Consider the following 115,343-nt stretch of genomic DNA (forward strand, 5'->3'; position numbering starts at 1 on the left):
TTTGATCGCTGGCATTTATAATTATGAACTTTCTTTAAAGACTAAATTAGAGATCGCCTGAGACTTTCGCAAGAGGTATAGTATAAAGGGGCAACTTGACTTGTTTGTCGTAATTCAAAGAAGAATCCGCAATCTCAATCAGTAACAATATATCCGCAGCAGTGGGGTGACAGGATAAATAGTCATCAGGGCGATTTTGCACGATCGCGCGATCGGGTTCTGGTTCGCTGTCCTTAGGCAGAATAATCGGTTGTTGCCCCCGCAGGGTCGCTCTTTCTCCCAGCAGCTTAAATAACTCGCGTTCCAAGCGTGTCTCGCAAACAGAGTGAGCAGTACCTTTAGCAGCGATGTTGACAAGTTCTCCCTTGATTAATTCAACTCGATCGTCCTCACTAAAGAACCCCAGTTCTGTCAGGCGGTGATATTCCGCTATGGTGAAGCGTTTTGCAGTTGCGATCGACATAACAGCACCTCAATACAGGTCTGGTGCGATTATAGGCGATCGTCGCTCGGCTAAACAATGCTAATCATGAGCACGGGTAACAACAATCTTGTCAAAATTTCCTCATCCTTTGGTTGCAAATTTTCCCAATTTTGGTGAATTTACTCCCCGAACTTATGTGCGGGATCATCTCTGTCTTAAGCAAGATTCTAGCCTCACTATTTATTAGGTACTTTAACTTAAGTAGCAAACAAAAGTTTTCTAAACAATAAGAAAACTGAGCAATACATATTATTTTGGAGGCTTGAATGACATTTACTACTGCCGGTGCTTACGACCAAGGAAAAGCAGATATCCAGAGCTTGAGTGTAGACGACCAATTAGGTGTGCTGTGGTTTATTTACACCGAAATCGGCAAGTCAATAACGCCAGCGGCTCCCGGTGCTTCGGGTTCGGAAATCGCTCAGGGTTTGTTTGAGCAAGTCAAGCCGTTGCCCCACGAAGCACAACTACAAGTAATGCGCGACATTGCCTCAAAAGCCAATACAGAACTCAGCCGGATGTACGGCTCGATGAGTCCTGAAACCAAGCTGGCTTTTTGGTATTTTCTAGCAGTAGGAATGGACGAAGGAACTATTATTCCTGTGCCTCCCGACTATCAACTTCCAGAAGCAGGAAAAGCTTTATTAGGAAAGGTTCAGGCGATGGACTTTCAGCAACAAATTGATTTCCTTCGCGGTACAGTTTTAGAAATGGGTGCTGAAGCCGCTCCGGGGGCTGGCATTTAAAATAGGACTTACGAAAAAAAACCCGGTTTCTAGGAGAATATTGGGTGCAGCAACGAGGCATCTAAGAAGAAAACGGGTTTTTAGCCGTTTGATACGTAAGTCCTCAAAAAGATTAGTAAGCAACTCAAACTAATACGCCGTGCCAGAAACCCGGTTTCTTGAAGAAGCCGGGTTTCTGGCTGTTCTGTTTTTTTAGGTTTACGGCGAATACCCGTACTTTACAGCTAATAACTGAATTCAAGGGATTTGTTTCCCACAACTTCCGGCGCACCGACTATTAAACGCATATCTTCGCAGCCAAAAGTTAGCAAGGGGTGGCCTAAGTTTAAACTGGCAAAAGGACTTTCTTCGGCCACTTCTAATTCGCCTTTAATCAAACCGATGCGAGACTGTAATCCTCCTTTAAACAACAGCAAATTGCTGCGGTCAGCGCTGAAAACATTTCCGCTAAAAGGCAGCGGTAAGGCTAAAGTTTGCTTGCTGTAATTGAGACTGCACAGTTGACCGTTTCCGTGGCTAACTGTGACGCGGTAGCCTAGCGGTGCTGCCTTTACCGAATCGCTGCCTTCCCAACTAAATGTAGCTAATTCTTTAGGAAGTCCCCAAATTTCGCGCCCGCCCGCTACCGAGTTAGGGTTGTCTACGTAAATATGGGAAATCCAAGCGCCCCATTTTCCTGCATAATTGGCGATCGCGCTAACTACAATTAACTCATTGTATTGCATCACCGAACCCAACCCGTAGGACGATATATAAATGCCACCTAGGGTTTTTCCGGGCAATAAAGAGACAATTTCTAACTCAGAGGGAACCAAGGGGCGCACTCGTGCCACATCTACCAATTGTAAAGTCTGAACAGCATAACCTTGCAGATTCCAAGGTGCAGGTGGATATACCATTTTAAGTGATTTTAAGCTTGAGCTTTTATACTTAATTTTAGCTTAAAGCCTAAAAAAGTTGTTTGGGGGCGGGTTTAGTAATATTGTGAGTGGGAATTAGATATTTTCGTAAAACCCGCCCTACAGACACTATCCGCGTTAATCCGCGTTCATCTGCGGTTAAAAACCTCCAAATCTACTTACTCGCATAACCCGTACTTACCAAAAACTCCCGCAACTTCCCAAAGAATTGAGTGCGATCGCGCCCTTGATAAACTCTCTCCAACAACTGCCAACCTTCCGCCTCTTGGCCCATGACATACTTGCTCGCCATGAAGGCCGCTAAAACCCCTTTCACCTCCCCATTTTCACTCAAACGCTTGTTAGATTCCAGCCAAAGCTCAGCAGAATTCGTGTATACTTCCACCGGATACTGTTTGCTAACATCTTGCATTTGACCTTGGCGGTACTGCCAAATTTGCAGCGGAAAGCGAGAATCAGCGTAATTTGTAAAAGCCTCGGAAAATCTGCCGTCCTGGCTCTTAAACTCGGGGATATCATTTTTGCCAAAATCCACTATCTCGTAACTCACATTGCCCCAAAAATGCTTGATGTGACTGTATTTGTTGGTTCCCGATTCGTATCGGTAAATAAACGAATAATTGCAGCAGCGGACGCCGCTTTTGATTGACACTAAATCTGCCAGCACTTCCGGTTCCTTGTCCCCGTCCAAATCACGGATTCGCAGCGATAAAAAACGTCCTTCTGATATTTCTTCGCTGGCTCTTGTGTCGGGATTATCTACTAGAGAACGAGTCGGAATCAGCACTGGTTCTTCTAATAAAGTTTTACCGTCGCGGATAATTCTGATGCGGAGATTTTTAGCATTTTCTGCTTCTTTTACAAAAGAAACTTCCGCCCGAACTTTCCCCGCTTCCGAGATTTCTGTTGTTCTCGGCGGGCCGATGTTCGGCGGAACTTGGGCGATATATTCCGCAGGAACTAAGGCAGTTTGGCCGGGTTTGGCGATCGCCTGACAGAAAAAAGTCGCTACTTCAGCGCGAGTAGCATTCCGAGTAGGTTCTAGCTGTTTGACCGCCGGATAATTAACCACGAGTCGTTTTTCTGTGGCGGCCGCGATCGCATTTCTTGCCAGTTCGGGAATTTGCGGCGCATCCTCAAAAGTCGCATCCAAAATCTCAGCCGCCGGCCCCGTAGGTGTATATTTCAAGCCGCTGCTTAAAGCTACCAAAGCCTGCCAGCGGGTAATATTCAAAGTGGGGTTAAAGATACTGCCACTGTATCCAGACATAAAACCCGTCTGATAAGCTTCTCGAATTGCTTTAAAACCCCAGTAATTTGTAGGAATATCTGCAAAATCCATCGGAGCGCGGACGGTTTTGGCATCGGGAAAAGCCATGCGAACCATCGCCGCAAACTCAGCGCGGCTGACGGGGCGATTCGGGCGAAAAGTGCCGTCTTCGTAGTAGCCACTGATGATTTTTTTCTCTGCTAAGTCCTCAATGCAAGCTTGCGCCCAATGGTCGTTAACATCCTTAAATTTTGCTTCAGCAAATGCCGGCGCTACATTCAGGCCCGGAAACACTAAATTCCCGATGATTATGCCCAAAGCTACGACGAAAGCAATTACAGCTTGACTTTTGTGCGATCGAACCATAGAACAGACTCCTCTACTTGCAAATTGGCGATCGAAACTTTCGGAAACTTGGTTTATATAATATCAGCTACATTAACCAGATTTAATACCATTTATTAAAAATTTATCGACGACCAAGGACACGGCAGTGCCGTGTCCCTAATTTTTAGAGTTCCTATAATAAAGCTTACTTCGACTCTAAAGTCATCTCCATCGCCATTTTTGTTTTGATTGTTGATTCTTGAGAACTGCCAGCATTTTTAGCACTCATTTCGCTATTTGAACTAATAGACACAGTAGAGCGAAAAGGAATTAATCTATCCAAGCGCATTGTGGCTGCTCCCCGACCCTGAGAAGCAAAAGATTTTAGGGTTAAGGTAGCTCCCGGAGGCAGTTGGGGAGAGGTAATATTTTGGGGGTTTGCTTGCTGCTCTATACTTACATTCAGAGACGCAACTCCATTTTGCCAGCTAGCCAATTCATACGTAGCAATGTCATTCACATTAATGCCACTGAAATTAGAGAAAGAAGAAACGCGCCATTTGGCTCCTTTTCCGACGGCTTCGGCAGGCAGAGGCGAGGCAAGTTGCTCTATAGATTTAGACATTTGTCGAACCATTTGTTTGACGTTGTTGTCAGCTCCTTCGGGCAAAATAATGTCACCTCCTTTATGAAAACCGCGATTGTCCATGATGAAAGAGCCTTTCACTCCCACCATGTTTTTGAGTGCAGAACGCATGGCATTTAGTGCGGCGGGCTGGGCATTTCCAGTATCACCGACGATATCTGCATTAGTGTAAGCAAACTCGTAGTAAATATCGCCGTTGGGATGGATTTTAGTGACTTTGGTCTCGAAAGTCATCACCGATACTGGAATTTTAGCCGCAGCCGAAGACCGACCAGATGCGGATATGTCCATATCCATTTTTACGGTCATCACAGTGGTTTCTTTGACATTAATAGCTGGTTTCAAACGCAGTTGCTGTCGGGGTTCCACTCCCGGATTTAGCAGTTCCACTTGCGGGGTTTTGGAGTTGCGGACAGGCGCGGATACGCCAGGGGCTGGCTGCTGCACGACAAGTGGAGTTTCCGCACTGAGGGAAGCAGGAGAAAGCTCGATCGCCCATCCGGCACTTACCAAACAAAGAGATGCAATAAACTGTCTTTTTTTCATTAACTTAATTTCCTGTTATTTGAATGTTGGTCTGTTCCCACAGGCGATCGACTGTCACGAATTTGTAACCTTTATACAAAAGCAAGGGAATTATTTTGTCCGCCGAAGCTGCAACATCTTCGCCGCCGCAATAGCCGTCGTGCAGTACAATAATAGATCCGTTTTCAGTTTGCTGCACGATTCGACCAATAACTTTCATAACCCCCGGTCGCACCCAATCTTCGGGGACGACGCTCCACATTACGGGGCGATATTCCCACTGTTGCAATAACTCTAATGTTCGTGGCGTAAAAATGCCGTTGGGCGGGCGCACGTCCCGGATTAATTTTGGGTCTAAATCGCAAGCTTTGGCAATTGCTTTTTGGGTATCTTCTAAACTTTGTTTGAGTTCGTGGGTTTTGAGTTTTGGAAACGATATATGCTGATAGCCGTGGAGGCCGATCCAGTGTCCACGATCGTACACTTGTTTAGCCGTTTCTGGATGCCTGTCAACGCAAAAACCTAGCCAGAAAAAACTAGCTTTGATGTCGTATTTATCTAAAATTTTTAACAGTTGAGGTGTGTGCTGACGGTGGGGTCCGTCGTCAAATGTGAGGGCAATTTCTCGGCTGTTGATATCTCCAGTCCACAGACATCTGGGAAAAGCAGATTTGAGAATGGGATGAACGACAGGAAACAGGGGTGCTAATGGCATTGATTAACCTTGATAAATGCGATCGGGTAGAAATGAAGCTGCGTTACAATAGAATAAAGTTAACCCAATCGAGGTAAATATGACAACTGCCGTTGATATTGTAACGCTAATTGTCAGCACGCCAGGAACTGCCGACGGCCGGCCCCGCATCGCCAAAACCCGAATTACCGTAGAAAATATTGCTATTGATTTTAATGCTGGGCTGCCTCCAGAAAAAATCATTGATTAAAAACCGCATTTGACTCGATCGCAAATTTATGATGTACTAGCCTGCTATTAGGCGAACACAGACAAAATAGACGCAGATATAGCAGCAAAAAAACACTGATCGAAAGCGCTTTAAATCGAAAAATACCATAAATTTAAGCCGTTAATATAGAATAAAATAGCAAAATTTAAAAGGTTAAATTGTATCTAAATAGCTGTCTATAATAGATGAGCCATCGCCATTAAAAACTGCCTTAAGTCTTTTGATAGAGCTTCAAACTATATCCGATCGCATCGACCTCTATCTCACGGTCGATGCGATTGCCCTACACTGTCTTCCTATACTAAAAACCAGCATAACTAATCGAAAAACGATCAAGGAGGAACAATGACCGAGGAATATTTAGCCGAACGCACAGTTTCAGCCGTATTTAAGGAAGAAGAACAATTAGACGGCGTAATTCGGCGGTTGCTCGATCGCGGAGTTTCCCGCGACCACATCTCAGTAATGGGAAAAAACTTTCAATCTAAAACTAAAATTGCCGGCTTTATTACTAAAAAAGATGTGATATTAGGCGGTCTCCGAAGCGGGGCGATTTTTGGTTCCTTATTCGGTTCTTTTTTGGGTTTGCTAACTGGCGTCGGCGTGCTGTTTATTCCCTTTGTCGGTGCAGTAGTATCGGCGGGCCCGCTGGGTGCGGTACTGTTGGGTGCAGCTAGCGGCGCGATCGCAGGTTCGGCCGGTGCGGGTTTAGTTTCCGCTTTGGTCGCTTTGGGAATGCCCGAAGAGAAAGCAACTATCTATCAAACCCGCGTTGAAGCAGGCGAATTTCTCGTGATGGCAGAAGTTCCCGCAGATAAATCGGGCGAATTTCAACTCTTGCTAGAAAGTGCAGGTGGCGAAGAAGTTTCAGTTAGCGAAATGACGCTGCCGCGCGCCGTCAAAGGTCGCTGCAATAGTCCGGCAGATTTATCTCCAGAAGTGCGATCGCACCTGTCGGCAGAAGCTCAAAAAACCTTTATGGAATCCTACAACGCCGCATTTGACGAAACCAACGACTCGATACAAGCGGAACACACTGCTTGGGCCGCCATTCATCAGCAGTACGAAGAAGATGAAAGCGGCGTTTGGACTAAGCCTTTAGCGAAAGTCTAGTCTTCCAATCGCAGTAAACTAATAAAAAATACAATCAAGCCTCTAGAACTGTGGTTCTGGAGGCTTTGACGATTTTAGATTTTAGATTTTCTAATTGTGCACAACTTAATTATATTAAATATACTTTAGATTTTCTAATTGATTGTCAACCACTTAATTTTTAATAATTAATTTGGGAATTGCCGAAAGTCGCCTTACTTTTTGAAAGTGGTATTGCATTAGGTTGCGTTGTCAAGTACAATCTATAGGCTTACAATATAAAATTGAGTTAAGCAAATGCAAAAATACGTTTGTACAGTTTGCAATTATGTCTACGATCCCGAAGTAGGCGACCCCGACGGAGGCATAGATCCCGGTACTGCCTTTGAAGATATCCCCGACAATTGGGTTTGTCCCACTTGCGGGGCTGCCAAATCCGATTTTGAACCAGAATAAGCGAGAAATAATTTGTCCGATCGAATCCTCAAAATTACAGTTATCGGTGGCGGTGCTGCTGGTTTTTTTAGTGCAATTACCTGTGCCAAAACCTACCCCCAGGCCCGCGTCACTTTACTAGAAGCTGGCCGGCAACTCCTGGCAAAAGTTCGCATATCGGGCGGCGGGCGCTGCAACGTTACTCACGCTTGTTTTGATCCCGGTATTTTAGTGCAGAATTACCCCAGAGGAGGGAAAGCTCTGCGCGGTGCTTTTACTCGATTTCAACCCCGCGATACTGTAGAATGGTTTGCTGGTCACGGTGTGAAGTTGAAAACCGAAGAAGACGGGCGAATGTTTCCGACCACAGACGATTCGGGGACTATTGTTAACTGTTTGATCCGCGCTGCTGAGGATGCAGGCGTAAAAATTCGCACGGGCGATGCAGTAGTTTCTGTAAAGAAATTAACAGGAAATACGGCAGAGGTCGAACAGGGGGACACGGCCCCTAGGTTTGAAATAGAGTTGAAGTCGGGGGAGAGTTTTAAGTGCGATCGCATTCTTCTCGCTACAGGCAGCAATCCATCGGGTTATAAGTGGGCAAAAGAGTTAGGTAATACTGTAGAACTGCCCGTTCCTTCTCTATTTACTTTTAATATTTCAGACAGCAGAATCACAGATTTAGCCGGAATTTCTGTTCCTAATGCTAAGGTGAAATTGCCGGGAGCTAAATTAGAACAAAGCGGGCCTTTGCTAATTACTCACTGGGGTTTAAGCGGGCCTGCTGTACTCAAACTGTCGGCTTGGGGTGCGAGATTTTTGCACGATCGCCATTATAAAACATCTGTGCTGGTTAATTGGCTTCCCCAGTACAATGCGGAAGTTTTGCGGCAGCAACTGCTAGCGGTTAAGTCGCAGTTGTCGCACCGATTGATTGTCTCTAGCTGTCCGTTTCCGGTGCCGCGCCGCCTCTGGGAACGTTTGACAAGTTCGATCGGCATTGATGAGCAAAAACGCTGGGCCGACTTATCTAACAAAACCCTCGATCGCCTCCTGCAAGAACTCGTTCAAGGCGAATATCAGATTGCCGGAAAAGGCGCATTTAAAGAAGAGTTCGTCACCTGCGGCGGTGTCAACCTCAAAGAAGTCAATTTTAAGACAATGGAAAGCCGCCGCTGTCCCGGACTTTTCTTTGCGGGCGAAATCTTGGATATCGACGGCGTGACGGGCGGTTTCAACTTCCAAAGTGCCTGGACTACAGCGTGGTTGGCCGGGAACGCGATCGGCCAATGAACTTGATCTAGAGTGGCCCTTATTAAATTTTGTGTTATTTTTGAATTAAGAGGCACAAAATGTGAATGCTGTTGAGCCTGTAGATGAAATTTGCAGTTTTGCCTCCTTCCACATCGGGGTCAAACACATGAAAAACGTTAAGCTGAAAACCCTAAAATTCCCGAACCACACTGACAGCCATCTTGACTCACCTTTGATAGAAAAAAATGGCTTGGTGGAACTTAACCCAAAATTTACAAATCCTGAATTTTTAACCAACTGGATTTTTGAGACAAACCTGTACGGCGAAGCAGTTTCAATCGACCACTTTGTCATCACATTTCCCAGCCGCACCGAACTCGAAAACTACGCCGCATCTTTTCGCCCTTTCGGTGCTAAAACAGTCGAAGGCCCAGACTTATTCCCCATCAACTTTTGTTCGGGAAACATTAACGTTCCCTCCGACTTGTGGCTGCATTTAATGACCTTATTAATGCCAGCCGGTGGGTTAGTAGTATTAGATGCGCCCCACGCGGACGGCGACCAAACAGACCGCTTCCAGCAAGAAAGAGGATTAGAAGCAGTTCACCACGTCGCGATTCGAGTTGAAAACGCCCAGAATGCTGCTAAAATATGGCAAAATAAAAACTTTAAACCGCTACCAGAGCATCCTCTAAACTCGGGCTCATTAACCCAGTGGTTTGTGCAAAACCCCGCCGGACAAATTCTAGAATTAATAGAACGTCGCCCGGGCAACAACGCCACCTTTGACTGCAAAAACATCGCAGGTTTGCGCCTCAGCGAAAAAGTCAGTAGTCAGCAGTCATTAGTTAACAGTTAACAGTCAACAGTCAACAATGCCCCATGCCCCATGCCCCATGCCCAATTCCCAATTCCCAAATCTATGGTTGCAATAAAAATCCCCAAAGTCACCATTCAACCCCCAACCTTCAACTCAATTGAAGAAGAACGCCGCCACCGGAAACAGCGTTTAGCGGCCGCATTCCGATTATTTGCCCGCTTCGGATTCAGCGAAGGAGTGGCCGGACATATCACCGTCCGCGACCCCGAACACCTCGACCATTTCTGGGTTAATTCTTTTGGAATGCACTTTGGTTTAATTCGAGTCAGCGACCTAATTTTAGTCAACCACAAAGGCGAAGTAGTTGAAGGAAATAAACCCGTAAACGAAGCAGCATTTGCCATTCATTCCCAAGTGCACAGCGTCCGCCCCGACGTAATTGCAGCAGCCCACGCTCATTCTCCCTACGGCAAAAGTTGGTCGAGTTTGGGCCGCCTGCTTGACCCGCTGACGCAAGATGCTTGTTCTTTTTATGAAGACCAAGCTTTATTTGACGATTACACCGGAGTTGTTTTGGAAATCGAAGAAGCTAAACGCATCGCCAAAACTTTAGGTGAGAAAAAAGCTATTATTTTACAAAATCACGGACTGTTAACAGTAGGTCAAACAGTAGATGAAGCAGCTTGGTGGTTTATTGCAATGGAACGTTCTTGTCAAGCACAGTTAATGGCAGAAGCAGCGGGAAAACCCATTCTCATCAAGCCAGAATGTGCGCGTTTAACACAGCAACAAGTAGGGTCGCACCGTATGGGATGGTTTAGCTTTCAACCGCTTTATGACATGATTGTGCGCCGGGAACCCGACCTATTAGATTAGGAAGTAGGCGGTTGAAACCGCTACTAGACAAACAAAAGCCGCCTGCGGCGAGTAAAGAATGAAGGGGGTATTAAAGCCTGATTTAGTATCAGGAGTGCAAAAGTTATAAATTCATGCTGAAGCCGATTCCAACCAAGCTATCAAATCCTCTGGACTGGTAAAATCTAACAAAATCTCTCCTAAATCCTCTAATTGTTCGAGAGATAACTGCCGAATGCGAGTTTTAGTTTCTGGTGAGATTTCGCCAGTGCGCCGCGCGACTTGACGCAAGATTAATGCTGTTTGCCCCTCAATAATGCCTTCTTGGCGACCTTCTTGCATCCCCTTAATAATAGCACCGCGCTGGTCTTCCAAAAACATTTCCCGCTTTTCCAGTTCCTCTAATTCCTTAAGGGTTAAATTAGTTCTGCTGGCGATGGAAAAAGCTGTTTGAATTTCGGGCATTGATGCAAATTTTTCGGGAATTTCATCGAAGAGGGGAGCATTTTTGATAAAATAAATCCAGCTTTGAATTAGGTTTTCGATTTGTTCCAGTTCTTTGTTAAACTTGGGAAGTTCGACAAACACTAATTCGATTTCTCTGTTATAATACTCGAAGTTTTCTTCTAGTTCTTTAAAGACAAAATGGGTGAGAAACTTTTCGGTATTTTTAAATAGAATAAAATCGGTAATTGTTAAAGCAATCAAAGGATTTAATTTAGAGTATCCTTCCCTGGGTCTGAGTTGAGTTGCGTAGGTTTTGGCGGCATTGTACACTACCCGTTTAGTAAAAGCTTCTACATTTATTACCTGCATTTCGATAATCACAGTTTTGTTGCCTGTAATTTTGGCTTTAACATCCAGGTAAGTGTCTTTTAATCCAGTAACGCTCGGCGCGGCGTAAGGGTCAATAATTTCTAAGTCTTCAATGGTTGGCTGTGCGTCATAGAGCATAGCATTAAGGAAGCTAATCAAAATGTCTTTGCTCTGGGGCGAACCAAAAATTTTTTTGAAACCAAAATCTGTTTTAGCACTGATGAAAGGCATAATTAGTAATGGGTAATTAGTAATGGGGGCGTTTAAATCACAAAAGTCCTTCCATTTCTAAGTCTTCAATTATCTGCAATCCGCGCGGGTCGCCGACTCGCAATAGCGAAGATTTAGCATCTTCCCGCACGCCCATATCTTCATCTTCTTCTAAAGCTTCAATCAAACCATCGATCGCCCCACCGTAGACTATATTATTCGGCAATTCGCGGGCCAGTTGCCCGATCGCCCAAGCGCAGTTGCTCCGCACAGCAGATACAGAATCTCCCCGCAGCGTTTGAATCAACGGCGGAATCGCAGCAATCACCACATAGTAACCAACTTTTGCCATTTGACCCAGAGAACTCGCCGCCCACAAACGCACCGCCGAAATATCTGTTTTCAGAGCATCAATTAAAGATGGCAAAGCGCGGTGGTCGCTGCAATTTCCCAGGGCCCAAACTACCCCTTTGCGAACGTAACCGTTCCAGTCGGAGTTAAGCTGAAGAATCAGCGGTTCCACAGCATCGGGACTCGGATTTCGCCCCAACGCATAAGCCGCGCTTACCCGCACCAAGGGGCAACCGTCTCTCAATAAATTAATTAAATGCGAAATTGCTCGATCGTCCTGCAGTTCACAAAAAGCCCGCGCCGCAATCATCCGGTGCTGAGGTTCCGGGGATTCCAGCAAAGGCAGCATTTCCTCGGGATCTGGCAGCGGGGGTTGGGATTCGTCAAATTGATCCAAAGGGCTTTCCAGTTCCGTGTCAGTATCAAGGGCGTTGGAGTAGTCGTTATTGTTCATAAAAAAACTTTACCGTACTGAGGATGCTCCTGAGCAACTCAGACAACGGTCAACAGCAACTAGGATAATACCAATAAAAGTATTCCGAACGAGGAGTGAATTCCTCATGTGGTTCATAGTGAGGACTTCACTCCTCCATAAAGTTCGTAGTCAAGACTTAAGTCCCCATAAAGTCACGAAGTTTTCAGCTTCTTTCTGTATCAAAACTTTTCGTCCTTACTACAAACATTACCTTTTATTTTTTAAAGAGACTTGAGCATCGAGACGGAATGACTTTGATAGCCTAATTTTTGATAGAGATTCACCGCCGGCTGATTGCTCAGAAATACTTGCAAACCAATTTGCCGATCGCCCCTTTCCCGCGCCCAATTTTCAGCATGAATAACTAAAGCTGCACCGATCCCCAGACGGCGATGTTCCGGTGCTACGTACAGCAAAAAAATGTGAGCATACCGTTCTCCGGTGGTTTGGTCGATCGCATTTCCCAACCACAAACATCCCACAACCGATGTCAGATTTTGGACTTGAGATTGGGGATTGAGATACTGCGAGGGAAGCACCGGCAAAATTTCTGCCTCTTCCGGGCTGTTTTTCTGGCACTCTACCCACCAAACCGGCGTCTGGTTAGAAAAATACTGCTCGACCGTTTGAGCCAAATGTCCCAATTCCCGATCGGGGTAAAGCTCTTGGTATGTCCGGTGCATAAACTTTACCAGTTTTGCTCGATCGACTCCCGATCCTGAGCGCAGCCAGTAACCCGGTATTAGTTGAGCAGACATCAGCTCAGCGGACACGGAGAGCGGCATAATTTAGCCCCAAGAAAATTGGATTCACTACTGCCGCTTGCTTTTGGGGGATCGCTTCCTCAATCGGTGCCGGGGCAGCCATGTCAGCCGGCAAAAAGATGCGAGCGCTGACTGCTACCAGAGCCAGGAAAAATACTAATATCGCTATTAATGGAGCAATGTATTGACGAATGATTGCCATAACCGCAAAAACTTGATTGTTGAGTTGATATTATCAAGTGTACCATAAAAGCTTGTCAGCTATAATGGTTGATTGGACACTTAGCTCAAGCTTGAGCGATCGCAAATACCAACAAACACCAAATATAATATTATGAGTGCCTCGCCTGCTGTTTATGAAGCTCTGGCTAAGTCAATTGTTTTTTTGAATCAAAAACCGAACGCACAAAATGAAGTTTCGCGTTTCCTAGATACTAATGGCTACTATATCGATCGCATATTCGACGACCCAGAAACAAACTTTTATGCGATCGGGTTCGGTTCACTCGATCCCCAAAAACCGCCAGCCCTCGTATTTAAAGGTACAGATTTCATCGACGGCGACGCTATATTTTCCGACTCCAGAGACATTGGTTTACCTGAATTTGAAAAGAACAAAGATAATATCAAAAATTGGCTGACAGAAATAGGTCAAAATACTGCTAAAAATCCCAGCAAATTATTGCCCGATGTCATCGGGCACAGTTGGGGCGGAGCCGTCGCTCAACTTGTAGCAACCGAATACACATCTCTGACCGGAGATATCTTTACTTTCAACTCTCCGGGAGTCTCAGCGAGTACATTCAACACTTTTCGGAGAAATCTCAGCAGGGCAGGCAACAAAAATGTCACTCACTACATTGTCAGTGGAGATGTAGTGAGCTTGTTTGGGGAAGCATTTATTCCGGGTAAAGTATTTATCCAAAGTTTTACAGATCCGAGTATTAATCCCTTAAATGTTTTGGCAAAACATCGAACTGAAAATTTGTTAACTACTCCGCCCGTGGGTTTTTTGCAGAGACAAATTTCCGTAGAACAATTAAACAGTCCCGAATTTACTTATAACAACGATTCAGATTTTAACGAGTTTATCGCTGCGATGAATTTGGCCTTGCCCAATGTGTCAGTAGCCATCAGAACCAGAGGCGGTGCAGAGAGTGTGAGAACAGCACCCGAATTTTCTTTCGTGCAGTTAATCAGACAAATGCAATATGGTTTAGCTCCCTTACAACCCAATTATTTATCAGGGGACGATCGCAACAATACTGCTACCGGCGGCCCGGGAGAGGATACAGTTATCGGCAACCGCGGTAACGATACTCTCAGAGGCAATCGAGGTAATGACAGCATCATCGGTGGTGAGGGCGACGACTTCTTGTACGGCGGCAGAGATAACGATTATTTGGACGGTGGCGACGGAAATGATTTGATTTCCGGCGAGTTTGGCAACGATTTTTTAATGGGTGGCGCGGGGCGCGATCGCTTTGTATTGGAATCAGGTGGCGGCGCCGATGTGATTGTAGATTTTCAAGATAGTCAAGATTTAATTACACTGTCGCGGGGTCTAACTTTTCCTCAAATTAGAGTAACCCAAGGTGCTGACGGAGCTTTAATTACTATCCCGATTACTGGTGAAATTCTTGCTAGTCTCAGAGGCGTAATGGCAAGCGATATTACGCGGGTAGATTTTGTATAGCTTTAGGGCGAGAAAAATTTGTAGTTGTGGGGGCGCGAAACCGGGGTGGGTTTGGTAGCAAAATTGTTTTTATTCACAAAAAATTTCTGCTAAATCAGCCCCTACAAAGGAACGAAATATGAGCAATTAATATGGTTAATAACCGGAGTTTACAGTAAAATTAATTAAGTAGCTTAAACACTAATTCCCAATCTAACGACAGGAAATAAAAAAATATGCCCTCCTCCCCCGCCGCTTACGAAACTATAGCTAAGCAAATTGTTTACATAGATAACAACCCCCAGTCTCAAACCTTAGTTCAAACAGGTTTGACGGCTGCTGGCTACCAAATCGATCGCACCTTTGACGATCCCGGAACTGGATTTCACGCGATCGGCTTAATTTCCACCACCCCAGACAAACCGCCTCTTTTGGTATTTCGCGGCACCGACTCGCCCACAGACGATCTTGCCAACGCAGACAAGCGGGGCGTCGGTTTCAACCAATTTGAAGCCAACAAACAGGCATTAGGAAATTGGCTGACACAAATCGGTCAAGACACAGCAAAAAACCCTCGTCGCTTGCTCCCAGACCTTCTCGGACACAGCTTGGGCGGTGCTTTAACGCAGTTAGCCGCAACAGAATTCACATCTGCGATCGGAGATGTTGTCACCTTCAATTCTCCCGGAGTTAGTCAGAGTACAGTCAATACATTTAAGCAGAAAGTCGGCGCCGGAAAAAATGTAACTCACTACATAGTTAGCGGCGATTTTGTTAGTTTGGGAGGAGAAGCTTTCCTACCGGGAAAAGTAGTTCTTCAAACATTTACTAACCCGATTATCAACCCGCTACTTGTCTTGGACAAGCACGGCCAAAGCGGTTTGTTAACTTCTCCACCCCCCGGCTTGACTCAGGCAGAAATCTCTGTAGACCAGTTGAACCGCTCTGGTTTCACTTTTACAGATTCAGATTATTTAGAACTGTTAGCTGGCTTAGACTTTGCATTGCCAGAATTTGGAGATGCGCTGCAATCGCGCAGCACAGTAGAGCAATTAAGAACCACTCCCGGAAAAGGCTTTTTTGGAAATTTTAGGGCCATTCAAACTGCTCTAGATCCATCCCAAATTAATAGTTTAGTCGGCGACGATGCGAACAATACAGCATCAGGTTTGGCAGGGGACGATATTATCACTGGCAATGGGGGAAACGACACTCTCAACGGCAACAAAGGCAACGATATTATCAGCGCTGGCATCGGCAACGACCTGGTATTAGGTGGCAAAGGGGATGACTATTTGAACGGTGGAGAAGGAGACGATACGCTCATTGGCGGAGGGGGTGCGGATCTCTTAATTGGTGGCGCTGGACGCGACGTATTGGTGTTAGGATCTGGTGCCGGTACAGATACACTTGTAGACTTTCAAAAGGGTCAAGATTTAATCGGTTTGAGCGGAGGTTTGACCTTCAACCAAGTGAGAGTTACTGAAGGAGATTTTTCAACGACGATTGAACTGGCCCGTAATGGCGAAGTTCTTGCCAGTATTCCTGGCATTCTAAGTAGTCGGCTAACAGCTACTGATTTTATTGCGATTTAGTTGGGCGCTGGCAATAGAGATATTTCGTAGGGACATAACAATGTTGTGTCCTTATTTTATTTTAGGAAAACAAACACGCACAATTTATACTCTTCCATGATTAAAAACATCAATATTCCTCCAAGGGCGGGTTCACCGAAATCTCGAAAAAAAAGTGCAGACATGGGTAAACCAGCCCCGCCCGGACCTGATAATTATAGCGACCGGACTTGATATTAATCGAAATCGTCCAGTCCAGGCCTAGGCATGGATGCTAATTTTTTCTCATCTTCTAGGGGCAGAAAGAAAATGGTCAGCATACCGGGAATCACAGCCAGCGCGCTCATAAAAAAATAATTTTGATAGCCGAGATTCGCCTGCAAGTAGCCGCTAAAAACGCCCGGAATCAGCACTCCTGCGGCCATAAAAGCCGTTGTAATTGCATAGTGAGATGCTTCGTATTCAGGGCGGACAGTCCGCATCAAGAACACTGTATAGGCAGCTACGCCAAGTCCGTAAGTAAATTGCTCGATCGAATTTACAGCATAAGCCCATTCAATCCCCGGCTGATTTATCGCCAACAGCCAATACAGCACGTTAGTTGAATTTTGCAGAATTGCCGTCGGCCACATCCATTTTTTCAACCCTTGTTTTGCAATCAAATAGCCGCCCAGCAACCCTCCAATTAACAGAAACATTACCCCGATGGTACCGGATAACAGACCCATGTCCGATGTAGAAACTGCTAATCCTCCTTTCTCCACTTTATCCATTAAAAATGGCGGAGCCATTTTAAACGTCAAGGCATCGCCTAACCTAAAAATTAAGACATAAGTAACAATCCAACCAATTTTATCTTGCTGAAAATAAGTTTTAAAGGCTTCGATAAAGCTTGTTGTTTGTTGGGGGGCGCCGGATTCCAGAGCGTAATTTCTAGGATAGGGAAGATACCACCGCTGAAAGAGATATATCAGCACAAACATAATCGCACAAATGCCAAAGGCTGTCGCCCATCCGTAGTTAAGCGCAGACACGCTAAAATCCGAACCGAAAAGTGGCAGCGGAATGTTTTGATATGTTTTGGTGTCGCCTGTATTTCCGGTGACTAAATGCTGTTCTGCCAGTTTGCCGGCTAAGAACACCAATAAACCGCTACCCGCAATGACAGCACCTCTATAAGCCGTGTTGCGAACCCCGACAAACAAGGCTTGCTGGTCTTTATTGAGAGTGTTTAAATAAAATCCGTCAATGGCGATGTCGTGAGTAGCTGACACAAAGGCGATCGCCGTAAAGATCACAAGCGATATAATAATCGGTGCGGGCGTTAATACGCCAAAAGCTAGGAAAGCAAACAGAAAAGCACAAATAATTTCGGTTGCTAAAATCCATTTGCGTTTGGTGGAATACAAATCAACAACTGGCCCCCACAAACCTTTTAAAACCCAAGGAAAAGACAACAGACTTGTCAAGCCGATGAGCTCGTTGCTGGTTCCCATACCTTTCAAAAAAATCACCGACATTAAATTAACGACGGTGTAAGGGAGACCTTGAGCGAAGTATAATACTGATACCCACAATCCAGCGTTATGCTTTTTTTCCATTGCAGAGATATTTTACCTAGTTACTTATTTGATTTACTGAGTGCGATCGACTATTCCGGTCAATTAAACCCCTGGCATCACAGTATATGCCATTCCGATGCCAGCGGCTGCCATATAAATAGTGCATTTTAGCATCATTCAGAGTCAAAACTATTTTTGTTTTTTGAATAAGCCTGCAAAAGATTTTCTCCGTTAAAATGAACGAGGTAAGCGCGAACATTCTTGTCCCAGTCAGAAGTCTCATAAGTTCGCAGCAGTTCCAAAGCACTTTCTTCTATCTGATATGCCGTTTTTGGACTATTCACCGGACGTTCGGGACTGTCAGGATTAACAACAATTAAACCTGCATCTAGAAACTGATGCACCGTTTGGCGGCGCACAGTTTCCCGCGTATTTGGTGCATATTTTTTACTGTACTCCTGCTCCATAAATTCCATAATTGGTGTGATTCCCCGAAGTGGAGATTTTGCCAATTCCCAAGCATCCTTTGGCTTGAGGTCAAGCAAAGCCAGGAGGGTTAAGGCGGAACGTTCGTTAAGCTGACCTTTTGGAAAACCCAGCGCAGCAAGTATTTCTAGAGATTCATCAATACGGTTCTTGATTGTCATTGGGCTATTTTCTAACGGATTGGTCGCGTTCAGCAGTTGTCTCTCGACAAGTTGATCGAGCTCCCGCTGTGTAGGAAATATTTCTGTTATTTGAGCGCCAAGTAAAAGTAATTGCTCTAGATTAGGATACTTCAAAGTGCGTAAATCCGTAGCATTAACTTGAGTGTGTCCGTTGAACAGTCGGAAAAACGCATCTACCAAACTCGAATTTAGATAAACGGCCAATCCCCGCGCCAGGGTGAGGTCTAATCCGCGTCCCTGTTGGTGAAAGTAATTCAAATGGTTCTCAAAACCCACGCTAGAGCTATTAATTTTATTGGCATCCCACACAACTGCAACAATTCGCTTTTTCTCTTCCTTTGACGAGAAGCGCTTGCTCAAAACATAATGTTCGTTAGGTACGAGAAGTGCAGCAGTTTTTTCGGTGACCGCTAAAGCTTGATGCTTTCTCGTTGCTGTGGGATATTCAACACCGCCAGCCGAGAAGTGTGCGGGATAAATCAGCGGAACTGTACCGTTTTCAGGTTTTAGTCGCAAGTCAGAGCGAACACGAAAATCTACAACTTTTCCCGTAGAAACTGTTAAGCCTAATTCCTCTAGGGTGCAAGTAAATTGAGCCATTTGCTCGACTACTTTCTGGCTGACAGAATCCGGTAAAATCCGAATAAATTGCTCGGAGTCTTTAGGATTAATTAGGGCGGTATAGGGTAGTTGGTGAGACAAAACCAGGTCGTCGCCCACGCTGCTGCTTGAGGTAATTAGTACAGTATCTGGCTGTTCTATTTGTTTGGTGGCGCGCACAATAATAGTTTCTTGCAGCACCGCATCATCGCGAAATGGCAACTGTCGGGATTCAAAGATGTGTACTTGGCGTAAAGCCATCATTTGAAGGAATACTTTGCGGAAATCTCGAAAGTATAAACCGTTGCAAAAGCTGCGGGGAGTAATCGATACTAATTCACCGTTTGGTTTTAGCAGGTGAGCGGCAGCAACTGTGAAGCCAGCGTAGAGATTGCTGGTTTCTAGTCCTATAGAACGCAGCAAGGTTCGGGCTTGGGATTTAGCGTCTATTTTGGCATAGGGAGGATTGATAATTGCATGGGTAAATTCCCGTTTTACTGGCTGTGTAAATAGATTGGGCTGCAACATCTCGGCGCTGTCTTGAATAAAATCAATTTCGCGAACCTCACAGGTAAAAAATATCCCACAACGCTGACATTCTATACTGCACAATTCTAAGGTTTGCTTGAGGTATTCAATCAAAATAATGTCAATTTCATAAGCTGTAATGTGCAGGCTACGCGGTTTGTTTGGGCGCTGACAAAGCTCGCCAACAACGGCTGCTAACAGGGAACCAATTCCTGCACCGGCATCTAAAAGCGATATATCGGGACAGTTAAATTCAAACATTCCCGCCATCAAACTTGCGACGGAGGAAGGTGTTAAAAATTGTCCCTTTTCTCCTCTCTGGCTTTGCTGCAACTTTCGGGTTGCTTCTTGGCGCCAGCCATCTACTCGATCGAGTAAATTGCTTGCAGTTGAGTAGCTGTTACCCGGAAGGGCTAGCGTTTGAAAGTGCGGTACTATCATTTGTTCAAAAAGTGCGTTAGCGAAACCCTCGAAGAGGATCGCCTGTTCAGTGTATTTTCGCCCAAAATTGCACCGATGTGCGAAAATGTCAAGCGCACTATAAAATATATAACTTATCCAAAAGTATGTTGACTGTTCATATAGCTAGAGCGGGAGGTAGCTAACGATGACACAAACTGAAACCAAGCGTTATGATTTTACTTAAGTATCTAACTGTAAATGATGACAACTATCAACTGGGGTCAAGTTTTAGATAGCATTCCAGAGAATGCCATTGAAGCGATCGTCAACTCTCAATTTGTGTCGGTTCTAATAGAAGCACTTGGATTCACTAAAAATGACCAGTTTCCACAGTTTCCAACAGGTCAGGGTGCTCAGAAAGTAGATTTCGCAGCGCGTAAAAATACTGAGAGTGAGAAGTTTTTGTTCTCTCCTGTCGCTCCCTACTTACTTGTTGAAGGCAAGGGACGGGCAATAGCGACAGGATCTAAAATTAACTTAGCGGAAGGTACTCCCAAATATAACGAGTCTAGGGAACAGATTAAAAGATATCTGCTATCTCCTAACTGCCAAACGGCTCAATGGGGCATTATTACTAATGGCATTCATATCCAGTTATTTCGGAGGCATGGGAAAGTTGTAATTCCAGCAACTGCTTGCACTCTGATTAACAAAAGTAATATTAGTGCCATTGTCCAACATATCAAATCTTTGATTGACAACCCGCCCCAGGCATTGACGGTTTGTATCTATAACAATAAAGGAGGAGTGGGCAAAACGACAACAACGCTCAATTTAGCAGCAATTTTGCGAAAACAGAAAAAGAAGGTTCTAGTAGTTGATTTTGATTCACAAAGAGATTTAACTAGAACTCTTGGGCTAGACGTAGGAACTATTACTTTATCTGACTGTTTGACTGATACAAAAGCAGATGTTAACAAAACAGTGGTTCATTTTACTCACAGTGACAAGCCCGGAAAACTTCTACATTTTTTTGACGTGATTCCATCAAGTGAGGACATGGAAGACTTTACCGATCAGCGTCTAGCTGAATCAAAAATTCAAAAAGGTCCAAAAAGATTGCGAGATATCCTTAAACCTTTTGTTTTTAAATATGATTACATATTGATTGATTGCCCTACCCAATGGTTATTTTTCAGCCAAAGCAGTGTTTATGCCTCTGATGTTGTTCTCATCCCTACCAAGCATAATGGATTAGCCTCACTACACAATGCAGCTAGGGTGATTACGCAGTTTATTCCTGAAATTAAACAAGAAAGAGCAGATGGTGGGCCAATTGCCCTACCCATCTTTTTCAATGGAGAGAAGCTCACAGATCCTGGCCTTCAGACAGCAAATCAGGAAATTGGAAAAATAATTAATCAAGCTAAAAAAGATGGTTTTGATCTGCTACCATATTATTGGCCTAAATCTACAAGTGGAAAAGATATTAAAACTATCTTCAGTATTCCCAGTTATGCTAGTGTGGCTAATGCTGCCTTCTCTCACATTCCCGCTGTCTTTCTCAACAAGATCGCTTTAGAACACTATTCTGGTCTAATTAAGGAGTATTTCTTAGGATGAGTAAGTATGATGACATCGGTAAGCTGATGCACCTGCCATTAGCTGATATTGAACCAGGGGAACCATGCTCTGAATCTGAGTTTATCATCACCGCCGCAGCCGAGGCAGTTCTGCAAGGTGGTGGACACAATTGGATTCCTGTGATTGTTAAAGAAACAGGTGATTATCAATATCAAGTAGTCAGCAATTCCTTTATTTATGCAGTCGCTCAACAAGCTGAACTAGAGCGAGTCTGGTGCATAATCATTGAACCCGAATCTAAAAACATTGAGCAAGCTAAAATTTTGGCAAGGGAAGTAATACCCAAAGTTAACCTTAGCACAGCATCAAGAGATACTATTCTTGCTGCACTTAGATATTTGGTTGCAGAACCAGGAAGTGCATTGAAGGGATTGGATGTCATTGTAGCGACTAATCGCATTTCAGCAGCCGATCGAGAAACCTGGTCAAACTTTAACCCTGTTACCAGCTTAAAATGTTCCATTACTAAGGGTAAAAAGTTAGATGCTTTAGCAAAAGTATTCTATCTCTCGCCGCCTGCTCCACTCGCGCCACCGCCGCCACCGCCTGAAGCAGTTAGCGTGAAACGTGCATCAAGAGATGAAATTTTCGATCGTCTCAATTACTTATACACTAATAAAATAGGAGGCTTTGATAAGATTGATGCCGAAAAAACAGCCGATGCTATCTTCACCGCGAATAAAGGCAAGTGGAAAACCCTCAGTCCAATTTCCAAACTTGAATGCGGCATTGATACAGCCAAAATGAAAATCATTAAAACCGTATTTAGCCTGTAAAACTATGTTAAGTGGTGTAGCGGATTCAATTTACTGGCTCAACCGCTATATTGAAAGATCGGAAAATATCGCCCATTTTGCCGAGGTCACTTTTAATCTCATTCTCGACTCTCCCAGCGGTATTACTCAACTATTTACCGATCTGCCCAATTAATGTACCCTTGTGCGAAAATGTCAAGCGGACGCTCAAACCAAAAGTCCGTAAAGGACTGTTAAACGCTCTCTCACACATTTCTCATGCGAAAGACCAAAACATTCTTTTTGTCAAGCTTGTTCCTGATTGGCTTAACAATTAGTTTTCTGCTGACTCCTGGTTGGTTCTCAAACTGGTTCCCCTCCCGGGCAATCGCAACTATGCCCCCGCAAACCCAAACCGCCGAATTTCGCGCCTTCTGGGTGGACGCCTTCAACCCCGGCTTCAAAACCCCTCAAGAAGTCACAAAATTGATCGCAGACGCGCAGCGGGCAAATGCCAACGCCATCGTCGCCCAAGTCCGCCGCCGTGGCGATGCCTTTTACACGAGTGCGATCGAACCCCGCACCCTCGATCCCAACGTTCCGGCGGGTTTCGATCCACTGCAAGATGTGATTGACAAAGCCCACGCCGCAGGCATTGAAGTATACGCTTGGATGGTGACGCTGCCAGTGGTTTCGGGCAGCAAACTTCCCGCCGGTCACGTTTGGCAACAACACGGGCCTTCGGCCCCGGGCAGCGACAATTGGGCAATGCTGACTTACGGGGGGGAATCACCCGGTTTCCTCGATCCCGGCCATCCAGACGCCGTAGATTATACTGTTTCCGTCTATTTGGACTTGCTCAAGCGCTACGATGTGGACGGCGTACAGTTGGATTATGTGCGCTACGGTGGGCCGACTTGGGGCTACAATCCGACTGCGATCGCCCGTTTCAATCAGCAAACAGGTCGATCGGGCAAACCCGCCCCCACCGATCCCGCGTGGATGCAGTGGCGGCGCGATCAGGTGACAAATTTAGTGCGGAAGCTTTATGTAGAAAGCCTTGCCATCAAACCGCGGGTTAAAATTACCGCCGCCACGATCGCCTGGGGAGACGGCCCGAAAAACGAGGCAGGATGGTATCAAACGCAGCCTTACAAAGAAGTATTGCAAGATTGGCGCGCTTGGCTGGAAGAAGGGATCTTAGACATGGCGATGCCGATGACTTACCAGCGCGAGTACAAACCATCGCAAAAAGTCGCTTATGACCACTGGATCGAGTACGCCAAAGACCACCAGTACAACCGCCAAATTGCGATCGGCCCCGGCAATTACCTCAACTACATCGAAGACACTCTAGGCCAGATCCGTCGCGCCGAACAGCCGTCTGCGAAAGGAAATCACGTCGCAGGTACAGTGCTCTATTCCTACGCTAGCAGCAACGTGTACACGAATGTGGAACTGCGATCGGGCGGTAGCGGTGATTTGCCCCGCCAGCCTTGGAAATACGTTCCCCAAAGCAACGATTTGTTTTACACCGCGCTTTCTGTGCCCAGTCAATACGTTGATGCTGCGACGGGCAAAACCTATGAAACTCAGCCTGTATGGGCGACAGCAGCAGCGGTTCCCGATATGCCTTGGAAGTCGCGGCCGATTACAGGTGCGATCGCCGGAAATTTGCAGCGGTGCGATCGAACTTGCGACGGTACCAGTTTGACATTGCAGTCGATCGATGCTGCTGGCAAGGTGCGTCAACTGCGCGCCGATGGTAAAGGATGGTTTGGGGCGATCGAGCTTTCTCCGGGAACTTATCAGTTGAAAGTTGACGGTAGTCAAATTCAACAAACAGTTAATGTTGTCGCGGGCGAAGTCACAAAAGTGAATTTCGGAGCCTCTTAATATCTTTTTAGGGTGCGCCGAGGTGCGCTATTGCGATCGACTTACAGCGTATCCCGGGTTTATAGAACCCATTTAGGATCTTTTTGTTGTCTCACAAGCCTTTGAGGTATCTAGGTTGTATCTGGTTTGATGCCTGTTAGCTTAAAGTCCTGACTCTGGTATTAAATCCTCTGGTAAAACGATCCCCTCAAAACCATATAGTTCGCTCAAGAAGATACCAAATGGGTTCTATAAAGTTTCTAAGATTTCTGACTTAGGGAATCTTACTTTTGCGAGTGAAGCATACTTATCTGCTTCAGAGCGATAGCCAGCCGCACAAGCTACGACGGTAGTAAAGCCTTTTGCAGAAAGACCCAACACGCGATCGTAATTGACAGGTTCAATTCCTTCCATTGGACAGGTGTCAACACCAAGCAATGCAGCACTGGTCATAAAGTTGCCCAGTGCAATATAAGTTTGGCGCGTTGACCAGTCATTAATATTAAAACTGCGGCCACCATCAACCAAGTCACTGACGATTAGACTCCGATATCCTGCCATTGCCTCTACAGTCCCGCCCCGCAGCTCGACAGTGCGAGCCATAAAGCGATCGACATCCTCGGCATTGAGATGCTTTTTAATCGCGAACACGACATAATGAGAGCAATCAGTAACCTGTGACTGATTCCAGGAGAGGGGTTTGAGCTGTTCTTTAAGTTCCGAGCTGGTAATAATCAGAAATTTCCAAGGTTGAAGCCCATAAGAAGATGGTGTTAACACTAACGCATCTTCTAAAGCTGTCCAGATTTCTGGAGCAATTGTTTTGGCTGGATCGAACTGTTTGGTGGCATATCGCCATTTGAGATTTTCGAGTAAGTCTGTCGTAGTGATATGATTCATTTCTTTTACTTAAGAGATTGCAATTAATCATGGTTGAAACGGATAATTACAGGCTGGCTGCAAATAATCCTGGTTCAAATGAAATGATAACGGAAGCGGTCTGCAAAAAGTAGCAAGCAGGTCGATTTGATCTCCCGACAGACTAATTTTTAGCTACTTCCTAATCGCTTTCGAGAATGCTTGCGAGCAAAGCTTGCTGAGCGTGCATCCGATTTTCTGCCTGATCCCAAACGCGCGATTGACTGCCTTCAATCACTGCATCGGTAATCTCTTCATCCCGGTGTGCGGGCAAACAGTGCAATACAATTGCATTCTTATCTGCTAACTTCAGCAATTGTTCATTTACCTGATAGGGTTCAAACAAAGGAATCCTGCTTTTTGCTTCCTCTTCCTGTCCCATACTCGCCCAAACATCAGTATAAATCACTTGAGCATTCTTCACTGCTGCTTCTGCGTCCGCCGTCACAGTAACTTCTGTTTTTCCCTTAGCAATATTCTTAGCTTTTTCCACTATCTCAGCATTCGGCTGGAAATCTTGAGGGCAAGCAATTCTTACATTCATTCCCGTCATTGCACAGCCCAACATCAGCGAATTTGCCATGTTGTTACCGTCGCCTAAATAAGTCAGCGTCAATCCTTCTAGCTTGCCAAAACACTCTTTAACTGTCATTAAATCCGCCAGCACTTGACATGGATGTTCGTCATCTGTCAGTGCATTAATTACAGGAATTTTCGCATAGTTGGCAAAAGTTACTAAATCCTTTTGCTCGAAAGTCCGAATCGCCAAAATGTCTAAATATCTGTCTAAAACCCTGGCTGTATCTACCAAAGGTTCGCCGCGGCTGACTTGTGTAACGTTGGGATTGAGGTCAATCACTTGCCCTCCCAATTTATACATTGCCACCGTAAAACTTACCCGCGTTCGCGTTGAAGCTTTGGAAAATAACAAGCCGAGAACTTTATTGCGTTTCAGCTTAACCATTCCCGATTTTAAACTGGCTGCTAGATCCAGCAAATAATTTAATTCGTCAATGCTTAAATCTGCCAGACTTAATAAATCTCGCCCTTTTAAGGAATCCATGCTTTCCCCCACACACAAATTTTTAACTTTGTCTTAAATCTTAGCCCGCAGAGGCAGGTTTTGTTTCTCTAATCCCTAGTTAACATCTGCGGGTAAGGTTTATGCGGGCAATTGCTCGATCGCGCGATCGATCGAATCGCAACCTTGTTCAACCGTTTCTACCACAGCCAACACGCCCCGCAATTCCCCAGCGCCGGGGAAACCCTTAGCATACCAGGTTAAGTGCTTGCGCGCTTGGCAGACACCACTTTCACCTTTATATTCCCACAAAGCCCGCAAATGTTCTTTAGCACATTCGAGGCGTTCAATTGGTGTCGGAGCTATCTTTTCTTCACCAATTTTCAAGAAATAATCAACTTCTCCCACCAAAAAAGGATAGCCCAAAGTTCCCCGCGAACACATCACTCCATCAGCGCCGGTTTCTTCCAGACATCGCATCGCTGCTTCCACTGAAAAAATATCCCCGTTAGCAATAACTGGAATCGATAAAACTTCTTTCACTCGGCGAATCCACTCCCATTTGGCCGGGCCGGTGTAACCTTGCGATCGAGTGCGGCCGTGCACGGTAATCATTTTTGCTCCCGCATCTTCCATCCGCTTCGCAAATTCCAAAATATTAATTTCTTTGTCAGTCCAACCGATCCTAGTTTTAACTGTGACAGGAACATCTACAGCTTCCACAACAGCCCGCACAATTGCCTCGGCCGTTTCCGGGTCTCGCAGCAGAGAAGAACCGCCACCGTTTTTAGTAATTTTGTTAACCGGACACCCCATATTAATATCAACAGTATCGGCTCCTTCTGCCACTGCCTTCTGCGCCGCTTCTGCCAAGAAATCCGGCCGGCAGTCAAACAATTGAATGCTAATCGGGCGCTCGTTCGGGTCAACTTCCATAATTCTCGGCAGTTGCTTCACGTAGTGCAAACCCGTAGCGTTCACCATTTCCGTGTACATCATCGAATCCGGCGCGTAGCGGCGCACCAGGCGGCGAAATACCAAATCGGTAACGCCGGATAAGGGCGATTGCAGGACGCGACTTTTAACTTCAAAATCGCCGATTTTAAGCGGAGTTGCTAACCTTTCTTTTAATTCTGGAGATAGAGCAAGCATAGTCGATCGCACTTTAATTGATAATATCTGTATATTATACTACACTTCAGATAGTTGACAGTTATTAATTATATTTTTAGCCGATTATTGAGTGACAGCTAAAAGTATATTTAACCTGACCACAATGCTTATTTTAGAGATCCAGATCGCCCTAATTTGAATATTGTGAAACCAGGGCCCAAACGCCAACGCCGACCACAGTTAAATCTCTGTGCCACTTCGATCTATCTATGGGGTGTGGCCATTAATGGGGGATCTACCTACTAAGAGTGTTGCTCAAGTCATATTTTTCTTGTTTAATTCTGCCGAATGGTTTGGCTGGCTTCGGCTCCGGCTGCCTTCAGACGACTAATGCTTAAATTTATTGGGATTCTACAAAAGCCGTACATCAGATCGTTTTAAACTACAATTGGTGGATTCCTGACGACGCCGATCGAACATTAAAAAAATTGTAGAGAATTCCTATGGACGCCGCAGCACTCTGGCAACGCTATCAAGACTGGCTTTACTATCACGAGGGATTGGGACTTTACCTCGATATCAGCCGCATGGGATTCGACGACGCTTTCGCAGCAGCACTGAAGCCCAAATTTGACAAAGCTTTCAAAGACATGGCAGCTTTAGAAGCAGGTGCGATCGCCAATCCCGACGAAAACCGCATGGTGGGCCACTACTGGCTGCGAAACCCCGATTTAGCTCCCACTCCAGAATTAAAACAAGAAATAGTCGAAGGCACAGCACAAGTCGAAACATTTGTCAAAAAAGTTCAAAACCGCGATATTAAACCGCCCTTTGCTCCTCAATTTACCGACATAATTTCGATCGGCATCGGTGGTTCCGCCCTGGGCCCCCAATTTGTCTCCGAAGCTTTATCCCCAGACATTCCACCCCTAGCAATACATTTTATCGACAACACCGATCCCGCTGGGATCGATCGAATTCTCAACAAAATCAAAGACAAACTCGCCAGCACCCTAGTAATTACAATCTCCAAATCCGGCGGCACCCCCGAGCCCCGCAACGGCATGATTGAAGTTCAAAAAGCCTTCGCCGCCCAAAAACTCGACTTCGCCAAACAGGCAGTTGCGATCACTGGAACAGACAGCAAACTAGACAACTTAGCCAAATCCGAAGGCTGGATTGGCAGCTTCCCGATGGCCGACTGGGTGGGAGGGCGCACTTCGGAACTCTCAGCAGTAGGGCTTTTGCCAGCAGCTTTGCAAGGCATCGACATTCTGGCGATGCTCGACGGCGCTAAAGTGATGGACGAAGCTACCAGAATTCCCGACGTTAAAAACAATCCCGCCGCCCTTTTAGCCATGAGTTGGTATTTTGCCTGCAACGGACGGGGCGAAAAAGATATGGTAGTTTTGCCGTATAAAGATTCACTACTATTGTTCAGCCGCTACTTGCAGCAATTAGTCATGGAATCGATCGGCAAACAGGAAGATTTAGACGGCAACACAGTTCATCAAGGAATCGCAGTTTACGGCAACAAAGGTAGCACCGACCAACACGCCTACGTCCAGCAACTGCGAGACGGCGTGCCGAATTTCTTCCTAACATTTATCGAAGTTTTGCAAGACAGGCAAGGCCTTTCCCCAGAAGTAGAAACAGGCGTCACTTCAGGAGATTATTTGTCTGGTTTGTTGCAGGGAACTCGACAAGCTTTGTACGAAAATCACCGAGATTCCATTACTGTCACCATTCCCCAAGTCAACCCTCGGACAGTAGGAGCATTAATCGCCCTCTACGAAAGAGCCGTAGGTTTTTACGGTTCCTTGGTGAATGTCAATGCCTATCACCAACCAGGGGTTGAAGCAGGCAAAAAAGCAGCCGCTGCTGTATTGGACTTGCAGCAACGGGTACTGCAAGTGCTCAAAGACGCCCAAAAACCTCTGTCTGTCGCAGAAATAGCCAAAAAAGCAGGAAAACCCGAGCAAATCGAGACAATTTACAAAACTCTGCGGCATTTGGCAGCCAACGGGCGCGGCGTAGCTTTGGAGGGAAAATTAGGCCAACCCGCTACTTTAACTGCCAGTTATCAAGAAAATTAAACAGTAGAATTAAAAATTAAAAGTGACTCATTTCACTTTTAATTTTTAATGTTTAATTTTAACTTTCCCCCCATGCCCTTAACGATTCTGGTTGCTGACGACGATTTCGGGACTCGCTTGTCAATTACCGATTATCTGGAAATTACCGGATACTCTGTAATCGCTGCTGAGAACGGCAAAGAAGCTTTAGGCTTGGTAGATGAATTTCAGCCCCACTTGATTGTTACCGACATTACAATGCCGGAGATGGATGGCTACGAATTCGTGCGGCGAGTTCGGACTCGTCCCGCTTTCCGCTTGCTGCCAGTGATTTTTTTGACGGAACGCACGAGCACGCAGGAACGGATTCGCGGCTATCAGATGGGGTGCGACAATTATCTGGCTAAGCCTTTTGAACTCCAGGAATTGGGGGCGGTTATTCGCTCTTTGCTCGATCGCTACGCTCTAATCGCTCAGGCCCCCTCTCGTTCCCCGGAACCCGAGCCAACGCCAACAGAGGCACGCAGCAGAGCCAATGACAAGCCAGAAGCGGATTTTTTTACTCAAAAGTCAGAAACGGACGATCGCCCCTCTCCCAGCCAAAATGCTCCGAGTTTGACTCAGCGAGAGCGAGAAGTGCTAGATTTGCTGACAGAAGGTCTTTCTAATATTCAAATAGGCGATCGGCTCCACCTCAGCCCCCGAACCGTCGAAAAGCACGTCAGCAGCTTGTTCAGAAAAACACAAAGTAACAACCGTGCAGAACTCGTTCGCTTTGCGATGGAACACCATTTAGTCGGTAATTGGTAATTGTTAATTGGTAATTGTTAATTTTTCCTGATTTATAACGTACTCCAACAAACCCTGGGAAGCGTCCAGCAGCAAATCAATTACTCGATCGAATCCCTCCGGGCCACCGTAGTAAGGATCGGGTACTTCTTTAAGGTCGTATTTCTGGCAAAAATCGCACATCAGCCGCACTTTATCTTTATACTTTCCAGCCGCATCCAGGGCAAGAATATTGCGATAATTGTCTCGATCCATAGCCAGAATCAAATCAAAATTTTCAAAATCGTTTTTGGAAAATTGGCGGGCTTCGCCTAGCAATTCAATGTCTCGCTTCCTCGCCGCCAATGCCATCCGCCTGTCAGGGGGGCTGCCAATGTGATAGCTAGCAGTTCCGGCAGAATCGCAGGTGATGCGATCGCTCAAACCAGCTTGTTCAATTAAGTGATTCATAATATTTTCTGCTGAGGGCGATCGGCAGATGTTTCCGAGGCAGACAAACAATAACTTATAAGACATTTAATTGATAATTAGTAATTAGTAATTTTTCATGGAAAAGAAGAAAGAAAATTTTTCCTTTCCCCTTTTTCCCAAAGTTTCGTGCTTGAGAGAAATCAATCAGTCATTACCTAGAGAGCCATTTTTAAACACAGATAGCTAATAACTAATGACTGATGACTAATGACTAACCGAAACCGGGGAGATTCAGTCCGCCGGTAAGTTCTTCCATTTTCTCCCGCATCGTCATCGTAGACTTAGCGTAAGCATCCTGCATCGCCACCGTGACGAGTTCAGAAACCACATCAGCACCTTCACCGAGGGCATCCGGTGAGATTTCCACGCGGCGGGGTTCTTGGTTGCCGCTGAGAAAAACCTTGACCAAGCCGCCGCCGGCAGTTCCCTCAATTTCCATTACATCCAACTCTTCTTGGAGCTTTTTAGCTCCTTCTTGAACCTGCTGAGCTTTTTTGAAAGCTTCAGTCAGTTCTTTCATTTTTCCCAGGCCGAAGCCAAATCCTTGTCCTGATTTTGTCATAACTACTTTGTGATGGTGTGTGGGCTGGCAGTCTGCCGTTTCCGTATTACTTCAATGATGCCTTAGAAGGGAAACTCTCCCAGTATTCTAACTTCTGGCTCCAACAACAGCGACCACCGCTGCTCGACTTGCTGTTGAACGTGGCGGATCACTTGAAAAATATCATTGGCCGTTGCCGACCCGCAGTTAAGAATAAAATTAGCATGGCGCTGAGCCACTTGTGCGCCGCCGATCTGATATCCCTTCAGTCCCGCTTGTTCGATGAACCAACCGGCCGTCTTGGGGCCGGGATTGCGGAAGACTGAGCCACAGCTCGGTAAGTGGTAAGGTTGAGTTGTCCGCCGCTGGCTGAAGTGGTCATTAGTTTCTGCCATTACTTGCGATCGGTCAAATCCCGGCTGCAACTGGAAAGTCGCTTCTGTTACTAGCCGATCGCCCCCTTGCAGCACCGAAGTCCGGTAGCGGTACTCCAACTCTTGGGGAGTCAGAATTTCCACCTTACCACCAGGGGATAGGACGCGAGCGTTGACCAGAATATCAGCAGTACAGCCTCTGTGAGCGCCTGCATTCATCACCACAGCCCCTCCCACGCTGCCCGGTATGCCAACTGCCCATTCGAGGCCTTTCCAGCCCCGTTTAGCCGCCAACCAAGCGAGGCGGGGAATTGACTCGCCCGCCCCCGCTGTAACTTGACCTGTTTCTGGATTAAAATTCACCTGTTTGAGGTAGCGAGTGCCGACGACCAAACCGGACAAACCCCGATCGCTCACCAACAAATTAGAACCCGCACCCAGCAGAGTCACCGGCACTCCTTCATCGTGTGCCCAAGCAAAAGTCGCTTGCAAAGCCTCCATACTGCGGGGTGCAACGTACCACTCGGCAGGGCCACCGACTCGGAACGAAGTCAGGCCCGCCAGTGAAACTTGGGAGTTAATCTTGCAATCAGTTCCCCGCAAAGAAATAGGAGAATACACTCGCCGATTGTCCTTAACAGAGGAGTCATTCGAGATAGTCACCATCTTGAAAATCCTTAAAAATACCTTCGCTCGAAGACGTGGTTTAAAATCCATTTAGCTAACTTATGTCGCCCCTTTGAGCGAGCCGCCCGACAGAAGTTTCGGCACAACGTGCAACGCCATAATGTCGATCAACTCTACTCAGTTCGCGAGCTAATCGGGGCGATCGGCTTGTTGATAAAAAGCCATAACCTCTGGAATAATCTGATTCAGATTACCAGCCCCCAAAAACAGAGCCAAATCCCCCGGTTGCAGATTTTTGGTTAAAAACTTAGTCACTGACTCCAGGGAAGGCGCAAACTCAACCTGTCGGCCTTCTTTAGCAATCAAATCAGCAACCTGCTGCCCGCTAATCTCTCCTAAATTTGGTTCCCCAGCACTATAAATATCGCAAGCCACAACCAAATCAGCATCCCCAAAAGATTGAGCAAATTCTGGCAAAAATGTCAGAGTCCGGCTGTAACGGTGGGGTTGAAAAATTGCAACCACTCTTCGGGATTTGGGATTTTTTTCGCTACCTTCGATACGCAAGCGAGCCGCCGCCAAGGTGACACGAATTTCGCTAGGATGGTGGGCGTAGTCGTCCACAAACAGGATGTCATTGTGAAAACCCCGCACCTCAAAACGGCGGCGAGCTCCTTCAAAGCCAGCAATCGCTTTGGCAATCGCCGAAAACTCTAACCCCAACAATCGGCCTACTGCTACCGCAGCTAGTGCATTGCTGAGATTGTGTGTGCCCAGCAACTTCAACTCCATTTCCCCCAGGAAAGCTCCTCGCTCCCAAATGCCAGCCTTGGTGCTTTCGGCTCCGTACTCCACGCCCGAAGCCGTGTAGTCAGCACCGCTGTCTGGCTGCAAGCTATAACTGACATGAGGCTGAAGGCATTCTTTGACGATTTGGTCGTCAATACAGCCCACCAACGTTTGACAGTTTTGGGCAAACACCTTAAATGTGTCTATTACCTGGTCAAGGGTATCGTAATGGTCTGGATGATCCAGTTCCACATTCGTCACTATGCCAATTTTGGCAACCAGCTTGACGAGAGAACCATCGGATTCATCAGCCTCGGCAACTAAGTAGGGGCCTTCTCCCAAACGGGCATTGCCTTCCCAAGCATTGACCTCGCCTCCTACTACGATCGTCGGGTCTAGACCCGCCGCCATCAGCATGAAGCCGATTAAGCTGCTAGTAGTAGTTTTGCCGTGAGTCCCCGCTACGGCTATGCTTTGGTAATCTTGAATTAACGCTGCCAACACATCCGATCGATGAAAAATCGGACAGCCCAAATCTAAAGCAGCTCGATATTCGGCATTGGCTGGGTGAATAGCCGTCGAACATACTACTTGAGGCAATCCCAGAATTGCTTGGGCGGTTGAACCGTTGCCGTTCAATTGGAGAGCTTCGGCTGTCGCGACAGAAGTCCCTACCGTACCCGCGACTATCGAGGATACTGCCCTTTCCTGTTGCCCGCAGTCGGGACTGCTACCGTTAAGGGCCGTTTGAAATAATTCAAAATTGCTGGCGTCTTGACTCCAAAAAATATGAGCTCCCATTCCTTGCAAGCGCTCGGTTATGTGACTCGATTTAATGTCGGAACCGTACACAGGCAACTTGCGTTTAGCTAAAATATAGGCAAGGGCTGACATCCCAATCCCACCAATGCCGATGAAATGAAATGGTCTACCGTTGAAATCAACAGAACTCGGCATCTTCGCTCCTCACACACCACACCACGCCAATAACACGCGATATCATATCAAGAATTGTTTTTTCAGGATACAGTTCGCTAGAGATTTTGTACAAAATTCTCTGCGCGTCCCTAGATTTGCGGGACTTGTAGAGATGTTTGTCTTGTATCCTATATGACTTAGTACCGAGTATTTTTCCGGAACAGTCACAGCTCGAAAATAGCAGGTAACAGAAAACGGGGTCTGGCCCAACAGACTAATTTTGGGTGCTTGCATACTCCTGCATTCTTTCTATTTCTATCCGCCTGCTGTGCTCGGATACGGCAGCAAAAGCCCCACAACCTTTTTTCTAAGATTGAGGGTAAAACCCATAAGGATTTACAAACACTACCACGTATGACCAATTTTCGCTCCTTTTAGAGTCATAAATCTACCTTTACAGTCATTTTCTCGCCCAAGTCAGAGATTGACACGATCGCAGCTATAGTATATATTTTTAGTATATTGTATATATAAGTTATGTAGTTAGTCGGAATAGTCGAATAGCCATTGAGCAAACCAAATCATGGGCTTGATCGAGAAGCTGATGAACCCTCTTGGCAGCCCTGAAAGTTTTTACCACTGCGCTAAAAAGTATATCTACTGTCACAACTTTTTGACCCGCCAACCAACGAATGCTCAGGCGGTCGATCGCACACTCAAAACAAGTTGGGATTAATATTGGCAAGGTTAATCATCCAGTCCCGCACCCACTCCGACCCTCCGAACCGGGTTTTTTAAGTCTTATTGAAGGTGTGAAGGAATTAAGGGGGTGAAAAAAACCGGTTTCTGCGTCCAGGACGATCGTGGAAACTAGGGCCGTCGAGGGGTTTGTCCCCGATGTAAACCTAGGGTTTTCTAATAAACGAGCTTATGGTTAAAAGCGTAGAAACATAAAATTGGCGCGATGTCTGTATTAATCCTGATTTGGGGGAAATATGGCGAAAATAGCGATTTTGGGGGGGACTTTTGACCCGGTTCACTGGGGTCACGTGTTGGTAGCGGAGACGGCTGCGAGTCAATTTGCTCTTGATCGAGTCATTTGGGTACCGGATCGCTCTCCTCCTCACAAGTGGCGCCCGGATTTGGCAAGTTTTGAGCACCGGCGGGAAATGTTGGCTCTGGCGATCGGCGATCGCCCAGACTTCCTACTTTCGCCGCCGTCGGCAAATCCCTCCGACAGTTATTTTGCCATTGACACCCTGCTATATTTGCAAAAATTGTATCCAGGCGATCATCGGTGGTACTGGATTATTGGTAGCGACGCACTCCTTACTCTCCCCAAATGGCATCGGTGCAGGGAAGTTGCCGGGTTGTGCGACTGGTTGGTGGCCCCACGTCCGACTCAGGGAGATCGAGAGACAGCAGAAAGCCAGGAGATGGGGGAACTGTCCGAGTGGGGAGATTGTCCGAGTGGAAAACCCATCGATTCGGGGGAAGACAGGATGCAGGTTCAGGCAAATGCTGTTGGCCGGCGAGTTGCCGAACAAATGGCTCTTTTGCACGTGGAAATTCGCTGGGAGGTGCTTTCCATGGCTGCGATCGAGATTTCGTCGAGCCACATCCGCCGCTGCTGCGCCGAAAAGATCGACCTCCGCTACTTAGTCCCGGAAGTTGTCGGGACTTATATTGCAGCCCATCAGCTTTACCACTAACCAGCGGCAGAAAGCCTAATGCCTTCTGCCTTGCAATTTCAGCCTTCTAGAAAAGTTCAAGCTTTTTTGATCGACACAAAAAGTTATAAAGGATCGACCTTTGCGATATGATCTTGTGTCATAAGTCAATTCTTAAATTTTTCCAAAATTTAAGCCTGAGCTAGGGGCTGCCATCGTTAGGAGGTACTAAAGTGATTCGAGTCGCGATCAATGGTTTTGGACGTATTGGGCGCAGTTTTGCGCGCTGCTGGCTGGGCAGAGAAAACAGCCAGCTAGAGTTGGTAGCTATTAATGACACTTCCGATCCCAGAAGTAATGCTCACTTGCTGAGATACGATTCCATGATGGGAACGTTGAAGAATGTGGACATCAGTGCGGATGAAAATTCCATTACCCTAAATGGGAAGACAGTTAAATGCGTGAGCGATCGCAACCCGCTAAACTTGCCTTGGAAAGATTGGGGTATTGATCTGATTATTGAATCGACCGGCGTTTTCGTTGACCAAGCTGGTGCATCGAAGCATATCACTGCCGGTGCTAAAAAAGTGCTAATTACCGCTCCCGGCAAGGGTTCTGAAGTGGGCACTTATGTGATGGGAGTCAACCACCACAACTACAAGCACAGTGACTACACAGTCATCAGCAATGCTAGCTGTACTACCAACTGTCTGGCTCCTGTACTGAAAGTGCTGCACGAAAATTTTGGCATCGTCAAAGGCATGATGACCACTACTCACAGCTATACTGGCGACCAGCGCTTGCTGGATGCCAGCCACCGCGACTTGCGGCGGGCCCGGGCGGCAGCAATGAATATTGTGCCGACTTCTACCGGAGCAGCCCAAGCTGTGGCTTTGGTGATTCCAGAATTGAAGGGCAAGTTGAACGGTATCGCCATGCGCGTGCCGACTCCTAATGTGTCGGTAGTTGATTTTGTGGCTCAGGTAGAGAAAAAGACTTTTACCGAGCAAGTAAATCAAGTGTTCCAAGAAGCTGCCTCTGGCTCCATGAAAGGGATTTTGGAGTACAACGATTTGCCTTTAGTTTCATGCGACTATCGCGGAAGTGATGCTTCTTCGATTCTGGATTCCAGCTTAACGCTGGTGATGGATGGCGACATGGTAAAGGTTTTGGCTTGGTACGACAATGAGTGGGGCTACAGTCAGCGGGTTGTTGACTTGGCTGAATTAGTCGCCGAAAGGTGGGAAGCCTAGTACCCGAAGGCAGAAGGCCTTAGTCATTCGGCAGAAGGTCAAAAATGCTGATATTTTTTACTTTTGAGTCGATTTCTAGCTGACTTGTTATTTCTGTTTTCGAGCGCTAGAGACTTTTGGCAGTCGATAGTTGGCGAGTACAAAATGAAATATCGTAGGGACATGGCAGTCCCGTGTCCCTACCCGATATCTGTATGCTGCTACTCCCAGCTATCGAACTTTTTGCAATAATACTTCGATCGGGCTTTCGGGTCTGCTTGATGATAAATTTGTTGTTTGTTGGTAGTAACCGCTTAAACTTGCTCTGGTAAATCCTGGGAAAATCCCAAATATTAAAAAAATAAAAATTCCGACTATAAAAGTTAAAAACCTGAAAAAATAGCAACAGCTACGGTACAGTGTTGAAAACAAAATGTGATATGAAAAAAGCGTTAATTAGCGGTATATCAGGTCAGGATGGAGCTTATCTAGCGAAACTGCTGCTCGATCGAGGTTATGAAGTTTGCGGCACCTCCAGGGACGCCCAAATGTCTAGTTTCGGAAACCTGGCCCGTTTGGGCATCCGAGACAGAGTGAAACTAGAATCCATGTCTCTCAACGATTTTCGCAGCGTCTTGCAGGTTCTAGCGAAAATTGAGCCCGACGAAGTCTACAATCTAGCCGGCCAAAGTTCCGTCGGTTTGTCTTTTGAACAACCCGTAGAAACCCTCGAAAGCATTGCCACAGGCACATTGAATCTGTTAGAAGCAATTCGGTTTAGAGGCGGCAAAATTAAACTTTACAATGCCAGTTCCAGCGAATGTTTTGGGGATACCAGAGGCAATCCAGCCGATGAAAATACGCCTTTTCGCCCCAGAAGTCCTTACGCAGTGGCGAAAGCAACGGCATTTTGGGAAGTAGCGAATTATCGGGAAGCTTACAATTTGTTTGCGTGTTCTGGTATTTTGTTCAATCACGAGTCGTCGCTGCGGCCGGAGAGGTTTGTTACCCAAAAAATTGTATCTGTTGTGTGCCGAATTGCTGCGGGTAGTCCGGAAAAACTGCATTTAGGTAATATTTCAGTGCAGCGGGACTGGGGTTGGGCGCCGGAATATGTGGAGGCGATGTATTTAATGTTGCAGCAAGAAGAACCGGACGATTATGTAATTGCCACGGGTGTAAGCTATCCTTTGGAGGAGTTTGTGCAGACAGCGTTTGTTTCTGCGGGTTTGGATTGGCAGGAACATTTAGTAACCGATGCGAGTCTTTACAGACCGACGGAGATTGCTGTAGGGAGGGGAAATCCGGCTAAGGCAAAAGAAAAATTGGGCTGGGAGGCCAAATATAAAATGCCCGATGTGGTGCGGATGATGGTAGAGGCGAGGATGGGTAAGGTGTGAGGATTTTTTCATAAAAAATAGATCTTTGTTTGCAATAAATACCTGTTGTGAATTATCAGCGGTTGTGTACCCTTTTCAAGATGTGAAACAATGCAAGTAGTTCTATTAGCCGGCGGTTTGGGGACACGTCTCCGAGAAGAAACAGAATTTCGTCCTAAGCCCCTAGTAGATATAGGGGGGTATCCAATTCTCTGGCACATTATGAAGACCTATGCCCATTACGGTTTCCGGGACTTTATTGTGTGTTTGGGCTATCGCGGCAACATGATTAAGGAGTATTTCCTGAATTATGAAGCGATGAATAATGATTTTACTATTTGCTTGGGTCGCCAGAATTGCATTACCTATCACGAGGAGCATCGCGAGCAAGATTTTAAGGTGACACTGGCAGAAACTGGCTCGGAGACTATGACTGGAGGGCGGGTGAAGCGTGTGGAGAAATACATTACTGATGATACCTTTATGGTGACATACGGTGATGGAGTTGCTGATATCGATATTGGAGCTTTGGTGGATTTTCATAAGGCTCATGGTAAGCTGGCAACTGTTAGTACAGTTCGTCCGATATCCCGATATGGTATTTTAGATGTGGACAGCCAAGGCAAGGTTCTGGAATTTACGGAAAAACCTCAAATAGATGGCTGGGCTAGTGCGGGATTTTTGGTACTTCACCGCAGCATATTTGAGGCTTTGAGCGGGGATGATTGTTTTTTTGAGCGAGAGCCACTAGAGCAGTTAGCGGCCCAGGGACAATTGATGGCATACCGCCACGAAGGTTTCTTTTTTGCGATGGACACTTACCGCGAGTATAAATATTTGAACGAACTTTGGGATAATGGAGAGGCTCCTTGGAGGGTGTGGGAATGAGTGAATTTTGGCGCGATCGATCGGTATTGGTGACAGGTTGCACAGGTCTTTTGGGTAACTGGTTAGTAGCTGAGTTGCTGGAAAGAGGGGCTTTGGTAACGGGATTAGTCCGTGACTTGGTTCCCCAATCCCGACTGTATGCTGGAGAGTGGTATCGGCAAATTAATACCGTTCGCGGTTGTGTCGAAGATTTGCCAACAGTAGAACGAGCGATTAATGAGTATGAAGTAGATACGGTATTTCACTTAGCAGCTCAGACAATTGTGGGAGTTGCAAATAGAGAGCCGCTGGCAACTTTTGAAACGAACATTAAAGGCACTTGGAATATTCTAGAAGCTTGTCGCCGGGTTGGAGGTGTGAGTCGAATTGTCATAGCATCCAGCGATAAAGCGTATGGAGACCAGCTTGTGTTGCCTTATAGCGAAACAACTCCCCTGCAAGGCGAACACCCTTATGATGTTTCTAAAAGCTGTGCTGATTTAATCAGTCGGGCTTATTATGTTACCTATGGTTTGCCGGTTTGCATTACTCGCTGTGGGAACTTTTACGGAGGCGGAGACTTGAATTTTAATAGGATAGTTCCATCTACAATTCGATCGGCATTACGAGACAAGCCGGTAGTCATCCGCAGTGATGGCACTTTTATCCGGGACTATTTCTATGCGAAAGATGGGGTTTTAGCTTATCTCCATTTGGCAGAACAAATGGACAGGAAAGAAATTTTGGGAGAGGCATTTAATTTCAGCAACGAATTGCAAATTTCTGTGCGGGGCATGGTAGATAAGGTTTTGGAATTGATGGACAAGACTCATTTAGAGCCTGTCGTATTGAATCGGGCTAAGAATGAAATCAAACATCAGTATCTCTCGGCAGATAAAGCGCGAAAAATGCTCGGTTGGGAGTCTAAGTATCCTCTAGAAGAAGGGTTGAAAGAAACAATTGAATGGTATACAAACTTTTTGAAAGAGGAAAATACCTGTGTCATCAGCGTGTGATGGAGGATTTCTATGACTCGGGTTTTGATTTTATTTCTCTTATTTGATAGTCAAGGGGTCTAATTCTGTGCCATCTAAATGTCGTTTTTGCAGTCACGCATTGGAGCATACTTTTGTAAACCTGGGGATGTCGCCGCTGGCGAATGCTTTTCTGTCTCAAGAGCATCTGAATTGTGCAGAGAAATTTTATCCGCTTCATACTTATGTCTGTGCTAATTGTTTTTTAGTGCAGTTAGAAGAGTTTGAATCCCCGGATAGCATCTTTAGCGATTATGCTTATTTTTCTTCCTATTCAGACTCTTGGTTGCGCCATGCTCAGAAATACACTGATTTGATGGTGGAGCGCTTTGGATTTGACGAAACCAGTCAGGTAATTGAACTCGCTAGCAATGATGGGTATTTACTCCAGTATTTTCACCAGAAAGGAATTCCCGTATTGGGGATTGAACCTGCTGCAAATGTAGCTAAGGTGGCTGAGGAAAAAGGGATTCCCACTTTAGTCAAGTTTTTTGGGGTTCAAACGGCTAAAGAGTTGGTTTCACAAGGCAAACAGGCAGATTTGTTGCTGGGAAATAATGTGTTGGCCCATGTGCCTGACTTGAATGATTTTGTGGCGGGAATGAAAATTATTCTGAAACCAAACGGCGTCTTGACAATGGAGTTTCCTCATGTATTGCAACTAATTCAAGACAATCTGTTTGACACGATTTACCACGAGCATTTCTCTTATTTTTCGCTGTTGACGGTTGAGAAAGTTTTTGCAAGTCACGGTTTAACTTTGTTTGATGTGGAGGAATTGCCGACGCACGGGGGTTCTCTGCGGATTTACGCGAGGCATGAGGGTTTTGATAGTATAGCAGTTGGCGATCGCATTGCTCAACTGAAAGCTCAGGAAGTGCAAGCAGGGTTAAACCAAATTGAAATTTATGTAGGATTTGGCGAACAGGTTAAGTCTACTAAACGTCAACTGCTCAGTTTCCTAATTGATGCCAAGAACCAAGGCAAATCAATTGCGGGCTACGGTGCGCCGGCGAAGGCTAATACGCTGCTGAACTATTGCGGTATCCGCACGGATTTGATTGATTATACGGTGGATTTAAGCCCGCACAAGCAGGGTTTGTTTTTGCCGGGAACTCAGATTCCAATATATCATCCAGACCAAATTCGGGAGACTAAACCGGATTATTTGGCTATCTTACCTTGGAACATCAGGGATGAGATAGTAAGTCAGATGGATTATATCCGCGAGTGGGGAGGTAAGTTTGTGGTGCTGATTCCTCAAGTGGAGGTAATAGGGTGAAATTTACTGAAACAAAGCTTAAGGGAGCTTATGTTATTGAGGTAGAACCCCTAGCAGATGAGAGGGGATTTTTTGCCCGCAGTTGGTGTCAAAAGGAGTTTGCAGAACATGGTTTGAATCCTAACCTAGTGCAGTGCAATATTTCTTTTAACCTGAAAAAAGGTACTTTGCGGGGGATGCACTACCAGGCTACGCCTCACGAGGAAGCGAAGTTGGTTAGATGTATCAAAGGGGGAATTTATGATGTAATTATAGATTTGCGGCCCGATTCTCCTACTTTTAAAGACTGGTTTGCAATAGAGCTAAACTCGGAAAATCGCAAGATGATATATATTCCTGAAGGTATGGCTCACGGCTGTCAAACTTTGGCAGATAATACGGAAGTTTTTTACCAGATGTCGGAATTGTATTATTCTGAATTAGCAAGGGGAGTGCGGTGGAATGATCCAACTTTTAGTATTGATTGGCCGGAGATATCTCAGCGGGTAATTTCGGAAAAAGATCGAAATTTCCCGGATTTTGTGCTATGAAAAAAGTCTTGGTTACGGGTGCGGGGGGTTTTGTTGGCAGACACTCGCTAAAGACGCTGGTAGAACGCGGGTTTGAGGTTCATGCTGTCGCTTCTAAGACGTGGCCCACTGTCAATTCGGATTGTATTTGGCATCTGGCAAATTTGTTAGATCATACATCCATTAAAGAGCTAATTTGTAAAGTAAAGCCAACACATTTGTTGCACTTTGCCTGGTGTTATACTGTACCGGGTCAATATTGGAAATCTGAAGATAACTTTTTGTGGGTGCAGGCAAGTTTGGAATTATTGAGGCAATTTCGAGAGCAAGGGGGCGATCGAGTAGTGATGGGTGGGACTTGCGCCGAGTATGATTGGAAGTATGGTTATTGCTCGGAATTTATAACGCCGAGAAATCCAGATACTCCCTACGGTATTTGTAAAAAAGCTTTGGAGGAGATGGTGAATTGCTATTCGGAGACGACAAGTCTCAGCAGTGCTTGGGGACGTATTTTCTTTCCTTACGGTGCTTACGAGTACCCAAATCGGCTGGTTTCTTCAGTGATTCTTTCTGTCTTAAAGGGAGAGCCTGCTCGCTGCTCTCACGGTAATCAAATGCGGGATTTTCTGTATGTACAGGATGTGGCTGATGCTTTTGTGGCTCTTTTGGAGAGTGAGGTGACAGGAGCTGTTAATATTGGATCGGGACAGGCGATCGCGATTAAAGATGTTGTCTATAAAATAGCTGATCTAATCGGGCGATCGGATTTAGTGCAGTTAGGTGCTATTGCGTCTGCCGCGAAAGAAGCGCCTTTGTTAGTGGCTGATGTGACTCGTTTATCGAATGAGGTAGGTTGGCAGCCAAAGTGTAATTTGGAAACCGGATTAAGACAAGCTATAATCTGGTGGAAAAAACAGCTTTTGTCCTAAAAAAATGCTGTCTAACATTCGTTACCTAAATCTAATTATAACTAGGAAAAATCATGAAATTAACGTTAGATACAGATGCCAAAAAATTGATTCAAGAAATAGACGGTGAGTGTCAAACTATCCCGCTTTATTCTAAGGAAGCTTTTGAACTCCTTTCTCACTACTGGCTAAAATTAGGATGGAATCAAAAATACACCTATACATTTAGCTGGATGGGAAGACCAATAATTCAGCTTCCTGAAGACATGATTAGGATTCAGGAAGTTATCTATCAGGTTAAACCCGATGTAATTATTGAAACCGGGGTGGCTCACGGTGGCTCGCTTATTTATTATGCTAGCCTTTTTAAAGCTATGGGTAAGGGTAGGGTTGTAGGAGTTGACATTGAAATTCGCGCGCACAATCGCAAGGCTATAGAAGAACACGAACTGTCATCGTTCATTACTTTAGTGGAAGGTAGTTCTACAGATACCAGTATTGTAGATAAGGTGAAAAAACTGGTAAGTCCAGGGGAGACTGTCTTGGTTAGTCTTGACTCCTGTCACACAAAACAGCACGTTGCTGACGAGTTAGAGGCTTATTGCAGTTTTGTGACACCAGGCTCCTATATAATTGCCACGGATGGGATTATGAAAGATTTGGATGATGTGCCGCGCGGGAATTCTGAGTGGAACTGGGATCATCCTACTGCGGCGGCGGCTGAGTTTGCAGAAAAGCATCCTGAGTTTGTATTGGAGCAACCTAAATGGCCGTTTAGTGAGAGCGATTTGACGGAGAATGTGACTCACTGGCCAGGGGCTTGGTTGCGGAGACTGTAAGGAAAGTGCGGGTAAACAGGGATGGAAATTATTCTGATTGTTATTATCTGTCCCTCTTCAAATTCTCTATTATTTTAATAACTTCAGTGTAAATTCCTTTCCAATCACAATCATAATCGAAGTTTGGGTAATCTACAATAAATTCCTTAGGAATTAATACTTGCGGTACGATGTTTTCTCTTACTTGTGATGTAGTTACTTGATACCCGTGTCTATCTAATACAACAGTGTGTCCGTGTACCACACTTGGCTTGTTAGCTATCCACGAGGTGTACATAATTCCCGCCCCCATTGTGATGATACTTAAATCTATCGCTTGATTCCAAACAACTGTTTCGTAAGTGGTGGAACCGATCGCAGTGTATGTATTAATAGCAGAAGGAATCTGGGCAATTATTTCTGCCATCATCTCTTTCTCCTTTTGAATAATAGACCAACTCGAACTGTGCGAATCTTCGGTTCCCGTAACAGACCAGCCATCAAACAAAACTCCCAAATTAGGAAAATCCGAATACAAGCTTTCGATGATATTTGCTATTCCTTCTACCTGACCGCGCCAAATTCTACTATTGAGACGAATTTGAAAGCTCAAAAGAGGAAAATGCTTTTTAGCTTGTTCTACTTGCGCTAAAAAATCTCTAGAGCATTTTTTAACGGCCACTTCACATACTTTGTTTGCTAGTTCCTCTTCTATCAACAAACCATTGGCCCTGAAAGCAACGTAATTATTATCCAATACAGTTTTAAAAACATCCCAAACATCTTCAACTTCAATGAACTTCTCTGCCGCAATTTCTGGGAAAACTTCCCGACAACTGAAGTAGTCCCCAGGGCCAATCAGGATTTTATCAATTTTATGCTGGATTTCAGGCTTTATGAGAAGATGAAGACCTACTAAGTCTTGCCACAAATAATGTCCTATATTGAAGCCTAAACCTATAACATCGATTACTTGTTTAGCATCTGTTGATATATATTTTAGAACTTGCTGCCAACAGCTCACCATATAACTCTTGAACTTATTGATACTTTCTACAGGGCGTGCCAAACCGACTAACGCGGGATTGAGATTAATAATTAGCTCTAATCTTGGTACATAAACTAACATTTTTTCCCCGAGCGGGCAGCCTGTCATTAAATAGAATATTTCGCTGCTTGCAAAGCGATAAATAAAGCCTTGCAAATCATGGTGTCCTACCTCATAATGATTGATAACAAATGATTGATTAGACCTAACAATCTTGTCGCTGAAAGGACAAACTGCATAAACATAACCAGTTTCTACGAGAACTTGCTGATAGGGCAAAGTCAGTCTCAATGGCTCATGCAGATGTTTGGGAGAATCGGAAAAACTCTTGATGTATATTTTTTCCAACGCAAAGTTATTTTGTGCTATTAATTCCAAATTGGGTAGGTACAGCCCAACATTTTCCAGATATTTTTTGTCGTCCTCAGTTAAGGATTGCAGTGTAATTACTTTATACCTGCTTGCTAGTCTGAAGTAGTCTTCTGCTTTTTCCTGTTGAATTTCCACTTCACAATCACGATTTTCCTCATCCCGTAAGTTGAGTTGATTCAATCTATTCCAAATATTTTCGTAGATATCTCCCTCACTAGGTCGGTGAATCTGTGAAGCCTGTTGAAAACAGGCAACAGCCTCATCTATCAGACCTTCTTGTGCTAAAAGTAGGCCAAAACTCTGGTAAACTCCCGAGCTTTTGGAGGTCTTAGTGAACGTCTGGCGGTAACAAGTGAGTAATTTCTCGAACCATCCCAAACGCACTAGCATCATTCCTAAATCTGAGTGAATTGCAACTTGCTCTGGTATCACTTCTAAGGCTGTTTGGTAACAGGAAAAAGCTTCCTCTAATTTATTTTCTCGTGCTAATTGCATCCCTATTTGCACAGCTTTTTTGTAAGATGCGATCGCTTCTGTAGCCTCTCCCTGCGTTGCCAAGGCTTCCCCTAAATTGTAGTAACACTCGTAAAAATTTGGGCAAAGCTCTATCGCTTGCCGATAACAAGCCATTTCCTCTGCCAGATTCTCATAGCTAATTTCTATTGTCCGCCAGTGACCAAAAATCTCAGCTTCCCTACCCTTGTACCTAATTGAAAGTAACTTAAATTCTGCTGAATCCCGAAATGAACTCAGTAGCGTCAGGCGGGTTGATCCGCCATTGCGGAGAATCTCACAAAATGACGTTGTAGCGCTCGGTTCTGGTTCGCGTTTCAGATAGGCGCCGTAAACTTCTCGGATAAAATCTTCGTCGTTAAGCATAGCAGTGGCTTTGACAAAGCCTTCATCATTGAGTTGATTCAATGGAACTTGCAGCCTTTGACTCGGGCGTTCCTCTAATAGGGTTGCCACAACATCAGGATGAGACTGTAAAGCTTTTAGCTTTAGCAACCTTTGCTGATATAAGGTTTTTCCTAACTCCCAGTAACACTCAAAGGAATCGGGGTTGAGTTGGCAGGCACGGCGGTAAGCCACGACCGCCTCATCTAGCTGACCCAATTTTTCTAAACTTTTTCCTAATCCAACATAGGAACCAAAATGCTTAGGATTTAATTGACAACCCTGACGGTAATATTTAATCGATCCTTCAAAATCTCCTTGCTCAGTGAATTTTTTACCTAACTCTAAACACTCTTCAAAATCTGTTGACATTTTTTCTCCTGAATGGTAATTGGTATCAGCTAATAACTCATCTAAATTGTTTTGCATCATGGTGGTATATTCAAAGTAAGCTTTAATATTCCTGTCTCGCTTGTTACCACAATTGTGTGCATAATTATTAATTGATTGATTCGGTTGTATCCGATAAAGCAAGGCTAATTCTATAGAAGTAATTGCAAACTTATGGCCCATAGAATAAAATCTCACTTGTAATTCTTCTTGGGCATTCGTCAGTTCCAAATAAAATTCTAGCTGAGGATATTGGATATCTACCTTCTCGTCCCAAGCTACGCTGTTACCATGATCGGTGACTATATCAAATTTAAAACCAAAAATCTGATGATTATTTGTTTCTTTCACCTCTCTGGTATCCACTTCAACATCTATCTTGACTCGGTAAATCCCGTCAGGCACCTTAATATAAGGCCCGAAAGAAACTAATTGACCTTCTTCTGAACAACTCACCAACTGATAGCCATCCTTATTGTGAATCAGTTGCCCTGATTGATTACACAGTTGTTGTGGAGAAATTTTAAAATAATCAACAGGTGGTAAGTCAGATAAAAAGCTTCTTTTCTTGCCTATTTCTGGATTTAATTCCCTTGCACTACACCACAGATTAACGGCTATATCCAAATTTTGTTTGTATATAGATAAGGCTATTTCTAAATACAAATCTGCATGAGAAATTGCCATTTGCGTCATTTTGGGCTTTAAGAAGTGTCTATATTGACGGATATTAATTTTTAGATAATCTGGTATATCTTTACCTTCAACATCTCTGACGTCGTAATAGTATTTGCCCAGAGACTCTTCATCAGTGGTGGGTCTTGCTACATCAAAATTTATCAAAGGAATTCCTTTTTGTTGAGAATTATCTCCCTCTGCATGAGAATAATTTTGCTGTTTGTACCTTCTTGTTTGGGCGCCTCCAAAATAAGTCAAATGCCAACCCCCCTTCTCAATGAAAGGGTGTTGAAATCCGTCCTTTCTAATATCGGCTGCTTTCCAATTGGGACTCCAAAAACCTTCGTCCGATCTCCTAACTTGGGTGGCAGTTCTAATTTTAAAATCTTTGTACTTGCACGCTACTGTACCACACCACCAATTACTCTTAAAATTATCTAAGTGATAATGATACAGATCGTGGGTAAAGATGACAAACTTATGATGGGAAAGCAGATCGATAGCATCTCCTATTTTTTCTTTTTTCGGGATTTCATCTACATCACTTATCAAAATAATATCTTCATCGCCACAATGTATAACTCTCAAAGGTCGAATGATACAATCCCTCTGGTGAATTTCCAGAGGCCACCTGTCGCCATCGATCACTTCTGGCATATCATCGACAACATAATGAATAATTTTGTCCTGATATTCCGCAAATTCATGAATAAAATCTTGGTAATATAGAGGCTTAGGATTGCCACTAAAGGTTTTAGTGGCTTCTACTAAAATAAACTTATCGACAACATCCTTTAATTCCTCTATTCTAATTTTAAGAATATCTATTTCGTTAAAAAAAGTAAAACAATCATAAATCCGAGGGCGCTTTTGATTAGCTTGGATATTATGGGGATTTAGCTTAAAAGCCTTGTAGTAACAGACGCTTGCCTCGTTTGTGTTTCCTTGGGCTGCTAATACTTCTCCTAAGTTATAGTAAGATGCTTCATCTGGATTTAGCTCTAGGGCTCGGCGATAAGAAGCGATCGCCCCTTCCAAATCCAATTGAGTTCGCTGTTGTAGCACTTCCCCCAGTCTATACTGAATCCAATCTGCATCTGGTTCAACTTCACTGGCACGGCGGTAAGCAGCGATCGCCTCATCAAGCTGACCCAGATTGACCAAACTCTGCCCCAATCCACAGTAAGAACCAAAGTGATCGGCATTGAGTTCAATGGCCATGCGAAAAGCAACAACCGCTTCCTCCCACTTTTCCTGTCGATATAAAGCATCTCCCAAGTGATGATAAGACCAAGAAAAATCCGGGTTGAGTTCTATGGCGCGGCGGTAAGATGCGATCGCTTCCTCAAGTTCACCAACTTTTGCTAGAGCTTCCCCTAAATTGTGGTGAGACCAAGAGAGGTCAGGATTTAGCTCAATCGCCTGACGGTAGGCGGCGATCGCCCCTTCTAGATTCTCTTCCTCTAGAAGTCGATCGCCCTCGTCCAAATAATCAATGGCAGTTTTTTTCGCTTCCATCTGGAGTTACTGTCAATCGTGCTAAGCTGATGAGCCACTTCAGGTTACACTAAGTTGTGTACCTTTGACAAGATGTAACCTTAATGACCTGACCTTAGTGTAAACTGTGGTTGAATCCCTGACTATTGAGAGGCGATGTACTTGATGTTGCAGCACGAACAGCCTGATGGCTAGGCAAGTGCAACAGATGAAAGTCATCATGGGTTGTCATAAATTCTGACGCCAGTGCTTGATGCCAGAGTAAATCGGCAGGAACATATAGCGCTCAACGCCAGTCTTATATAGACTAAGGGGAATTGCTGTAATATAAGCTGCGATTGATTGGGGAGCATTTCTCCAAAAAGTTGGTTGACTTGCAGATTAAGTGAAGGTGAGCTGTTTAATGTGGCGGCAGGAATATATCGACTTAAGGGCGAGCGGAATATAGGAAATTTATTTCATATCTGGTAAAATTTGTTGAAGTCAAGTCAAAATTGTTATATCAACAGGCAGGTATTATCGTGGTTGAACTAATCGTTGTTCACGTCCCAAAAACAGCAGGAGCAACATTTCAATTTATTTTAAACCAAGTTTATGGTGGCGAACATATTTACTATGACTATCTCGAGGGTTCTCGACCTAAAGTCTATCAGCCTGCGGAAATACCATCAGAATTTAGAGTGATTCACGGTCATTTTCCGATCTCCAAGTATGATAATTTTTTCCCTGATGCCAAAAGGATAATCTGGTTGAGACACCCGGTACATCTATTAGTTTCTCTATATTTTTATTGGCTGCATCTTCCCTTGGTCAATAATAATCACACAATAGTTGGGAAAATACAAACTTCAAGAATGGGAATAGATGAGTTTGCCGACCAACCAGAGGTAAGAAATATACTATACCGACATACTTGTGGAAAAAAGCTAAGTGATTTTTATTTTGTCGGCTTACAGGAGTTTTTTCAAGAAGACTTAAGTGAACTTAAAATTATGCTAGGTTGGGCAAATTTTCGTAACTCCTATGAAAATCTCAACCCGAATCCTAAATATCACGAAGATATACAAAAAGTATTTGCCGATCAGAAACTTATCGATAAGTTAGTAGAGAACAATCAACAAGACTTGGCTCTTTATGAAGAGGCATTAATTCTCAGAGCCAACCGGAGAAAAGAGCCAATTTTAAGGCAGCCCCTTATGGCGGAATGGAATAGGTATCAGTATCAATTGCGTCAATTCACACAACTCTTAAAGCAGACTAATTTTAATGTAGAAAAAACAGGAGAAGCCAGTATGAAAGAATGGAAAAAAACGTTTTTATTCAAGAAACAAGAGTTTTATTACAACAGGATAAGATTTAACAATCCTACGGAAAGAGCTGTAGAGATACCTATTGCTTTTAACTTTTTGGCAGGCCTCCAAAAACCAGCAAACGTACTTGAAGTTGGCAATGTTCTATCTCATTATGAAAATCATTTGAGTGAAACGCTTGGTATAACATCAAGACGAATTGTCGATAAATTAGAAGTAGAAGTAGGGGTAGATAATGAAGACTTAATGGACCTGCCGTCTGACAAAAAGTACGACGCGATTGTCTCAATTTCTACAGTCGGACAGATTGGACAAAAAGGAAATGCTTCTGGTGGATATGGAGATCAGGAAGAAAACCGCGATCTAGAAGCTCCCTTAAAAGCAATTGCTAAAATATACGATTTACTGGCTCCTGATGGCAAAGCATTGATTACCGTTCCTTTTGGAAAACTTATAGATGGAGAATGGTATATTCAGTTTAGTAAAGAGTATTTGTATCTGTTAGGCAAAAAATATGGAATTCCTAAAGAGGCTGTCTCTGTTAATTGTTTAAAGCTAATAGATAGAGAAACAACTGACCGTGGTTTTAACGTGCTTTGGGAAGAATTAGATGCTCTTGAACTGAGTTATGTGGAATACGGCTCGCCTTTTTCTCAAGCAAATGCGATCGCAGTTATCGAGCTTTCCAAGCTTTCAAGTGACTTTCACTTGAAATTAAATGTCGAGCCGAGTCCTCTGTTATACAATATGCCCTATGAGACGCGGACAGAATTTGAGCAAAACAAGGCTCTGCTACAGCAAACTCAAAGTGAATTGGCAGAATTTCAGTTGCAATTGCAACTGAGTCAGAGCGAAGTGGAACAATCCCAAGCACTGCAGCACCAGACTCAGAGTGAATTGGAACAATCCAAGTTACAACTCCATCAAACTCAGAGTGAATTGGAACAATCCAAGTTACAACTCCATCAAACTCAGAGTGAATTGGAACAATCCCAAGCAATCCAGTACCTGATTCAGAGTGAATTGGAACAATCCAAAGCAATCCAGTACCAGACTCAAAGTGAATTGGAACAATCTCAGTCACTGCTGTACCAGACTCAAAGTGAATTGGAACAATCTCAGTCACTGCTGTACCAGACTCAAAGTGAATTGGAACAATCTCAGTCACTGCTGTATCAGACTCAAAGTGAATTGGAACAATCTCAGTCACTGCTGTACCAGATTCAAAGTGAATTGGAACCATCTCAGTCACTGCTGTACCAGACTCAAAGTGAATTGGAACAATCCCAAGCAATCCAGCAGCAGACTCAGAATGAATTGGAACAATCCCAGTTACAACTCCATCAGACTCAGAGTGAATTAGAACAATCCCAGTTACAACTCCATCAGACTCAGAATGAATTGGAACAATCCAAGTTACAACTCCATCAGACTCAGAATGAATTGGAACAATCCAAGTTACAACTCCATCAGACTCAGAGTGAATTGGAACAATCCCAAGCAATCCAGCACCAGACTCAGAGCGAATTGGAACAATCCCAAGCAATCCAGCACCAGACTCAGATTGAATTAGAACAATCCCAAGCACTCCAGCACAAAACTCAGAGTGAATTGGCACAATTCCAGTTAGAACTCCGTCAGACTCAGAGTGAATTGGCACAATCTCACTTACAACTCCATCAGACTCAGAGTGAAGTGGAAAGATTAAAGTTTTTGCAAGCTAGGGTGAGAGAAACAGAGGTCAAAAGTCAGATGCAGTACAAAGACTTATTGTGGGAGGGGTGGTACGCTTATTGCAAAGGCGATAGAGCGGGGATGGCTAACTTTCTTAAAGAATCCTTGAAGTGTACGCCTTTTTCAACAACAGAAACAGTTTTGGACTGGTTAGAAAATTTTGCTCGCTTTTCGTCAGAAAAAGGAGATATCCTCGATACAAATACCTTAGTTAACTCAGCAGAATGGAAAGAATTGATGCGTCGCAGCATTAATGGCAAAACTGGGCTGACCATCCATTAGTAAGAGATGGCAAGAAATCTATTATTACAAACTCAGCAACAAGCAAGACGAATGTTAAATCATCAACTAAATAATTCTTTGGGTGTAAATTTAGCCGGTCATATAACCGGTGATTTTGGGCTAGCAGAAGCAGCTAGAGGGAATCTCAGAGCCCTAGAAGCAGCCCGAATTCCCTGTGCAGCTAAGGATCTGAAAATAGATTGGCTACCCAACTCCGATACCAGCTACAAAAAATTTTCCGACGACAATCCATATCCAATCAATATAGTCCAAACCAACCCCAATTGGGTTGAGCAGATTTTAGCCGGATACTTTCCCGGCATTGGTTCTGAATATTTCAAAGGCAAATACAATATAGGTGTGTGGTTATGGGAATTGCCAGTATTCCCCTCTGAATGGCAGTGGGCATTTGATTTATTTGATGAAATTTGGACTACCAGTAATTTTTGTGTAGAAGCATTTGCGGCTGTCTCCCAAGTTCCTGTACTCAAAATTCCTGTTAGCCTCGCATTCCCGCAACCATTATTAACAAGAGAAAACCTCAACTTACCAAAAGATAAGTTTATTTTTCTATTCATGTTTGACTTTGGCAGTTCCTTTGAACGGAAAAATCCCTTTGCCACCGTTGAGGCATTTAAACGAGCTTTTGGTAAATCTAATCAAGATGTTTTACTGGTTCTCAAGTTTGCTAATGCTCATCTTTTTCCGCAACTGCGCCAGGAACTAAGTGATTTAGCTGAGGGTTGGTCATCTCTTCAGTTTATAGACGGGCATTTGAAAAAAGAAGAGATTCACGGCTTGGTTAACAGTTGTGACTGTTATGTATCTCTGCATCGGGCTGAAGGATTCGGTTTAACAATGTCGGAAGCCATGTACTACGGCAAACCAGTAATCGCCACAGCCTATTCATCTAATATGGAATTTATGAATGTTGGCAATAGTTTTCCGGTTAAATACGAACTGGTGACAACAACGGAAGATTATGGAGCTTACCCGAAAGGCAGTGTGTGGGCGGAACCAGATATCGATCATGCTGCGTCTCTGATGCAGTCTGTATTTGAGAATTATCGGGAAGCTCAGAAAACAGGAAAAATAGCAGCCAAGGAAATCAGGTCTTTATTAAATCCTCAAGCTGTAGGTATAAAAATTAAAAATCGCCTTGAATTTATCATGGCACATCTCAATAAAACCCAGTTGTCAAATCGGTTTCATGAACTTCAGACAGAAAGAGATCTATTGGCTCGCCAAGCACAAGCTTGGAGACAGACAGCATTGCAGGTACAGAAAGAGTTAGCAAAATACTCTTAATTTCAACGACAATAGCACTTGGTTGTCAAGCCTTTATTCTAGATATTTCTTAAGTAAAAGACGAACAATGTTCAATCAAATAATAGATTCTAACTTCGGCATCAATTTTATTGGACACCTGAGCGGTGAATATGGTCTCGGAGAAGGTTCGAGGGCCACTCTCAGAGCGATTGAAGCTGCTGGTGTTCCCTTTGCACTCAAGGATATTAAGGTAGATTGGCATCGAAATTTAGACAACAGCTACACAAGTTTTTCCGAGCAAAATCCCTATCCTATTAACCTGATTCATACTCTGCCAGAACCCGTTGTTTTCAATATGGTAGATCGCGAATGCTTTAAAGGTCGATACAATATTGGCTTCTGGGCGTGGGAACTGCCGCTATTTCCTCCAGGGTGGCTGTACGCTTTTTCTTTATTTGACGAGATATGGACTTATAGCAATTACTGCGCTGAAGCCATCGCGCCCGTATCCCCCGTCCCTGTGATTAAGATGATGTCCAGCCTTGAATTTCCAGAACCGTCATTTGAGAGAGAAGCATTAGGATTACCTCTAGACAAATTTATTTTTTTGTTCATGTTTGACTTCCACAGTACAATAGGTCGGAAAAATCCTTTTGCTACTTTGGAGGCATTTAAGCGAGCTTTTGCTCAATCGAATGAAGATGTCTTACTGGTACTCAAGTTTTCTAATGGCAACTTTTTCCCCGAAGAGCGAGACCAACTCAAAGCGCAAGCAGCAGGCTGGCCAGTTCACTTTATAGATGGGCATTTAAAGAGAGAAGAACTTCATGCTTTAGTTGCCAATTGCGACTCCTATGTTTCCCTGCACCGGGCCGAAGGTTTTGGCTTGACAATGGCGGAAGCGATGTATTACGGTAAACCCGTAATCGCGACTGGTTACTCATCTAATATGGAATTTATGAATGTCGGCAATAGTTTTCCAGTAAAATATGACATAGTGACGCTGACCGAAGATTATGGGCCTTACTTTAAAGGCAATTACTGGGCAGATCCCCATATCGATCATGCAGCATCATTAATGCAGTATGTTGTTGAAAATCCCCAAGCAGCCCAGCAAATAGGAGCAAGAGCAGCTCAAGAAATCAAGTTTTTACTTAGTCCTCAACTTCAAGGCATCAAAATCAAAAATCGGTTGGAAATCATTAGAAACAGAATGAACCAATCTACAAACTGGTCAACTCGTATCCATCAGATGCAGCAAGAGACGGCTTTGGCTCACTCCCAAATCCAAGTTTGGCGCCAGACAACACAGCAAGTTCAATCTGAACTAGCGCAATACCAAAGGCTTGCTAAGACTTGACAAATTTGATTTACGGTAAATATTTCGGATGAGGAATTCAATCATGTTCAATCACACAAATTTTAAGTTTGGAGTTAATATTATCGGTCATGTGAGTGGCGATTTTGGTTTGGGCGGGGGGGTGCGAGGCACAATCAGAGCCATAGAAGCAGCTAACATTCCTTTCACAATCAAGGATCTGAAAGAAGATTCGCAACGCAACTTAGATTCTACATACACCAATTTTTCCCGCGATCATTCTTATCCTATTAATATCGTCCATACCAACCCTCACGAATCCTTGTTGAATTGTATCGAGCCTGAGTTTTTTAATAATCGCTATAATATTGGTTTTTGGATTTGGGAACTTCCCGTATTTCCAGATTTTTTTATGGGAGCTTTTAATCGATTTGATGAGGTTTGGACTTACAGTAATTACACCGCTGAAACCATTTCTGATGTCTCGCCTCTTCCAGTTGTGAAATTACCGCCTAGCATTTATTTACCGCCCAACGAATTGGGCAGAGAAGCTTTAGGATTACCTAAAGACAAATTTATTTTTCTGTTCATGTTCGACATGGGCAGCGGTTTTGAGCGAAAAAATCCTTTTGCTACCATTGAGGCGTTTAAAAAAGCTTTTGGGAAGTCTAATGAAGATGTTTTACTGATTATTAAGTTTAGACCTCATCCTTACTATCAAAATCAGTACGCTCAATTAAAAGCGAGGACAGAAGAGTGGCCCTCTATTCAACTTATCGAAGGCCATTTGAGCAAGGAAGAGGTTCATGCCTTAGTAGATAATTGTAACTGCTATGTATCGCTACATCGGGCTGAGGGTTTTGGTTTGACTATGGCGGAGGCAATGTATTACGGCAAGCCAGTCATAGCTACGGCTTATTCATCCAATACCGATTTTATGAATGTCGGCAATAGTTTTTTGGTGAAATACGATCTAGTGGCAACGACTGAAGCTTATGGGCTTTACCCAAAAGGTAGTATCTGGGCTGAGCCCGATATCAATCATACAGCTTCGCTCATGCAGTATGTTTTTGAAAATTATCCGCAAGCACAGCAAGTAGGAGCGAGAGCAGCTAACGAGATTAGGTCTTTATTCCATCCCCAGGTGATCGGTCAAAAAATTAGACATCGCCTTGAATATATTATGAGGACAATAGAAGAGAAAAAGTTGTTTGAATCGCAAGCTCAAGCTTGGAAGCAAGCAGCGGTGCTTGCTCAACAAGAATTAGAGAGCTTTAAGTTGACATAGCCAAACTCTCAATCGTAACCAGACTATAAAAGGTGGCAGCAGTGTTCTGACCCTTTTGATGGTGGCGGAAGTTTCTCGTCTAAAATAGATATGCTGTTTGCTTCACCTGATAGGCGTGTTTTAAATTCCTCTGACTCAATCATCTTTTTGATGACATCAGCTCGATTCAAACCAGCCTTGATATCGTTTAACCAATCTTCTAATCCATGTGGATCGGCTTCACGTTCAAAGATTACCCAATAGGCCATCCAGAGATAGGTTTTGTCACTTTTAGCGTGAGTGGATAAAGCTTTTTGAATGGCTTCTTCCAGACGCTTTGCTGCTTCGGGGTTCATGGTGGTTCCTTTGATATCTATGAATGTATTTTAATGGAAATTATGTAGTGACAGCGCATCAACCTGGCAAATACACGCTATTGTGCGATCGCTACTTGCTTGAATATATAGCAATCCTAAATCATTATCAAGACTATGATACAATTATATGCAATACTTGATTGTGACAATAAAACCATGAATAACTTACAACTGCCACAAAAAGATAGGGAAAAAGAAATAGAGTGTTTAGAATCTTTCATTAAAAGTGATATCGATGCCAGAGAACTAAAACGAGCAATAGCTGTAAGGATGGCGATCTCAGGTAATATCTACCATGAAATTAGCAAGATTTTGGGTGTAAGTAAGTTTTTTATTGGTTATTGGAAAAAGCAATTTAAAACCAAAGGCATCGCCGGACTCAAACTAGGACATAAAGGGTCAAAAGGGTATTTAACGGCTCTACAAAATACTGAAGTAATCGAGTGGTTAAAGAATAAAGAATATTGGAATTTAGATAAACTGGCTACTTATTTAGATCGAGAATTTGGTGTGATATATAAATCAAAACAGAGTTACTATGAACTTTTCAGCCGGGCGAAAATTAGTTGGAAAAAAACTCAAAAAACGAATCCTAAATTTGATAAAGAACTGGTAAAAAAAAAGACGGCAGAAATTAACGATATTTTATTTAAAAACAAGGCTGGTATAGAGTCTGGGGAAATAATAGTATTGTTTTTAGATGAATGTCATCTACTTCATGGTGATCTAACTGGTTATGTTTGGGGTCAATCCAAAATCCGAATTAAAGTTCGAATTACTAATGAAAAAGATAGACAAACTTATTTTGGCGCACTCAATTATCAAAGCAAAGAATTCCATGTTCAGAGCCATCCATCTGGTGATGGAAAATCAACAGTTAAATTCATAAAATACTTACAAAATAAATATAAAAATCGCAAGATTATCTTGATTTGGGATGGAGCAAGTTATCATAAATATGGAGAATTTAGAGACTTTTTATTAGAACTAAATGGTAACAAAAAACCTGATAATTGGTCAATTACTTGTATTTTATTTGCTCCCAATGCTCCCCAACAGAATCCCGTTGAAGATATTTGGTTACAAGCTAAAAACTTTTTAAGAAAGTATTGGTATTTATGTAGGTCTTTTAAGATAGTCAAATTTTTGTTTAAGTTTTTTACTAACGAACATAAATTTGATTTCCCCAAAATACGTCAATATACTTACACAGAGAAAATCATTTAGGATGGCTCTAGATATAGAAAATCATTTAGAATTGCTATATCTCATTTCTAGTTACAAAGGCAGAGCCATCAGGTCAAGGTGTATTCTGTCATAATTCACTTTTTCTGCTAAATTTTGCCAGAAATTCATCACAAATGTCGTGTTAGGAGCCTCCAGAATTTTTCCTACTTCTTCAATGATAAATAACCGATAATTATACTGTGTCAGTTGTTTTAAATACCCTTCACCAACAGCATAGGGATGAAACTCAGTAAAAATAATAGGTCGGTGTTTATTTATTATCTGTTCCATGCCCCGCAGTGCAATAGGTTCGTGTCCTTCTATATCCATTTTAATTACATTAATTTGTTTTTCAAATGCCAGCAATTCATCAAGTATCACGGATTGCACTAATTGATAATTGACAGATTCCTCAGATAACTCGACAACCCAACCATTAGACCCAGATGTCATTAATCTTAAAATTTGTTGACAATCTGAAACTGCAAAGGGATAAACTGTAATATTGTTAAACTGATTTTCAACGATACTTGCATATAACAGTTGTCTATTGTATTGGTTTGGTTCAAAAGATATTACTTTACCGTCATTTTTAACAATGCTTGCTGCTAGGAGACTGAAATACCCTATGTTAGCTCCGAGATCGAGAAAAACATCGCCTGATTTTAAGTGTGTAACAATAGCATCAGTCACATGAGGTTCATAGCTGCTGGTACTAATGATTTCTTGACCAACGGCAGTGTCAGTAGTCATGGCATAGATTTTAAAATTTTCCAGTTCGATTAATACTTGACTTTCTCTACTTGCAAAGCTCTGCGTGCCTGGTGGTAAGCGGTGTTGAAATTCATTAGACTCAATCATCTTTGCGATTAAAGTAGGTCGAGTCCATCCTTCTTTTAGCTGGTTTAAAAACATAGCTATTCCCTCGGGATCAGCTTCCCGTTCAAAGATTACTTGATATGCCATCCATAGATAACTTTTATCGTTTTTAGCATGAGTGGATAAAGTCTTTTGGATGGCTTCTTCTAGGCGCTGAGCTTCTTCAGGGTTCATTGTAATTCCTCTACTCTCGATTTATTTCTTCTAGTTGTAAATAACATCTTTGAGCCTGCATCAAATTATGAAATACAGACTCTATCCACTAAAAATTAGAAAATCTTTGGTTCTAACTCTAAGGCGTGACGGTAACAAGAACTCGCTTCATCAATTTGCCCTTTCTTAGTCAAAACTTCACCCAAATTATAGTGGAACCAAGAGAAATCAGGCTTAAGTTCGATCGCGCGGCGATAACAAGTGATCGCTTCCTCCAAATCTCCTTGATGTCGCAGCATATCCCCTAAATTGTTGTGGATATACGGATCGTCAGGTTTTAACTCGATCGCGCGGCGGTAACAGTTCATCGCTTCCTCCCGCTGACCTTTTGCATTCAAAGCATCGCCTAACCATTGGTAAGGTTTATACTCATTTGGTTGAACCTCAATAGCGTGGCGGTAACAAGCGATCGCCCGATCTTTATCATTCTTTTGCGCGAAAAGCGACCCCAACTGCAAGTGCGCCTCACCGCATTCGGGATTTACCTGCAACGCCATCTGATAAAAGACGATCGCCCCATCCGGCCAATTCTTCCGCACCAAAGCATCAGCCAACTCAACATAAAGGTCAGCATCATTCGGCGCAATCTCCAGCGCCTTGTGATACAACTGCACGTCATCAGGATTCTCCTGAATCGCCCGTCGGTACAAACGCATCGCCTCCTGCAAATCCCACTGCGATCGCATCCTCAAAGCATCAGCCAACTTTTGCGAAAGCCACGGCAAATCCGCCTGAATTTCCGCAGCGCGGCGGTAAGCGGCGATCGACTCATCCCACCGTTCCAGCTTCTCAAAAGCCGTTGCCAGGTTGTAATAAGTCCACGGAAAATCAGGATTTAACTCGGCCGCGCACCGGTAAACATCGATCGCTTCCTCCCACCTTTCCATTTCTAGCAGCACGTCGCCTAATTTGCTCTGCGACCAGAAGAAATTCGGATTAACTTCGTTAGCACGCCGGTAGGCAACAACCGCCTCATCCCAACGTTCCAAATTTACCAGCGCTTCTGCTAAATTGTTGTGCGCCCAAAAATGGTCGGGATTGAGTTCGATCGACCTTTGGTAAGCCGAAATTGCCTCATCCCACCTTCCCAGCTTAATCAGCGCGTCTGCTAAATAGTTGTGCGACCAACTGAAATCAGGATTTAATTCTGTTGCTTTCCGGTAAGACTCTACAGCTTCTTCCCACCGTTCCAACTTAACCAGCACATCTGCTAAATTGTTGTGAGACCAGCTAAAATCTGGATTTAATTCGATCGCCTTCCGGTAAGCATTTACAGATTCCTCCCAGCGTTCCAACTTAACCAGCGACTCAGCTAAATTGTTGTGCGACCAAGAAAGATTAGGATTGTTTCTAATGGCATTAGTGTAAGCATCTACCGCCGCTTCCCACTGTTCTTGACCCTTAAGAATTTCGCCCAATTCGTGATAAGCTGCGCCAGCATTTGGGTTCAACTCAACCGCGCGCCGGTAACACTCAATTCCCTTATCTACCTTACCTTGCTCGATCAAATTTTTGGCTAAATTCTCGTGTTCCTCAGCGGTACCCGACTTGGGGTCGATCGCAAATGCTCGATACCAAGCCTCAGCCGCCTCCTCCGACTTGCCTAACTGCGTCAAAAGTTTTGCAAAATTGCGGAAAGCACCGGCAAAATCTGGTTTCAGGGCGATCGCCTTTTCGTAAGCAGAAACCGCTTGCTGCCACTGTTCTTGCTGCGCGCAAATGCTGCCGTAATTAGCATATGCTTCGGCAAAATTTGGGTTAATTTCTATTGCTTTAACATAGCAACTTTTAGCTTCATCTATTTTGCCACCCGCTTGTAGAGCGTTGCCCAGCATTTTGTAAAGCGGCGCTTCCGGCTTAATTTGCAGCGCCTTTTTGCAAGCTGCGATCGCCTGTTCCAATTTGCCTTGAGCAAAATAGCCTTCTGCGAGTATTTTGTATGCTTCTGGATCTTCTATATTAATTGTAGAATTAACTGGCTGCTGCACTGGCTGCTGCTGCATTGGCTGCTGCACTGGCTGCTTGACTGCCGTTGCTGCTGGCTGCTGCTTGACTGCACCGTTTTTCGCAGTGGCACCCGCCAAAGTTGGCTCTCCCTCGCTGCCATTTCTAGCATTAGCTGCGTTTAGTTCAATAGCTTTGCGATAATATGCTGTCGCTTCCTCTAACTTGCCTTGTTTTTTGAGCGCTTCGCCCAAATTTTGGTAAGCAGTCGCCACATTAGGATTTAATTTTATGGCGCGATCGTAACAAGCGATCGCTTCGGGGAATTTTTCCTGCCGAAAAAAAGCGTCGCCCATATTCAAGTGTTCCCCAGGCGCTACTTTTTCCGGTTCCAAACTAAATGCTTGATACCAGCAATGCTGGGCTTCTTCCGGTTTGCTAATTTGTCCGAATACTTTTGCTAAATTCCGGTACACTCCCGCGAAATTCGGCTTAATCGCGATCGCCTTTTGATAAAATCCGATCGCCTCCTGCCATTTTTGCTGCTGCGCGCCAAGGCTGCCCAAATTCGCGTATACTTCGGCAAAATTCGGTTCTATTTCAATCGCTTTAGCGTACCAGTGCCGCGCCTCTTCCATCCTGCCTTGAGCTTGCAGCGCGTTGCCCAAAGTCTTGTAAGCTGGTGCAAAATTGGGGTGAATCTTCAAAGCTTGCTCGCAGGATGCGATCGCTTCTTCTATTTTTCCTTGGGATAAGTATGTTTCTCCCTGTTGGTTAAATTGAACCGCTGTTGATTCTGTATTCACTGTTGATGGCATATGGGCGGCGGCTCCAGAGGCAGGAATTAAATAGGGTAGTCAAAACGTTTCACAATTATACTCGCGTTTGACACTAAGAGTAGCGGGCTTGTTCCCCTAATTCTTAACTTTTTTGACTCCCGGTGTTGGCGAGGAACCGGGATTCTCGGCTGATTTTTTTGATTTTACGGCTAAATATGTAAGAATCAGTACGGTTTCTGGGAGATTTGCGCGCCAGTCCAGACTTTTGTACCTTCCGGTCGATAGCCCATGTTGTAAAGAAAAGTAAACCCTGCAGGTTCTCTTGCTTGTGGGATGGTTTCTTGTGGCTTGGGCAAGGCAGATTGCACCCTTTTCTATAGGCTTTTTACCTGCGGGCTAGAAGCAACGGCCCACAACACAACAAATTCACTTTTTGTGGAACAGACCGGAAAGCCTGTTTTTGAGAATGCTGCAAAATGTGCGATCGAACCCTAATTAGAATATCCTTTTTAGCAAAAAACGATCGCCCTTTTGCGAGAAAGCGATCGCCCTTTTTTTCAACCATTAGTTAACAACTATTAGCAATTACTAATTAAGCTGCTGCGGCTGCGTCTTCTTCTGCGTCTTCAGCTTCAGAACCTGCTTGAATTCCCAGCACGGTAACAACCACCTGATCTGGTTCGCCGAGAGCTACCACTCCCGCAGGCAAAACTAATTCGTTAATGTGCAGCGCATCCCCAACCTTTAAATTAGAAATATCTACTTCTATGGATTCAGGAATGCTGTCAGGTTTGCACTTAACTGCTAGTTGCGTCAGCACGGTATCCAAGATGCCGCCTTCTAACTTGACGCCGACAGCTTCGCCGACAAAATTCAGCGACACTCCAACTTCCAGGCTGTCTTGAGTTGCTACGGAGAAAAAGCTCAGGTGGTAAGGATAGCCTTTCCAAGGATGAACTTGAACTTCCCGCAGCAAGGTTTTTCCGCTCCAAGATAGATCGGGAATGCTGAGGTCAATTAGGGTATTGTTGACTACGTGCTTTTTCAGCAGGTGTTCAACTGTTTTGGCTTTGATGGTAAGGGAAATGGATTCAGATCCTTTGTGACCGTAGAGGACGGCGGGAATCAATCCAGAGCGGCGGAGGGCGTTAGGTTTACTGCCTTCGGCCCGCTTTTGACATTCTACTGCGAGTTCCATTTTATGACTTTCTGCTGATTGTTTTCACATTTTATCAAATTTATGCTACAGCGATCGAACTTAATTAAATTCGCTGAATATTTGATAATAATTGGGAAGTGGGAATTGGGCTATTCTCCCAATCTCGGCCTCTCCAACTTTCCCAATCTCCCCATCACTCTTTCCTCATCTAAAATCTCAAACCTAAAATGGTTTGGCGGGATGGCCGTCTGCAGAAAGCAAAGCGCGTTTCGGGCCGTGAATCGGGTCTTCTACTATAATAGTTTGGTCGCGGCTGGCACCGAGAGAAACAATTGCGATCGGCACTTCCATCAAATCTGCCAAAAACTTCAGATAATCCAAAGCTTGCTGCGGCAAATCTTCCAAATTCCGGCACTCTTCCGTAGACTGTTTCCAACCGGGAAGGGTTTCGTAAATAGGTTTGCAGCGAGCAAATATCCGGGAACTTTTCGGGAAATCAACACATCTTTCGCCGTCAATTTCGTAAGCAACGCAAACTTTTATTTCTTCTAATTCATCCAAAACATCTAGTTTGGTAATTGCCAGACAGTCAAGGCCGTTGATGCGGACTGCGTAGCGGCCGATTACTGCGTCGAACCAACCGCAGCGGCGTTTGCGGCCGGTTGTCGTGCCGAATTCTGCACCTCTCTCGCCCAAAACTGCTCCTATTCCATCTACCATTTCGGTAGGGAAGGGGCCTTCTCCGACGCGGGTTGTATAAGCTTTTGCTACGCCAATTACGCGATCGATCGCTGTTGGACCGACTCCCGTTCCCACACAAGCACCGCCAGCAATGGGATTGCTGGAAGTAACGTAAGGATAAGTGCCGTGGTCTAAGTCTAATAAAGTGCCTTGGGCGCCTTCAAACAGAATATTTTTCCGCTTGTGAATTCCCTCATAAATTTTCAGGGAACTATCTACTACGTGCGGTCGCAAACGTTCCGCATAAACTCGATATTCATCAATTACATCTTGCGGATTTAGAGGTGGCAAATTGTAGAGTTTTTCGAGAAGGACATTTTTACAATTAATCGTCCATTCCAGTTGTTCTTGCAACCCATCCAAGTCCATTAAATCGAGCATCCGAATGCCGGTACGTTCCGACTTGTCGGCGTAAGTAGGGCCGATGCCGCGTCCCGTCGTCCCGATTTTATAATTTCCCCGCTGCGTTTCCGATGCTACATCAATTAATCGATGATAGGGCATCGTGACGTGAGCCGTCTCCGAAATCATCAGGGAGGCCGTCGAAATATTCAGTGCCTCTAGCTGATCTAACTCTGCAATTAAAACTTTAGGGTCGATGACCGTCCCACAGCCGATAATACACTCTTTATCAGGGTAGAGAATCCCGGACGGAATTAAGTGCAGCTTAAAAGTCTGACCGTTTACTACCACGGTGTGACCGGCGTTGACGCCCCCTTGGTAGCGGACAACGATATCTGCGGATTTGCTGAGCAAATCGGTAATTTTGCCTTTTCCTTCATCGCCCCACTGGGCGCCGATCACAACTACGTTAGCCAAGGGTTTCTCGCGTTCAGTTCAGGTTGACACAATCTCCGATTATCTATGAATGCGTCCTAAATGTCAATCAATTTTAGATTTTAGATTTGGGATTTTAGATTTTAGAGGCTACGCAACGGATACATCGGTTCACAGGTCGATCGGATACGCAAATGAGTGAGAGCCGATCCACAGACGAGTCCGGGGGCAATAGACCCCATTGTTTTCGGTCAAATTAATTTTTGTTAACATTGAGAAAATAGAGGCTTTGTTGCCATGAGTTTACACGCTGAGTTGCACCGCCATCTGGGTGGTTCTGTCGTTCCTAGGGTGCTGTGGCGGTATTTCGATCGCCACAATGCTGAGATGGTTAATCGATTTCAAGAATACTCAGAGTTTGAGGAGTTTTACACTCGTCCGCGCAATACTCTCAATGAGTATTTGGAACTGCACACACTGGTAGAAAGCGTTCAAACTGTTGAGACTTTGCCTTATTTCATCTATCGGTTGATGCGGGGCGCTTACGTGTTTGAAAATCTGGCTTATTTGGAGTTGCGCTATACGCCTTATTTGCGGACTCCAGAACATTTGGATCAGTCACAACGCATTGATTTGATGGCAGAAATTGTACAGGTTGTGGGCAAGGCAAGTCAAATTAGCGATTGTCCGATTGTTACTAGCCAAATTTTGTGTATGCACTCGCGTTTGCCTTATGAAGTGAATCGGGCGATCGTAGATTTGGCGGCGCAAATGGGAGAATATGTTTGTGCGATCGATATAGCTGGCGGCGATGATTGTATTGGCGAGCGTTTGGAGGAGTTTGTCGGATTGTACCAGTACGCGAGGTCGATCGGCATCAAAACTACCGGCCACCTCTACGAAACTACCTCTGGCTGTTATCCCCAACTTCTGCCTTATCTGATGCGTATCGGTCATGGGATTCAAATTCCGTTAAAATATCCCGAACTGCTGCCAGAAGTCGCGCGCAGGGGTCAATGCTTGGAGGTTTGCCCGACTACCTATCTCAAAACGGGGACGTTGCAGGATATGCGCGAATTGAAGGTTGTGTTCGATCGATGTTTTGAAGCTGGTGTGGATATTGCCATTTGCACCGACAACGCGGGATTGCACAACGTGCGACTGCCTTTCGAGTACGAGAACTTGTTAACTTTGGATATCATTGATTTTCGGCAGTTGCAAGCGTGTCAAGAAGCTGCTTTCCGCCATGCTTTCGCGTGGCCCTACGGGGAGCGGCCTGTGAAAATGCTAACCGGTTTGTTGCAGCATGAGTCTGTGGAGGCGATCGTTAATTAAAGAATATCTATTTAATTAACCGCGAAGGGGCGAAGGAAAAGAAAGAGGAAGATAGGCAAATGTTTTCTGGTAAAAACTCTACTGGGAAATGACAAAAACCTCTTTCTTATCTTCCTTCGCGCTCTTTGCCTCTTCGCGGTTCGTTTTAAAGAGATATTTGTAAAATTATAATAAGCGTCGAGCGAGCGATACTCAGCCACAAGCTATAGTTTGGATGCAGAAGTATCAATATAAAAGGATAAAAAAACATGACAAATATGGACGCTTACTGGATGCCCTTCACCGCCAACCGACAGTTTAAAGCGAATCCGCGAATGTTAGTTTCGGCAAAAGATATGCACTTTACAAGCGATGATAACCGCTCAATTTTAGATGGTACTGCGGGGCTTTGGTGTGTGAATGCAGGGCACGCCCGCGAGACAATTGCCGAAGCAGTTAAACAGCAGGTTTTGCGTTTGGATTACTCTCCGGCTTTTCAGATGGGACATCCGGGGGCTTTTGAATTGGCGGAACGTTTGGTAAAGATGATTCCTGGCAATTTCGATCGCGTTTTCTTTACTAATTCGGGTTCGGAATCTGTTGAAACAGCGTTAAAAATTGCGATTGCTTATCACCGGGTGAAAGGTGAAGGAACTCGCCAACGATTGATCGGGAGGGAACGCGGTTATCACGGCGTTGGTTTTGGGGGAATTTCTGTCGGCGGTATCGGTACAAACCGCAAGTTTTTTGGCAGTTTGCTCACGGGAGTCGATCATTTGCCTCACACTCACAATCTCGAACACAATGCTTTCAGCCGCAAACAACCGGAATGGGGAGCGCATTTGGCGGATGAATTGGAGCGGATTGTCGCTTTGCACGATGCGTCGAATATTGCAGCGGTAATTGTCGAACCTGTGGCTGGTTCAACGGGGGTCTTGATTCCGCCGAAAGGTTATTTAGAGCGGCTGCGGGCGATTTGCGACAAATACGGAATTCTGCTGATTTTTGATGAGGTAATTACTGGATTCGGGCGACTAGGCTCTAGTTTTGCAACGGAATATTTTGGGGTGGTTCCCGATATTGTGACGGCGGCGAAAGGGATAACTAACGGTACGGTGCCGATGGGGGCGGTGTTTGTGAAAGAGGGGATTTATGATGCTTTTATGAATGCTCCTGAAAATGCGATCGAGCTTTTTCACGGTTATACTTATTCTGGTCATCCTCTGGCTTGTGCGGCTGCTCTAGCGACGCTGGATATTTATGAGGAAGAAAGGCTGTTTGAACGAGCCGATAAGATGGCTGGTTACTGGGAAAATGCGGTGCATTCTTTGAATGGGGTGCGGCACGTAATTGATGTCCGCAATCTGGGACTGGTGGCGGGTATTGAGTTGGAATCTCTTGCTGGGAAGCCGGGGAAACGGGCTTTTGATTGTTTCTTGCAGTGCTATGAAAAAGGGTTGTTAATTCGGACTACGGGTGATATTATTGCTTTGTCGCCACCGCTGATTATTGAGAAGGAACATATCGATCGCCTTGTGGAAATTTTGACAGGGGTTTTGCAGGAGATGGAGTAGGATTGAACGAACCGCGAAAGCGCGAAAAACGCGAATGAATAGCAAGAAGAAGATAGGTAGATGTTTTCAGGTAAAGACTATAGTTGAGAAGGAGAAAAACCTCTCTCTTTTATTCCTTCGCGCTCTTTGCGTCTTCGCGGTTCGTTCAAAAAATTGAAAAGCGTTATAATAATTGACAACTAACGACGAATGACGAATAACTATGGTGCAATTAACTGCAAAAATCTCTGCTAACGAGTTGGCAAATTTGGCTGTAGATTTGATTCGGAAAACAGGTTGCGAGTACGGTGATGTGCGTTTTTGCAGTTACCGAAGGCAGAATCTTTACGCGCGCGATCGATCTTTAAGTCAACTGTCAGATAATGTAAGTTCCGGTTTTGGCGTGCGAGTGCTTCTAGACGGCGCTTGGGGGTTTGCCGCCAGTCACAGCAAAACACCCGCAGAGGTTGCAAGAATAGTCGCTTTGGCTGTAGAAATCGCTAAAGGCAGCCGCTTAACTCAGAAGGAACCGGTGCGGTTAGTGCCTGTCGAAAAATATGTTGATACCTACATTACTCCCATCGCCATTGACCCTTTTTCTGTACCCGTTGCTGAGAAAGCCGAACTGCTGCTAACTATCAACGAGCGGCTGCTAGCACACGGCGCACAAGGCATTAAAAAAGCTTCTTCTTTTTTGCAGTCAAGCCGCGAAGACAAGGTTTTTGCTTCCACAGAAGGCTCGCTAATCGAACAAACAATCTACCGCAGCTATCCGGGTTTTGACTGTACGGCAATTGCGGGCGGCGATGCCCAAAGTCGCAGTTACGAACGCCCGCCACTGAATATCGGTTACGAACATATTAATCCCGATGATTTGTTGAGTCAAGTCGAAAGAGTTGCCGCCGAAGCTATTGAGAAAGTCCGCGCTCCCAAAATCCCGGCTGGTATTTGCAAATCCCTGATTCTCCAGCCGACAAATTTGTATTTGACAATCCACGAATCTGTAGGACATCCAACTGAATTAGACCGGGTTTATGGCTACGAATCTAATTTTGCTGGCACGAGCTTTGCTACGACTGATAAGTTAAATAAACTGCAATATGCTGCACCTTGGGTGAATTTTAAGTGCGATCGCACTCAACCAGGTGGCCGCGGTACAATGGGTTACGATGATGAGGGCGTAAAATCACAAGAGTGGTACGTTGTCAAGGATGGAATTTTAGTTGATTATCTCACTGACAGAGAGACGGCTTATCGCCTCGGACGCGGTAGCAGCAACGGTTCTGCTTACGCTGACAGTTGGTCGAGCGTGCCGATGGTGAGAATTCCCAATTTGGGATTGGAGCCGGGCCCCGATGGCGGCAGTCATACTGCTACTTTGGCAGAGATGATTGCTGATACGGAAGACGGCATTTTAATCGACGGTATGGGTAGTTATTCGATCGACCAGCAGCGACGCAATTTTCAATTCGGCGGCGATGCTTTTTGGAAGGTGGAAAAAGGTAAAGTTGTCGGTATGTTGAAGGATGTAACTTATCAGGCGATGACTACGGATTTCTGGAATCAAATAGATGCGATCGGGCCAGCTTCGGAGCTAGTTCAGTGCGGTACTCATATATGCGGAAAAGGCGAGCCGATGCAGGTTGCTCAGATGACTCACGCTTGTGTGCCCGTGCGAGTGAGGGATATTCAAATTGGGTAATAGGGCATGGGGCATGGGTCATCGGTGATTAGTTATTAGTTAATTGCTAACAATGCCCAATTCCCAATGTCCAATTGCCAATGCCCAATTCGCAATGCTCAATTCGCAATGCCTAATTACCAATCATGATTGTAACAACATCGCCCGCAAGTTTAAGTGAAGACCAAGCCTTATCAGTAGTAGAAAAAGCAGTCAAATTATCCAAAGCAGAGGAAGTATTTGTAAGTCTCTATACTGGCGAAGAATCTCTTTCGAGATTCTCGGAAAACCAAATCAGCCAAAATATCAGCAAAACTGTATTTAGCCTGAGCATTACTAGCTATTTTGGTAACAAAAGCGCCTCTGCTGCTGTTACAGAATTTGATGAAGATGCGATCGCCTCTGCAGTCAAGCGATCGGAAGAATTGGCCCGAATTGCGCCGGCAGATCCCGAATGGATGCCGCTGCTGCCGCCTCAAACCTACGATTTGCGATCGCCAGCCTTCGACGCAGGAACAGGAACTGTATCGCCTCTAGCACGGGCCGAAATGGTGCAGCAAGCGTGCGCGAGATCCTCCCAGGGGGGCGCTCATGGTTCGGGCACTTTGAGCACTGAGGCGTCGCTGTACGCGATCGCCTCGTCAACCGGACTCCGCGCCTGCAACCAGTCTACAAAGGCGGATTTCAGCTTTACTGCTCGCGTTGAAGACGGTTCTAGTTGGGCTCAGAGCACTGCTTGGAGTATCAACGAATTGCCGATCGCCCAATTAGCAGAACAAGTGCTCGATCGCGCCATCGCATCCCGCAACCCGCGCCCCATCACCCCCGGCGTTTATCCGGTAATCTTTGACGGCGCTGCTTTTGCGGGCTTGCTACCGTGGGTGATTTGGGGGCTGGATGCGAGGGCGGCGGATGAGGGGCGATCGTTTATGTCGATCGCCGATGCAGAGGGAAAACCAGCGGGAAACCGCGCGGGGGAACAACTTTTTAGCCCGTTAGTGCAAGTGCAGCGCGATCCGGCTCATCCTTTGTTGCGATCGAATACTTTTTTCGGCGACGGATTGAGCAATAACTATTTGGAAATCATCAAAGATGGCGTTCCTCAAAGTTTGTCTTATTCCCGCTACTGGGCGGCACAAAAAGGCAAAGAGGCAAAAGGTGCTTATTACCCGATCGTGATGACAGGTTCCGACCAAAGTTTATCAGATTTAGTTGCTCAAACCGAGCGAGGAATTTTCGTCAGTCGAGCTTGGTACGTGCGCTACGTTAATCCAAAAACATTGGAAGTAACGGGAATGACTCGCGACGGTACTTTTTGGATTGAGGATGGCAAGATTGCTTACCCGATTAAAAACCTGCGTTTCAATCAAGTTTTACCTGATATGTTGCGCGATGTGGATGCAGTTAGTGCAGTGAAGCGTTACGGCGGTAGTGTCGTGCCCGGAGTGCGCGTGAAAGCTTTTAATTTCACGAGTATTACTGACAGTTTGTGACTTGCAAGGGTGAGGTGCGCGGAAACCCACCCGGAGGAGGTGGGTTTTTGTGTCGGTAAGGTTGATCGGGTGCGGGTTCGGGCGATCGCCTGTTGACAAAGCTGTTCGGAAAATTAGTATTTTTTTTACCGAGGCATCTAGCTTAAGGTAGAGTATTGTTTGTGAGAGTTAGGATTTAAACCAGCTACTATCTAATTTAGGGCGATCGAGAAAAAGCAATTACCAATTATCAATGAATCAATATTTTGCTACAGTTGCGCGCGGTTTAGAAACAATTGCCGCCCAAGAATTAGAACGTTTAGGGGCTCAGGATGTCAAGCCCGATTTTACTGGGGTTTACTTTGCGGGCGATCGGGCTTTATTGTACCGCGTCAATCTGTGGTCGAGAACTATTTTTAGAGTGCTAATGCCGATCGCCGAATTCCGGTGTTACAACTCGGATATGCTCTACCGCGAAGTGCAGAAAATCCCTTGGGACGAATACTTATATCCCGACAATACTTTAGCAGTAAACTGCACCGGTGGCAACGAAAACTTGAACCACACTCACTTTACAGCTTTGCAGGTCAAAAATGCGATCGCCGACCAACAGCGCCTTCAATTTAACAAGCGTTCTAATGTCGATGTAGAGAATCCCGATTTGCTAATTAACATTCACATTCATCAAGATAGAGCTATTTTAAGCTTAGACAGTTCTGGCGGCAGTTTGCACCGCCGGGGATATCGACCGGCGATGGGGCTTGCTCCCCTCAAAGAAACCCTAGCTGCGGCTTTGTTGGAGATGGCAGAATGGACGCCAGATTTGCCGTTTTTAGACCCGATGTGCGGTTCTGGAACTTTGCCTTTGGAAGCGACTTTAAAGGGATTGAATATTGCACCGGGATTGTTTCGAGAAAAGTTTGGATTTATGAGTTGGCGGGATTTTGACGAACCTTTGTGGGATAAATTGTGGGCGGAAGCGGAAAATAGTGAGTTACCGGAACTTAAAGAGGTGATTGCAGGGTGCGATCGCGATTCCGATATGTTAACCCAAGCTCGCACGAACGCGCAGCAAGCTGGTATTTCCGGTAAGATTCAGTTTGCTCAAACCGAGTTATCTCAGTTGGAAGCACCAGCAGACAGAGGCGTTCTGATTTGCAATCCTCCCTACGGAGAGCGCCTGGGAGATGCTAGCGAATTGGGAGATTTGTACAAGATGTTGGGGGATATTTTCAAGAATCGTTTTAAAGGTTGGAATGCGTTTATTTTGACTGGAAATAAGGAGTTGGGTAAAAAGGTGGGACTCAGGACATCGCGGCGAATTCCGGTTTTTAATGGATCGATTCCGTGTACTTTGCTCAAATATGAACTGTATTAGGAGATGGGAGCAGGGAAAATAGCGGTAATGAGGAAGCTACTGCAAAAGTGGAGAAGCAAGAAAGCAGAAGATAGGTGACAAGGCAGAGAGAGGCACTAATAGTAAAGGAAAAAAGAAGATCTGCCGAATTAAATTGCTCAACAATAATCAAATTCAAATACCGACTGGGGAAATTATTTCACCTTGATCAGAGGTATGTCACCTCTCATCCCTCCATCGGCAAAAAAGAAACGTGAGCGGAAACAATCTTTTACCCTTGAGGAAACTTGCGCCACATCTGACTTTGCCGCCCCAGCCGTACCACTCCATCCATTACACGGCGAAATTCCAGCGTCACAGCCGCCGTGTCTGCATCGAAAGTCACGACTTTGAGGTTGAACATTTCTCGATCGACATTTACAGGCGATCGTCCTTTGCGAAAAGCCCTCACCTCATCGCTCCCGTACAGGTTCTCCGTTACCCCAAACCGCACGACTTCCGGCGCATCCCAGAACAAATTATCGAGAGTTTCAATATCATTCGTACAAAGAGCTTTTTCGTATTTTAAATATAGTTCAGTTAACTGAGTCACCACAGCATAATCATTGATAACCGTCATAAATTTGAGATTTTAAAACCCTTAAATTTCACACTTTTTGTTTGCAATAAGGACTAAATTCCTTATTGCAAACGCAACTAATTAGAGAAAATTAATGCTCAATTTTGAGCGAAATAATCTTGTCACCTTGGCGGATAGCATTGACGACAGACATATCCTCAGTTTTGCCAAAAGTTGTGTGAACTCCATCTAAATGAGACTGGGGAGAATGGCAAATAAAGAATTGGCTACCACCCGTATCTTTACCTGCGTGAGCCATCGATAAAGTTCCTGCCAAATGTTTGTTGGAGTTAATTTCGCACTTGATTTTGTAGCCGGGGCCGCCCGTTCCATTGCCTTTTGGACAGCCACCTTGAATCATAAAGTTAGGAATGACTCGGTGAAAAGCCAATCCATCGTAAAAACCTTTTTCCGCCAAGTCAACAAAATTCTTCACTGTGTTAGGCGCATCCGCATCGAACAATTCCAAATTGATTGTGCCTTTGTCGGTTTCCATTATAGCGCGGGTCATGATTTTTCCTTGCTTCCTAAAATGAGTGTGTTGCCTGCGTGTTAATTGCGGACTTCGCTTTTATAGCGACAGGTTTCAAACTGTCGTTATATTGTGGCTTTCAGAAGTGTAGCATATTCCCGCAACTCTCATAGGACTTATGTGCGCTTTCGGAGGAAACCCGGTTTATTGCGAGATTTCTGGTTAGCAAAGCCAATATTTTCGGAGACACGGGGTTTGTTACCCTCTGTCATATTTTAATTGTTGGTCACTTGCGGGTGATCGGGTTCTTCCTGAATATCGCTCATATTAAAAATGAAAGGAACCCGACTCGAACCTGCGCCCATAACCAGCACTTTTGGCATCTGAGCGCCGCCGCTTCTCCAAGCTTCGATCGCCTCTTTTTGCAGAACTAAATTGCCGCCCTGAGCCTTCAAAGTTTCCGCCAACAGCCTTTGAGCTTCAGCCCTACCTTGAGCGCGGTTAATATCAGCTTGAGCCTGTTGTTCTGCTTCCTGAGCCACATAAACAGCCCTTTGCGCCCGCTGTTCAGCGACCTGTTTCTCCTCAACCGCTTTCGCAAAATCTGTCGAGAATCGAATGTTAACAACGCTCGTATCGAGTACGATTACATCATACTTTGATAGCCTTTCCTTCAGCGCAGTATCAAAGTCTCGCTTCAGTTCACTTCTTTGAGTAATAGATTGTTCGGCGGTTCTCAGTGCCGCCGCTGTTTTAAATGCTTCTTGCGTCTGAGGAGCAATAATTTTTGAGACTATATTCTCCAAAGTGCCTTGAGTCCTTCGGACATCAACTATTCTCTCAGGATCGAGGCGAAAGTTGATCGCAAAACTAGCATTTAAATCCTGAAGGTCTTTAGTAGCACTCTGGGCGGGAACTTCAAATTTTTGCACTGTTACATCGTACACATCTACCTTGGATATTAGCGGGGGTCTGAGGTGAAAGCCCTCTAACAATGCTCCATCTGTGGCTTTTCCTAAAACACTGACTACCCCTGCTTCGCCTGGATTGATGACGACAAAAGAGTTTAAACCGATGAGTAGCGCGCCTACTAATAGAACCCCAGCGATTGCTGATGATATGCTCTGGAAATTTTGAGTTTTCAACTTACACGCTCCTTTGTGCTCATTCCATTATAATGGTTAAATAGATTCGGTCGCCTCTAAAGTCTAAAATGTAAAATTACAATCTAAAATGGATGGGGTTGCCTCTGAAATCTTAAATCGAAAATGGATGGGCTGATGCTCAAAATTGTTAAATATCCTAGAACTTATCACATTGAAGGTTCGCGTTTCCAACCAGGTGATGAAGACCTCGACAGCGTGCCATTTAGCGCCCTGATCGATCGCCCGACAGTGATTGAAGAAAAGGTAGACGGCGCTAATACAGGCATCAGCTTCGCACCAGATGGACAAATGCTGCTGCAAAGTCGCGGCCACTATCTCACCGGCGGGCCGAGGGAAAAACATTTTAACTTATTCAAACAGTGGGCTTTCAGTCTCAGCGGAGCCCTGGGAGAAGTGCTGGGAAATCGCTACATTCTTTACGGCGAATGGCTGTATGCGAAACACACTGTTTTTTATGATTTTTTGCCGCACTATTTTATGGAATATGACGTGCTCGACTTAGAAACCAGTCAATTTCTGAGTACAGAATCCCGCCAGAAGTTGTTAACAGGACTGCCGTTAGTGTCCGTTCCCGTGTTGTTTTCTGGAGTGCTGAAATCTCCCAAGCACATGATGCAGTTTATGGAAAAATCTAATTTTATTCAACCCGGACATTTAGAACGCTTGCGTTTGTACTGCGGGGAATTGGGGTTAGATGAGGAGCGGTGTTTGAAAGAGACTGACAAGAGCGATCGCATGGAGGGGCTGTACCTTAAAGTCGAAGAAGATGGCATAGTAAAGGCGCGTTACAAATACGTGCGTGCCAGCTTTTTGACGGCTATTAAAAATGCCGAAGGACATTGGCTCAATCGCCCAATTATACCCAATATTCTGCGTCCCGGCGCAGATTTATTTAATTTTAGTTAACCCGCAGGTGAATTTATGAATGCACTGTTATCGCCATTGGCAACTTGGACTTTTCCCTTTTGTCCCGAACCGCCCGATTGGTTCTTGGATTGGGACACCATTCAAAATCATTTTGATTGGATTCAAAACTTAAAAGGATGTCAGCAAGACCCGATTTATCACGCCGAAGGAGACGTTTTAATTCATACCAGAATGGTCTGCGAAGCATTAATCTCATCCCCGAATTGGCGGCAACTTCCCGAAAAAGAACGATCGATACTTTTTGCCACCGCTTTGCTGCACGATGTCGCCAAACCAGCTTTTACAAAAATAGAAGCAGACGGCAGAATTAGCTCAAAAGGTCACGCACGCCAAGGTGCGAGAATGGTCAGACAAATTTTATCCCAATTCGAGCCGCCTGTGCAGTTTGACATTCGCGAAACAGTTGTGGCGATCGTCCAATTCGGCAGTTTGCCCATCTGGCTAATCGACAAACCCAACCCGCAGCAGTCGGTAATTAAAGTTAGTCAAGTTGTCCGCTGCGATTTCCTCGCACTTTTAGCCGAAGCAGACGTGCGCGGCCGACAGTGTAGCGACAGACAAGAATTGCTCGATAAAATAGAACTATTTCGGGACTTTTGTCAAGAAAATAATTGTTTGGATTCTCCTCGACAATTCGCATCAGATCACAGCCGATTTATCTACTTCCGCAAAGAGAACGGAAACCCGGATTACGAAGCATTTGACGATACTCGATGCGAAGTAATTTTGATGTCGGGATTGCCCGCAAGCGGTAAAGATTATTGGATTCGGGAAAATCTTCCAGATTTGCCGATAATCTCGCTGGATGCACTGCGGAAAGAGATGAATGTCCCTCCCGACGAAACACCTGGAAATGTAGTGACAGCAGCCAAACAAAGAGCGCGCGAATACATAAATGAGGGGCGTTCTTTTGTGTGGAACGCCACGAATACAACTAAACAAATGCGGCAGCAATTAATTAATTTTTTTGCTGCTTATCAAGCGCGAATTCGCATTGTTTACCTAGAAGTTCCTTTGGAGGAAGTATTGCAGCGGAATCGATCGCGCACAGTAACAGTACCGGAAGCAGTCATTCGCAAGTTAGCTGCGCGACTGGATATTCCAGACATCACAGAAGCCCATCAGGTAGAGTGGATTGTGAGCGATCGCGTTTAATAGTGGCAATCCACCCGCTAGCGCCCGTATTACTTCAACGCGCTACCAATTCCTTTTTCCCTAAAATAGAATCGTCATAATGCGCCAACAAATCAGCAGGGTGATCGTAAATTGCCGCAGCATTTGCCAGCGAAGCATCATCGAAACCTCCGCACCTAAAAGCAATTACTGGCACCCCGCACTTGCCCGCAGCTTCGATATCGTAAGGAGTATCAGCTAACATCACAACCTGACTCGCTTCCAGCTTCAATTTGCTCAAAGCAGCTTCCACAATATCCGGTTCCGGTTTAGAAGCTTCCGCATCGCTCGCTGTCGCCGCTTCGTCGAGCAAATCATCTACCTGTGCGGCTTTCAGCAAATCGGAAAGTTCTTCGCTGGTAGCTGAAGTAGCAATAATTAGCCGCAGTCCTTCTTGCTGCATTTTTAACAGCAAATCCCGCGAACCAGGGGCTGGAGAAAGCTCGGGAGCAAAGCGGTTAATAATCAGTTCTTTGCGCCGCTGTGCAATCTTTTTCCCGTCGCCTTCTTCGTCGGAAAGTCCGGATACCATTTTGGGTATAACTTTGTCGCCTCCCATACCAATTAGCGGGCGAACTTTCTCGAACGGTACCTCGTATCCGTAAGCGGCAAATGCCTCTACCCAAGCTTGAGCATGGGCGTCATTGCTGAGCACGAGAGTGCCGTCAACATCGAGAATTACTGCTTGCAATTTCATAAGTTATTTGCTGTTAGTTATTAAACTTATTCCAAAAAACTATTTTGTAGTAAAAACTTTAGTCCACAATTATTTAATTAGTCAATCGGAGACTGAAGTCTCCAGTACGAACCTTTAGACAGGGACTTCAGTCTCAGAGCGATTTTGTGAGTTAAGTTGACACCTATGTGTCCTGTTCCTACCCCTCGCTTCCCCTCCCCCCCTTGTTAAAGGGGAGGGGGAGAATCAGTTGAATCAATGAGTTTGATAATTTTCCTCAGTCCAGCAGCGCGGCAGAATTTCACCGGAAGGAAAGACTAAATTACTTTTTGGAAAAGTTGCTGTCTCTTGCTCTTCTTGACCAGCTTGATTTTTTCCCGGCACTTCATTTTTTGTAGGGCTGATTAAAGCCTCTACATCCAAGATTTCTATCAAGTCGCCTGATTCTTTTTCTTGTAAAAGCATAGTTTCTCCTTGTCAATTGAATGCGAATTAGGGTTTGAGGACAACTTTGATGCAGTTGTCTTTTTTGTTGAGGAAAATCTCGTAGGCGTGGGGCGCTTCATCCAATTTCATTCGGTGCGTAATTACGAATGACGGGTCAATTTCGCCTTTTTGAACGCGATCGAGCAAAGGCCGCAAATAGCGGTGAACGTGCGTCTGTCCCATTTTCAGGGTCAAGCCTTTGTTGAAAGCTGCACCTAGGGGCACTTTGTCAACGAAGCCGCCGTAAACGCCGGGAATTGAGACTGTGCCGCCTTTGCGACAAGCTACGATGACTTGTCGCAGGGCGGTAGGTCGATCGCTCTCTAACCGCACGGCTTGCTTAGCTTTGTCGTACAAAGCGTCGAGACCGGTGCCGTGGGCTTCCATTCCCACCGCGTCGATGCAAGAGTCGGGTCCGCGTCCCCCCGTCATTTCGGTGACGGCTTCCCCGGCATCCATTTCTTCGTAGTTGATGATTTCAGCTTTGGCCGCGGCCGCCATTTGCAAGCGTTCCGGTACGCGGTCGATCGCAATTACTCGCTCGGCCCCCAGCATAAACGCGCTTCTGATCGCAAATTGTCCGACCGGCCCGCATCCCCAAACTGCTACCGTATCCCCCGGCTGAATGTTGCAGTTTTCGGCCGCCATGTAACCGGTAGGAAAGATATCGGTGAGGAACAATACTTGTTCGTCCGAAAGTCCGTCGGGAATTTTTAAAGGGCCGACATCTGCAAACGGAACCCGCGCGTATTCTGCTTGACCTCCTGCATAGCCACCCGTTAAATGGGAGAAGCCAAACAGTCCAGCCGGCGAATGGCCGTAGATTTTTTCAGCCAATCCTGCATTGGGGTTGGAGTTGTCGCACAGCGACCACAAATCGCGGTTGCAAAAGAAGCAACTGCCGCAAGAAATCGTAAAAGGAATGACGATGCGATCGCCCTTTTTTAAGTTCTTGACTTCGCTGCCGAGTTCGACTACTTCCCCCATGAATTCGTGGCCCATGATGTCGCCCGATTGCATTGTCGGGATGTAGCCGTTATAAAGGTGCAAATCTGAGCCGCAGATGGCTGTAGACGTGATTTTAACTATCGCATCGCGCGAATTGATAATTGTTGGGTCTGGTACATTATCAACTCGCACATCATTTGCTCCGTGCCAGCAAAGAGCTTTCATTATTTTTTTCCTCTAGTTAACTACTAGCTAGCAAATTTTTGATTCTAAATCTTACCTTTACTAAGCTGATAAATTACTCGCTTGGATGTTTTTAATTTTAAGCATATAAAATATATATTCTCTCTATCCGAGGTATAATTTATAAATCTATCTTCCGGCTGTTTTCAATACCAAAAATGTCAAGTTTATGCCCTTAATGTGCGGGAATTTTCACATTCTTCTGTTAACCGCCAACAGTTATAGCAACCACGCCCGACGGTTAGGACATTGTTAATTGCTACAATCCTTGCCGAAGATTGCAACTTCGGTCTTCGTTCAACATCGGCTAGAACAGCTAATAACGAGATGGATGAGGTTGTTTTTGTCGATCGGCGCTCCCTATCCTCTCACAATAGATAAAATATCCGCCCTGAATCTCACTGTAGCGGCTGCTTTCACTCACATTAGATAAGTAGCAACCTAAAACTTCTCAAATAAAAACGGGTTTATCGATTATTAACTAGGGTGCCTGACTTTTGTACCGCTCAACACTTCACCCGAATCTGGAGAATCACGCACCCTGCTTAAGGATGATTAATCGTCAACTATTGTATCATTAGTTATAGCTAAAAGCCGAGCTTGCGCTAAAGTTGTTAAAGATTAAAATTTATCGATCGCCTTTTATGCCTTACACTGCATCTACCCCAACAGACCCCAATCAACCCAACATCCGCAATGCCGACCACCGCCTACTAGAATTCACCAAGCTGACGCCGATGATGCAGCGGTATGTGGAAGTGAAAGAACAGTATCCCCACGCACTTTTATTATTTCGAGTCGGAGATTTCTTTGAGTGTTTTTTCCAAGATGCAGTTACGATTTCGCGGGAATTAGAACTTGTTTGTACGAGTAAAGAAAGCGGCAAGGAAATCGGCCGAGTGCCGATGACAGGAGTGCCGCACCACGCCCTCGATCGCTACACGTCAATGTTAGTAGAAAAAGGCTATGCTGTGGTAGTTTGCGACCAAGTTGAAGATGCCTCGATTGCTGCTAAAGAAGGCCGCCAAGTCAAGCGAGAAATTACCCGCATTCTCACTCCCGGAACTTTGACTGATGACGGAATGCTCAAACCCAGACAAAATAATTTTTTAGCAGCAGTCGTCATCGCTGGGGAACATTGGGGATTGGCTTATACAGATATTTCTACGGGAGAATTTGTCACTACCCAAGCAGACAGTTTAGAACAATTAACCCTAGAATTACTGCGTTTGCAGCCTTCGGAAGTCTTGGTACCGACTAATGCGCCGGATTTGGTGACTATGTTGAGGCCCGGAGAGAAATCCGAGCATTTGCCCGATTGTTTGCCGAATTCATTCTGCTATTCTTTGCGATCGCAAATTCCGTTTACTTTGCCTGAAGCAAAACAGAGAATCCTGCAAAAGTTCAAAGTGCGATCGCTTGAAGGTATGGGATGCGGCCATTTGCCCCTCGCAGTGCGCGCCGCCGGCGGTTTGCTGCAATATATCGAAGAAACTCAAAAGGAAAAAGCAGTTTCTTTGCAAAGATTGCATACTTACACTCTCACCGATTTTCTCATACTCGACTACCAAACCCGCCGCAATCTCGAAATTACTCAAACGGTGAGAGATGGGGTTTTTCACGGTTCGCTGCTGTGGGCGATAGACAAAACCAGCACCGCAATGGGAGGCCGCGCTTTGCGTCGCTGGGTGCTGCAACCTTTGCTCAACATTAAAGGCATTGGCGCCCGACATGACACGATTCAAGAATTAGTAGAAAATAACGGTCTGCGCCAAGATTTTCAGCAGTTGCTGCGCCAAATTTACGACATCGAAAGACTGACAGGTCGCGCCGGTTCTGGAACAGCTAGCGCGCGGGATTTGGTCGCTTTAGCTGATTCTCTGGGAAAATTGCCGGAATTAGCTTCGATCGCAGCCCAAGGGATCTCGCCCTATTTAAAAGCGCTGCAAAATGTACCGCCAATTTTAGAAGAATTAGCAAGTAAAATTCACGATCACTTAGTTGATGAACCCCCGATTCATTTAAAAGAAGGAGGTTTGATTCGATCGGGAATCAATCCCATGCTAGATGAAATGCGCCAAACTGCATCAGCCGACCAAGAATGGATTGCCAATTTAGAAGCAACTGAGAGAAAACGCACCGGAATTTCTAATCTAAAAGTTGGCTACAATAAAGCTTTCGGCTATTACATCAGCATTACCAAATCAAAAGTAGACCAAGTACCGAGGGACTACACCCGCAAGCAAACTCTCACCAATGAAGAACGTTATAGCACTGAAGAATTAAAAGAAAGGGAAGTGCGAATTCTGACTGCGCGAGAAGATTTAAATCAATTGGAATACGATATTTTTGCTAAAGTGCGATCGGAGGTAGGAGAACACGCCGAAATTATTCGCAACGTTTCCCGCGCTGTGGCGGCGGTGGATGTTTTGTGCGGTTTGGCAGAAGTAGCAGTTTACCAGAATTACTGCCGCCCGACTATGACAGAAAGCCGGGAAATTAAAATTATTGAAGGTTGTCATCCCGTGGTGGAAAAGTCTTTGCCGCCGGGATTTTTTGTACCTAATTCTGCTTTTTTGGGCCGGGAAGAATCCCTAAACCGCCCAGATTTAATTATTTTAACCGGCCCGAATGCTAGCGGGAAAAGCTGCTACTTGCGGCAGGTGGGTTTGATCCAGTTAATGGCGCAGATGGGCAGTTATGTGCCAGCGAAAGCTGCGAGTTTGGGAATTTGCGATCGCATTTTTACCCGCGTCGGTGCAGTAGATGATTTGGCAACCGGTCAGTCTACGTTTATGGTGGAAATGAACGAAACTGCAAATATTCTCAATCACGCCACGCCGCAATCATTGGTTTTGCTAGATGAAATTGGCAGGGGAACGGCGACGTTTGACGGACTTTCGATTGCTTGGTCTGTGGCCGAATATTTAGCAACTGAGATTCGGGCGCGGACAATTTTTGCGACTCACTATCACGAGTTAAATGAGTTAGCTTCTATTTTGGATAATGTCGCAAATTATCAGGTGACAGTGAAAGAATTGCCGGATCAAATCGTATTTTTGCACCAAGTTCAGCCGGGAGGTGCTGACAAATCTTACGGAATTGAAGCGGGTAGATTAGCCGGTTTGCCGCCGTCGGTGATTGACAGGGCGAGACAGGTGATGAAGCAGATTGAGAAACATAGCAAAATTGCGATCGGGCTACGAAAGGGTGTTAAAAAAGATGGCAAAAAAGAGTCTGAGGGCGAACAGTTGGATATTTTTGAGGATTAAAACTTTAAGTTGATTAAAAAGTTTGTAGATGCGTAGGGTGCGTCAGCTCATCCAAATCGGTTAAAATCGAAACGATCAATGTCTGACGCACCATATCACTCCCACACTTGCATCTGCCTTAAAAAATCAGGTTTAAGGACTAAATTCCTTACTACCAACCTGCAACTCAACTTCACTTTCCATTTTGCAACTTTCTTACCTCTTTGTGCACGCTCATCCCAATTTCCAAAGCCTCATTTAGCAATCGCCCGTATTCAGTCGCCCGATCGCTCACATCCAGCGCCATCAAAGCAGCCAAATTACTTTCAATATTAGCAAATAACTCGTAACGGCGACCGATAAATTGCTCATTTTCCCTGAGAATTCTCTCTGTTTTCAAAGCACACACTAAACTTTCTCTAGTAATTTTTAATGCCTCAATTGCATCTCCTCGGTTAATTAAATTGGCTTGTAAATTGCCAGCAGCCGTTAGGCGATCGATAATATCTAAAGCCTGAATCACCTCATGATACTTCTCAACTTCATCCAGCAGACCCGCCAGCGTTCCTAGAGGCTTTGCCTTAACCCATTTATAGACATTCCAAGCAACAGTAATCGCCAGCGACAAACCCAAAGTTATTTGTAAAACCCGGACAAATATCTCAGCATCGCTAAATGAACCAACATTATGTTGATTAGCCACTAAAGCAACAGGCAGCGAAACAACTAATGTCACACAAAATATCAGCAACTCATTAAGCAAAAGAGAAAATAGCTTTTTGCCGTCCCGGAGTGCAGCAGGTCGGTAAAAATCCGCTGTAAAACCGTCGCTCAAAGCTATTCCGCTCAAATCCTCCAACTCCTTCTCAGAAATTTTTAACTGTTCCAAATCCGCTTGTATCACTCTTTAAAATCTCCTTAAATTGGGATTAATTACGATCCTCCCAGAGACATAATTGATTGCCACAGACTCATATAAAAATTGCTTTCTCGGTCTCGGAAGAGTTGAAAAGCTTGTCCCGGTGAGCCAAAAAATGGTCTCAGCGTCCATCCCAACTGAGTGCCAACAAACGCATAGAGTCCCAACCAAAAGCGCAAAATATTTAGCCTGATGTCTTTGCCTTCCGCATCTTGTTCAGACAGAAAGTGCATTCCTTGATAAATGAAATTTACTCCCAAAAATCCTGTGATTGCCATGATAGCAACATTCAGCACCAGATAAAAATTGTAATTGGTACTGCTTATGAGGAAAAACAAACTAACAGGTGCAAATCCAAACAGCAAAACGCTAATCATCGCCATCGCTGTCATCAACAATGTCAAATACTGCTCAAAAGTTCGTTTTGAACCAAACATGACATTAAAAAAGTAAAGTGTGGGAAAGCAGATAATCAGCGTCAGCAAGTAAAGTGCTGGTAACTTAATTGCTGAAACCAGACATTGCATCCACGTACTAGATGCACCTAATATCGCTCCGTAAATGCCAAAAAATAGGGTACTAGAAATCAACAAACCGAAAATTTTAGATTTGAGCTTGACACCTTGGCGAATTTCTTCAAGAAATTGTTGCCGTTCCCGCAGCAAATACATTACTACTGAAAAATATTTCACGGGCTCTCCTTGTGAATGATGCGACTCTGAATCAGTCATAACTCAAGCTGAGTGCGCTTGGCAAGCTTGTCAAATCAGGGCACTCTATGTTAACCAATTATGCTTGCAGAGACAGGACTTACACACAACCTAATTATGTAGGGTGCTCTTCTGCCGCGCACCTTACCGCTATTGACTATCGGCTGGATATTTCTAGTCAAATTCTAGTCACATTGTCTCCAAATTGTATCCAAAAAGGTCATTTGATAGTCATTTCGTAGTCATGTGATAGTCATTTGATAGTCACTTTGAGTCCCGACTCAGCCGTATTCTGGGCAATAAAAAACCTCAAACCGTTGATTTATCCTTGGTTTGAGGTTTTTTATAGAAGTAAGCGGGCAGCGGGAATCGAACCCGCATAGTTAGCTTGGAAGGCTAAAGTTTTACCACTAAACTATGCCCGCGCACAGAAACTAAACATACCACGAGTCTCTGGGGATTGCAATAGGCCTGTGCAAAATTTTTGAAGACCTCCCTCACAGTGGCTCAATAAGGGACTTGCGGCGCGATCGCCCCCTCACCCCGAAAATCCCCGTCTCCCATGCTGGGTAAGGCTTTACGGATGGAAATAATCGTAAATTTGCTGCGCCAGACGCGGGCCAATCCCAGAAACTTCTGCCAACTGTTCGGGAGTCGCTAAACGGAGGTAGTCGATCGACCGAAAATGTGCTAACAATTGTTTTTGTCGGTGGTGTCCCAATCCGGGAATTTCATCAAGGCGCGATCGCTTCATTCTCTCGCTTCTTCGATCGCGGTGAAAACTCACAGCAAACCTGTGCGCCTCATCCCGCACCCGGCGCAATAATTGTACGCCCGGTTGCTCAGAATTAGTTGGCAGTGGCAAAGATTCCCCCGGTAAAAATATCTCCTCTCGCTGCTTTGCCAAACTGACAACGCGCAACTCTTCTAGCAAATTCATTTCCCGCAAAACAGCCACAACTGCTGACAGTTGACCTTTGCCGCCATCTATCATAATTAAGTCTGGTTTGTCGGAAATAGTAGGAGAATCTGAGGATAAATTGCTGAGTTCTTTCTGTTCTTCTAAATCGCTAAATCCATCTTCCCTCTTCCCTCTTTCTTCTTCCTTCAACCCTCGGAATCGGCGACCGATAACTTCTGCTAAACTAGCAAAATCATCTGAATGACCCGATTTAATTTCAGGATTTTTAATTTTGTAATGGCGGTAGTGTTGATTGGCGGGCAAACCGTCAATAAATACGACGCGGGAAGCTACGGCGTCAGAACCTTGAATGTGAGAAATATCGTAACCTTCAATGCGGCGAGGAACTTCTGGCAAATCGAGAATTTCTGCTAAATCTTCCATTGCTTGAGAATTGCGATCACTCAATCTTTGCATTCTCGCCAATTCATACTCAGCATTGCGTTCCACCATCTCAATCAACTCAGCCTTAGTTTGCCGCTGCGGCGTCAAAATCGTAACTTTTCGCCCCTTACGGTTGCTCAACCAATCTGCTAATATTTCCGCTTCTGGCAATTCGTACTGCACAGAAATTTCGCTGGGAATTTCTACGGATTCGACATTTTGATAGTGTTCTTCCAACACCCGCTGCAAAATCGCTCCCGCCTCTACCCCCCCTCGTTCCCCCCCTTGCCAAGGGGGGGAGGAAAGAGAAAGTTGAGATAACTCTTGCCCCTCCTGGGCAACGGGGGGTTGGGGCGGTATTTCCGCCATAAATCCCAATCTTCCAACCAATTGACCTGCACGAATTTGGAACAATTGGACGCAAGCGTGCTGGGTGTCTGCTGCAAGTGCGATCGCATCTCTGGAAACCGTATCGTCGGGCAAAGACACTTTTTGACCCGCACTCAAAGACTGCAAACCCTTAATTTGGTCACGAATGCGCGCCGCCGTTTCAAAGTTTAAATCTTCGGCTGCCTCTTCCATTTGGGGTTCCAGGATGTCGAGTAATTCCTGAGTTCTTCCCTGGAAAATCATCGCTACTTTTTGGATGATTTTATGATATTCCTCCGGCGAAGTTAACCCTTGACAAACGCCGACGCAGCGCCCGATGTCGTAGTTCAAACAAGGACGGTCTTTAAATAGCGGTTGAGGGCGCTGCCGCAGGGGGAAAATCCGTTTAATTAAATGCAGCGTACTCCTCAGTGCCCCTGTATCAACGTAGGGGCCATAGTAGCGGTCTTTTGCACTACCTGCGCGGCGTTTGCGGGTGATAAAAATGCGCGGGTATTCCTCCGACCAAGTTATGCACAAATAAGGATATTTTTTATCATCTTTGAGGAGGACATTAAAGTAAGGTTGGTGCTGTTTTACGAGGTTTGCTTCTAATGCTAAAGCTTCCGCTTCTGTGTCGGTGGCGATGAATTCAATTTCGCGCACTTGCTGCACCATCATCGCGATGCGGGGACTGAGATTTTGGCTTTCGCGGAAGTAGGAACGGACGCGGTTTCGGAGTTTTTTGGATTTGCCGATGTAAAGGATGCGATCGCTCTCATCGCGCATTAAATATACACCAGGAACCGCCGGAATTTCTTTGAGGCGACTTTCTAGGCGTTCCGAGTCTTTAACTAACGGCAGAGTTTTTGTGGATGGCATTGCAAGCTATCTCAGCAAAATAGAGACTGATTGTACACTCTTTTATTTTACCTTAATTGTGCCGATTTTTACTGCTGCTACCGTCGCCAAACCCACCGACTACACTTGAAAATCAGTTACAGTATCTGAGATAAAAACTTGCGAGTGCGTTCTTCCTTCGGATTCTGAAAAAACTCTTCTGGTTGGGCTTCTTCCACTAAAACACCGCCATCCATCAACACAATGCGATCGGCCACTTCGCGCGCAAACCCGACTTCGTGAGTCACCACCACCATTGTAATTCCTGTTTGAGCCAAATTTCGCATTACATCTAACACTTCCCGCACCATCTCCGGGTCTAATGCTGATGTCGGTTCATCAAACAGCATAATTTTAGGCTGCATGGCTAGAGAACGTGCAATAGCGACCCGCTGCTGTTGTCCTCCAGACAACTGTCCGGGATATTTTTTTGCTTGTTCCAAAATCCCCACTCTTTCTAAGAGTTGCATCGCCACTTCTTCAGCTTTTTTCTTCGGCCAGCGTCGCACCCATACTGGCGCTAGCATGACGTTTTGCAAGACTGATAAGTGGGGAAATAGGTTGAATTGCTGAAACACCATTCCTACTTCGCGGCGAATTGTCTCGATGTTGCGTAAGTCGTGGGAAAGTTCGATTCCGTCGATCGTAATTTTACCTTGTTGGTATTCTTCTAATGCGTTGAATGTGCGAATAAACGTCGATTTTCCCGAACCAGAGGGCCCCATCACGACAACCACTTCACCTCGGTTTACGGTCATGCTGACACCTCGCAGTACGTGAAATTGTCCGTACCATTTGTGGACGTTTTCTGCTACGATTACTTGTTCTGGGATTGTGGGTTTAGTTTCCATATTTTTTTATTTTTAAACCGCTGATGAACGCGGATGAACGCAGATTTTTTTTACCTTTGACCTACGCCTAAAGTTCGCTCTATTTTGCGACTTGCTAGGGACATTGAGTAGCAAAATATCCAATAAATGATTCCGACGAATATGTAAACTTCGGCGTATCTACCGATATAGGATGGATTTGCTAAAACTGCGCGGGATATTCCGATTAATTCTAACATTCCGAATAGAGACAGCAGGGATGTATCCATAAATAATCCGATGAATTGACCGCCGATCGCAGGAATGACTATTCGCAGTGCTTGAGGCAGTACAATTAAAATTGTAAGCAGGGGTGTATTTAGCCCGATCGACCTAGCTGCTTCTATTTGTCCCCTAGGCACTGCCTGCAAGCCACCGCGCACGTTTTCTGCCAAGTATGCTGCACTGAATAGAGTTAGTCCAGCAATGGCTCTAATTACTCTATCCAATTTCGGATATTCGGGCGGCAAGAAGAGTTGCAGCATCACTTGACCCAAAAACAAAATGCCAATTAATGGTAAACCGCGAATAATTTCAATGTATAATGTTGATAACAATCTCACAACTGGCAAAGAACTTTGTCTCCCTAGTGCTAGCAATACTCCCAAAGGAAAGGAAAGCACAATACTAATAACTGCTAAAAACAGCGTCAATACTAAACCCCCCCAATCATTTGTGGACACTTCTGTCAAACCTAACCCGCCTTTAATTAACCACAAAACTATTGGGAAGGAAAGAACCCAAATTGCAGGCATCCAGTCCATGATTTTTGGGTGAATTTGCCTTCCGATGGCATAGCTGGCGGCGGCTGCGATAATAATTCCTAAGAGGTAGAGGCGAGAGGTTAGGTCGATCGGCGAAATGACCGCACCCACAACCGCAGCACCGAGTATAATTAGTAAAGGCGGATTCCAAAGACGTTCTTGCCGCTGAATGTTTCCCCAAGTTAATCCTCCCAACAAGGCAATTATGGCCGTTACTATCCACAGCCGCCAGTAGGATTCGCTGGGAAATCTGCCGGCGAAAAATAGCGGCAAGTTCGCTTCTAACACGCGCCATTGAGCTTTTGTTGTTGCCCAAACGATAATTCCTTTAATAGTTTGGAAGGCGACAATTAGGCAAACTACTGTCAGAATGCTGTTGTACCAGGTACTAAATAGGTTTTTGCGCGCCCAATTCCAAGGGGTAGGCGATTCGGTGGCTGGGGGGGGAAGTACAGGTATTGTTTCCATAGATTGTGAGTTGTTATTAATTTCTAATACTGTTAGCTAATATTCCTAAAATTTTATTCACATCTCTCAAGTAATATTCACCTAAATCAATCTCAATAATTTGTTCTTGCAACTTCAGGAATTTCCAGATAGTACCTGTAGTAACAGTCCCATAAATCGCAGGAATTTCGTTGCCTTCACGTTCATTAAATATTCTAGCAGCCAACATTTCTGCTACGCACTGTCCCAATCCGCCATTGATATTTTCCTTCTTGGCTTCTACAATGATGATTATTGGCGCTCTAACAATTAGTAATTCTGGGGAATGACTGATCAGAAAATCGCAATTTCCATTTAATCCTTTTTCAATATCTACTGTAAAGTCTATTCCCGAAAACAAACTAATTTCCAAGTTTAACTGTTTTCTAAGCTCGATCAAAATCGGTGCGATAATCATTTCAGAGCGAGCTTTTTCAGTGTTGCTGCTCAAGGCTAACGGTATATTATCTTTAAGAATTTCGGCAAGTAATGTACTCGACTCTAATTCTGATACAGCAGCGAACATATCCATCTTATCGGAAATCGTTAAATCAAAATTTTTAGTTACTCGGTCTAAGCTAAAGTCACTGTATGCCATTTGACGCGCTATCCTTTTATTGCAATTAAAATGGATTAAATTTCCCCTATTTATCTTTCCTTGATTTGTACAGTTTTATTGTACCAATTCATAAACAGAGAAACTATCAAACTAATTGTTAGGTATGTTACCATGATAATTAACATTGCTTCGATCGCGCGACCGGTCTGATTCAACGTTGGAGAGCCCACCACAAAATAAACGTCGGGATAAGCAACCGCAACCGCTAAACTCGAATTCTTAGCTAAATTCAAATACTGACTCGTTAAAGGCGGCACAATCACCCGCAAAGCTTGCGGCAAAATTACCATCCGCATCATTGTTCCAGACTTCAGCCCCAAAGACTTTCCCGCTTCCCACTGGCCTCTCGATACTGACTGAATTCCGGCCCGGACAATTTCTGCAATGTAACTGCCAGTATACAAGCTGAGTCCTGTCACCAGGGCTGCAAATTCAGGAGTTAATTTTAATCCTCCTTCGAGTTGCAAGGCTGGTGTCAGCCGGGGGAAATCTAGACGAAAAGGCAGGTTTTTGGTGATAATAAAAGCTAAGATTACACTCAGCCCGATCGCACCTAGAGCCCAAAACAACTGTCTTCCCGGCTTAGCTTCTTCCAACATCACCCGCGCCCGCCACATCCACAGCGCCGCCGCCGCCAAAACTCCGACAGTTAGCAAAATCAACCAAATCTCAAAACCCGGCAAAGCCAGAGGCCAAGGTACAGCAATGCCGCGATTTGTCAAGTAAATCGGCCCCCTCATCTGCTGATGGTCTTCGAGTTTTGGCAGGGAAATGAAAACTGCAAAATACCAGAAAAATAATTGCAGCAATAACGGCGTATTTCGCAAAATTTCCACATACAAACCAGCCAAACTCCGCAGCAGCCAATTGTCGGAAAGGCGCGCAATTCCTACCGTCAAACCCGCAACTGTTGCGAAAATAATGCCGAGACCCATCACCCGCACAGAGTTGAGTAAACCGACAAAATAAGCTTGTCTGTAACTGTTTTCGGGACTGTAGGGAATCACGCTTTCGCCGATGTCAAAAGATGCTTGGGAATTGAGAAAATCAAATCCAAACGCAATCCCCAGTTGCGAGTAATTGGCGCTCAGATTGTCCCAGAGAATGGCGATCACAACTATGACTAAAATTAGGGCGATCGCCTGTCCGGCTATTTTCCAGAAGCGATCGTCCCGCAGCAGTTTTGATATATCTTTAAAAAAAGTGGGAAATTTCTGCGATTTGCCCGGTTGAGGTTCTGGGTTCATAACTGTTTAATGTAGAGCACACTATACCTAACTTTAGCCTGCCTAAAATATCTTGTAGGGTACACCTAGCAAGCACCTTAAAAGTCGGGTAAGCGCGGAGTACCTTCCTCTCTAAAATATCTGGTTGGTTAACTGTTAACAGTCAACGGTCAACAGTCAACAGTTAACTAAAATTAACGGAACGGCGGCGAGTAAAGCAAACCGCCATCTTTCCAGAGTCTGTTTTGACCCCGTTCTAACTTGAGTGTACTTTTGGGGCCGAGGTTGCGATCGTACATTTCCCCGTAATTCCCCACTTTCTTAACAACGCGGACGGCGTAGTCGTTGGGGAGTCCCAAACCTTTACCTAAATCTCCTTCTGTTCCTAGCAAACGTTTGACGCTGGGGTCAGTAGTGCTTGCCACTATTTTGTCTACATTTCCTGAATTAATTCCCAAATCTTCAGCTTCAATCGCCGCGAAAATAATCCATCTCACCGCGTCCGACCATTTAGGATCGCCGCTTTTCACCGCTGGGGCTAATGGTTCTTTTGACATCACGATCGGCAAAACAACATTATTCTCGGAATTCGGCAGAGTTGTCCGCTTCGAGACGAGTTGCGATCGATCGGCAGTAACACCTTGACAGCGACCTTCTTGATAGGTAGCAAAGACAGCATTCACATCTTCAAACACCACAGGAGTGTATTTAACTCCTAATCTTCGCATTTGGTCGGACAAATTTTGTTCGGTGCTCGTACCTGTCTGCACGCAGATAGATTTGCCCGCAAAATCTTTTAAACTTTTGATGCCGCTGTCTTTTTTGACCATGATGCTTTGAGAGTCATAAAAGATCACCGGGGCAAATTCCATTCCGGTAGTGCTGTCGCGACTCGCCGTGTAGGTGGTATTTCGGCTGAGAATGTCGATTTCTCCGGCCTGCAAAACTGTAAATCTATCTTTGGCGTTGAGCTTTCGGTACTCGACTTTTTCGGGATCGTCAAATATTGCCGCCGCTACCGCCCTGCACACATCCACATCTAGTCCCGAATATTTGCCCTTTTCGTCTACAAAGCTAAAACCCGGCAGTTCGCCGCTGACGCCACAAATCAGTTTACCGCGACTGACAATTGTATCTATCCGGCTCGAACCTTGTTGCGATTTGCCTTCGGCAGTTGTTGTTGCTGGTGTTTGTCCGATTTTTGCCGATCGATCCCTACAAGACGCCAACGGTGTCACAAATAACACGCTTGCTAGCAGCAGAAATCCCCATTTACGCATAGATTTTAATAGAACGCTTTCCTGACAATCCTACCTTGTAGCTGTCGAGAACTGTGGCGATCTGCGATATACAACAGCCTCCGGCTTCAAATTAGCCATTCTGCATCCGGTGCTGCACTCTGGCCACTGCACCGACTACCCGCCTGTTTTTTTTTGAGCAAGCTGGGAGCCCAGAGTTAGAAACCCGGTTTCTGGCTGGAGGTCTCGTCGTCAAACCCAAGATTTATCCTTGAAACCGGGTTTCTTTTCTGGTATTTCTGCCCAGCGCGAGGAAGCATCGCCCTTCCCTGGAATATTTATCCGATTTTGATTGAATCCGCTCACAGTAGCTCTGGTGCTAGCCGCTGCTCAGCTAAATCGCGGATTAGGGAAAGCCGAGACTGGATGTATTCGTCCAACAAATCTGCTTCTTTGCCATTAAGCGCAGAGTTCGTCTTTAACTGCTTTAGCAGCCACTGTACCAAGGTCGCATCGTCCAAATTGACTAACAGAGTAGCTTGGGTGGTCTCAATTAATGACCAGAGTTGGCGTAACATGACTGGAGTCATAAAACCTCGTTGAGCGTAAATACGCACTTAATGGGCGGGCATAGCGAAAAGCTGGTCTTGGTGTCTCAAGCCGATAGACGAAAAGCACCCTCATGTCGATCGGCTTAATGATTATTTTATATTTGACCACAATAACTTAATACAGTAGTGTCACAAGTTACAACACACAAGATGTTATAAGAGTTCCCAATTCCTTCACATTGAGATAAACATCTTGATAAAAGATTAAAAATCTTTACACGCGATCGTTCGTGGGGGCTGCCAAGAGCTGTCCGCGATCGGGCACTCCTGCCCGGTTCGCGAGAAAATTAATTAAGCTGTGGCGTATAGGACTTACGCATTGACAAAAAACATTATCTATGTATTCTCGCTCCTGCCATCACTGCTAATGTGCGCCAAAATATGCTCGCGGACAACTAAAGTGAACAGATTCCTTTGCACTTCATACCAATTGCTAATTATCTTTTTCGAGCGCATCAACTCCAATTTGATAAATGCGTGAAGTGAGCAAAATATGTGAGTCTCGATCGCGAAGATGTCTATCACCATGAATCGACAAATTCCACATACTTGTTTGAACGCTCTATGAAAGGTTTCAATGCCCCAATGAACATCGTTAATTGTGATAAATTCACTTCGACTTTTCTCTTTAAGCTTGGACGGCTCTGGCAGATATAAAATATAATGTCTAGAGTCTTGTTTTTTAAAGTCTTTACTCAACAACTTTATAAACCCCCAATTATTTTATATGAGTCACTAATCCTTCATCGACCATTTCTAAAGTGCTTACTTGATAATACTTTTGCGGCTCATTTGAGTGAGACAATTCTGTTTTTTTCAATTCCGAAGATAAAACCCAGTTTATGGTTGATTAGAAATTTTAAGTTTTCTACTCCTGAATACCAACTATCTCCCGTTACTATTCTTGGTTTTACTCCCCATTCTCTGATTTCCCTCACCATTTCTCTAAAATAATCGTTTTTGGTTTGACCCTCTCTTTTATCGTGAATTCTGTAATTGATTGGCAATGAATTACCATAAACATCACTATAATATAGCGTGATTAACTTCAATCCAATGATCGGCTTATGGTAACCTGACCAAAAATAGCTAATTTATTCCGTATGTTGAGGTTCACTATACAGCTTTTATATAACTGTATCGTCAACACTTAATATACCTCCTTCTAAGTTAATAACTTTTTCTATCATCGAGAATACATCTTTCGGTTCATATCTCTCTCTAAGCAAAAAGCGATTAATACTATAGCAAGTCTATTTGAGTCATGAATGTAGAACAACCTGAAACGCTTGTGATGATTGAATCGATTGTTTACAAATCAAATGGTTTTGCTATATCATGGGAAACGTCTCCCAATATCTCTGCTAACCTACTGCACCCCCCTCTCCTTGGGTTCTGAGAGTAAAAATAAGGTGTATAGCTCCTTATTGCATTGCGCTGTCGAGGTTTTACTTATTTTTCTGATTGTCCGATACCCGTTAGTAGATGTTCCCTCTTTATCAATTCACTCTTTGGTTATTTTGTCAATGCGTAAGTCCTATGGCTTAATAATCTAGTTATTTATTAATTGCTATAACTGTCTTTGATCGAGTATGTCTCATAAGCAACAAAACCAAAAATCAGAATAGCTAAGACAATGCTGATCCGCCCTGTACCAAAGCCTACTCCACCACTATCCTGAGATTTACCGATCCAATCTGCGAAGGAAGCGCCCAATGGTCTAGTCAGGATATATGCGAGCCAAAAAGCCCCGACCTCATTAAGTCCTGAGCGCCAGTATGCGAACGCTGGTAAAGCAAATAACAAGGCAAACAGTACACCTGATGTGAAGTTCCCCAAACCCCAAGTTGATGCTGTCATATCACCTGCGGCTGTGCCAAGCGCAAATGTAGCCATAACGGTTGCCCAGTAAAATAACTCGCGCCGAAGTGTGTAAATATGATTAATCGATAAAGTCTTCTCGCTCATATACCAAACTGCAAAAATAATACTAAGTACGACGGAAAATCCTACAGTCGATAGGAGATACGAAACACCTAATACAACATGGATAGCATCAGCAGCCATTGTTCCGAATATAGCGACCATAATAATAGCTAACCAATAGACCCAGGGAATATATTTCCGTACTAAAAACTGTATTAGTAAAGCAATCACTAATCCACTTCCCCCCAGAGCGACCGCAAAAATTGGGTTCATCTGATGGGCTAGGTAATCTGAAGTTGTTTCGCCCATTCCCGTAGTCAGCAACTTGATAATCCAGAAAAAGATGGTAACTTCTGGCAGCTTTTTGATCGTGCGATGCTGTGCAGATTGTTCTGTACTGTTTGGTTTTGGCTTCATATCTGGGTGGATTTTAGTTGCGGCTTTACTGAATATACAGCAGTTAGCGAATTTAAATTGTATATTTCAATGGCGTATTCGCCACTCGTCAAATCCTCTCCCCCTCTCCCCTTCTCCCTCTCGAACATAGCAGCAGCTTACTCAGGGGCTAGCCCCTTTTGAACCCGCGCCAGAATTATTTCTAATTCAGCGATGATTTTTGTAGCCCCCTCGAAATCATTTGATTCGGCTCGACTTTGAACCTGATCTGCCATCTCGGGCATTAACCGCACCGCCGCCGTAGCGCTGACACCTTTAATTTGATGAGCCTGGCGGGCCAGTGTCTCCATATCTCCCGAGGCGATCGCCTCCTTAGCAGCTTCTAAATAACTAGCAGTATCCACCACAAAAGTTTGCAGTATTTCCCGCTCAAACTCTAAATCAGCGCCCGAAATTTCGTGCAAACGTGCCATATCGACTACCGATTCGAGATCTGGCTCAGAGTGTGGAAGTTCCTCGCCATTAAACTTGGGAGTTTCAATTTTTAGTTTGGCGGACCAATTTTCTAGTACCGATTTTAACTTTTCAATGGAAATAGGTTTGCTAATATAATCGTCCATGCCCGCCGCCAGACACTTTTCGCGATCGCCCTTCAAAGCATTCGCCGTCATCGCAATCACCACCGTCTTTTGATGCGGCTGAATCTTGCCAGCCGCAGCATTTGCCGCTTCCAGGTGGCGCAATTGCTGCGTCGCTTCGTAACCGTCCAAAACCGGCATCTGACAGTCCATCAACACAATGTCATACTTTTTCAGAGCAACCATAGATAGCGCCTCTGCGCCGTTATTGGCGACATCCGCAGTGCATCCCAAAACTCTGAGTTGATTGAGACCAACTTTTTGATTGATTGGAGTATCTTCAGCTAACAAAATCTTTAAACTTGCTAAGTTCCGGTTGTCAATAGCTGAGGCTCGATTGGACGTTGAATTTGCCCGCGGCTCATCAATCAGCGTCATCGGGGCGATCGCATTCGCCAAGCAATCAAATAGTCGGTGAGCTTTCACAGGTTTAGTTAAATACCCGCTAAAACCGCTATCTACCAAGCGTTTCGCCTCTGCAAGCTGATTCATTGAAGTCAGCACCACCCACTTTGTCTGCTGCATTGACGGGTCAGAAATCCTCAAGCGTTCGAGACTTCCCGCCACCATTTCCGGCAACTGAATATCAACCAAAACGATATCGTAAGGGGAATTAACGCTGACAGCTTTGTACAGAGATGCGATCGTCATCCAACCGTTCTCAACCTCCTCCACCTCCATTCCCCACAAAACAGCCATTCTCACTAGCACTTTTCGCACTGTCGGCTTGTCGCTAGCAATTAACATTTTTCGCCCCGCCAGCACCGTTTCTAAATTCACTTCGCACGCTGTCCCGACAGCAGTTAAATTTTCCTTCACTGTCGGCACAGTAAACCAAAAAGTCGAGCCTTGGCCAGGGGTACTTTCCACACCGATTTGGCCACCCATTAACTCCACCAACTCCTTAGAAATAGCCAGCCCCAAACCTGTACCACCATATTTTCTTGTCGTAGAGGCATCAACTTGAGTAAAAGATTGAAACAGCTTTTTTTTGTCTTCGGGAGCAATCCCAATTCCTGTATCTGTGACTTTAAACAGCAGGAGTATGGAGTCCTTGTTTTCTATTTTTAAGGGTTCGATATTCTCGAAAATTTTCTGATTATCGCTGGCTGCCAATAACCCAGGATTACTAGCATTAGCCACCTCAATTACCACTTCTCCTGCTTCTGTAAACTTAATAGCATTGTTAATCAAATTAGTGAGTATTTGCCGCAACCGCGCTGCATCACCTTTAATTTGCAGCGGCACGTCGCTGTCAATCAGTGCCACCACTTCTATACCTTTTTCTTGTGCGGGAGTTGCCAACAAATCCAGCACTTCATTCACACAGATACTGAGGTTAAATTCTAGTATTTCTAAGCGCATTTCTCCGGCTTCCAGTTTGGAGAGATCCAGAATATCGTTAATGATGGAGAGTAAATTTTGACCGCTGAGTTTCAGCGTCTGTACAAAGTCAACCTGTTCTGGAGTAAGATTCGTTTTCAGCAGCAAATCAGTCATCCCCATCACTCCATTCATCGGAGTACGGATTTCGTGACTCATATTTGCTAAAAATAACGACTTCATTCGAGACGCTTCTAGGGCTGCTTCTCGGGCCTGCTGCGCTTGTTCAAAAAGAGTAGATTGCTGAATGGCGATCGCCAATTGCACGCTCAACCTTCCCAGCAAATCCACCTCAGAATCAGTCCAAACGCGCGGAGATCTGCACTGATGGGCAATCAGCAATCCCCACAACCGATTTTGACTCGTTTCCAAACTATTTCCTGCCGACCCCATTCCCGTTGCCGGCGAATATTCGGCTGCCAAATCCTGACTTTCATCACCTATGAAAATTGGTACCACTAAATTAGCCCTTACCTGCAAACTCGCCAGTAAATCTCGGTGTGTTTCACTCAAACTGGCCGTATAAATATCTGCCATTGCTTGAATTTTCCCGGTGCTGTACAGGGATACATAATTTTCCCCAAAGGATGTCATTGGAACTTCTCTTCCCAGCAGTGGCATCCAATCATCCCCTACAGATTCCACAACAACAAGCGCTGTTTCCTCGGACTCAAAACGATAAATTACTGTGCGGTCAGTTGCCAGCAACTGTCGCACTTCTTGTACAGCAGTGCTCAGAGTTTGAGTCAGGTTGAGAGATTGCCGGACTCGCTGGGCGATCGCCGAAACCAGCCGTTCTTGTTCTGCTTGTTCTCGCAGCATTCTCTCAGCTTGCTTGCGTTCGGTGACATCGCGAATTACCGCAGCAAAGCACAGCGGTTCGGTGGTTTGAGGGTGCTTGACCAGAAAAGCATTCATCACAACATCAATGGGGTGTCCGTTGCCCAAGTGCTGCATTTGACCTTCGCCTTGCCACTGGCCCTGACTGATAATTGTTGGTAAAATCTCTTGACTGAATTTCTGTTGAAAATAGGGTCCAATATAATCCCATATCTCCGTATAAAGCACTGCCGAAAGATTCTCTACACCCACCAGTTTTCGTCCGGCTTCGTTGACAAACAGTGTTTTGCCTTTCAGAGTAGCCATACCGATAAAATCGCTGCTGTTTTCAATCAGCGACACAAATTTTTGCCGTTCTTCTTCTCCTTTTTTGCGTTCGGTAATGTCGCGCTTGACGCAGACATGACAAATTACATCGTCGGCGTTGTTAATCACAGAGTATGCCGCAACGTCGATCGCCAGCGTCTGGCCTTTTTTAGTGGAGTTAGTAATTTCGCCCCGAAAACTTCCTGTTTTCGCTAAACTTTGGGCAATTGCCGAAAAACGCTCCCCGGCAACCAGCGGCGAAGCTTCTGCTTCTAACTCCGCGTCTGTGTATTCTAGAAGCGTTTGGTGAGCAAGATTTTGTTCGAGGAAAAACCCGTCTGCATCGATAATGACGATCGCATCATTGGAGTTTAAAAATATTTCTCGGTAAAGCTTTAGTTTTTCCTCAGCTCGCTTGCGTTCGGTGATGTCTCTTTTGACAGTTACGTAACACACTACATCCCCAGCATCATTGAGAACCGCAAAAGCCGAAAGCTCGACCTCAACTGTTCCCATTTGCCCAGCCTTAATACAAGTCATTTCGCCTCGGTAACTCCCGGAAGAGGCCAAGCTTTGCAGCACCGACGCAAATGTCTGTTCTCCCATGTTAGTGGCAGGCGTTTTTCCCCACAATTTTGACGCGCTGTGACCCAGCAAAGCCGTGTGAGCTTGATTTGTTTCTAAGTAATAGCCTTGGGGGTCTAAGATCGCGATCGCATCGTTGGATTTCAAAAAGATTTGTTGATAAAGTTGCAGCTTGCGTTCAGCTTGTTTCCGGGCGCTAATATCCGTGAACAAGCCGTAGTAAACTATCTCTCCCGATGCTTGGAATTCTGGCTGGGAAGCTCCTTGCACCCATTTAAGTTTTCCCGACGGAGTGACAATTCTTCCTTCCCACCGCCAAGGCTGCAAATTTTCAGCAGAAAGCGTGACAGAGTTGAGAAAATCATCTCGATCTTCGGGATGAATCATCTCAACAATTACATTAAAATCCTGCTGAGCAGCCTCTGGTTCTATTTCATACAATTCTCGGCAGCCCGCGCTCACAAACGAGAAAGCCATCGAGCCGTCTGGATGCAAGTCAATTTGATATACCGTACCCGGTACGCTAGCAGTAATTTTTTGCAGTTTGGCTTGGCTTTGATTCCTGGCTTCATCTGTGGCCTGCAATTGACCAATCTCTCTAGAAAAACCCAAAACCCCAAATATATTACCCTCTGCATCGCATAGCGGCACTTTTTGCGTATCAAAGATGTGCTGTTTGCCACCTTCAAAGACGATCGCCTGGTAGGGATTGCGAACCCTCTCCCCAGCCAGCACAGCTCGATCTTCCTCACGGATGCCCCTAATTGAGTTGTTGCGCTCGCCAAATACTAATTCGGCTGAAAACCCTAATTCAATATCATCTTTGCCGATAATTTCCTCAACATTTTTTCCCACATATTCAGCAAAACTTTGATTGACAAAAATGTATCTAAAGTTTCTATCTTTCGCAAAAACTCTATCCGGCGCCTCGTCAATTACAGCCCGCAACAATAGTTCTTGACTTTCCGAATCCAGAGCAAAATAATTTTGAAATTTATCCTTGACACTGGTCGTTGGACGCGCTAAAGCTATTAACTGTTTTGCACAAATTTGAGCTACAGTGTGAAGCAAACCAAGGTGCTCCCAATTAAAAGCAGTAGCCTGCTGTGCACCAATGAAAAATACTCCCAACAATTCTTCACTTTCATCCGGGTTTGCTGGTGCCATCAAGACCGACTGAAACTCAGCAATTGGTGGAGGAGCGATATTGTGCGCCCAGTCCCGATTGCCAGCAAGCCATTGAGCGCGAGCAGCTTGCAAGCGCCCTTCAATTTCGGCTCTGGTGCTAGCACTTAACGGCTGTAGGTGTTGCAGATATAGTCGATCGTCCGGTAACGTCAAAATGGCGATCGCCGCGCCAGGAATCAGGCGATCGAGATGTGCCAGACACGCCGACCAAATTTCATCAGCACTGAGAGCGGCTTGAACTTTTGCCGTAAGTTCGTTGAGAACTTGCAGTTCCAAGGTACGCTGGCGGACTTGTGCTTTGAGGCTGGCGGCTAGGATTTGCATAGTGCTCACCAAACTGGTTTGCTTATATTATAATTATTGATTTTTAAACTTTTTCAAATAATGATCTTAAAATACATCCGCCGAAAAGACAACTTTTTTATATTTAAATTACCTTCAACCGATTAAAAAAAAGCGTGCGATCGGGAGCAAAGCGGCACAGCAAGGCACCTCATTTGCTCCCGCAGCGAGATTGGGCAGCGAAGTTATCCCATTAAAATCACGTTATCGATCACATGGATCACGCCGTTATCAGCTTCGATATCCGCAGCGACAACTGTAGCATTTTTCACCTCAAAACCGTCAGAACAATCAATTTTAATCGGCGAACCTTCCAAGGAAGTAACAAAACCGAGTTTGGCCAAATCAGCTTTCATAAACTTGCCCGATACGACATGAAACATCAAAATCCTAGTCAGTTGGGGAACGTTCTGTACTAGGGTGGTGATAGTTCCCGGCGGCAATTTCGCAAAAGCATCGTCAGTGGGTGCAAAGACAGTAAAAGGGCCCGGACTTTTGAGCGCGTCTACTAAATTAGCTACTTGCACGGCTGTTACGAGGGTTTGGAACGAACCCGCACCTACGGCAATATCAACAATATCAGGCATTGTGTTTTACCTCATCTGGGAAAAAAGTTCTATTAAGTATCGTAAACTGAGGCGGGCAACAATACCTACTGTCTTTTTTGAAAAATTGGTAATTATTTTGTAGTGAGGACTTCAATCCTCAGATTTTTGATGAGGACTGAAGTCCTCACTACAAACCTAATAATATAGGACTTACGCATGGGGGCCCTGAAACCTGGTTTTTTACGAAAATACTTTGTTAAAACCCGCAGATTAGGTGAAAAACCCAGTTTCGAGGAGTCGGAGTGCGTCCAGGACTGTAATAGTTATTTTACCAGACATAATATTACTAACCGCTTGGCATTTTAACCGCGCGGGGGTTTACAATTTCTACAATACTGCTGCGGGCGATTGTGATACCCCAATTCTCGGTTTCTGAATCTGCTACTTCAGCATTTAGGTTTTCTCCCTTTTGAATGCTAAAACTGCCGTACAAAATTGAAATTTCAAAAATGTCTGTAGTAATCACCGCAGGCTTGCGGTGTTCGGCATCGCCCAAAGAAATTCCGAAGAATTCAGCTTCCAGTTCGGCAACTGCCTCTTCATCGTGTACAGTCCAACTGATATCGCGACAGTCTTTGAATGCCAGGATATAAGGCAATCTTTCTTCTGGATTGTAGACGCATTCAATTAATACTTCGTTTCCCCATGAAGATACGTTGACTTTTGTGATTAAAGATGTAAGACCACCCAATCCAAGCAAGTTATAGTCATCCTTCCAATCACTCATTTAATTTTTCTCCCGTATTGTGAGTACCTAGAAGTAAATTACCAAATTCGTCTCTCGTTCGCAATAATTTACCATCTTTATCGAGACGCAAACCTTTGTTGAGATTTTTTCCATCTGATCCATATTTCGGTGCAGGCGTTCTAATCACTTCACCGTTAGGACGGATCATTACTGTTGACTTATCAAAAAATTTATATTCAACATAACCATCTCTAGTAGTTCTGATTTCTGCACCCAAGCCGCGCAAAAAATCATCGATTTCTTGGCGAGTCATCCCGGTTAAGTCTCCAAACTCAGATGCAATTCCATTTCCTCCAACTCCCTGACTCGGCACGCAAGTCTCCTCACCAACCATTGCTTATTGGAGTTTAGCACGGTTGAAGAATCGCAACAAGGAAGTTCGGCAACGGATTCGCTTTCTGAGAATGTAATGGAAGGAAGAAGGAAGAAGAAGGAAGAAGGAGAAAGGAAGAATCATTCCTCAAACTCGCAATGGCCAATTACCAATGCCCAATGCTTTTTTGCCCAATTACCAATTCCCAATTCCCAAAACAAATAGGGCGCGCACCGCACGCCCTATCCCTATCTATCAGCAATTAGCCAACACTTATTGACCGCCGATTTGCACTTTCACCACGCGGTTCTTTTCCGCTTCTGCTTTGGGTAAATTCAGGTGCAAAACTCCATTTTTGTACTCAGCTTGTACGCTGTCATTTTGAACCCGTGCGGGTAGGGGAATCACCCGGCGGAACGAACCGTAGCGGAACTCAGAGCGAGTCATGCCTTTATCTTCAGTCTTAGTTTCCTGATGGCGTTCGCCGCTGATAGCAACAGCTTCTGCGGTTACTTGTACATCCAAATCCTTAGCTTCCATGCCTGGAACTTCTAATTTAAGGTGGATGGCTTCGGGAGTTTCATCGAGTTCGGCGGCGGGTACAAAAGCAACACCGTTAGATGCGCGATCGGTTGCCGGAGTCAAGCTATCAAACAACCGATTCATTTCTCGCTGCAAGGAGTCCATTTCCCGCAAAGGTTCCCAACGAATAAGTGCCATAACTAATACCTCGACTATCTGAAGTTTTTAGGGGTTGAGAAACACTTGACTCAACCTGTATTTAATATATTCCAGCTCCAGAAACAGGGGGATTCGGTTTTCCGCAAAAAGACCGATCGCATTTCCGAACATTCGCGATCGATACTTCTAAATCATTGCAGGTGCGGGTATCCGATCGCACTGCAGCCAAACACTTTTAGATTTTAGATTGCATCTAGAAGTTCCAACCTAAAATCTAAAATTTAAGATCTCCAATTTCAGATCGGTTAACTCCACCGCGAATGCTGATAAGAAGCGTAGGTATCAAACAAAGCACCCACCAAACCAAAAGTTAGACCGATCACGAAAAAACCCTGGAGGGGACAGCCGCTGCCGAAAGTAGCTAAGAACTGCAAAATCAGGTCTTCTCCAGAACGACCAACTCCTTGGAGAGCAGGGACGAAGCCGATCAGCGAAAAGCTAGTCAATCCCGCGCCGATTAACAATATGGGGGCGACAAAGCTCAACAGGCTGGTCAGCAGTACAGAGCGAAGAAAATTGGGAAAAATGCTCATAAGGGTCGGTAAATTCAGCTAAACTGCCGAAAGGTACAAGCAAACAAAACTTGTCCTTTTCTACGATAGGCAGCGATCGCCCTCAGTGGGCGGTTCTGTCAGAAATCTTAAATGTTATAGAAAAAACTTGTTTAAGATTTGTAGAGAGATTTCATTTTTGGCAGTTGTTCTAGAGTCGAAATCCTTTGAGCACAACTACACCATCGAGCCTCAGTTTGTGGAGTCAGCGGTTGCTGGCAGCAATTTTATTGGGCGGCCAAGTCATGCTGCACTTGCTGAAGGGCAAAATTCACCGCCGCAACACCCTCGACCAAATGGCAGCAGTCGGCCCGGAATCCCTGCTGATTGCTTTGCTGACTGCGGGTTTTGTCGGCATGGTATTTACTATTCAGGTAGCGAGGGAGTTTATTAACCTCGGGGCCGGCAATGTCGTCGGTGGCGTTTTGGCTTTGTCTTTGACTCGCGAACTCGGCCCCGTCTTAACAGCCGTCATCGTGACGGGACGAGTAGGTTCGGCTTTTGCAGCGGAAATCGGTACGATGCAGGTAACAGAACAGATAGATGCCCTGCTGATGCTCAGAACAGACCCGATAGACTATTTAGTCATTCCCCGAGTCATTGCTTGCTGCTTGATGCTGCCAATTTTAACCATCATGTGTCTCGTCACCGGCATCCTCGGCGGACTGCTGATTGCTACGACGATGTACGGCATCTCTGAAAGCGTGTTTTTAGAATCAGTCCGCAATTTCCTGAGTCTGTGGGATATTTGCAGCGCGGCAATTAAGGCTTTTGTATTCGGTGGCTTGATTGCTGTAATCGGCACTAGCTGGGGTTTGACCACCACCGGCGGCGCAAAAGGCGTCGGTCAATCGACTACTACGGCGGTGGTGACGGCTTTACTGGCTATTTTTATTGTGAACTTTTTCATGACATGGCTGATGTTTCAGGGGACGGGTTCTAGCGTACTCAAAGGCTTGTAAGCTAGGAAACAGATAAAATATGAATAATTGGCAACATTCGTTTACTACCCTTGATTTAAACTCGTGAATACAACTGCCTCTGCTACTGCGCCGACAAGTACAATCGAACTCGCTCCGAGTTATGCGATTCCCCTAGTCCTGGTACTGGCGGCCGTACCACTGCTTTTCGTGCAGAAGTGGGTAAGTTTGCCACTTTCTGTGTTCGGTTTGTTTCTGATGTACCAAGCCGCCACCATCCGGCTACAATTTACCCCAACAGATTTGGACATTTATCGATCGTCCAACTTAATCCGTCGCTTTCCTTACCGAGAATGGCAAAATTGGCGGATATTTTGGCCCGCTGTGCCGATTTTGTTCTATTTCAAAGAAATTAACAGCATTCACTTTCTGCCGGTTCTGTTCGATCGTAAAATGCTACAGACCTGCTTAGAACAGCGCTGTCCCCGTCAAGACTAAAAAAGTTGTTAATTTTTAATTTTTAACTTTTCCGTGCCCTACGCCGAACCAAATTTCCCATGAATTCAGACGAATCTCCAACCCAAGAACCGCAACCACAACCAGCCGCCCCAAGCCGTGCCGGCGAAGTCGATTTACCTGTGAAAGAGACGGAGTACCAACTTCCATCTCAAACAGAGGATTTGTGGCTCGACCAAAATGAACTTCAAGCCCAAATCCCGGCCGAAACCGACCCGCCCCTGGGCGAGGAAGATGCCGAAATCGCCCAATTCGTGGACGAAGCAGGCGCAATCGCCCAAATTCCGCCCAACACCGACGATGCCGAATCAGAAAGTCCGATCGCTCAAATTGAGCTTCCAACAGACTCCCAGCCAACAGCAACCGCAGAAATGGTAACGCACATCCCAGAAAATGTTACCGAACAGTTGGCAGAGAGAGTGAAAGAATTGCAGCAGCAAGAACAAGCTTTGACAGAAAAAATTGCCGCCTTGGAAGCCGACAAAGCCAATGCTATAGAAGCGTTGGGTTCCGCTCAAGCATCGATCGGGCGTTTGGTACAAGACGGCTTGATTCAACTAGATCAGCGCAAACAAGCGCTGCAAATCGAAGTAGAAAAACTCGAACGCCGGCGCGATCGAATTCAAAAGGAAATGCGAACCACTTTTGCCGGCGTTTCCCAAGATTTAGCAATTCGAGTCCAGGGTTTCAAAGACTATCTAGTAGGCAGTTTGCAGGATTTGGCCGCCACCGCCGAACTCTTAGATTTGACGCCACCGATGCAAGAGACGCCCAAGCAAATTCCTGCTGAGGAGTCTCAATCCTCAGCACCAGTAAATCCCAAATTTGCCGAACAGGGATTTCAAGAACAAGCCAAACAAATTCGCCGCACCCTCGATCAATATCGCACTCTTCCCGACTACTACGGGCCGCCTTGGCAACTCCGCCGCACTTTTGAACCCATCCACGCGGAACGAGTTTCTAACTGGTTTTTCACCCAAGGAGGAAGGGGTGCTTTGCGGACTATGGGTTCGCGCTTGCAAAATATCTTGATTACTTCGACTATTATTTCTGTACTCAGAAGCGTCTACGGCGGACGGGTGCGGACTTTGGTGCTCGCCAACAGTCCCGAACGTTTGGGAGAGTGGCGCCGGGGTTTGCAGGACTGTTTGGGGATTACTCGCAGCGATTTTGGCCCGGAACGGGGGATTATTATGTTTGAGTCTGCCGAAGCTTTAGCTCAAAAAGCCGATCGACTGGTGAAAGATGGCAAATTGCCGCTAATTGTCATTGATGAAACTGAGGATTTAATTAGTTTGTCAATCCTGCAATTTCCGCTATGGCTGGCATTTGCTGCTGATCCGCAAACTTTGACGACTGCTAAGGATTTTTGATTGAGTAATTGGTAATTGGTAATTGGTAATTGCTAATTAGTAATTGCTAATTGCTAATTATGCTATGGAAAAGGTTGCAAATTTTAAAAGTACACGAAATCTCAAATTAAAAAATGGCTAGCTGGATAATTTTAAATGGCGTATTGCTAATAGCAGCTTATCTGCTGGGTTCGATTCCTACTGGGTACGCCTTGGGGAAATGGATGCTGGGAATTGATATTCGAGAGGTTGGTTCTGGTTCGACTGGTGCGACTAACGTACTGAGGACTTTGGGGAAGTGGCCGGGGTTGGGGGTGTTGCTGGTTGACGTGTTGAAGGGGGTAAGTGCGATCGTCCTAATCCGCTACATTTACTCTCTCACTTTTACCAGCCAGCTAGCAACCGCCGCAGGTTTAGAAAATACTGAAACAGTCCTCCCTTGGATGGCAACTTTGGCAGGTTTCTCGGCTGTTTTGGGTCACAGCAAATCTATTTGGCTGGGGTTTACCGGCGGTAAATCTGTGGCTACGAGTTTGGGAGTTTTGCTGGGTTTGTACTGGCCAGTTGGTTTGGGAACTTTCGGAATTTTTGGAATCGTGTTTGCGGTGTCGCGAATTGTTTCTTTAAGCTCGATTATCGGAGCAATTAGCGTTGCTGGATTGATGTTTGCTTTACATCAGCCGCTAGCTTATGTATTGTTTGGCATTGCGGGCGGCGTATTTGTAATTGTGCGGCACCGGAGCAATATTCAGCGTCTGTTGAAGGGTACTGAACCGAGGATTGGAGAGAAATTGGAAACAGCAGCTAGCGATTGATATTACCCACAGTCAGGACACGGCACTACAATTAATCGGGTGATGGTTACATCTTATATCTTGCACCATTCTCAATTACTTGTTTAGGAACAGGCAAGATGCCTGTTCCACAAGAAAATTTATCTTTTGTGGAACGGGCCGGAGAGCCCGTTCTTGAGAATGGTGCAAGATGTCAGTTACATCCAAGCCAGGAAGATTGATTATTTTGCGGTAGGGAAACGGCAATGCCGTTTCCTCCGTTGCTAAATTAGTTCTAGATGCAGAAACCGAGTTTTTTACGGAAATAGTGCATTTTAGCCTTTAACACTGATGAAAAACCCGATGTTTTTGGTATTGATGCGTAACTCCTGTGAATGTAAAATGCGATCGCCTTTTTAGAATCCAGACAACTTCGGCGAAGTCGGGGATTTGGGTATAGCGCTTAATAAAATCCCTAAAATTTTTCCGACAGCGCTCAGATAATACTCGCTCGCATCAATAGAAAGAATATTGCCCTCTAACTTCAAAAATCTCCACACAGTACCCGAGGTCACGGCTCCATAAATGATTGGAATGTGATTTCCTTCTTCCTGATTAAATAACTGAGTCGCTAACATCTCCGCTGCACATTGCCCGAAACCAGCCTTAATATCTTCTTTTTTAGCTTCAACAAGGGTAATAACAGGAGCGCTGATAAACAGCCGTTCCGCTGACAAACTCATTAAAAAATCACAGGTTCCATTTAATCCTTTTTCAGGAGCTACATTAAACTCGGAACCGGAAAATAGACCAATCTGATAATTTAATTGTCGCCTAACTTCAAGTAAAATGGGTGCGATAATCAGTTCAGAGCGAGCTTTTTCCGTATTTATATCTACTGCTAATGCTGCGTTTTCTTTCAAAGCTACTTTCAGGATTTCGCTAGATTCTACTTCTGATATATCGGCAAATAAATCTTGATTTTCGTTAAGAGTTAAGTCAAATTGCTTGACAAGTTCCTTCAGCTTGAAGTCGCTATAAGCCATCTTAAATTCTCTCTTTTTATTTGCCCAATTCTTGAGAACGCAAACAAGCTGCTTTCACTGCTTCGATCAGCGCAGAACGAAAGCCGTTACTCTCTAATTTAGCAATTCCCGCAATAGTCGTGCCGCCGGGACTTGTAACTTGATCTTTCAATTCTGCTGGGTGCATTCCCGTTTCTTGCATTAGCTTCGCCGTACCGAATACAGTTTGCAAAGCTAATTGAGAGGCGATCGCCCGTGGCAGTCCAGCACAAACTCCGCCATCTGTCAAGGCTTCAATCAAAATTGCTACATAACCAGGCCCGGAACCCGAAAGCCCGGTCACCGCATCCAGCATACTCTCAGGCACTTCTACCACTTCTCCCACGGCCTGAAAGATGCGCTTTACCAATTCTAAATGAGCTGGTTGCACGAGTTTTCCAGGGGCGATCGCGCTCATTCCTGCTCCTACCGTTGCTGGAGTATTCGGCATCACACGCAGCACTCCCCGCCCCGGGAAGGCTGGTTCAAGCTTGCTCAGTGGCACTCCAGCCAAAATCGACACTACCAGCGCTTCTGGCTGGGAATTAGCCGTTTCTCCATTATTTCCCTGTTTGCGATCGGCCGCCACGGCCAACTCCAAAGCTACCGTATCAAAAACTTGCGGTTTAATAGCCAAAAACAGCACTTCTGTAGCCGCAGCAACTTCTAGATTGCTGGCTGTTGTTCCAATCCCGTAGGTTTCCGTCAAAAATTGGCGGCGTTGAAGTTGTGGGTCGCTCACCAATATTTCTGAAGGCAAATAAACTTTTTGTGCAATTAAGCGGGATAAGAGAGCCTCTCCCATTACCCCGCCGCCGATACTACCAAATTTTATATTAGTCATTTGTTAGTTGTTATTAGTTAGTTGTTATTAAGCTCTTCTGCATTTAAATTGTATGTCAAAAAATCATCAAACTCTTGTGGGGTGGGCGTCTCGCCCGCCCTGAACCTACAATTTAAATGGGCGACAGCTTAGTTATTTGTTATTAGTTATTTGTTATTAGTTATTTTTCAATAGCCAACTGCCAACTGCCAACCGTCAACTGCCAACCGTCAACAGTCAACAGTCAACAGTCAACAGTCAACAGACTACTGAGCGATTGGAGCTTGTTCTGCCGGCCACACTGTCGGTGCAGGAGCAGCAGGACGAGGGCGTCCTTGAGCAGGAGGCACTTCGTGAACCACACCAGACTGAGTTCTCACCTGCACGCAGCTAGGCGTAAACAAGAAAATACTTTCGCCAATTCGCTCTTGATGACCGTCCAGGGCATAAGTACCGCCCGCCACAAAGTCCACAGCTCTTTGCGCTTGGTCTGGGTCCATCACCGTCAGGTTCAAAACCACAGACTTCCGTTCCTTAAGCGCTCGAATTGCTGCCGGCATCTCTTCAAAAGTGCGCGGCTCCATTACTACTACTTCCGAAATCCCGTTCATAGCTCCAGGCATTCCTATCACGTTATTCATTACTGACCCTACTCCCGCAGTTGGTGCAACGACATCCATACCTGTCGATCCTACTACTGACCGCTCCCGCATTCTACGATTTTGACGACGTTCTTCTTCTGCTGCTGCGACGGCAGCGGCGTTGGGTTCAGGCGCTTGGTAGAAGTTCTGATAGCGCTCCCCTTCCGTTTCGTCGTACACGTCATCGTACTCAGGCTCATTGTTGATGCCTACAAAATCTCGCAGTTTAGAAAAAATATTCATGATTCACGCTCCTTCACGACTTGGCTGCCCCGACTATACTCGCGTTGCGCGTTAGTCGCGGGTGGCTGACTACTCTATATTTAACCTAAATTGTCTTTATTAGAAGATTTCAATTATTTATCCCCTCCTAGAGCCAAATAAGGTTTGTCCTAGCCGTACCATAGTAGCACCTGCTTGAATTGCCAAATGATAATCCCCCGACATCCCCATCGAGAGCTGCTGCATTTGAATGCAGGGCAAATTTTGCTGCTGGATTTTGTCAGCAAGTTCGCGGGTGCTGTTAAATAATTCTAGGATTTGCGAGTCATTTAACCCCAGTGGGGGTATTGTCATCAAACCTTGAATTTTGATATGCTGACATTTGTTGAGTTCTGAAAGGTCGGCAAGCAGTTCTGGAACGCTCCAGCCGTATTTGTCCGGGTCGGGCAACATTTTGACTTGCAGGCAGACTTGGGGAGAGCAGGACATTTCGCCCGCCAAGCGCGAAAGTCGCTGAGCGAGTTTTAAATTGTCGAGAGAGTGAATCCACTGGAAATGCTCTAAGGCCTTGGCGGCTTTGTTGGCTTGCAAGTGCCCGATCAAGTGCCAGTTGATATCCGGTAAATCTTGCAGTTGGCTTTGTTTTTCGGCTGTCTCTTGAACCTTACTCTCGCCAAAATCCCGGATACCGGCGTCGTATGCTTCGCGGATAGCATCAGTCTGTACCTGTTTGGTAACGGCAATTAACCGCACTGATTCCGGCAAGTGTTGGCGAATGCTGTGAATTCGAGAGGCAATGGTCATGGTTACTCAACGCTCTTGACTGGAGGGAAGGAAAATTAAGACAGTTACCAATTACCAAATTACTGATTTTCCTTATTGAAATGTGCGCTGGTGAATGGTCTGCAATTGGTCGTACTCCTGATATTGACCGCTGCGACGCAGGGTTCGCAGGCGAATTTCGACCATGAGGCGAGCGTCGGAGCGGCTGATTGGTTCAAATCTCAGCCCGCCAGGGCCGTTTGTCACCAAAAAAAACAGGCGCTGGGCGTATAGGGTGGTAAATAATTCTTGGCTGTCTTCAACCTGGGATACCCTGAAGAGGAGGCCAAAGTTTGGATGATTCAGGTAAGTTTCGGTAGTCATTCACGCTCACAATCGATCAATTTTAGATTAAAGATTTAGATTTTAGATTTTAGTTTCGCTCGATCGCCCGACGGCGTTGTTTGACAGCGGGCTACAAAGGGCGATCGCCGTAGCCGTGCAATAGTCTCCGTCGTGGCTGAGGCTCAATTGCCACTGGCAATTTCCCCAAACAGAGGCGTGCGCTGCTGCGGTTCCGTGCAGTTGCACATTGGGAGCACCGTTTGCGGAGCGCCGAATCTCCACATCTGCATACCGTATTCCCCGCCATCCCGTGCCTAAAGCTTTGACAACGGCTTCTTTTGCTGCCCAGCGCCCCGCTAGTTGGTTGCAGGAAACTCGATTCATTTTACCTTTAATGCTGCTCTGTTGAGAATTTAGTTGCCCGCAATCCCTTTGTTCGGCGGGCGTGTAAACTTTTTCGAGGAAGCGATCGCCAAATCGATCTAATGCCGCTTGTATGCGCGGAACGTATACGATATCTGTCCCAAGATAGATGTTCAAGGTCTTGGTTCTCTAAATATTTGTCTCCATTACTTTAGCAGGACTGTGGCCCACCAGACCAAACTGACTCAAATGTAGACCAGTGCTTGAAACCCAGCTAGAATCAGTCATTCCCAATTCTTCAATATTATTCAATCTAAAATCTAAAATCTAAAATCTAAAATCTTAACTGTCCCAACCCCAAACCAAGCGGGCGCTCCAGAGGACAAGCAAGCAGCCGAGGGCGATCCAGTCTCGGATTTTCAATTGCAACTGGTGCCATTCTACACGGTGTCGATCGGGACTGGTGAAGCCGCGAACTTTCATGGCGCTGGCAATTTGTTCAGCTCGCAGGAGCAAGTTTTCTAACAGCCGCTCGGCTATCATCAACCAAACTTGAGCGGCGCGACGAAATCCTAGTTTTTTCCAGTTTATCGCTCGGGTACTCACCGATCGCACTAAATTTTGTATTTCTTCTAATACTAGGGGAATGAATCGCAAAGATAGAGTTAATGTTAATGCTATTTCGGTAACAGGCCAATTCAAGCGGCGCAGGGGCTGCATTAAGTTTTCAATCGCGGCGGTGATTTCTTCGCTGGCTGTGGTGAGAAGGTAGAGGTTGGTGCTGTAAATTACTGTGAAAAATAGGGTGCTGACGTTGATAGCTAAATCTAGGGATTTGCGGGTGATTTTAATCGGGCCTTGTTTGAATACAACGTAACGGTAGTTTGTGGGTTGGGGGAGTTGATTTGGGCTTTGGGCTTTGGGATTGGGGATTAGGGAGTTTGAGCCTAAGTTAAAAGATTGGTACCAGGATTTGGGCTTTTGAGGGGGTGGAAGAGTTGCGGGCTGTTGGGAAAAGGTTAATTCGTCGGCGGGGATGCGGGGCTGGTGTTCTGAGGAGAGTCCGTCGGGGGCGATCGCGCTGAGGCCAAATACTAATAGGCAGAATAGCAGCAGCAGTCCCATTTGCTGTTTCCACACGCGCCAGGGAATTGCTGCAATTAGTGTCAGTACGATTAACATTCCTACTAGCATCAACCGCCAAATGGGATTGGCGAGTATTGGCGCAATCAGAAATGTCATCAACCAGGCGAGTTTTACGCGGGAGTCTAGCCGGTGAAGCCAGGTTACAGGTTGTTCTAGGTAGAGTCCTATGGGAAGCGAGCGAAGTAAATCCATGTGGTCAATTTGAGATTTTTAATAAAATTAATAGACCTCTTGCATTCATTCCAAAATCATCTGGAAATTATCTGCGTTTGTCTGTGTTTATCTGCCTTACATCTGCGGTTTCTGTAGCAAAAAAGGACTTCTACAATAGTTCTAATTTATTGAACCGCGAAGACGCTAAGGACGCGTTCGGCGAAGCCGTTCCCGAAGGGTAGGAAGACAAAGAAGGAAGAGAAAAGAAAAAAACGCAATTTGCTTATATCATTAAACTGCGTTTTTTCTTTAATCTAGAGTCGAGAATTACTTCACGCGCAGTGCTCTGTTGGTTGTGCTCATTTCGGTAGCACGAACTTTTTTGCCTCTCCAAAGTAGCCGCATTGGTGTACCGGTAAAGCCTAGGTGTTTTCGGAATTGGCTTTCCATGTAGCGGCGGTAATTTTCGGTGAAGCGTTTGGGATCGTTGACAAATAGGGCGATTGTCGGTGGCTGCGATCGCACTTGAGTACCGTAATAGATTTTGCCTTGTTTTCCTTGGCGGGTAACTGGGGCTGAGTGCCAGCTTGTGGCTTCTTCTATGACTTCGTTAATCACGGCGGTAGTGACGCGGCGCTTGTGTTCGTCGGAGGCTTTGTCTACTAATTCAATGATTTTTTCAACTCGCTGTCCACTCATGGCGCTAACAAAAATCATTTCTGCCCAGTCGAGGAAATAAAGTCGGGTTCTTACTTCTCTTTCGTACTCGTAGATGGTATCGGAGTCTTTTTCTACTGCGTCCCATTTGTTGACGACTATGATGCAGGCGCGACCTTCTTGGCTGATGCGATCGGCTAATTTTTGGTCTTGGTCGGTAACGCCGTCAATTGCGTCAATTACTAACAGTATGACGTTGGCGCGGCGGATGGCTTTGAAAGCGCGGTTGATGCCGAAAAATTCTGCACCGTATTCAACGTTTTTCTTTTTGCGGATTCCGGCTGTGTCAATCAGGCGGTACGTTTGACCGTTGCGTTCTACTAAGGTGTCGATCGCGTCGCGGGTTGTGCCGGAAATCGGGCTGACTATGGCGCGGTTTTCTCCGAGAAATGCGTTTAACAAACTCGATTTGCCGACGTTGGGGCGACCGATAATTGCTACTTTAATTTCCTCAACTTCTGGTAATACTTCGGTGGGAAGGTAAGTAATTAATTTGTCAAGCAATTCGCCGGTGCCGTTGCCGTGAATGCCGGAAATTGGGTAAGGTTCTCCGAGTCCCAATTGCCAAAAGTCTGCTGCTTGGGTGAGTCCTGTATTTTCGGATTCGCACTTGTTGACGGCGAGAATGACTGGGACTTTTTGCAGTCTCAGCCAAGATGCGATCGATTCGTCGCCGCCGGTGAGGCCGGTTTTTCCATCTACTACGAAAATGGCTGCGCTGGCTTCTGCGAGGGCTGCCATTGCTTGTTCGCGAATTAAAGGCAAAAATTCTGTCTCGTCGTCGAATACTAGCCCGCCGGTGTCTACGACTTGATATTCCCGATCGCCCCAGTATGCTGGTCTGTAAGTGCGATCGCGCGTGATTCCGGGTTCGTCGTGGACGATCGCGTCTTGGGTGTTGGCTAAACGGTTGACGATCGTCGATTTGCCTACATTGGGGCGTCCAATAATAGCAACTATAGGTAGAGACATAAAAGTAGCAGCAATTAGGCTGCGCCGTAATTTTGAGGTTTAGTCTTGTATTGTAAGCTAATCTGACCGGAATTTTATAGATTGAGCCTGTGTTTCTGTCTTTTCATGGTGTAGGCGGTGTTTTACCGATCGCCCGTTTAAACATTGAACCCTAAAAAATAGCCACAGCCTATGGATCTGCATTCCCAGCCAGACTCTGAGAATTAGAAATAAAACTTAAATAACTCAACAAATCATCTCATGTGTGGTAATTCTTTGATGATTATGAAGGCAGATAGAGGATTTTAGCGATCGGCTATTATTAAAAAAAATCCGAAGTTTAGTTTTTGACGAAAGCTTAAAACAGCAGCTTAAAAATGGAAACTAAATTTCCCTCAAAGCTCAACACATTAGGTGGTAATATGGCTGTTCTGCAACTAGAAGACGGTAGAACATATACGGATATCCGGGCGATCGCGAGTCAACTGGCAGTTTTAAATATTGAGATCGATTCCCTGCCCACAAACGAAAATCCGGCGTTTCAAGAACTGCTCGTTCAAGACATTCTCAATGTAACCGAAAAACAGCAGATTCTCGCAGCATTTAATAGCGAGTTTGAACAGTTTAAGCGCGCCAGCGGATATCAGTGGTGCGACTTAAAAGTGCTGCATCCCGGTTCGCAGCAGATTTACGCGCTGATGACTCAAAGCGATCGCACTCACACCCACACAGATGCAGAAGTTCTTCACCTTTTAGCTGGGGAATGCGTTTTTGGGTTTGTGTATTCTAACGGCTCTCAGGTACAATTAATGCTGCAAGCTGAAGAATACATTAAAGTGCCGGCCAATACCGAACATTGGTTTTATCTCACTCCGTCCCTGTACTTGAAAGCCTTGCAGTATTACACCACTGCTCAAGGCTGGGTTCCTCAGTATACTAACAGGAAACTAAAAATTAAAAACTAAATTTAGGGTGCGCTTCGGCGCACCTTCCTCTATCAAAATAGGCAAGTGAAAGGGCGACTCTAGAAACAAAGTCTCTCTCTAAAAGACGAGGATTAAATGCTCTCTCCTTTATTAGGTGCAGCCATTTCAATTTCTTCGCACCGCTGCAAAAGCGCTTCTATTTCCTGGGCTAAAAAAATGACTTCGGGCCAAGAAGAACCGTTAATTAAATCTTGAGCGTGAGCTAATTTGTTTCTCAATGCTTCTGCTGACTTTAAAAAACGCTCTCCGTAGCGTTTGGATTTGAGCCCCAGCCGATCGACTATTTCAGCAGAAGTCAGGATTAAATCTCGCTTGTCGCAGAATTGCAGGTAATCGATTAAGTCAATTGCTTCATTTCGCGATCGCCCCAATTCCCAAAGGTGTTTTGCCGCTAAGATGCGATCGCCCTTAAGCCACTGTTGCCAAGAATCTTGGGGAAAGTAAATCCGCACGATCCGCAATAAATTCATTTCGAGAAGCGTCACCAATCCAAACAGCAGCATCCGCACCGGTGCTTTTTGCAAATCGCCGCAAGTAACAATACCGTTGATCCTGTTGCTTTCTAATACAAATAATCTCGGTTTTTCTCGCAGCAGCGGCAGCAATTCCATTAAAGGAGTGGCGGCGGCGATTAATTGTGAGGGGTGAAAAATTTGCTGGTAGTCGCTGCACTTGCCTGTCATTAAGTGCGATCGTTCTACATAGCCACAAACCGTGCCGTTTTCTTCGATCCCGATCACGTCAAAATCGCGGGCCTCCATCCACGATCGCAGTTTGGCTGCATCATCGCAAGCGGGGACAGCTTTCAGCGGTTCCGCGAGATATTTAACTGTAATGCTGTCTTTGAATAAATCCCGCAAGTCGGCGGAACTTGATTTTAAATGTTTCATCTCATGTGCGGTAATTTCATGGATTGTTGCCCGACAAAATGACAATTCATATTTTAACTGCAAGTAAAAACGCCGCCTTAACGTACGAGAATCTCAGTTTTGTAAAAAGCGTTTTTTAGGAGTGCGAACGTCTCCCTTACACTCCTGTAAAATCAAAACAGAGATGCTGTCTTACCGTCTCCATACAAATTTCATGATATTACTTACTGGCTAATTCCGGGCAATAATGGTGGGCGGCAAGGGTGGTAATAATATCGGCATCCGCGAGAAAACTTTCTTTGACAGTTGGATTTTCGATACTGGCAGCTTGCCCGATCGCTCTTAATTTAAATTCCGGCAGAGAAAGTCCAGATTTTGCTTCCGCACACATTCTTTTAGCAGCCGCAATTTTTTGACCAGGTGCCCTTTGGATTGCTTGCAGTAAATTATCCGTGGCTTCGGGAGAGTAGCTTTTTGCTAAGCGTTTGTAGTCTTCGAGAAATTTACCATCGTTTCCTGTCAGCTTAATGTCGAATTCTTGAGGCGAACACAACAAATTTAAGTTAATTACTTCTCCCGCTGAATTGACCAGAAAACATCCTTCGCGTTCTTGGGCGATCGCGCTTTTGTCGCTGGGAACCAATTGTATAATAATAACGGACAAAACAGCAGTTAGACGCGAGTATTTTAGCATTGGAATTACGTGATATAGTTGGGATTTTTAACCGCCGAATGCGGATAAAAGCGGTGTTTTTGAGTCAGAGCGTCTCCGGTAAATTAACCCAAATAATTGTAGGGGCGGGTTTCACCAACAATCTATAATTATAACTAAAAATATCTACATAAACCCGCCCTCCAAGCTGTAGGCTATTCAATCGACATAATATCAGACGAGCATTTCGTTGTCTATGGAAGTTTTCATTAACAGCAAACATCCCCCTTGTGTGAGGGGCGAATGTGTGGAACCTGGAACCGATCGAATGTAATCGCCTTGATGGCAAATTTCCCCTTCTACAATTAAGTCTCCTTCTAATACAAGCACTTCCTCCGAGGCAGCGTGTCGGTGCATGG

At 45.0% G+C, this 115,343-nt stretch carries 100 protein-coding genes, 1 tRNA gene and 1 pseudogene (1 of these 102 running past the window's edge); 43 read left to right on the forward strand and 59 right to left on the reverse strand.

The window, feature by feature from the left end; genetic code table 11:
- Positions 1–46 precede the first annotated feature (46 nt).
- Positions 47–463, reverse strand: coding sequence for a Uma2 family endonuclease (locus QT996_RS05030; RefSeq protein WP_333044974.1), 417 nt, complete (start codon positions 461–463; stop codon positions 47–49).
- Between the two features lie 287 nt (positions 464–750).
- Between QT996_RS05030 and QT996_RS05035 the strand changes: the two genes are divergently transcribed.
- Positions 751–1,230, forward strand: coding sequence for an orange carotenoid protein N-terminal domain-containing protein (locus tag QT996_RS05035; protein ID WP_333044976.1), 480 nt, complete (start codon positions 751–753; stop codon positions 1,228–1,230).
- Between the two features lie 224 nt (positions 1,231–1,454).
- Here QT996_RS05035 and QT996_RS05040 read toward each other — a convergent pair whose 3' ends face one another.
- From QT996_RS05040 to QT996_RS05055, 4 genes are all read right to left on the reverse strand, one after another.
- A complete protein-coding gene (locus QT996_RS05040; RefSeq protein WP_333044977.1) occupies positions 1,455–2,129 on the reverse strand; it encodes an acetoacetate decarboxylase family protein in 675 nt (224 codons plus the stop codon).
- Positions 2,130–2,304: 175 nt separating this feature from the next.
- On the reverse strand, positions 2,305–3,786 hold the full coding sequence (locus QT996_RS05045; RefSeq protein ID WP_333044979.1) for an S-layer homology domain-containing protein: 1,482 nt from the start codon (positions 3,784–3,786) through the stop codon (positions 2,305–2,307).
- Between the two features lie 166 nt (positions 3,787–3,952).
- The gene (locus tag QT996_RS05050; RefSeq protein ID WP_333044982.1) at positions 3,953–4,939 is read right to left on the reverse strand and encodes a hypothetical protein; all 987 of its coding nucleotides are present in this window, start codon (positions 4,937–4,939) and stop codon (positions 3,953–3,955) included.
- Between the two features lie 4 nt (positions 4,940–4,943).
- A complete protein-coding gene (locus QT996_RS05055; protein ID WP_333044984.1) occupies positions 4,944–5,633 on the reverse strand; it encodes a polysaccharide deacetylase family protein in 690 nt (229 codons plus the stop codon).
- Between the two features lie 79 nt (positions 5,634–5,712).
- Between QT996_RS05055 and QT996_RS05060 the strand changes: the two genes are divergently transcribed.
- From QT996_RS05060 to QT996_RS05085, 6 genes are all read left to right on the forward strand, one after another.
- A complete protein-coding gene (locus QT996_RS05060; RefSeq protein WP_333044985.1) occupies positions 5,713–5,862 on the forward strand; it encodes a DUF433 domain-containing protein in 150 nt (49 codons plus the stop codon).
- Positions 5,863–6,228: 366 nt separating this feature from the next.
- On the forward strand, positions 6,229–6,996 hold the full coding sequence (locus tag QT996_RS05065) for a ChaB family protein (RefSeq protein WP_333044987.1): 768 nt from the start codon (positions 6,229–6,231) through the stop codon (positions 6,994–6,996).
- Between the two features lie 276 nt (positions 6,997–7,272).
- Positions 7,273–7,431 carry a rubredoxin gene (rd, locus tag QT996_RS05070; protein WP_333044989.1) on the forward strand — a complete coding sequence of 53 codons (159 nt, stop codon included), beginning with the start codon at positions 7,273–7,275 and terminating at the stop codon, positions 7,429–7,431.
- Between the two features lie 24 nt (positions 7,432–7,455).
- Complete coding sequence (locus QT996_RS05075) at positions 7,456–8,703, forward strand: NAD(P)/FAD-dependent oxidoreductase (RefSeq protein WP_333045134.1); 1,248 nt, start codon at positions 7,456–7,458, stop codon at positions 8,701–8,703.
- Between the two features lie 61 nt (positions 8,704–8,764).
- Positions 8,765–9,523 (forward strand): hypothetical protein, encoded by a 759-nt coding sequence (locus tag QT996_RS05080; protein WP_333044990.1) that lies wholly within the window; start codon positions 8,765–8,767, stop codon positions 9,521–9,523.
- 63 nt (positions 9,524–9,586) lie between these two features.
- On the forward strand, positions 9,587–10,360 hold the full coding sequence (locus QT996_RS05085; RefSeq protein WP_333044991.1) for a class II aldolase/adducin family protein: 774 nt from the start codon (positions 9,587–9,589) through the stop codon (positions 10,358–10,360).
- 111 nt (positions 10,361–10,471) lie between these two features.
- Here the strand turns inward: QT996_RS05085 and QT996_RS05090 are convergent, their stop codons facing one another.
- From QT996_RS05090 to QT996_RS05105, 4 genes are all read right to left on the reverse strand, one after another.
- Positions 10,472–11,386 carry an Rpn family recombination-promoting nuclease/putative transposase gene (locus QT996_RS05090; RefSeq protein ID WP_333044992.1) on the reverse strand — a complete coding sequence of 305 codons (915 nt, stop codon included), beginning with the start codon at positions 11,384–11,386 and terminating at the stop codon, positions 10,472–10,474.
- A gap of 37 nt (positions 11,387–11,423) precedes the next feature.
- Positions 11,424–12,170 carry a HEAT repeat domain-containing protein gene (locus QT996_RS05095; RefSeq protein ID WP_333044994.1) on the reverse strand — a complete coding sequence of 249 codons (747 nt, stop codon included), beginning with the start codon at positions 12,168–12,170 and terminating at the stop codon, positions 11,424–11,426.
- A 242-nt stretch (positions 12,171–12,412) separates the two neighbouring features.
- Positions 12,413–12,949, reverse strand: a complete 537-nt coding sequence (locus tag QT996_RS05100; protein WP_333044996.1) for a GNAT family N-acetyltransferase — start codon at positions 12,947–12,949, stop codon at positions 12,413–12,415.
- Between the two features lie 4 nt (positions 12,950–12,953).
- Positions 12,954–13,157: a hypothetical protein gene (locus QT996_RS05105; RefSeq protein WP_333044997.1), complete on the reverse strand. Its 204-nt coding sequence runs from the start codon at positions 13,155–13,157 to the stop codon at positions 12,954–12,956.
- A 132-nt stretch (positions 13,158–13,289) separates the two neighbouring features.
- Here QT996_RS05105 and QT996_RS05110 point away from each other — a divergent pair, with 132 nt between their 5' ends.
- Positions 13,290–14,651 carry a calcium-binding protein gene (locus tag QT996_RS05110; RefSeq protein WP_333044998.1) on the forward strand — a complete coding sequence of 454 codons (1,362 nt, stop codon included), beginning with the start codon at positions 13,290–13,292 and terminating at the stop codon, positions 14,649–14,651.
- Between the two features lie 215 nt (positions 14,652–14,866).
- A complete protein-coding gene (locus QT996_RS05115) occupies positions 14,867–16,225 on the forward strand; it encodes a calcium-binding protein (protein WP_333044999.1) in 1,359 nt (452 codons plus the stop codon).
- A gap of 215 nt (positions 16,226–16,440) precedes the next feature.
- On the opposite strand, the gene QT996_RS05120 is transcribed toward QT996_RS05115, so the two are convergent.
- Both QT996_RS05120 and QT996_RS05125 read right to left on the reverse strand, forming a co-directional pair.
- On the reverse strand, positions 16,441–17,805 hold the full coding sequence (locus QT996_RS05120) for an MFS transporter (RefSeq protein WP_333045000.1): 1,365 nt from the start codon (positions 17,803–17,805) through the stop codon (positions 16,441–16,443).
- Positions 17,806–17,939: 134 nt separating this feature from the next.
- On the reverse strand, positions 17,940–20,003 hold the full coding sequence (locus tag QT996_RS05125) for an Eco57I restriction-modification methylase domain-containing protein (RefSeq protein WP_333045003.1): 2,064 nt from the start codon (positions 20,001–20,003) through the stop codon (positions 17,940–17,942).
- A 219-nt stretch (positions 20,004–20,222) separates the two neighbouring features.
- Here QT996_RS05125 and QT996_RS05130 point away from each other — a divergent pair, with 219 nt between their 5' ends.
- The 4 genes from QT996_RS05130 to QT996_RS05145 all read left to right on the forward strand — a co-directional run bounded on the left by QT996_RS05130 (position 20,223) and on the right by QT996_RS05145 (position 24,238).
- Entirely contained in the window at positions 20,223–21,587 is a 1,365-nt protein-coding gene (locus QT996_RS05130) for an AAA family ATPase (protein WP_333045005.1), read from the forward strand.
- The gene (locus QT996_RS05135; protein ID WP_333045006.1) at positions 21,584–22,384 is read left to right on the forward strand and encodes a hypothetical protein; all 801 of its coding nucleotides are present in this window, start codon (positions 21,584–21,586) and stop codon (positions 22,382–22,384) included. The genes QT996_RS05130 and QT996_RS05135 overlap by 4 nt, the downstream gene beginning before the upstream one ends.
- 4 nt (positions 22,385–22,388) lie before the next feature.
- On the forward strand, positions 22,389–22,538 hold the full coding sequence (locus QT996_RS05140; RefSeq protein WP_445243867.1) for an alpha-E domain-containing protein: 150 nt from the start codon (positions 22,389–22,391) through the stop codon (positions 22,536–22,538).
- Between the two features lie 200 nt (positions 22,539–22,738).
- Positions 22,739–24,238 (forward strand): family 10 glycosylhydrolase, encoded by a 1,500-nt coding sequence (locus tag QT996_RS05145; protein ID WP_333045007.1) that lies wholly within the window; start codon positions 22,739–22,741, stop codon positions 24,236–24,238.
- Positions 24,239–24,466: 228 nt separating this feature from the next.
- Here the strand turns inward: QT996_RS05145 and QT996_RS05150 are convergent, their stop codons facing one another.
- From QT996_RS05150 to dusB, 3 genes are all read right to left on the reverse strand, one after another.
- Positions 24,467–25,117, reverse strand: a complete 651-nt coding sequence (locus tag QT996_RS05150; RefSeq protein ID WP_333045008.1) for an NAD(P)H-dependent oxidoreductase — start codon at positions 25,115–25,117, stop codon at positions 24,467–24,469.
- 160 nt (positions 25,118–25,277) lie between these two features.
- Positions 25,278–26,198 carry an ornithine carbamoyltransferase gene (gene argF / locus QT996_RS05155; protein WP_333045010.1) on the reverse strand — a complete coding sequence of 307 codons (921 nt, stop codon included), beginning with the start codon at positions 26,196–26,198 and terminating at the stop codon, positions 25,278–25,280.
- Positions 26,199–26,297: 99 nt separating this feature from the next.
- The gene (gene dusB / locus QT996_RS05160) at positions 26,298–27,308 is read right to left on the reverse strand and encodes a tRNA dihydrouridine synthase DusB (protein WP_333045011.1); all 1,011 of its coding nucleotides are present in this window, start codon (positions 27,306–27,308) and stop codon (positions 26,298–26,300) included.
- A gap of 464 nt (positions 27,309–27,772) precedes the next feature.
- Between dusB and QT996_RS05165 the strand changes: the two genes are divergently transcribed.
- Both QT996_RS05165 and QT996_RS05170 read left to right on the forward strand, forming a co-directional pair.
- Positions 27,773–29,365, forward strand: coding sequence for a glucose-6-phosphate isomerase (locus tag QT996_RS05165; protein WP_333045013.1), 1,593 nt, complete (start codon positions 27,773–27,775; stop codon positions 29,363–29,365).
- Between the two features lie 72 nt (positions 29,366–29,437).
- A complete protein-coding gene (locus QT996_RS05170; protein ID WP_333045014.1) occupies positions 29,438–30,154 on the forward strand; it encodes a response regulator transcription factor in 717 nt (238 codons plus the stop codon).
- A gap of 3 nt (positions 30,155–30,157) precedes the next feature.
- Here QT996_RS05170 and QT996_RS05175 read toward each other — a convergent pair whose 3' ends face one another.
- From QT996_RS05175 to murC, 4 genes are all read right to left on the reverse strand, one after another.
- Positions 30,158–30,649 carry a low molecular weight protein-tyrosine-phosphatase gene (locus QT996_RS05175; RefSeq protein WP_333045015.1) on the reverse strand — a complete coding sequence of 164 codons (492 nt, stop codon included), beginning with the start codon at positions 30,647–30,649 and terminating at the stop codon, positions 30,158–30,160.
- A 166-nt stretch (positions 30,650–30,815) separates the two neighbouring features.
- Positions 30,816–31,166, reverse strand: coding sequence for a YbaB/EbfC family nucleoid-associated protein (locus tag QT996_RS05180; RefSeq protein ID WP_006634273.1), 351 nt, complete (start codon positions 31,164–31,166; stop codon positions 30,816–30,818).
- Positions 31,167–31,228: 62 nt separating this feature from the next.
- Complete coding sequence (gene murB / locus QT996_RS05185; protein WP_333045016.1) at positions 31,229–32,185, reverse strand: UDP-N-acetylmuramate dehydrogenase; 957 nt, start codon at positions 32,183–32,185, stop codon at positions 31,229–31,231.
- 150 nt (positions 32,186–32,335) lie between these two features.
- Complete coding sequence (gene murC / locus QT996_RS05190) at positions 32,336–33,892, reverse strand: UDP-N-acetylmuramate--L-alanine ligase (protein WP_333045018.1); 1,557 nt, start codon at positions 33,890–33,892, stop codon at positions 32,336–32,338.
- 956 nt (positions 33,893–34,848) lie between these two features.
- Between murC and nadD the strand changes: the two genes are divergently transcribed.
- The 9 genes from nadD to QT996_RS05235 all read left to right on the forward strand — a co-directional run bounded on the left by nadD (position 34,849) and on the right by QT996_RS05235 (position 43,573).
- Positions 34,849–35,565: a nicotinate (nicotinamide) nucleotide adenylyltransferase gene (gene nadD, locus QT996_RS05195; RefSeq protein ID WP_333045019.1), complete on the forward strand. Its 717-nt coding sequence runs from the start codon at positions 34,849–34,851 to the stop codon at positions 35,563–35,565.
- Between the two features lie 191 nt (positions 35,566–35,756).
- Positions 35,757–36,776: a type I glyceraldehyde-3-phosphate dehydrogenase gene (locus QT996_RS05200; RefSeq protein WP_333045021.1), complete on the forward strand. Its 1,020-nt coding sequence runs from the start codon at positions 35,757–35,759 to the stop codon at positions 36,774–36,776.
- 419 nt (positions 36,777–37,195) lie between these two features.
- Positions 37,196–38,155 (forward strand): GDP-mannose 4,6-dehydratase, encoded by a 960-nt coding sequence (locus QT996_RS05205; RefSeq protein WP_333045024.1) that lies wholly within the window; start codon positions 37,196–37,198, stop codon positions 38,153–38,155.
- A gap of 90 nt (positions 38,156–38,245) precedes the next feature.
- A complete protein-coding gene (gene rfbF, locus QT996_RS05210) occupies positions 38,246–39,022 on the forward strand; it encodes a glucose-1-phosphate cytidylyltransferase (protein WP_333045026.1) in 777 nt (258 codons plus the stop codon).
- Entirely contained in the window at positions 39,019–40,017 is a 999-nt protein-coding gene (locus QT996_RS05215) for a GDP-mannose 4,6-dehydratase (RefSeq protein ID WP_333045028.1), read from the forward strand. The genes rfbF and QT996_RS05215 overlap by 4 nt, the downstream gene beginning before the upstream one ends.
- Before the next feature lie 67 nt (positions 40,018–40,084).
- Positions 40,085–41,317 (forward strand): class I SAM-dependent methyltransferase, encoded by a 1,233-nt coding sequence (locus QT996_RS05220; protein WP_333045030.1) that lies wholly within the window; start codon positions 40,085–40,087, stop codon positions 41,315–41,317.
- On the forward strand, positions 41,314–41,847 hold the full coding sequence (gene rfbC / locus QT996_RS05225; protein WP_333045031.1) for a dTDP-4-dehydrorhamnose 3,5-epimerase: 534 nt from the start codon (positions 41,314–41,316) through the stop codon (positions 41,845–41,847). The genes QT996_RS05220 and rfbC overlap by 4 nt, the downstream gene beginning before the upstream one ends.
- On the forward strand, positions 41,844–42,755 hold the full coding sequence (locus tag QT996_RS05230; protein WP_333045032.1) for an NAD(P)-dependent oxidoreductase: 912 nt from the start codon (positions 41,844–41,846) through the stop codon (positions 42,753–42,755). The genes rfbC and QT996_RS05230 overlap by 4 nt, the downstream gene beginning before the upstream one ends.
- 53 nt (positions 42,756–42,808) lie before the next feature.
- Positions 42,809–43,573 (forward strand): CmcI family methyltransferase, encoded by a 765-nt coding sequence (locus QT996_RS05235; RefSeq protein ID WP_333045033.1) that lies wholly within the window; start codon positions 42,809–42,811, stop codon positions 43,571–43,573.
- A 43-nt stretch (positions 43,574–43,616) separates the two neighbouring features.
- On the opposite strand, the gene QT996_RS05240 is transcribed toward QT996_RS05235, so the two are convergent.
- On the reverse strand, positions 43,617–48,455 hold the full coding sequence (locus QT996_RS05240) for a tetratricopeptide repeat protein (RefSeq protein ID WP_333045035.1): 4,839 nt from the start codon (positions 48,453–48,455) through the stop codon (positions 43,617–43,619).
- 500 nt (positions 48,456–48,955) lie between these two features.
- Between QT996_RS05240 and QT996_RS05245 the strand changes: the two genes are divergently transcribed.
- From QT996_RS05245 to QT996_RS05260, 4 genes are all read left to right on the forward strand, one after another.
- Entirely contained in the window at positions 48,956–51,760 is a 2,805-nt protein-coding gene (locus QT996_RS05245) for a hypothetical protein (protein ID WP_333045036.1), read from the forward strand.
- A 51-nt stretch (positions 51,761–51,811) separates the two neighbouring features.
- On the forward strand, positions 51,812–53,068 hold the full coding sequence (locus tag QT996_RS05250; protein WP_333045038.1) for a glycosyltransferase family 4 protein: 1,257 nt from the start codon (positions 51,812–51,814) through the stop codon (positions 53,066–53,068).
- Between the two features lie 67 nt (positions 53,069–53,135).
- Positions 53,136–54,389 carry a glycosyltransferase gene (locus tag QT996_RS05255; RefSeq protein WP_333045040.1) on the forward strand — a complete coding sequence of 418 codons (1,254 nt, stop codon included), beginning with the start codon at positions 53,136–53,138 and terminating at the stop codon, positions 54,387–54,389.
- A gap of 43 nt (positions 54,390–54,432) precedes the next feature.
- Positions 54,433–55,635, forward strand: a complete 1,203-nt coding sequence (locus QT996_RS05260) for a glycosyltransferase family 4 protein (RefSeq protein WP_333045042.1) — start codon at positions 54,433–54,435, stop codon at positions 55,633–55,635.
- 23 nt (positions 55,636–55,658) lie between these two features.
- On the opposite strand, the gene QT996_RS05265 is transcribed toward QT996_RS05260, so the two are convergent.
- Positions 55,659–55,970, reverse strand: a complete 312-nt coding sequence (locus QT996_RS05265; protein ID WP_333045044.1) for a DUF4214 domain-containing protein — start codon at positions 55,968–55,970, stop codon at positions 55,659–55,661.
- Positions 55,971–56,147: 177 nt separating this feature from the next.
- Here QT996_RS05265 and QT996_RS05270 point away from each other — a divergent pair, with 177 nt between their 5' ends.
- Complete coding sequence (locus QT996_RS05270; RefSeq protein ID WP_333045046.1) at positions 56,148–57,218, forward strand: IS630 family transposase; 1,071 nt, start codon at positions 56,148–56,150, stop codon at positions 57,216–57,218.
- Positions 57,219–57,269: 51 nt separating this feature from the next.
- On the opposite strand, the gene QT996_RS05275 is transcribed toward QT996_RS05270, so the two are convergent.
- The 4 genes from QT996_RS05275 to QT996_RS05290 all read right to left on the reverse strand — a co-directional run bounded on the left by QT996_RS05275 (position 57,270) and on the right by QT996_RS05290 (position 63,752).
- Positions 57,270–58,271 carry an FkbM family methyltransferase gene (locus tag QT996_RS05275; protein WP_333045048.1) on the reverse strand — a complete coding sequence of 334 codons (1,002 nt, stop codon included), beginning with the start codon at positions 58,269–58,271 and terminating at the stop codon, positions 57,270–57,272.
- A 95-nt stretch (positions 58,272–58,366) separates the two neighbouring features.
- Complete coding sequence (locus tag QT996_RS05280) at positions 58,367–61,072, reverse strand: tetratricopeptide repeat protein (protein ID WP_333045049.1); 2,706 nt, start codon at positions 61,070–61,072, stop codon at positions 58,367–58,369.
- Positions 61,073–61,625: 553 nt separating this feature from the next.
- Positions 61,626–62,231 carry a 50S ribosomal protein L25/general stress protein Ctc gene (locus QT996_RS05285; protein WP_333045051.1) on the reverse strand — a complete coding sequence of 202 codons (606 nt, stop codon included), beginning with the start codon at positions 62,229–62,231 and terminating at the stop codon, positions 61,626–61,628.
- Positions 62,232–62,414: 183 nt separating this feature from the next.
- Positions 62,415–63,752 (reverse strand): adenylosuccinate synthase, encoded by a 1,338-nt coding sequence (locus tag QT996_RS05290; RefSeq protein WP_333045053.1) that lies wholly within the window; start codon positions 63,750–63,752, stop codon positions 62,415–62,417.
- A 255-nt stretch (positions 63,753–64,007) separates the two neighbouring features.
- Between QT996_RS05290 and QT996_RS05295 the strand changes: the two genes are divergently transcribed.
- The 5 genes from QT996_RS05295 to QT996_RS05315 all read left to right on the forward strand — a co-directional run bounded on the left by QT996_RS05295 (position 64,008) and on the right by QT996_RS05315 (position 71,108).
- Positions 64,008–65,045 (forward strand): adenosine deaminase, encoded by a 1,038-nt coding sequence (locus QT996_RS05295; RefSeq protein ID WP_333045054.1) that lies wholly within the window; start codon positions 64,008–64,010, stop codon positions 65,043–65,045.
- 248 nt (positions 65,046–65,293) lie between these two features.
- Positions 65,294–66,598 carry an aspartate aminotransferase family protein gene (locus QT996_RS05300; RefSeq protein ID WP_333045056.1) on the forward strand — a complete coding sequence of 435 codons (1,305 nt, stop codon included), beginning with the start codon at positions 65,294–65,296 and terminating at the stop codon, positions 66,596–66,598.
- A 202-nt stretch (positions 66,599–66,800) separates the two neighbouring features.
- Positions 66,801–68,279 (forward strand): TldD/PmbA family protein, encoded by a 1,479-nt coding sequence (locus QT996_RS05305; RefSeq protein ID WP_333045058.1) that lies wholly within the window; start codon positions 66,801–66,803, stop codon positions 68,277–68,279.
- Positions 68,280–68,404: 125 nt separating this feature from the next.
- A complete protein-coding gene (locus QT996_RS05310) occupies positions 68,405–69,751 on the forward strand; it encodes a TldD/PmbA family protein (RefSeq protein ID WP_333045059.1) in 1,347 nt (448 codons plus the stop codon).
- Between the two features lie 232 nt (positions 69,752–69,983).
- Positions 69,984–71,108 carry a THUMP domain-containing protein gene (locus tag QT996_RS05315; RefSeq protein WP_333045060.1) on the forward strand — a complete coding sequence of 375 codons (1,125 nt, stop codon included), beginning with the start codon at positions 69,984–69,986 and terminating at the stop codon, positions 71,106–71,108.
- 250 nt (positions 71,109–71,358) lie between these two features.
- On the opposite strand, the gene QT996_RS05320 is transcribed toward QT996_RS05315, so the two are convergent.
- The 3 genes from QT996_RS05320 to QT996_RS05330 form a co-directional block, all read right to left on the reverse strand.
- Positions 71,359–71,706 carry an AtzH-like domain-containing protein gene (locus QT996_RS05320; protein WP_333045062.1) on the reverse strand — a complete coding sequence of 116 codons (348 nt, stop codon included), beginning with the start codon at positions 71,704–71,706 and terminating at the stop codon, positions 71,359–71,361.
- Between the two features lie 91 nt (positions 71,707–71,797).
- On the reverse strand, positions 71,798–72,217 hold the full coding sequence (locus tag QT996_RS05325) for a peptidylprolyl isomerase (protein ID WP_332982885.1): 420 nt from the start codon (positions 72,215–72,217) through the stop codon (positions 71,798–71,800).
- Between the two features lie 236 nt (positions 72,218–72,453).
- The gene (locus QT996_RS05330) at positions 72,454–73,323 is read right to left on the reverse strand and encodes a prohibitin family protein (RefSeq protein ID WP_333045064.1); all 870 of its coding nucleotides are present in this window, start codon (positions 73,321–73,323) and stop codon (positions 72,454–72,456) included.
- 135 nt (positions 73,324–73,458) lie between these two features.
- Here QT996_RS05330 and QT996_RS05335 point away from each other — a divergent pair, with 135 nt between their 5' ends.
- Together QT996_RS05335 and QT996_RS05340 are read left to right on the forward strand one after the other, a co-directional pair.
- On the forward strand, positions 73,459–74,250 hold the full coding sequence (locus QT996_RS05335) for an RNA ligase family protein (RefSeq protein ID WP_333045066.1): 792 nt from the start codon (positions 73,459–73,461) through the stop codon (positions 74,248–74,250).
- Between the two features lie 15 nt (positions 74,251–74,265).
- A complete protein-coding gene (locus tag QT996_RS05340) occupies positions 74,266–75,426 on the forward strand; it encodes an AAA family ATPase (protein WP_333045067.1) in 1,161 nt (386 codons plus the stop codon).
- A gap of 34 nt (positions 75,427–75,460) precedes the next feature.
- Here QT996_RS05340 and QT996_RS05345 read toward each other — a convergent pair whose 3' ends face one another.
- From QT996_RS05345 to QT996_RS05355, 3 genes are all read right to left on the reverse strand, one after another.
- Positions 75,461–76,141: an HAD family hydrolase gene (locus QT996_RS05345; protein ID WP_333045068.1), complete on the reverse strand. Its 681-nt coding sequence runs from the start codon at positions 76,139–76,141 to the stop codon at positions 75,461–75,463.
- 234 nt (positions 76,142–76,375) lie between these two features.
- Positions 76,376–76,585 carry an acetyltransferase gene (locus QT996_RS05350; protein WP_333045069.1) on the reverse strand — a complete coding sequence of 70 codons (210 nt, stop codon included), beginning with the start codon at positions 76,583–76,585 and terminating at the stop codon, positions 76,376–76,378.
- A gap of 27 nt (positions 76,586–76,612) precedes the next feature.
- Positions 76,613–77,779 carry a zinc-dependent alcohol dehydrogenase gene (locus tag QT996_RS05355; protein ID WP_333045071.1) on the reverse strand — a complete coding sequence of 389 codons (1,167 nt, stop codon included), beginning with the start codon at positions 77,777–77,779 and terminating at the stop codon, positions 76,613–76,615.
- Positions 77,780–78,441: 662 nt separating this feature from the next.
- Here QT996_RS05355 and mutS point away from each other — a divergent pair.
- Positions 78,442–81,069, forward strand: coding sequence for a DNA mismatch repair protein MutS (mutS, locus tag QT996_RS05360; protein WP_333045074.1), 2,628 nt, complete (start codon positions 78,442–78,444; stop codon positions 81,067–81,069).
- Between the two features lie 172 nt (positions 81,070–81,241).
- Here the strand turns inward: mutS and QT996_RS05365 are convergent, their stop codons facing one another.
- The 16 genes and pseudogenes from QT996_RS05365 to QT996_RS05440 form a co-directional block, all read right to left on the reverse strand.
- Complete coding sequence (locus QT996_RS05365) at positions 81,242–81,952, reverse strand: hypothetical protein (protein WP_333045076.1); 711 nt, start codon at positions 81,950–81,952, stop codon at positions 81,242–81,244.
- A gap of 29 nt (positions 81,953–81,981) precedes the next feature.
- Positions 81,982–82,659 carry an actin-binding WH2 domain-containing protein gene (locus QT996_RS05370; RefSeq protein WP_333045077.1) on the reverse strand — a complete coding sequence of 226 codons (678 nt, stop codon included), beginning with the start codon at positions 82,657–82,659 and terminating at the stop codon, positions 81,982–81,984.
- A 372-nt stretch (positions 82,660–83,031) separates the two neighbouring features.
- Positions 83,032–83,102: transfer RNA gene (locus QT996_RS05375), tRNA-Gly, on the reverse strand.
- 152 nt (positions 83,103–83,254) lie between these two features.
- Positions 83,255–85,273 carry an excinuclease ABC subunit UvrC gene (gene uvrC, locus QT996_RS05380; protein ID WP_333045079.1) on the reverse strand — a complete coding sequence of 673 codons (2,019 nt, stop codon included), beginning with the start codon at positions 85,271–85,273 and terminating at the stop codon, positions 83,255–83,257.
- Between the two features lie 116 nt (positions 85,274–85,389).
- The gene (locus QT996_RS05385) at positions 85,390–86,142 is read right to left on the reverse strand and encodes an amino acid ABC transporter ATP-binding protein (RefSeq protein WP_333045080.1); all 753 of its coding nucleotides are present in this window, start codon (positions 86,140–86,142) and stop codon (positions 85,390–85,392) included.
- A 50-nt stretch (positions 86,143–86,192) separates the two neighbouring features.
- Positions 86,193–87,392, reverse strand: a complete 1,200-nt coding sequence (locus QT996_RS05390; protein ID WP_333045082.1) for an amino acid ABC transporter permease — start codon at positions 87,390–87,392, stop codon at positions 86,193–86,195.
- 16 nt (positions 87,393–87,408) lie between these two features.
- Complete coding sequence (locus QT996_RS05395; protein WP_333045084.1) at positions 87,409–88,008, reverse strand: hypothetical protein; 600 nt, start codon at positions 88,006–88,008, stop codon at positions 87,409–87,411.
- Between the two features lie 50 nt (positions 88,009–88,058).
- Positions 88,059–89,276: an ABC transporter permease subunit gene (locus QT996_RS05400; RefSeq protein ID WP_333045085.1), complete on the reverse strand. Its 1,218-nt coding sequence runs from the start codon at positions 89,274–89,276 to the stop codon at positions 88,059–88,061.
- A 173-nt stretch (positions 89,277–89,449) separates the two neighbouring features.
- A complete protein-coding gene (locus QT996_RS05405; RefSeq protein ID WP_333045086.1) occupies positions 89,450–90,535 on the reverse strand; it encodes an amino acid ABC transporter substrate-binding protein in 1,086 nt (361 codons plus the stop codon).
- A gap of 320 nt (positions 90,536–90,855) precedes the next feature.
- A complete protein-coding gene (locus QT996_RS05410) occupies positions 90,856–91,083 on the reverse strand; it encodes a hypothetical protein (protein WP_015178453.1) in 228 nt (75 codons plus the stop codon).
- Positions 91,084–91,440: 357 nt separating this feature from the next.
- Positions 91,441–92,569: pseudogene (locus tag QT996_RS05415) on the reverse strand (IS701 family transposase).
- A 98-nt stretch (positions 92,570–92,667) separates the two neighbouring features.
- On the reverse strand, positions 92,668–93,447 hold the full coding sequence (locus QT996_RS05420; RefSeq protein ID WP_333045087.1) for a hypothetical protein: 780 nt from the start codon (positions 93,445–93,447) through the stop codon (positions 92,668–92,670).
- A gap of 137 nt (positions 93,448–93,584) precedes the next feature.
- Positions 93,585–98,690 (reverse strand): PAS domain S-box protein, encoded by a 5,106-nt coding sequence (locus tag QT996_RS05425; RefSeq protein ID WP_333045088.1) that lies wholly within the window; start codon positions 98,688–98,690, stop codon positions 93,585–93,587.
- 203 nt (positions 98,691–98,893) lie between these two features.
- Positions 98,894–99,295 (reverse strand): fasciclin domain-containing protein, encoded by a 402-nt coding sequence (locus QT996_RS05430; RefSeq protein ID WP_006634220.1) that lies wholly within the window; start codon positions 99,293–99,295, stop codon positions 98,894–98,896.
- A gap of 307 nt (positions 99,296–99,602) precedes the next feature.
- Positions 99,603–100,043 carry a hypothetical protein gene (locus tag QT996_RS05435; RefSeq protein WP_333045090.1) on the reverse strand — a complete coding sequence of 147 codons (441 nt, stop codon included), beginning with the start codon at positions 100,041–100,043 and terminating at the stop codon, positions 99,603–99,605.
- Entirely contained in the window at positions 100,036–100,398 is a 363-nt protein-coding gene (locus tag QT996_RS05440; RefSeq protein ID WP_333045091.1) for a hypothetical protein, read from the reverse strand. The genes QT996_RS05435 and QT996_RS05440 overlap by 8 nt, the downstream gene beginning before the upstream one ends.
- Positions 100,399–100,404: 6 nt before the next feature.
- Here QT996_RS05440 and QT996_RS05445 point away from each other — a divergent pair, with 6 nt between their 5' ends.
- A complete protein-coding gene (locus QT996_RS05445; RefSeq protein WP_333045093.1) occupies positions 100,405–100,602 on the forward strand; it encodes a hypothetical protein in 198 nt (65 codons plus the stop codon).
- A gap of 48 nt (positions 100,603–100,650) precedes the next feature.
- Here QT996_RS05445 and QT996_RS05450 read toward each other — a convergent pair whose 3' ends face one another.
- Both QT996_RS05450 and QT996_RS05455 read right to left on the reverse strand, forming a co-directional pair.
- Positions 100,651–101,097, reverse strand: coding sequence for an Hsp20/alpha crystallin family protein (locus QT996_RS05450; protein ID WP_333045094.1), 447 nt, complete (start codon positions 101,095–101,097; stop codon positions 100,651–100,653).
- A 266-nt stretch (positions 101,098–101,363) separates the two neighbouring features.
- Positions 101,364–101,651 carry a hypothetical protein gene (locus tag QT996_RS05455; protein WP_333045095.1) on the reverse strand — a complete coding sequence of 96 codons (288 nt, stop codon included), beginning with the start codon at positions 101,649–101,651 and terminating at the stop codon, positions 101,364–101,366.
- Positions 101,652–101,836: 185 nt separating this feature from the next.
- Between QT996_RS05455 and QT996_RS05460 the strand changes: the two genes are divergently transcribed.
- The 4 genes from QT996_RS05460 to plsY all read left to right on the forward strand — a co-directional run bounded on the left by QT996_RS05460 (position 101,837) and on the right by plsY (position 105,272).
- Positions 101,837–102,631, forward strand: a complete 795-nt coding sequence (locus tag QT996_RS05460) for an MlaE family lipid ABC transporter permease subunit (RefSeq protein ID WP_333045097.1) — start codon at positions 101,837–101,839, stop codon at positions 102,629–102,631.
- Positions 102,632–102,694: 63 nt separating this feature from the next.
- A complete protein-coding gene (locus QT996_RS05465; protein WP_333045098.1) occupies positions 102,695–103,087 on the forward strand; it encodes a DUF3119 family protein in 393 nt (130 codons plus the stop codon).
- Positions 103,088–103,146: 59 nt separating this feature from the next.
- Positions 103,147–104,478, forward strand: a complete 1,332-nt coding sequence (locus QT996_RS05470) for a DUF3086 domain-containing protein (RefSeq protein ID WP_333045100.1) — start codon at positions 103,147–103,149, stop codon at positions 104,476–104,478.
- 113 nt (positions 104,479–104,591) lie between these two features.
- Positions 104,592–105,272, forward strand: coding sequence for a glycerol-3-phosphate 1-O-acyltransferase PlsY (plsY, locus tag QT996_RS05475; protein ID WP_333045103.1), 681 nt, complete (start codon positions 104,592–104,594; stop codon positions 105,270–105,272).
- Positions 105,273–105,646: 374 nt separating this feature from the next.
- Here plsY and QT996_RS05480 read toward each other — a convergent pair whose 3' ends face one another.
- From QT996_RS05480 to der, 8 genes are all read right to left on the reverse strand, one after another.
- Positions 105,647–106,276 (reverse strand): hypothetical protein, encoded by a 630-nt coding sequence (locus QT996_RS05480; protein WP_333045105.1) that lies wholly within the window; start codon positions 106,274–106,276, stop codon positions 105,647–105,649.
- A 16-nt stretch (positions 106,277–106,292) separates the two neighbouring features.
- Entirely contained in the window at positions 106,293–107,138 is an 846-nt protein-coding gene (gene proC / locus QT996_RS05485) for a pyrroline-5-carboxylate reductase (RefSeq protein ID WP_333045106.1), read from the reverse strand.
- Positions 107,139–107,383: 245 nt separating this feature from the next.
- Positions 107,384–108,001 (reverse strand): cell division protein SepF, encoded by a 618-nt coding sequence (locus QT996_RS05490; protein ID WP_333045108.1) that lies wholly within the window; start codon positions 107,999–108,001, stop codon positions 107,384–107,386.
- Positions 108,002–108,118: 117 nt separating this feature from the next.
- Positions 108,119–108,784 carry a YggS family pyridoxal phosphate-dependent enzyme gene (locus tag QT996_RS05495; RefSeq protein WP_333045110.1) on the reverse strand — a complete coding sequence of 222 codons (666 nt, stop codon included), beginning with the start codon at positions 108,782–108,784 and terminating at the stop codon, positions 108,119–108,121.
- Between the two features lie 72 nt (positions 108,785–108,856).
- Positions 108,857–109,126 carry a transcriptional coactivator PipX gene (pipX, locus tag QT996_RS05500; protein ID WP_006634205.1) on the reverse strand — a complete coding sequence of 90 codons (270 nt, stop codon included), beginning with the start codon at positions 109,124–109,126 and terminating at the stop codon, positions 108,857–108,859.
- A gap of 42 nt (positions 109,127–109,168) precedes the next feature.
- Entirely contained in the window at positions 109,169–109,627 is a 459-nt protein-coding gene (gene acpS / locus QT996_RS05505) for a holo-ACP synthase (RefSeq protein WP_333045111.1), read from the reverse strand.
- Between the two features lie 165 nt (positions 109,628–109,792).
- A complete protein-coding gene (locus tag QT996_RS05510; protein WP_333045112.1) occupies positions 109,793–110,788 on the reverse strand; it encodes an energy-coupling factor transporter transmembrane protein EcfT in 996 nt (331 codons plus the stop codon).
- A gap of 288 nt (positions 110,789–111,076) precedes the next feature.
- Positions 111,077–112,438 carry a ribosome biogenesis GTPase Der gene (der, locus tag QT996_RS05515; RefSeq protein WP_333045113.1) on the reverse strand — a complete coding sequence of 454 codons (1,362 nt, stop codon included), beginning with the start codon at positions 112,436–112,438 and terminating at the stop codon, positions 111,077–111,079.
- Between the two features lie 356 nt (positions 112,439–112,794).
- Between der and QT996_RS05520 the strand changes: the two genes are divergently transcribed.
- Complete coding sequence (locus tag QT996_RS05520; RefSeq protein WP_333045114.1) at positions 112,795–113,382, forward strand: acireductone dioxygenase; 588 nt, start codon at positions 112,795–112,797, stop codon at positions 113,380–113,382.
- Positions 113,383–113,474: 92 nt separating this feature from the next.
- Here QT996_RS05520 and QT996_RS05525 read toward each other — a convergent pair whose 3' ends face one another.
- From QT996_RS05525 to QT996_RS05535, 3 genes are all read right to left on the reverse strand, one after another.
- Positions 113,475–114,293 (reverse strand): hypothetical protein, encoded by an 819-nt coding sequence (locus QT996_RS05525; RefSeq protein WP_333045115.1) that lies wholly within the window; start codon positions 114,291–114,293, stop codon positions 113,475–113,477.
- Positions 114,294–114,492: 199 nt separating this feature from the next.
- Complete coding sequence (locus QT996_RS05530) at positions 114,493–114,966, reverse strand: DUF732 domain-containing protein (protein ID WP_333045116.1); 474 nt, start codon at positions 114,964–114,966, stop codon at positions 114,493–114,495.
- 192 nt (positions 114,967–115,158) lie between these two features.
- Positions 115,159–115,343: the 3' end of a cupin domain-containing protein gene (locus tag QT996_RS05535; protein WP_333045118.1), read on the reverse strand. 430 nt of this gene lie beyond the right edge of the window; the window shows 185 of its 615 coding nt (coding positions 431–615); its start codon lies beyond the right edge, outside the window; the stop codon is at positions 115,159–115,161.

This window comes from Microcoleus sp. S13C4 (assembly GCF_036700865.1).
Lineage (GTDB): Bacteria > Cyanobacteriota > Cyanobacteriia > Cyanobacteriales > Microcoleaceae > Microcoleus.

Coding starts and splice junctions, on each gene's coding strand:
- QT996_RS05030 (WP_333044974.1), bottom strand. CDS start 463: ATGTCGATCGCAACTGCAAAACGCTTCACCATAGCGGAATATCACCGC.
- QT996_RS05035 (WP_333044976.1), top strand. CDS start 751: ATGACATTTACTACTGCCGGTGCTTACGACCAAGGAAAAGCAGATATC.
- QT996_RS05040 (WP_333044977.1), bottom strand. CDS start 2,129: ATGGTATATCCACCTGCACCTTGGAATCTGCAAGGTTATGCTGTTCAG.
- QT996_RS05045 (WP_333044979.1), bottom strand. CDS start 3,786: ATGGTTCGATCGCACAAAAGTCAAGCTGTAATTGCTTTCGTCGTAGCT.
- QT996_RS05050 (WP_333044982.1), bottom strand. CDS start 4,939: ATGAAAAAAAGACAGTTTATTGCATCTCTTTGTTTGGTAAGTGCCGGA.
- QT996_RS05055 (WP_333044984.1), bottom strand. CDS start 5,633: ATGCCATTAGCACCCCTGTTTCCTGTCGTTCATCCCATTCTCAAATCT.
- QT996_RS05060 (WP_333044985.1), top strand. CDS start 5,713: ATGACAACTGCCGTTGATATTGTAACGCTAATTGTCAGCACGCCAGGA.
- QT996_RS05065 (WP_333044987.1), top strand. CDS start 6,229: ATGACCGAGGAATATTTAGCCGAACGCACAGTTTCAGCCGTATTTAAG.
- rd (WP_333044989.1), top strand. CDS start 7,273: ATGCAAAAATACGTTTGTACAGTTTGCAATTATGTCTACGATCCCGAA.
- QT996_RS05085 (WP_333044991.1), top strand. CDS start 9,587: ATGGTTGCAATAAAAATCCCCAAAGTCACCATTCAACCCCCAACCTTC.
- QT996_RS05090 (WP_333044992.1), bottom strand. CDS start 11,386: ATGCCTTTCATCAGTGCTAAAACAGATTTTGGTTTCAAAAAAATTTTT.
- QT996_RS05095 (WP_333044994.1), bottom strand. CDS start 12,170: ATGAACAATAACGACTACTCCAACGCCCTTGATACTGACACGGAACTG.
- QT996_RS05100 (WP_333044996.1), bottom strand. CDS start 12,949: ATGTCTGCTCAACTAATACCGGGTTACTGGCTGCGCTCAGGATCGGGA.
- QT996_RS05105 (WP_333044997.1), bottom strand. CDS start 13,157: ATGGCAATCATTCGTCAATACATTGCTCCATTAATAGCGATATTAGTA.
- QT996_RS05110 (WP_333044998.1), top strand. CDS start 13,290: ATGAGTGCCTCGCCTGCTGTTTATGAAGCTCTGGCTAAGTCAATTGTT.
- QT996_RS05115 (WP_333044999.1), top strand. CDS start 14,867: ATGCCCTCCTCCCCCGCCGCTTACGAAACTATAGCTAAGCAAATTGTT.
- QT996_RS05120 (WP_333045000.1), bottom strand. CDS start 17,805: ATGGAAAAAAAGCATAACGCTGGATTGTGGGTATCAGTATTATACTTC.
- QT996_RS05125 (WP_333045003.1), bottom strand. CDS start 20,003: ATGATAGTACCGCACTTTCAAACGCTAGCCCTTCCGGGTAACAGCTAC.
- QT996_RS05130 (WP_333045005.1), top strand. CDS start 20,223: ATGATGACAACTATCAACTGGGGTCAAGTTTTAGATAGCATTCCAGAG.
- QT996_RS05135 (WP_333045006.1), top strand. CDS start 21,584: ATGAGTAAGTATGATGACATCGGTAAGCTGATGCACCTGCCATTAGCT.
- QT996_RS05140 (WP_445243867.1), top strand. CDS start 22,389: ATGTTAAGTGGTGTAGCGGATTCAATTTACTGGCTCAACCGCTATATT.
- QT996_RS05145 (WP_333045007.1), top strand. CDS start 22,739: ATGCCCCCGCAAACCCAAACCGCCGAATTTCGCGCCTTCTGGGTGGAC.
- QT996_RS05150 (WP_333045008.1), bottom strand. CDS start 25,117: ATGAATCATATCACTACGACAGACTTACTCGAAAATCTCAAATGGCGA.
- argF (WP_333045010.1), bottom strand. CDS start 26,198: ATGGATTCCTTAAAAGGGCGAGATTTATTAAGTCTGGCAGATTTAAGC.
- dusB (WP_333045011.1), bottom strand. CDS start 27,308: ATGCTTGCTCTATCTCCAGAATTAAAAGAAAGGTTAGCAACTCCGCTT.
- QT996_RS05165 (WP_333045013.1), top strand. CDS start 27,773: ATGGACGCCGCAGCACTCTGGCAACGCTATCAAGACTGGCTTTACTAT.
- QT996_RS05170 (WP_333045014.1), top strand. CDS start 29,438: ATGCCCTTAACGATTCTGGTTGCTGACGACGATTTCGGGACTCGCTTG.
- QT996_RS05175 (WP_333045015.1), bottom strand. CDS start 30,649: ATGTCTTATAAGTTATTGTTTGTCTGCCTCGGAAACATCTGCCGATCG.
- QT996_RS05180 (WP_006634273.1), bottom strand. CDS start 31,166: ATGACAAAATCAGGACAAGGATTTGGCTTCGGCCTGGGAAAAATGAAA.
- murB (WP_333045016.1), bottom strand. CDS start 32,185: ATGGTGACTATCTCGAATGACTCCTCTGTTAAGGACAATCGGCGAGTG.
- murC (WP_333045018.1), bottom strand. CDS start 33,892: ATGCCGAGTTCTGTTGATTTCAACGGTAGACCATTTCATTTCATCGGC.
- nadD (WP_333045019.1), top strand. CDS start 34,849: ATGGCGAAAATAGCGATTTTGGGGGGGACTTTTGACCCGGTTCACTGG.
- QT996_RS05205 (WP_333045024.1), top strand. CDS start 37,196: ATGAAAAAAGCGTTAATTAGCGGTATATCAGGTCAGGATGGAGCTTAT.
- rfbF (WP_333045026.1), top strand. CDS start 38,246: ATGCAAGTAGTTCTATTAGCCGGCGGTTTGGGGACACGTCTCCGAGAA.
- QT996_RS05215 (WP_333045028.1), top strand. CDS start 39,019: ATGAGTGAATTTTGGCGCGATCGATCGGTATTGGTGACAGGTTGCACA.
- QT996_RS05230 (WP_333045032.1), top strand. CDS start 41,844: ATGAAAAAAGTCTTGGTTACGGGTGCGGGGGGTTTTGTTGGCAGACAC.
- QT996_RS05235 (WP_333045033.1), top strand. CDS start 42,809: ATGAAATTAACGTTAGATACAGATGCCAAAAAATTGATTCAAGAAATA.
- QT996_RS05240 (WP_333045035.1), bottom strand. CDS start 48,455: ATGGAAGCGAAAAAAACTGCCATTGATTATTTGGACGAGGGCGATCGA.
- QT996_RS05250 (WP_333045038.1), top strand. CDS start 51,812: ATGTTAAATCATCAACTAAATAATTCTTTGGGTGTAAATTTAGCCGGT.
- QT996_RS05255 (WP_333045040.1), top strand. CDS start 53,136: ATGTTCAATCAAATAATAGATTCTAACTTCGGCATCAATTTTATTGGA.
- QT996_RS05260 (WP_333045042.1), top strand. CDS start 54,433: ATGTTCAATCACACAAATTTTAAGTTTGGAGTTAATATTATCGGTCAT.
- QT996_RS05265 (WP_333045044.1), bottom strand. CDS start 55,970: ATGAACCCCGAAGCAGCAAAGCGTCTGGAAGAAGCCATTCAAAAAGCT.
- QT996_RS05270 (WP_333045046.1), top strand. CDS start 56,148: ATGAATAACTTACAACTGCCACAAAAAGATAGGGAAAAAGAAATAGAG.
- QT996_RS05275 (WP_333045048.1), bottom strand. CDS start 58,271: ATGAACCCTGAAGAAGCTCAGCGCCTAGAAGAAGCCATCCAAAAGACT.
- QT996_RS05280 (WP_333045049.1), bottom strand. CDS start 61,072: ATGCCATCAACAGTGAATACAGAATCAACAGCGGTTCAATTTAACCAA.
- QT996_RS05285 (WP_333045051.1), bottom strand. CDS start 62,231: ATGGAACTCGCAGTAGAATGTCAAAAGCGGGCCGAAGGCAGTAAACCT.
- QT996_RS05295 (WP_333045054.1), top strand. CDS start 64,008: ATGAGTTTACACGCTGAGTTGCACCGCCATCTGGGTGGTTCTGTCGTT.
- QT996_RS05300 (WP_333045056.1), top strand. CDS start 65,294: ATGACAAATATGGACGCTTACTGGATGCCCTTCACCGCCAACCGACAG.
- QT996_RS05305 (WP_333045058.1), top strand. CDS start 66,801: ATGGTGCAATTAACTGCAAAAATCTCTGCTAACGAGTTGGCAAATTTG.
- QT996_RS05310 (WP_333045059.1), top strand. CDS start 68,405: ATGATTGTAACAACATCGCCCGCAAGTTTAAGTGAAGACCAAGCCTTA.
- QT996_RS05315 (WP_333045060.1), top strand. CDS start 69,984: ATGAATCAATATTTTGCTACAGTTGCGCGCGGTTTAGAAACAATTGCC.
- QT996_RS05320 (WP_333045062.1), bottom strand. CDS start 71,706: ATGACGGTTATCAATGATTATGCTGTGGTGACTCAGTTAACTGAACTA.
- QT996_RS05325 (WP_332982885.1), bottom strand. CDS start 72,217: ATGACCCGCGCTATAATGGAAACCGACAAAGGCACAATCAATTTGGAA.
- QT996_RS05335 (WP_333045066.1), top strand. CDS start 73,459: ATGCTCAAAATTGTTAAATATCCTAGAACTTATCACATTGAAGGTTCG.
- QT996_RS05340 (WP_333045067.1), top strand. CDS start 74,266: ATGAATGCACTGTTATCGCCATTGGCAACTTGGACTTTTCCCTTTTGT.
- QT996_RS05345 (WP_333045068.1), bottom strand. CDS start 76,141: ATGAAATTGCAAGCAGTAATTCTCGATGTTGACGGCACTCTCGTGCTC.
- QT996_RS05350 (WP_333045069.1), bottom strand. CDS start 76,585: ATGCTTTTACAAGAAAAAGAATCAGGCGACTTGATAGAAATCTTGGAT.
- QT996_RS05355 (WP_333045071.1), bottom strand. CDS start 77,779: ATGAAAGCTCTTTGCTGGCACGGAGCAAATGATGTGCGAGTTGATAAT.
- mutS (WP_333045074.1), top strand. CDS start 78,442: ATGCCTTACACTGCATCTACCCCAACAGACCCCAATCAACCCAACATC.
- uvrC (WP_333045079.1), bottom strand. CDS start 85,273: ATGCCATCCACAAAAACTCTGCCGTTAGTTAAAGACTCGGAACGCCTA.
- QT996_RS05385 (WP_333045080.1), bottom strand. CDS start 86,142: ATGGAAACTAAACCCACAATCCCAGAACAAGTAATCGTAGCAGAAAAC.
- QT996_RS05390 (WP_333045082.1), bottom strand. CDS start 87,392: ATGGAAACAATACCTGTACTTCCCCCCCCAGCCACCGAATCGCCTACC.
- QT996_RS05395 (WP_333045084.1), bottom strand. CDS start 88,008: ATGGCATACAGTGACTTTAGCTTAGACCGAGTAACTAAAAATTTTGAT.
- QT996_RS05400 (WP_333045085.1), bottom strand. CDS start 89,276: ATGAACCCAGAACCTCAACCGGGCAAATCGCAGAAATTTCCCACTTTT.
- QT996_RS05405 (WP_333045086.1), bottom strand. CDS start 90,535: ATGCGTAAATGGGGATTTCTGCTGCTAGCAAGCGTGTTATTTGTGACA.
- QT996_RS05410 (WP_015178453.1), bottom strand. CDS start 91,083: ATGACTCCAGTCATGTTACGCCAACTCTGGTCATTAATTGAGACCACC.
- QT996_RS05420 (WP_333045087.1), bottom strand. CDS start 93,447: ATGAAGCCAAAACCAAACAGTACAGAACAATCTGCACAGCATCGCACG.
- QT996_RS05425 (WP_333045088.1), bottom strand. CDS start 98,690: ATGCAAATCCTAGCCGCCAGCCTCAAAGCACAAGTCCGCCAGCGTACC.
- QT996_RS05430 (WP_006634220.1), bottom strand. CDS start 99,295: ATGCCTGATATTGTTGATATTGCCGTAGGTGCGGGTTCGTTCCAAACC.
- QT996_RS05435 (WP_333045090.1), bottom strand. CDS start 100,043: ATGAGTGATTGGAAGGATGACTATAACTTGCTTGGATTGGGTGGTCTT.
- QT996_RS05440 (WP_333045091.1), bottom strand. CDS start 100,398: ATGGTTGGTGAGGAGACTTGCGTGCCGAGTCAGGGAGTTGGAGGAAAT.
- QT996_RS05450 (WP_333045094.1), bottom strand. CDS start 101,097: ATGGCACTTATTCGTTGGGAACCTTTGCGGGAAATGGACTCCTTGCAG.
- QT996_RS05455 (WP_333045095.1), bottom strand. CDS start 101,651: ATGAGCATTTTTCCCAATTTTCTTCGCTCTGTACTGCTGACCAGCCTG.
- QT996_RS05470 (WP_333045100.1), top strand. CDS start 103,147: ATGAATTCAGACGAATCTCCAACCCAAGAACCGCAACCACAACCAGCC.
- plsY (WP_333045103.1), top strand. CDS start 104,592: ATGGCTAGCTGGATAATTTTAAATGGCGTATTGCTAATAGCAGCTTAT.
- QT996_RS05480 (WP_333045105.1), bottom strand. CDS start 106,276: ATGGCTTATAGCGACTTCAAGCTGAAGGAACTTGTCAAGCAATTTGAC.
- proC (WP_333045106.1), bottom strand. CDS start 107,138: ATGACTAATATAAAATTTGGTAGTATCGGCGGCGGGGTAATGGGAGAG.
- QT996_RS05490 (WP_333045108.1), bottom strand. CDS start 108,001: ATGAATATTTTTTCTAAACTGCGAGATTTTGTAGGCATCAACAATGAG.
- QT996_RS05495 (WP_333045110.1), bottom strand. CDS start 108,784: ATGACCATTGCCTCTCGAATTCACAGCATTCGCCAACACTTGCCGGAA.
- pipX (WP_006634205.1), bottom strand. CDS start 109,126: ATGACTACCGAAACTTACCTGAATCATCCAAACTTTGGCCTCCTCTTC.
- QT996_RS05510 (WP_333045112.1), bottom strand. CDS start 110,788: ATGGATTTACTTCGCTCGCTTCCCATAGGACTCTACCTAGAACAACCT.
- der (WP_333045113.1), bottom strand. CDS start 112,438: ATGTCTCTACCTATAGTTGCTATTATTGGACGCCCCAATGTAGGCAAA.
- QT996_RS05520 (WP_333045114.1), top strand. CDS start 112,795: ATGGAAACTAAATTTCCCTCAAAGCTCAACACATTAGGTGGTAATATG.
- QT996_RS05525 (WP_333045115.1), bottom strand. CDS start 114,293: ATGAAACATTTAAAATCAAGTTCCGCCGACTTGCGGGATTTATTCAAA.
- QT996_RS05530 (WP_333045116.1), bottom strand. CDS start 114,966: ATGCTAAAATACTCGCGTCTAACTGCTGTTTTGTCCGTTATTATTATA.